Source organism: Microcoleus sp. bin38.metabat.b11b12b14.051 (assembly GCF_013299165.1).
Taxonomy (GTDB): domain Bacteria; phylum Cyanobacteriota; class Cyanobacteriia; order Cyanobacteriales; family Microcoleaceae; genus Microcoleus.
On record NZ_JAAFKD010000016.1, the window covers coordinates 57,672 to 167,851 of the forward strand.

The following is a 110,180-nucleotide window of genomic DNA, read 5'->3' on the forward strand; positions in this document are numbered from 1 at the left end:
AAACGCCTCTCAACCGACGATGAGTCAGTTGCTGAGGGCAGCGCTGCCGTCATCTCACTCACATTCGGGCCACCAGCCGAGTCAGGTATGGTGGGTGAATCCTGCTGTTCTAGTTGAGACATCAGAGAGCGAGATTGCCACAGGGCAGAGTCTGTTTTAATTGTCGCTGCAAGTGTCGCTGTTTGAGCGATCGCTCGGGGTCAACTTCAGATTCTCGGATCTATTATCGCAAATGCCTCCAGCGAGGGATGCTGCCGGCTGCAAAATCTGCAACTCGATAAATTGTTTACTGGATAGATTTGGTGATAAAATGAAATTTGGTAACTCCCATCGGCGTCACAGTTTCAAAAAACGTGAAACTGGCCAGTCTGTGGGGCTGTGCCTTCCGATGTAAAACCCAAAGTACGTTACTGTAAACAGGCAATCTTTTTGAGTAAATACACTGCGCAGGAGAACTGACAAATGCTACAGCGCAAAATCTATCAACTCTGTTGTGATGGTCGTGAGGTTTCTATTTTTCTTCGAGATCAGCAACGTTGGATAGAGCGCGCTCGTATCCTAGATATTGAAGGGGATCTAGTCACGCTGCGCTACGAAACCGACGAAGAAGACGAAATTAGTTCCTGGGAAGAAATGGTGCGTCTAGAAAGTATTGGAGCCGTGTCCCAGAAGTTGGCTTCGGTGTCGAGAACAAACTGCGAACCCCTAGTTTCTGACGATTGTCCTGAGGCCGAACAAATTCGCAATCACTACCCTGACTCGAATTTAGAATAGTTTTGAGCTAGATCTCGATTTAAAAAAAAGATGCGGGGGAAAAGAAAATGACTTTTCTCCCTTTTTTGTGGAGGAATTGAGCCAAAAACCCGATCGCTCGCCAGTCGGGGTTTTTGGCGACTAAATTTATCAAGAACGAGAGAGTATTCGAGAGGGAGCGGAAGATAGGGAAACAAGGGGAGAAATTAGCGACCAATAAAACAGGATTAAACCGGGATGTGGTCAAATATAGCAATCGCCACATCGGTGAGGACATAAATAACCTCATGAATAGAGCCTAGAGCATGTAGCAGAAACGGTTTGATTTCCTTGACGAAGCAACTCTTCGACTTCGCGAGCGCGCTCTTCTGTCCACTCTTCGACTTCGCGAGCACGCTCTTCTGTCCACTCTTCGACTTCGCGAGCGCGCTCTTCTGTCCACTGTCCACTGCTATATCAGCTTACTGGCCGTCGGTATCTTCATCGAGGAAAAGTTCGGACTCGGGTATTGCTTCAAACACGGGACAGTAACCGTCGGGAGTAACTTTAAAACCAAACAAAGCACTCGATTGGTTCCAACAGCGCTGGCCGCGGTAGTGCTGGCAATTGCCGCAGCATTCGAGGTTGGTTTGAACGGCGCTGCCTTGAAACAGCAGTTCGCGCTGGGAAATGCCCCGCAATACCAGTTCTTCACCTTGCCAGCGGGCTTCTACCAAACCGGTATCGGCAAAATTAGCCCAGCGAGGATCGGCTGTAATGGGATTCGGCAAGCTAATTGCTACTTCTGTGCCTAATTCGCTGACTTCTCCTTCATAATTAGTTTCCGGGATCGCGGGCTGCAAAAACATTTCGCCGATCGGCAATTCGACAATTGTCCCCACCGCTGGCGTGTGCAACTGGTAGCGGTTCCGCAGTTCGTCCAAGTTCGCCAAATCAGCCAAATATGCAGGGGAACCGTGGATCAGAATTACGTGCTGGGGGCGCAAATTGTGGATGAGCTGGGTAGTTCCCGGGCCGTCGCAGTGTTCTGCTAGCAGATAAGTTTCTACGAGCCTAACTGCCGATTCGCGCCAGTTGGGCAGCCATTCTGTAACGGGATATCCGGGTTTTTGAGGTGCGAGCAAAATCCACGGATTTGTGCGATCGGCAACATACAAACCCAAATCAGCAATTCGGTCACTAATCACAATACAAGGTCTGGAACCCAATTCGGAGCGCTGTTCGGCAGAAAGCCTCCGCACGCGGGGTTTCACCCTTTCGTCCCAAAATAAAGGTTGATGGAGAGCAAAATTTTGGACGGCGGTAGGAAATTGGGGCAGCAGTTCCAGGTAGGCGTCGCAGCCGTCGGCTACGGTGCCGTCCACCCAGATATCCAAGTCGCGCCCGGTGAAGTAGTGGTGGCTGCGGAGCAGCATCAGCAGTTCTTGACCCAAACCCAGGGCCGGCGAGGGTAGCAGTACCGAGTACCCGTCGGCGATCGCGCGGTGGATGCGATCGGCTAACTGATTTTCCAGTTGTCGGCGGTGAGGGTGGCGCGCCGTGCCATAACTGCCTTCCAAAATTAACACGTCCGGCTTCATGCCCCGGAGTTCTCCCAGCGGCAAACCTTCCACCAAACGAGAATTCGACAGAAAAAAGTCGCCGGTGTACACCAGGGTGTAGGTGCGGTGGGGAGCGGCATAAGTCAGCAGCACAGTCGCCGCTCCGGGTAAATGGCCCGACGGGAACAACTGCACGCTCAGTCCCGGGCGCAGTTCGACCGAGGACTGCCAGGACAGTGCCTGACAAAAATGGGACTCTGGCTGCTGAGATTGTTCGGGCCAGTTGAGCGGTAGCAGCCGCGCTGTGACTTCGCTGGCGTAGATTGGCAACTGCGGGAAAGATTGGTGAAGTGCTAGTAAACCTCTGGCGTGGTCGGCGTGGGCGTGGGTACACACCACAAAATCGGCTGGCAGCGATCGACTCAGTGTCGCTGACAAAGGTGCGATATCCTCGATACCACAGTCGAGTAAAATTCGGTGCGGCCCCATTCGCACTAGCAGACAAACGCCTTCCTGTGCGTGACCTGCACCGTAAGGTAAACAATCGAGATCCATCACTGCGGTAGCTCCCTGCGCGCTTGTACGCAACTTGCAATCAGGCCTGATTTAAACATCGATAGCGACTGCATTCATTCGATCGAGTTCAGTCTGGGACGTAGAAACCGGGTTTGATGGACGAAAAGACTTTGTTACCACCACCGCTAAGGGTTAAAAAACCCGGTAGATCGAAGTTTTGGTGAGTCAGCCTGGGATTTTAATGTTTGCTCCCAGACTGAGCCTTCGATGCCCCGAAAGTAATTGCATTTTAAATTTGGTGCAGCGCCAGGAAAAGCTATTTTGCCAAGGCTTTGGCCCAAATCGGCTCGCGCGGCCTCCGATAACATTAATGCTACTGGTTAGGGCATCAAAAGTTACATTTTATTGCACCTTGTAAGCGCAGCAAACTAGATATCATATTCGGAGTTTTAAATTTTTTTTCACAATTCGCGCCTGCTAAAGCTAGTCTTTTTTATGAAAAGATTTTAATTGAGCACCCTTGGGATGTTGACAAAACTTTACAAATCTTCATTTTTTATGTGGTGAGGGGGCGTAGAGTCCAACAATCAAAACTGGGAGAACCAAACTCATGGTGGCTAACTGATGCTGTCGGGGCAGATACAGGCTTTATGAGGGCGATCGACTTATTTGTAAAAGTTTGATACGTTTTCTAAGGATCGCGAATTAAATAATTTACACAAGTTTGTGGGGTGGGCGGGAGAGCCCGCCCTTTCGGGACGGGCGAGACGCCCATCCCACAAGAATAAAAGTGTAAGTTATTAAATTTTCATTCCTAAGTAAACCTTGTGGCTATTCCACTGAGAGTTTAAATGAGTTGTGAAGTTAGCATCTCTATGGGGTGTCACCTCTTTAAAGACACAGAGCCCGTTCAGTCAGCACAGTCGGTCAAAACAACCAATGCCCGTTCCACAATTTTTTACTGTGGAACGGGCCGAAGAGCCGGTTGCCAAATTTGATTAAAAGGATTTTTCGGACTCTTCGGCTCGTCCCACAATTTTTTTATGTGGAACGGGCCGGAGAGCGGGTTCCCAAATTTGATCGAAAGGATTTTTCCAACAGATATATTCGTGTTTATCTGTGTAATATATATAAATATTTGCATTAATATATCAATTAATGAATTAGGTAAACATCGCTTTTTTGGCAAGATTTATAGTTAAAAACAAAAGCTGTAATGGCTGCTGAATAGACGATTGATACCCTGTCTGGCAGCAAAAATGTAGGAAAAAAGTGTTTGATTGTTTGGCATTTGGTCTAAAATAGCAGCCATCGCAATTAATGCTCAAACAGATCGATCGCCCGCTTCCGCTGCGAGGGAAAAATTGAGTGTTGAGTTTGGGGATTAATGGCGGGAGTTGCTAGCGCCGCCGACCAATAACACCTACAATTGACAGAGCGGTCGATGAGCGATCGTTTTCAGTGGGAAAAATTATGTGCAGAAAAACTTGACATCAACGGGTCATCGAAAGTAAAAATAAATAAAAGCAATAACAAAAATGAGGCTTTATATGGGATTCGCGATCAGCAACAGGCAACTATGGCATTTAAAAATTGCTATCCCTTACGACAATTTAATCTAAAATACATCCGGTAAAATACGGAGTAGATAAGATTTTTTCGCACTCTCAAATCTTAAATCTCAAATCTTAAATCTCAAATGGCAACAGCTATTCTTGACCTAGAAATCTCCAAACTCCCGCCAGAAATTACGGTTGAGGAGCGTTACAGCAAAGCTTTGGTTTTAATTCGACTGCACGGAAAACCGATCGGACAAGCTCAAATTCCGGTAGTCGGAGGTCGGATTGAGGGCTCGCAATTGCGGGAAAGTCTGATGAATGCAGCAGGCGATAATCTGTGGAAAAATTGGCTCTACGATGCCCTGGAATGGGACGAACGCGGGGCGGTAGAGACAATCCCGATCGCCACTGTAGCGATTTGTACGCGCGATCGCCCGGAAGATTTGCGCCGCTGTCTGGACGCGCTGATGCTGCTCCCAGACGATGGTCAGGAATATTTAGTAATTGATAATTGTCCGGCTACGGATGCTACTCGTGAATTGGTCACAAATAGTTACCCGCAAGTTCGCTACGTGCGGGAAGACGATTTAGCGGGGGAAAGCGCCGCCCGCAACCGAGCTTTGCGGGAAGCTAAACACGAATTTGTAGCGTTTACAGATGATGATGCAGTGCCCGATCGCTATTGGTTGCGATCGTTGTTGCAAAATTTCCGCGATCGGCGAGTGATGTGTGTGACGGGGCTAGTGATGCCCCTAGAACTGGAAACGGAAGCTCAAGAATGGTTTGAGCGTTACAGCCCCTACGGGCAGGGCTTCTACCGCCGAGTTTTTGACGGCGCGCACTGCAATCCGCTGATTATTTCTCCTGTGGGGGTTTCGGCGAGTATGGCTTTGCGGAAAAGTTTAACCGACAGCATCGGGATGTTTGACGAAGCTTTGGGCGTGGGCACACCGGCTAAGTGCGGTTCAGACACCGAACAGTTTTCTCGCATTTTGCGGGCGGGCTACTGCATCGTCTACGAACCGAGGGCCGTGAGCTGGCATCGGCACCGGCGCACTTGGGAAGAGCTGCAAAACTTGCTCAAATGCTACGGAATCGGAGTCTATGCTTACTGGACGCGGATATTTGTGGTTAATAGAGAATTTAGCGTGATTCAGTTAGCTTTGTGGTGGCTGCGGTACAAACAAATTCCGGAGCTGATTGCTTCTTTGCGAAAGCAACCGGATGCTGTGCCGAGTGATTTGCTGTTGGCTCAATTGCGGGGCTGCATGAGCGGGCCGATGGCTTATTTTGCATCTCGCAAGCAGTTGCAAAAAATTAAGAAAGTAGTCAGTAGTCAGTAGTCATTGGTCATTGGTCAGTAGTCATTGATCATTGGTCATTAGTCAGTAGTCAGTAGTCAGTAGTCAGTAGTCAGTAGTAAGAGAGAATAGACAAGAGTGTTTTTAATTACCATTCACCAATTACCAATTACCAATCACCTTGATTGATGACAGGTAAGTCACAAATATACTGACCGCTGTTTTTTCCCTCTTGATTCTTCCTGCTTCGTTGTGACTAAGGACTAAGGACTAAGGACTAAGGACTAAGGACTAAGGACTAAGGACTAAGGACTAAGGACTAAGGACTAAGGACTAAGGACTAATGACTAAGGACTAATGACTTCAACGTCCCAATTACCAATCACCTGGAATATGAATAGAGAAAATCTCACAGTTAGCGTAATTATTCCGACTCACAATCGCAGTGCTTCTCTGCGGCGCGCTCTTGATGCTTTGCAGTTGCAGAGTTATCCGATCGACCTGATGGAAGTGACGGTAGTCGCAGATACCTGCATTGACGATACTTTGGCAATGTTACAAGAGTACAAAGCTCCGTTTAAACTGCACGCGATCGAGGTAAATTGCCGGAGTGCTTCAATTGCTCGCAATACAGGAGCAGCGGCGGCTAGCGGAGAATTGCTGCTATTTCTGGATGACGATATCGAAGCAATGCCACCGCTGGTAGAAAGCCACGTTCGCACTCACCAAGCACGTCGCGGCTGTGCTGTCATGGGCGTTTATCCGCCGAAGTTGCAGGGAGCAACTAGATATTTTGATGTGGAAGTGCGGGCTTGGTGGGAGGACAAATTTTATCAGATGACTCACCCCGAGCATCGGTTCGAGTACCGAGATTTGCTCAGCGGTAATCTTTCTTTGGATGCGGCACTGTTTGCTCGTCTCGATGGCTTCGATTCGGCTTTTGGGAACTGCGGCGGGGAAGATTACGAGTTTGGGATACGTTTGCTGAAAGCTGGCGTACCTTTTGTGATGGCAACTGAAGCGCTGGGCTATCATTACGAACACGAAACTAACAATCTCGATCGCTCTTTTCGCCGCTCTCGTCAAGAAGGGCGATCGGATGTTTTGATCGGCCAGCGACACCCGGAAATCAGACCGCTGCTGCACGTCAATGACTACGAAATTCCTTATTCGCTGGTGGATAAAGTTTTGGTGGCGGTGGCGTTTTTCTGGCCTGCGGCTGTGGATTTTCTGGCTGCGGGACTGAGGAAATGTCTTGATTTGTTGCAAAGTTTGGGGATGCGGCTAACTTGGCGGTGGCTGCGGGCAAAATTGCGCGGTTATTGGTATTTCCGGGGGGTGATGGACGAGTTGAAAAGTCGATCGGCAATTTCGAGTTTTCTGCAAGGTGGGCCGGCCAGGGCTGATTTGAGCGATCGCGAAATTGAGATCGATTTGCAGCAAGGTTGGGAAGCAGCAGAAAGGTTGATTGATGCTGAACGGCCCGATGGCATTTATCTGCGTTACGGTGAACTTATCGTCGGTCACATTCCGCCACAATTCGGTATCGAGCCGCTGCGGGGCGTCCATCTGCGTTCAATTTTGGCAACTTCGGTTTCGGATCGATTGCTCGTGGCGATGGCTGCTAACGGTATGCCAAAAAATTCTGAAACTGCTCTCGAAAACCCTCTAATTGCTGTTGACAGTTATGAGTTAGTCATTGGTCATTAGTCATTAGTCATTGGTCATTGGTCATTGGTCATTGGTCATTGGTCATTGGTCATTAGTCATTGGTCATTGGTCATTCGTCATTCGTGCGAGTATCATCGCGATCGAACGTTATATCAAGCGTGAACAAACATTGCTAGAAAAAATAAATTAGAGGTTTTTATCTGTAGGAGACGGCACTGCCGTATCCGGTAATTTACGATGATAACAGATAATTTATCTTGGCTTAATGGTAGCAACAATTTGTCAAAATGGTATTATTAGTCACGATGGAGAGTTCAACTTAAGCCTCAAAATTTTTTAGATTGCTAGCGCACAATTTTTAGGAGCAAGTTATGGGAATAAAAGTGCTGAAGATTGAGTTTTCTGAACCGATTCATCCGATTCGCGGACTGGAGAAATACGGAAAAATCCGCATCTTGGTTTGCTACGGGGGAGTGCCTCTTAAATGGGTGGAAATCGTCAACGACCCTTGGCAGGAAATTATTCCGGCAGAGCGGGTGCGATCGACAATTGTGGCGCAAACAGGTCAGGAATTGACGCAAGTAATTCTTGGTCAACAGTTGGGGCTCAAAACAGAGGCAAACCATCTGCTGCCGCCGATTAGCGTGGTCATCTGCACGCGCGATCGCACCGACTTGCTCAAGGGCGCTCTGGAAGCAATTCTGGCGGTGGACTATCCCGATCGCGAAATTATCGTCATAGACAACGCTCCTTCTAACACCAGCACGGCTGAATTTGTGGCGCGATTACCTGTACGCTACGTCAAGGAAGAACGGCCAGGATTGGATTGGGCGCGCAATCGCGGCATCGCTGAGGCCAGCCACGAGATTGTGGCTTTTACAGACGACGACGTGCGGCCGGATGTCGGTTGGCTGCGGGGGATTGCTGCGGGTTTTGCTGACCCGGAAATTATGGCTGTTAGCGGTTTAGTGGCGCCGGCAGAACTGGAAACAGAGGCTCAAATTCAATTTGAATTGGGCTATGGGGGAATGCTGCAATACACTCACAGCTTTAAAGTTGATGGTAGCAAGCTCTCGACGCGGGAGTTGTTGTGGTCGAGCGCTTACGGTGTCGGGGCGAATATGGCTTTCCGCGTCAGGGTGTTCGCGGAAGTGGGCAATTTTGACCCGGCTTTGGATGTGGGGACTGCGACTCGGGGCGGTGGCGATATCGAGATGTTTCACCGGATTTTGGCGAAGGGATACTCGATTTTTTACGATCCGAGAGCTTTTGTGTGGCACATACACAGGCGCAGCGGCGAGGCTTTGAGCAAGCAGTTAATGGATAATGGGCGCGGTTTTGGCGCTTATTTGCTAACGTGCGATCGCAACCGTACAGTCAGCCGCCTGGAAATTGTGTATTTTGCTGGCGTTCACTGGCTCGGCGGGTGGATGCTGAACAAGTTAAGAAATCCGGACTGGTTGCCCCGCAAGTTGCTCGTGAACGAGTTGCTGGGAGCTCTGAAAAGTCCTTTTAGTTACAGGAAAGCGCAGTTGCAAGCCCAGCAGTTGGCATCTGTGGCGAGCCCCGAATCGCAGTCAGTTGAACAGCCGGTAATTGTTGGTGGTTTACAGTGAGAAATTCGGTAAAACTGGTAAATCGGCGCAAAATTGCTCATTTTTTCGATTTGCTGCGGGAGTTGGTCGATCGCGATATGAAATTACTTTACAAGCGATCGACCCTGGGTATTGCTTGGACTTTGATCAATCCGCTGTTGCAGTTGGCTGTTTTTTCTTTTGTATTCCGAACGGTAATTCCGGTGAATATTCCGCAGTTTTCTTCCTTTGCTTTCAGCGGTTTGTTAATTTGGAGTTGGACTCAAACGGCGCTGTTTCAAGCGACGGGACTAATTACTGGCAACCTGGCTTTAATCAGACAGCCGAATTTTCCGACAGCTATTTTGCCTGTGGTGACAACTACCACCGGATTGATTCACTTTTTGCTGGCGCTACCGGTGCTAATTATCTTTTTGGCAGTTGACGGGATTCAGCCGAATCAGGTGCTGTTAGCCCTGCCACTTTTGATGGTAATTCAATTCGTTTTGACGGTGAGTTTGGCTTATCCCCTCGCTGCGATGAACGTTACTTTCCGCGATACTCAGCACACTTTGGGCGTGTTGTTGCAGATGCTTTTTTACCTGACTCCAATTTTTTACGATTTCAAAAGTGTGCCCAAAGAATTTCAGCCGTTCTATCAGTTAAATCCGATGGTGCCGCTGATTGAAGCTTACCGGGCAATTCTGCTCAAAGGCACGCAGCCCGACTGGCAATCGCTGCTAATTTTGAGCTTGGTTGTGGCTGTTCTTTTGCCGATCGGACTGGGAATTTTTAGACGGCAAAGCGATCGATTTGTGGAGGAATTGTAAATGCGTCAAGCTATTGTTGTCAAAGGTTTAGGTAAACGTTTTAACCGCTACAGTGCCGATCGACCTTTTACGATTATGGAGGCCGCCTTGTGGGGATGGTGGCGGATGAAACCAAAAGCACATTTTTGGGCGCTGCGGGATATCAATTTTAGTGTTTCTCCTGGCGAAATGCTGGGAATTCTCGGTAAAAATGGAGCCGGAAAATCGACGCTGCTGCAACTAATCGGCGGTATTGGCTGCGCGGAAGAGGGAACTATTAAAGTTAACGGCAGAATTGGCGGTTTGTTGGATTTGGGTGCAGGTTTTCACACGGATTTAACGGGCAGAGAAAATGTGTTTGTGGGTGCGGTGGTGGCGGGTTTGACTCGCCGGGAAGCAGCGCGCCGGTTTGACGATATTGTGGAATTTGCAGAATTACAACAGTTTATCGACAGCCCGATGCGGACTTACAGTACGGGAATGCGAATGCGCTTGGCTTTTTCGGTAGCGGTTCACACCGATCCGGAAGTGCTGTTAGTAGATGAACATTTGTCGGTTGGTGATGTGGCTTTTCAAACTAAATGTTTGAATAAAATAGCCGAGTTTAAAAATCAAGGCTGTGCGATTGTTTTGATTTCTCACAATGCGGCGCAAATTCAAAAATTGTGCGATCGAGCTTTGTGGCTGCGGGAAGGTAAAATCATGGCCTACGGCGAGAGGGACGTGGTAGTGGGTCAGTATTTGTCGGAAATGCGATCGGAAACTGACAAGCGCACTCCCATGCGTCCTCCTGAAGTTACCAGTACGGGTTCACAACTGCGAGTAAATGAAAATCGCTTCGGTTCTTTGGAAGTAGAAATAACCGATGTAAAAGTCCTGCCAGATGAAGAAATAGACAGCGGCGATGGTATTACTATAGAAATTCATTATTCAGTACCAAAACCGATTGGTTCTGCAATCTTTGGCGTGACAATCAGCCGGGAAGACGGTCAAAGTTGTTTTGAAACTAATACTAATCAAATGGGGCGGTTGATTCCGCTAGCCGAAGGTAAAGGTAAAATCCGGCTGCACGCAGACAGGCTGGATTTAGGCAACGGCCAGTATTACGTGAATGCTGGGGTTTACGAGAAAAGTTGGGCCTATGCTTACGATTATCACTGGCACGTTTATCCGCTGTACGTGCGATCGACTGTACACCAAAAAACCATTCTTTGTCCGCCCTACCACTGGGAGTTTGATGGCAAAATGGAGGTGCTGGATTTACCAGAAAAAGCTGAGAAGGTTCATGCTTTGAATAAAAACAATCCCAGCTATGCCAAAATTTCGACTCAGTTGAAAAATAAGCGCTCACCGGATTTTTTAATTATTGGCGGTCAAAAATGCAGCACGGAGGCATTATACGGCTACCTGGAAAATCACTTGCAAATTATCAAAGAAGGTGCCAGACAAGCCCACTTTTTTGAGTTGAATTTCGAGCGGGGCGTCGAGTGGTACAGCAAACAGTTGACGCGAAGTGTCGCGGGTGACAAGGTGCTGCTGTGGGAAATGACTCCCTACTATATTTATCATCCTTTGGTAGCCGAGCGAGTTTACAAGTGTTTCCCGGATGTGAAGCTGATTTTAATGCTGCGAAACCCGGTAAAACGAGCGTGGATGCACTATCATTTAGAAGTGGCAGTAGGTTGCGAAAAGTTAGAGTTTGAAAAGGCGATCGCCTCTGAACCAGACAGGCTAAAAGGTGAACTTGAAAAAATCAAAGCCGATGAAGGTTATTACAGTTTCAATCACCAACATTATTCCTATTTGTCCCGGGGAATTTATGTCGAACAAATCAAGAATTGGCTCGATTATTTTCCGAGAGAACAGTTACTAATTCTCAAAAGCGAAGATTTTCAAGCAAATACCAGCCAAGTTTTCTCAGAAGTCTTAGATTTTTTGGATATCAGTGCGATTCCAATTAAAGAATATGAAATCGATCGTGCTGATGATTACAACAAAATGCCTGCGGAAATCGAAGAAAAATTAACCAATTATTTTCAGCCTTACAATCAGCAACTTTCTGATTTTTTGAAGGAGGATTTTACTTGGAGTTAAGTGAGTCTTGTAGGGACACAGAAATGCCGTGTCCCTACAAGACTCTGGAATGTACCCAATAAATCTGCAATCTGCTGTAAATAGTTTTTAATCGTAGATAGCGCGATTTTTAGTAGGTAAGCTGTTGGGCATTTAAATTGTATATTTGGGACGGGCTAGAAGCCCATCCCACAAGAGTGTTTAAGGGATTTTTGACACACAATTTAAATGTAGAACAGCTTAGCACCGCACAGTAAACACTATCAATAGTGTTATCCACCACTTTTTGCCTCAATCACGAGCCACAAATCATTGATAAATTATCACAATGAAACGAATATTTTTAGTAGCATCTCCTCGCAGCGGTACGACAATTCTTCAAAGTTTGTTAGCCTCTCACCCGCAAGTTATTTCATTTCCTGAATCTAAATTTTTTCACTATTTACTTTACGATCAGTTTGCGGGAAAGCTGTCAATGAGGATGGATGCTTTTTTTAATGATGAAATTAAGCGTCCTGAACTTTTGCAAAATTTTGATGACAGTCAAAGTGTGGAAACTAAGGCTAGTTGGTTTATCGGGATTTTAGATAGTTTAGCAAAGGAACAAAATAAAAGCATTTGGTTAGAAAAAACGCCGGAGCACATACATTTTATTCAGGATATAGAAAGATTTACGCCGGATGTTAAGTTTATACATATTTTGCGAAACGGTATGGATACCATAGCTTCTCTGTATGAAGCTACTAGGAATTTTAACGATTTGTGGGGTGATGGGTGGGATTTAAACCACTGTATAGAGTCCTGGAAAAATGCTGAGTTAATTAGCTACAAGTATGTCAATGCTTCTAATCATATATTGGTCAAATATGAGGAACTTGTAGAAAACAAGAAATCAGTATTAGAAAGTATTTGTAAGTTTATTGGTGTGGATTATGACGCGGTGATGCTGACTGACTACAAGAAAAAAGCAGCTAATTTTAGTTTAAATAAACCTTGGCATCAAGGCATTGAAAGGGATATAACACTTGCTAAAGTTCACAAATATCATAAATGTTTTAAAGAAAATGAAATTAAAGAGATTTTAACTCATATCCACTGGGTAAATTCCGAAGTTTCCTACAAAGTTGCGGTGGAGGTGGGCGAATTGATTTCGGATATTGCTGTGCCACAAATATTCGATCGCCTGTGCTGTACAATCAGATTAGGAGGTGTTGAACTCGAAGTTAGGGATTTGCAGCTTAATACTATACCAATCCTTTGGCTGCTCCTTCGACAATACAATAGCATGGCTGGGCTCTTATTTCTACGCAAGTCCCTTATTGAATTGCCAGTCTGCGACGGAATTGTGGCGCGTGCGGTGTTGTTAGATGCGATCGCAGCCCGGTTTGCTTGGCCAATTCTTGATCGCTTTTTTCAACAAAAATCAGAAACTCCTCAGTTTGAATGGACGCTATTTTTACAGGAAATCTGGAACCGTCCCCATTGGGTTGAGACTCATTTTTACAATCCCGAAACAGCCGATGAAGCGCTAACAATCAGCCTCGATGGAGACTTGATTGCTGTGGAAGTTAGCGCCGAATTGCCTAACATCAAAGTAGAGCTTGCTGAAATTGACGTGCTGGTGAAAGTAGGCGGTGTGGCGATCGCTATTTTAACCGTTGCGGTGGAAAATAATTTTGTTTCTGCTCAAAAAGTGCGATCGACAATTACTCGAAATATCGGTTTTGAGTTGTGCGTCGCCGCCGTGCGGGAAGCTTTGCTGGGAAAACCGTTGGATGGTGAGCCATCGTTGCGATCGCGCTTAGCCTCTGCTGCCCAACAAAGGTCTAATCTGCCCGACTGGTTGAACGCAGAGGGTTCTGGGGGCATTTACCCGCAAGATGCAGTGATGTTCGGCAGGCGATCGGGTGCGGCAGGAACCAGTGTCAGCCGTCGAGCCGCACTTCCGGCGCAGGCGCTGCGGCAACTAGCGAACTCGGCAGCCATTGCGGGGGAACCGATAATCCAAATTCCCCGAGAAAACGAGTTACCCAAGCCCGTATTTTACGCACCAGAAATCATTTGGCAAAAATCGCCTTACCGAGAAGTTTCTCACTCGGTGAAACCGCAAGTTGTTGACAGTGAAAGCGTTACAGAACAACTGCCAATTATCGCCTACCGCCGCATTTCTCCCGATAGTTCAAATACAGTTACTCCGCAGTGTTTAGAACAAGATTTGCAGTATTTCAAAGATCATGGTTATTATACTACGAGTTGGGAAGATTGGCAAAGTGCGAAACTCACTAAAACTCCTTTACCAGGTAAAGCTGTGTTGCTGACTTTTGACGGTGGCTATCTCGACTTTTTAACCTACGCTTTCCCTCTCCTAAAACGCTTTGATTTTACAGCGACTATTTTTATAGTAGCGGACTCAATAGGAAAAACAAATAGTTGGGAAAAAGCCGAATTTCCCGAAGTACCGTTAATGGGATGGTCGGAAATTCGGCAAATGCAGGATGCAGGAATTGAAATTGGTTCCATGTCTGCCACTTATCAACCTCTGACTGCATTGTCGCCCACCGAAATTGTGCGCGAAGCAGCGAAATCTCGCTCTATTTTGGAACGGGGATTAGGCAAATCAGTGAGATGTTTTGCCTATCCCTACGGAGATGTCGATGAAATTGTAGAGCATTTAATTGGAGCAAGCGGGTATAATTTTGGTGTATCATATAGGTCAAGTTCTAGCACTTTTAACGATTCTTTAATGTCGCTTCCGCGCCTTCAACTCACAGCAGAAAATTTCAAGCAATTGGTTCGTAGTGAGGACTTTAGTCCTTCATGAATGCGGACTGAAGTCCTCACTACGAACCTAATTTATGATGTTCTAGGTAATTGCTAGAAAACTTTTATCAGCCGCTGCACGAAACCCTGAAATTTCCGCCGCAAATAACCGCCAAATCCTCTCGAAATCTTCTCAAACTTATAATCAAATAAAATATCCATCACATCTTCAGTTTTCATGTACTTCAAATAAGCAATCATTTTATCTGTGAGTTCATCATCAACATCGTCGATATACTTTCTCACCGCCAACCTTTCCGAAATATTCCATTTCCGATCGAATTTGCGGTGCATTTGGGTCTCATAGTCCGCAAAATCCGAGATTTTTCGCTCCAAATATTTTTCAATGTATTTCCCCGCGATTTCGGCGCCATCCATCCCGTGTCTGATACCTTCGCCACCCAAAAAATTTACTGTCGAGACAGTATCGCCGATCGCAATTATGTTATCCTTCCAATAAATATCCTGCAAACCCTGACTGTATTTCAGCGTCGAACCGTGTTTGTCAATAATCTGATAATTTTTAGACTTCAGATATTCATCAATCAGCAAATCTATATATTTTTTCAGCGGTGACAAATCTTTGAGGGTTTTAGCGTCTAAAAAAATGCGGCCCGCACCAACTTTCAGCCTATTTTGTTCCATTGGAAATATCCAAGAATAACCCTTCGGCATCCATTTGTCGCCCAAAAAGAAGATTAAATCATTGGCATATTTATTGTAAATTTCGGGTTCTACTTCAATTAAATATTCGATGCCGGTTCCCGACAAAAAATTCGGCTTGTCGTTTTCTTTGTCGTACATAATCGCCCTAGCAAAGCCAGTAGCATCAACCAAGACTTTGGTGCTAACTTTGATAAGTTTACCGTCGGATAGCTGTTTGAATTCTACTAGAGTTTCGCCGCTTGCTTGCGAATGCCTGGTGTAGCGACAACCCAGCCAAACTTCACCGCCAAATCGCTCAACTTCCTCAGCTAAAAATGCTCTAAATTTAGCAAAATTGAGCACAACTCCCAAGTTTTGTGGAGATTCCCAAGTTTGACTAACTTTGCTAGTTTCAATAGTCAATTTGTGCCAAAAACTGCCAATAACTGATTCGGGTAAATCGAATTGAGAGAGTGTTTCTAGAGGCGTGGCGGCGCTGGAAAAGTCGTTTTTATTAAAATTCTCGTTTTGTTCTGCCAGCAAGACTTTGCGACCGGCTTTGGCGAGAATTCTCGCACAGTGACCGCCTGCGGGGCCTGCTCCTACTATTACTATATCAAAATTTTTTATTTTTTCCTGCACCGAATTAACTTGCTCCTAAAGTTAAAATACCTGAAGACATATCAACTACCAATCGTCGAATTTTGAGCCACTGGCGACTGATTAAAATTTCCGGTACTCCGTCACCGACATGAACGGGAATGTCAAAATCTTGACCGTCTATACTGATTTTTCCTGCATAAAGTTCAAAATAAAATTCTCCCTTAGCTGTTCGCATTTTTTATTGTTTTAGATATGTCCAATCAAGTCCCTCTAAATCCTGAATATCCATTGCTAGCCAGCCTGAAAAAGCTGTATCTAGCAGGGCATCAACAGGTAATTCTAAGCCGTTATCAGCAATCAATTCTCTTTCAAAAAATAGCTCGTTATCATCGCTAAACCATCCATGAATCATATTGTGCCACAAACTCCGGTTTCATTGATCCGAAAGACGTGCAATTTAACTTTCGGGTATTTTTCATGGGCTATGTGTGCAACTAGCATATCATCCTTGTCGATAAAATAGTCCCCGCTGTCTGGTTCAACTGCTATGTACCAGTTGTAGTGGGTTTTAATTAATTCTGGTTTTAGGCGATCGAATGTTGGTTTGCAGCGCTGATAAAATGCTTCTCTTTCAGCGCGCCACTGGGCTTTTTTTTCTTCTGACCATTGGATTTCAGGGAATAATCTGCCGAGCCGTACTGTACGATTTGGTTTCACGTTAGTCATTGTTTGTGCTCCTTTTTTACAATGAATGTGAAGTAAGGTGGGGTTATGCCCACCCTACAATTATAGCTAATTAGACGCTAACGGGTGACTGTTTGCGGCTGAATGTTGCTAAAATACGATCGGCCATTTGCGAGGGATTTAATCCTAAACTTGCAAATGATTGCTCTGGCGTTGCGTGGTCTACCAATGTATCTGGTACGCCTAGGCGCATCAGCGGTACGAGCACATTGTTGTCCATTAAAGATTCGGCTACTGCTGAACCGAAACCGCCCATCAAACAGCCTTCTTCTATTGTGACAACTTTGCCGATTCTTTGTGCCAAAGGTAAGATTAATTCGGTGTCCAAAGGCTTGACAAAACGCGCATTAATCACTGTTGCTTCGATGCCGTGTTCGCTCAAAATCTCGGCGGTTTGCATTGCCGGATAAACCATTGAACCGTAACCTAATATTAGCAAGTCGTCGCCGTTGCGGAGAATTTCGGCTTTGCCGATCGGCAATTCTTCCCAACCTTCCTCCATCAGAGGAACGCCGTAACCGTTGCCGCGCGGGTAACGCATGGCGATCGGGCCGCTGGTGTGGTTGATGCCGGTGACTACCATCCGCTGCAATTCCGCCTCGTCTTTGGGCGCCATAATTGTCATGTTTGGCAAGCAGCGCAAGTAGGAAATGTCGTACATTCCTTGGTGCGTGGGGCCGTCGGCGCCGACAATCCCGGCTCGATCCAAACAGAAGAAAACAGGCAAGTTTTGGATGCAGACATCGTGAACTATTTGGTCGTATCCCCGCTGCAAAAAAGTCGAGTAAATTACTACAACCGGGCGCATTCCTTCGCAGGCTAAACCAGCCGATAAAGTCACTGCGTGCTGTTCGGCAATGCCGACATCGATGTACTGTTGCGGCAGTTTTTCCTGAAGTTTATCTAAACAAGTTCCGGTTGCCATTGCGGCGGTAATCCCAACAATTTTAGGATTATCTTGTGCTAGCTTGACTAAGGCGTGGGCAAAGACTTTCGAGTAGGCTGGTGGCTTGGGCTTGGTGGAGGGAATGCCTTTACCTGTGGCTAAGTTAAAGGGATTTTGGGCGTGATATCCTACTTGGTCTTTTTCGGCGATCGCATATCCTTTGCCCTTCACCGTCACCACGTGAACTAACACAGGGCCTTGAATAGTGTGACCTTGTTTGAAAGTGGCAATTAACTCTTCCAAATTGTGTCCGTCTACCGGGCCCATGTAAGTAAAGCCTAATTCTTCAATTACGGCTCCAACTTTCGACACTGCTAACCGTTTCATTCCTTCTTTGAGGCGTTCCATTTCTGGGGTAAAAGTTTCGCCAACAAAGGGAATTTGTTTGAATTGTTCCTCTAAGTTATCTTTGAGAAATTGCACCGGCTGCGAGAGTCGCATCTTGTTCAAATAGCGGGTAATTGCGCCGACGTTGGGCGAGATTGACATCTCGTTGTCGTTGAGCACTACCATCATATTGGTTTTCGGCATATGGCCCGCGTGGTTGATGGCTTCGAGTGCCATACCCCCTGTCAGTGCGCCGTCGCCGATGACTGCTACGGTTTTAAAGTTTTCCCCTTTAAGGTCGCGCGCCATCGCCATCCCTAAGGCTGCGGAGATGCTCGTGGAAGCGTGACCAGCGCCGAAATGGTCAAATTTGCTCTCGCAGCGCTTGAGGTAGCCTGCAACGCCGTCTTTTTGGCGCAGGGTGTGGAATTGGTTGTAGCGGCCGGTGATCAATTTGTGCGGATAAGCTTGGTGGCCGACATCCCAGGTAACTTTGTCGCGATCGAGATCCAGTGTTTGGTAGAGTGCTAAGGTGAGTTCGACTACACCCAATCCGGGGCCGAGGTGTCCGCCGCTGGCAGCTACTGTTTCTAAATGCTTTTCTCGAATTTGTCGGGCAATTTGTTCGAGTTGATGAATCGACAGGCCGTGTAATTGGTTTGGATGAGTCAGTTCGCTGAGATGCATATTTTAAAATCCTGCTCCTAAGAATTAGGACGAATCCTTAACAGATATAGGTTGTGCCTGCAACGTTGGGTACGTGCAAACGTTAGAATAGTTTAACGGTTATTTGAGAAAAATTGTTAGACGTAACAATTTTGTTATTTATGGCCTGGTTATTATAATCAGTAAGTGGCAAATAGTCAATATAAAAAAGGTTATGTTGTTAGTTGCTAATTGCTAATTATTAGCTGCGCTGGGATTATTGGCGATTTAAAACAGTTTTTTGTACTGATGGCTGACTTTTTAGCCATTGGGTTTCTGCAAGCGGACTGTGATGCAAAATCATTAACTGTGACTTACTAAAAGCTTCTAGTGCGTAGGTACAACCATGCAAATCGCTAAACTCAACCTCAACAAACTCTGCATCGTATTCATCAACTACTGTTCCCACTTGACCGCGATCTAAGCCCTGTTGTGGTAAGTCTTCTAGTAATGCAACAACATCAAGGAGTTTAATGGTGAAATTCATTTTTAGATACCTTCTTTGTCGCTTGCCTTTAGGGTGAGCACCAGCACTCGCGGACGCATTAAGACTCCTCGAAACCGGGTTTTTTACGACAATTCTTCGTTGTAGCCTGTAGATTAGGCAAAAAACCCGGTTTCTGACCAAAGAGCGCGATCGCTTTCCTAATCAACACAACAAAACCGATCGCCCTTAACGATTGCTTCAAACACAACTCGTGCGATCGTGCTTATCCATTACAGCATTCGCTCTATCTCAGATGTTCGAGCATCTCCCAATTTCTAGGCTCCAGTCGTATCAAAGACGATCGCGTGTTTAGTCGCAGGTACTAACCGCCGTAAAATCTGGATATAGCCGTCAGCATCGCCGCGGCGGTGGAACCGACCAACAACCAATCGCTGCATATTCGGCAGTTGGCGCACGATGCACCAGGGATGAGTGTTTAATTTTGGCTTTGATGTTGGTATCATAGGGTAATCTTTCCCCGCGGAAAGCGGGGTTGGCTAGAAAAGCGATCGCCCTTAAGTTTTCGAGGCTCCTAGGGCGATCGTTTTTAGTGTACACACATTATATGTTGCATACGCATCAATGTCAAGTTAAAACATGGGATACGTTAGACTGCGGATTCGAGCACTAGCTGAACAAAAGGGTTGGACGCTAAAGCAAGTTGCCGATCGATCCGGAGTTAATTACAACACTGTCAGAAGCTACGTTCAGCGCGATACTTTGAACACAGTCGATTTGTCTGCTGTCTACAAAATTGCCCGCGCTTTCGACGTAACGATGGATGATTTGGTTGAGGTTTTAGAAGATTGAGGGGCGCAGATGCAGACGGCGGTTGAAACCGCGTCTACACAAACCATGTCCGCCTCCGCGGACTTAAGAAAATAACGTAATTTTCAGGGCCCGGTCTTCAACCCGCGGAGGTGTTCGGCGAGCGAAGTCGAGTCGCGCGTGAGTGTTTGTATAGACGCGGTTTCAACCGCCCGGTCTTTATCCTTTCGACGTGACGATGGAAGATTTAGTCGAGATTTTGGAAGATTGAGGGGCGCAGATGCAGATGCAGACGGCGGTTGAAACCGCGTCTACACAAACAATGTCCGCCTCCGCGGACTGAATAAAATAACGTAAAACGTAATTTTCACCGCCCGTTCTTCAACCCACGGAGGTGGGTTTTGTTTGTATCGACGCGGTTTCAACCGCCCGGTCTTCTATCCTCGCGTTTGACTTTGCATAATTTCAGCCAACAGCCGCTCTTGACTTTTGGCAGGTTCTTTGCAAGTCAAACACTCGCAAACTAACCCGATCGCACCTTCAGGTAAATCCGCCTCAATCTGACACACAGCAGTCGGATAATACTGCGAAAGCAACCCCGAAATCAGGTCGCCAGAAGTGCGGACTAAAGTACAATGCTGATACCAATCCACAGCCGAAAGCAGACTCGGACAAGCTTGGGGAGTATCTGCGATCATACTGCTGAAAGCTTGCAAAGCTTGTTGGGCGCGATCGAGATATTCTAAATTTGGGCCCAGCAGCGCCAGGCGAACCAAAGAGGCGATCGCAATTCCATTCGCCGCCGGAGTCGCATTATCTATATAACTGCGCTCCCGCACCAACAAATCTGCGCTAACATCCTTAGCCGTATTGTAATAGCCGCCAAATTCCACACTCCACAAAAACTCATCAAACTCATCTTGCACCCGCACAGCTTTTTCCAACCAAAACTGAGAATTTGGTAACTGTTTAGCCTGAGCTCCGTTTGCTAAAGCCAAACTCGCTTGATGCAAATCCAACAAAGCTTTTACAAACAAAGCATAATCCTCCGACTGCGCCGCCACAGCCGATTTACCGTCATAATTCAAGCGCCCAAATCGCCCATCCGTCCACTGATTGTCTAAAATAAAACTAGCAGCATTCGCAGCTAATTCCAGATATTCCAACTTCCCAAAAACCTGCGCCGCCCGCGCCAAACCCGAAATCATTAAACTATTCCAAGCCGCAATCATTTTCGTGTCAGTAACTGCGGGAATTCTCCCGGGCCAACTGTCATTTTTAGCTTCTTGATTGTTGCGGGCTGGCGGAAAAATTTTCACCCGATCGGGTTTGTCGCCGTAGCGCACAGCGAAAAGTTTAGCTAAAGCCGTTTCTACTGTTGCGCTGAGTTTGCCCGGATGGCGGCGCTGCAATACATTCTTGCCTTCAAAATTGCCGCTGCGAGTAACATTAAACTGTTCTTGGATTTCGGCAAATTCCTCCGCCGTTAACAGGTTTTGTAGTTCGGCGTAAGTCCAAACATAAAACGCTCCTTCCTCCGGTTCAGACCCCCCCGTTTCCCCCCCTTGGTAAGGGGGGGTTAAATTTTCTGCCCCCCCTTGGTAAGGGGGGGTTGGGGGGGTAAAGCTATCGGCATCCTGTGCAGCGTAAAAATAGCCTGTCGGCGCAATCATTTCTCGCTTCAACCATTCTACTGTCCCCGCCACCGCAGTTTCAAAAGCCGGTTCTTGGATTCCCGCGCTCCACAAATTAGCTAAATACTCCACAATTTGACCGTTGTCGTAGAGCATTTTTTCAAAGTGGGGGACAGTCCAAGCTGCATCAACCGTGTAGCGGTGAAATCCCCCGGCTGCGTGGTCGTAAATACCGCCTAAGGCTAAGTCTAAGCCGCGCTGAGTGCAGACTTTTTTGCTGTCGTGTTTTGCATCAAAATCAAAGCGAGTTCCCCGCAGTGCTAGCTCAGCATAGGGCATCATCGGAAAACAGGGGCCTGGGTTGCTACCAGCAATAATTCCCGTGTTGAGTTCTAAGCCTTTTTGGAATACTTCGCGATTTAATTCTGCGGTTGAACCTGTCAGCATCGCCGACTGTTGCAGGTTGTCTAAAATCTCTCCTTTAAAAGCTTGCAATTTGCGCTTTTCTGTGTCGTAAAAACGGCGAATTGATTGCAAAACTTCTAAAAAACCTGGTCTTCCGTAGCGCGGATTTACGGGAAAGTAAGTGCCGCCGTAGAATGGTATTCGCTCGTCGGGAGTGAGAAAAATGTTGAGCGGCCAACCGCCTTGGCCTGTCATCATTTGCAAAGCTTGCATATAAATGCTGTCGATGTCCGGGCGTTCTTCGCGATCGACTTTTATAGGTATAAACTGCGAATTCATGTATTGGGCGATCGCGCGATCGGAAAATGCTTCTCCTTCCATCACCGTACACCAGTGGCAGCTAGAATAGCCGATCGACAGGAAAATCGGCTTATTTTGGCTTTCGGCCGTTGCTAAGGCTTCATCGCACCAGGCCCACCAGTCGATCGGGTTTTCGGCGTGTTTCCGCAGGTACAGGCTTTGGGATTGAGCAAGACGGTTGACCATAATCAAATATAATTTAACTCGTACTGAGTCAGCTTTTCAGTTCTTTAGCAGTTTAGCGCGATCTGTTTTAGTTGAGTTGTTGGCGACAATCATGTTTTAATATTACCACTGATTATCTCAATATAAAATGAGTTTATTATCCCGGAGAATCTTCAATATACGGCTCGGACAATTTTTGTTAAGTGCCGCAGTTCCTCCTGCCATTCTCAAACAGTGTCAACCCGAACCATCGAAGCAAGCAGAACCAGCGATCCAACCTGCATTAAAAACTAATATTAACAAAGTTCCGACCAAAAAAGTAGTTCCCGAAGTAGAATTATTTGTACCAACTTTTTTAGGCAACGACCAGCGCCGATTCTACGGTCGAGGCGTCCCAAAAGGCTTGAAATTAATCAACAAATTTGAGCTGGGAAGCGGCCGAACTTTTCTGGGAAGACAATCGCAAATTTGGAGTGGCGCAGGTTGGACTGGACAGCCAACAATTACCCGAGATCGAGACAAAACTTATTTAATCATAGGTTCTTTCGACCACTATTTGCACAAAATAGACATGGCGACGAATAAAGAAGTTTGGCGCTATGAATTTGATGATATAATTAAAGGAAGTTCCACAATTTATATTGACAAAACAGCCAACGCCGAAAACCGAATTGTGATTTTGCAAGGCAGCCGCAGCGGCGGTGGTGGCAAAAATGTTGTGCCGAGTTTTAGGGCAGTGTCTTTTAGAACTGGCAAGGAACTGTGGAAGTTGGACATCAGGAGAACGCCCAGCTACAGTCAGGATAACGATAGCAGTGCTTTGTATCTGGGCGATGGCGTTTTGTTCAATGCGGGGGAAAATGCGATCGGCTATTTTCTCAATAGTTCTGCCAGCAAAGCTAAAGTTAAACAAGGAATCAAGCAACCGCAGATATTGTCAGAAGTCAAGCTGTACGAGCCGGGAGATATCAGCAAGCACGGCGGCAACTTGGTAGCAGAATCATCACCATCTCGGCTCAAAGATAGATTATATATCTCTGCTGGCTCCGGTCATATTTATGGCATTAGTATTAAAACAAAAAAGATAGTCTGGGATTTCAAGACTGGTTCAGATATTGATGGAAGTGCTGTAATTTCCAAATCTGGGAAACTGTTTTGTGCGATAGAAAAACAATACATTGCGGGTAACGGCGGAGTCCTTAAACTAAATCCAAACAAAGAACCGAATGCCAGCGTCGAATGGTTTTTACCTACTGGAAATCGCCGACTTTCTAGTTGGGAAGGCGGGATAATCGGCTCTGTAGCGCTCAATGACGAGTACAATCCTGGGGGTTTTCCAGCGTTATTTGCCACAAATGCGATCGATGGCAATTTGTACATCGGTTCCCAAGATGCAGTTACGGGCAAAAAGAATTTTGTACCTTGGCGAAATCAGTCTTACGAAACTCCGGTAATCGTATTTAAAAAAGAGATTGGCTCTTCAATTTCTACTCCAATATTTACCGATGGCAATAAACTAATCAGTGCGGGATACAACGGTGTTTATTTGTTCGAGTTGAAGTGGGAACGAGCCAAGTCTGGGGATAAGAATGCTTTGAAAAATGCTCAAGGCGAGTTTTACCGTTTGAAAGTAAAAGAATCCGCAAGATTTAAACCGGGTTTATCGTTTGAAGCGACGCCTGTTGTGTGGGACGGAATTGTGAGGATTTGCGCGAGAGATGGGTGGATGTATACTTTAGGTTAAAATCAAGGTTTGTAGTGAGGACTTTAGTCCGCATTCTCCGGGTGTTGAAATCCGCCAATGCCACCACCTGCCGTTTAACACCGCTTATCTCTATCATAGAAAGGATGTCAGCAATTATAGGAAACTTGTTATATGGCGACCAATGACAGTCAAATAAGTCAAATTTACGGTTCAGAGGATGCTCAAGGTATATTACAGCTTGCGATCGCCCGGCGACAAGATGAAGGCGAACTTTCCCGAGTCCAGCTTTTCGAGATTGCAGCAGAATTGGGCATTTCCGAACAGGATATCGTGGCGGCGGAACAGCAATGGTTAGCCACTAGAGGGGAATTTCAAGAAAAACTGGTTTTTAACACTTACCGTCGCGGCAAATTGCAGAAAAACTTGACAAAGTACGGCATTATCAATACTTTTTTAGTTTTGTTTAATCTAGCAGGATCGCACGAGCTTTCTTGGTCGCTGTTCATTGTATTAACGTGGGGATTGGGATTGTCGCTGAATGCTTGGAATGTTTATCAAAGTGAAGGGGAAGAGTACGAACAAGCGTTTCAGCGGTGGCGTTTGAAGAAACAGGTAGGACAGTCAATCGGTACTGCGACGGATAAGTTTGTGAAGTGGTTGCAGTCGTGATTTTTACTTATTTGTAGGGTGCGCGGCGCGCACCTTAATACTAACCTCATAACTCTGATTTTTCGCCGATATGAGTACATTGTACCATGCGTAAAAAATTGTTGCTACCATTAACCATATATAAATTATCTGTCATAATCATAAATTGCCGGATACTCAAGGTGCCTTCTCCCTACAGATAAAAACCTCTGATTTATTTTTTGTATCCAGGTTTTTTTCCCTTGGTATTACGATATTTATTGGCTCTTACTCTTACTATTTTTAACCTGAATCCTTACCGTTTTCTGCCCTATTATCTCTCCTTGGGTAACTGTTCAAATTACCCTCTACAGATTATTCAAAAAATCTTCCACTGAAATCCCAGCTTGATTTAAAATGCTTCCAAGAGTTCCAACTGCCAAAGTTTTTCGCTGTACCGGCACAACACACCCTACTTCGATCGCCCCTTGCGGATTTTCCGGATCGTCTACAAGTATTTGTTTCTTCAAAATAACGTGACTTCCCCGCTGGCGAACCCGGACAAACCCTAAGCGTTCTAAAGCACGGATAGTTTCTGCACTACAGACTCTGGGCAGTCTAGGCGCTCAACACCTCAAATGTTGTTAGTAAACGCGGGGAAGTTTTAGGTAAAGAGAGTTCCTCTAAATAGAGTTCTGTTGCTTCTTTCAGATTGGCGATCGCTTCTTCAATTGTTTCACCCTGGCTGGCAGTTCCCACTTCAGGACATTCTGCCACATAAACATCTTCTTCCCAATAAACGATTGCTGTAAAGATACGAGGCATATTTTTGGCAATACCTACTTAGTTCTCACTCTAATCCTGATTTTAGCACATCGGGCGATCGCACTTCTGTCTCTACCCCAGCGTCAACACTCCCGTCCCAAAATTAACAGCCAACGGTAGCAGTTTCAACCACTGCAAACCCAGAATAGATTCAGGAATTCCATCCCCTACCAACACAGGAATTACATACTCCTCTCCATCGACTACAGCTTTTCCCTCATAAATATCAAAATACTCCTCACCCCGCGCCGTCAGCATCAGTCGTTCACTTTCAATCATCACCCACCCCAAACTCAGACAATCTTGAGTATCCAGGGCCAACCAACCCGTTGTAAATCCAGTATCTAATAACACTTCAATAGGAAATGTTTCGCCATCAGCAGCAACTAAATCAATTTCAAAAAATAGCTCCCCAATCTCCCCGAACCTGCCATCAATCATAAAGTACCGCAAGCCCCAGTCTCATTGATGCGGTGAATGCCAATTATCCCGCGTGGGTACTTTTCACGAGCTTTTTGAACTGCAATTGCTTCATCAGAATCGATGAAATAGTCGCCACTGTTTGCCTCAATAACTATAAACCAGTTGTAATGCTCATCTATTAGTTCAAGGCTAACCCTTGCAAAAACTTCTCGATAACGCTGACAGCGGGCATCTTTTTCAGCTTTCCGTCTGGCTAACTCCTCTGGCGGTATCGTAAATTCAGGAAATAACCTGCCTCGACGGCGAGGGCGACTTGATGTTGTTTGAGTCATGGCTATAATTCTCTATTCAACTATCTGCAAGTATATCGTGAGTCTTGACTGCGAAAGTGCGATCGCCCTTTGTTAAGAAGACAGGGCGGTTGAAACCGCGTCTATACAGACACTCACGCGCGACTCGACTTCGCTCGCCGAACACCTCCGCCGGTTGAAAAACGGGCCATGAAAATTACGTTATTCTCTTGAGTCGGCGTCCGGCGGACATTGTTTCTGTAGACGCGGTTTCAACCGCCGTCTGATCTACACCATTCTCTTGAGTCGGCGTCCGGCGGACATTGTTTGTGTAGACGCGGTTTCAACCGCCGTCTACCTCTACAGGATTAATTAAAGTCGATCGCAAACCTTCTCGAACTTCCGACTTTAAATACTTGTGCTGCAAAACCTGCCATTTTTGCCAAGCTGCGTAGCGATTCTCTACCAACAAACCAGCAAGTTTCGGCAACTCTTTGGTCAAATTGCGATCGACAAAATCTGTCAAAAACTCCCCTAAAACTTCACTGTCTTGAATATCGCCCAAACATTCCTGAATAGCTTTCACATCTTCGACATAAGCTTCATAAGCCGGGCCGTAAAAATCGCCAAATAGATTCATCAAATAGCGAACCCGCTTAGCTTGCTTCCGCAAATCGTGCAGAATTGTTCCCTCTGCTGCTAGCTTCTCTTCCACAGCCTCAGCAGTCAAATCATCAGCAACTTTAACTTTGCCATCCTCGTATTCGGTGCCCAGCAGCCAAGCCGGATGCAGGAAAAATTCGCTGACTTGAGGTAACAGCAAATCCGGCAAAACCTCAGCAATTGGCAAATGTTCGATCGCCCGAAACTCTGGTTTATCGAGCCAATCCTCGATCGACTGTTTCAGCGACTGGTAACTTTTGCGATCCAAAACAGCCCTTACCGCTTTCAAAGCCCGACGGCGCTGTTTGAGCAAATGCAACAAAGCCTCATCCAAAACTTCCTGTTCCTGGGCTGGCAAATTCGGGTAATACTGGTTTTGGAGAGTTGCGAGCATCACATCCAAATCCCTGAGGGTTCCCAGAATCCGCCCCACCTTACCAATTTTGCGTTCAGAAGCCTCTTTTGGCAAGTCTAGAACCCGAGCAAAACCCGTTACAGCCGATCGCAAACGTCGCATTCCGACTCGCATTTGGTGAAGTTCTTCCGCGTCTTTGTCTTTGAGAACTTCATCCTCGTGCGCTACTGTTTTGTGGTAATATTTCTCGATCGCACTTGAGGCTGCGTCTCCGAGGGTTTTAACTTTAGTTTTAACTTTTGCTGGTGTTTTGACGTTCATGGTAGATGTAGAGTCCAATGAAAGCGATCGACTTTTATTTTGATTTCCAGGTTTTTCTAATAAGGTGTTATATCCTAGCACACACTTTTGATTCACGAACCGCTGTCTTAATAAATCTTAATATAAAATAATTGACAATTTATGCAAAGTCAGCATTTAGTAATTAATATCCTGTGCGATCGATTAACCGCACGCGCGATCCGGTTCGTAGTGCGGACTTCAGTCCGCATCCAGGGAGCGGACTTCAGTCCGCACTACGAACCGTTTTTGTGATTGTAATTCAACGAATATGACTTAACTAGCGATCGCGCCCTGATTTCAGAAACCCGGTTTCTTCAGATATTGCTCGTTGAGCGTCGCAATTTTTGCTCAGAAACCGGGTTTGTTATCCCCATGTTACTTGCGACATCAGAAACCCGGTTTCTTGAGATATTGCTCGTTGATCATCGGAATTCTTGCTCAGAAACCGGGTTTCTTGTCCCCATGCGTAGGTACTGTTAATGTCCTGCGCTTGACAATTTATAAAAAATCTTCAATCTAAAAAATCTCAAAAATCTTCAATCTAAAAAATCTAAAATCTAAAATCTAAAATCTAAAATAGAATATCCCTCCCTCGCTCTTGGGCTGATAAACATCGGATTTTTGGCGCGCTTGCCTAAAGGGGTGAAGAGCGCTGCAAACCGACATTTATTTACCCAAGAGAAAGAGAGGGTGCGATCGGGAAGACAAGTTTTAAATTAAATCAAGTCTGCCCAGTTTGTCCGACTTCAAAGAGGCAGTTTAGCCTTTCCAGTCTTTCTCAGATTGTTCGAGCACGTAGGTTGCTACATCCTCGATTTGTTCGGGCTTCAAGCGAGTGCCGAAAGCAGGCATAGCATTTTTGCCCTTAGTTACCTGAGTAGTAATAGCCTCGATAGAATTCATGCCGTACTTCTCAAGAGCACCTTTTTTCAAGGTTTTCATCGCCATAACGACGTTGCCGCCACCGATGTGACAAGCAGAACAGTTGGCGCTAAAGAGTTTAGCCCCTTTAGCAGCATCTCCAGCGAGTGCAGGGCGGCCGAAGCCTACAGTCAAAATTGCGATCGCTAACAGGGCGATCGATAAGAGTCTTTTCAACACAGTTCTCCTCTAATGGACACGCTAAGGGTGATTCTTTAGATATTTTACCTGTTAAAACAGGCGCGATCGCGACTGCGCGATTGCCTTCTTCCGAATAATTTACCACTTTTTGGCAGTGGCAGTTCAACTCTCAAAATTATCCACGCCCCAGCCCGGAGCTTTCTGAGCAGCCCGAAGCACAAAGGCAGCCAAATTTTCAATCTCTGTCTGCCGCATCCAGCTTTCTGGCACTTGGCGGCACCAGAAAGTCTCCTCGCTGCCGTCATAAGTCATCGGTTCCCTCAGGTAGGACACCAGACTATTGATGGTGGTGCGCGGAGGCGTTGCCCCTTCCAGAGCAGTCAAAGACAAAGAAATAGTCGGATCTGGCAAAGTCGCTCCCCCAACATGACAGTTGAGGCAGTTTTGCTCGAACAACCGCTTCCCTGCGGACAAATCCTCAGCGGAAAAGAGCCGAGTCTGTCCCTGTGCGTCCAATTCTAGCGGTACAGGTTCGCTAACTTTCAAATAGCGAGTTACATAAGAATCGGCAGCAGCCAAAACAGGTTGAGGTGCCACCAGTACCAGCGGCAAAACAATTAAAATTCCTAACAGAAAGCAGACAAAAACACCACTACGGAGCATGAGGGACTACAACCTTTTGCGATCGTCAATAAGTAAAAGGTAAATTTTAGATTTCAGATTTTAGAATGCAAAACGACCAGCTAGCAATCCTTGCCAAAGCCCAGCCTTCTCCCAATCCAAAATCCAAAATCTAAAATTTAAAATGGATTAGCGAGCGCCTTTACCGCCAGCCCACTGGGTGCCGACAATTTTCGGCTGCAACAAAATGTGACCGCCAATCGCGTACAAATCCTCATCCGAGAGATTTCTCATCTCAGCGAAAATATCCGCGCTCTTTATGCTCGGATGCAGCTCGGAAATTTCTTCAAAGCCGTCATAAGTCGTGGGATTTTTCATATAATCAACCAGCGACTCAATATTATTGCGGGGCGGGTTTGCTAAAGCCAGAGTTTCGGGACTCAAATTCACGTTCGGGTCAGTTTTAGTCATTCCCGCACCGTGACATTGAGCGCAAGTCGAGTTAAACAGGCGTTTGCCTTGCTGGACTTGTTTGAGGCTCAGCACCACGGGAGTACCCTTCTCATCTAAAGTCACAGTGCGAAGTTCGGGACTCAGTTCTACAGCCATGGCGCTGCTGACAAATAACTGAAATGTCAACAATACAGCGGTCAGAGCAATGAAATATCTTTTAAGCATGGTTCTCCTTAAAAAAATCAGGCAAATTATTGAACGCTAAGAGATTGTAACTGGCAAACAGATTTCTGTTCAAAATTCCTTTATTGTGCGACAACTGGCGAAAGTTTGTGCAGCATACCTTTAAAGGTAGAGGAATTTTGCGATCGAGCTAATCTGCAACCCGTTTTGAGTCGCGCCTTTTTTCGAGAGCGGACATAATTGCCTTAACATCTTCCAAAGCCAAACGGGTTTGAGGATGCTTGTAGGCAATTTCCAACTCGTCACACAAGCGGAGCACGTCTTCAACAGGGACGTTGAAGTCTTCTGCTATTTCGGCGATGGATAGGTCTGCAAAACCCATAATTTTTAGGTCGCTGACTGGTCAAAATTGAGTTGACGGCTATTGAATGAAAGGTGGACAATTTAACCAAGCGCTGTTAGCTGCTATGTGTTAGTTTGTTCTGAGATGAAAGTGCGATCGCCAGCTAACTAACCGCTAACTACCACTAAGCATTTTTGCTCACCTAAACTTCACAGCCTATAAACTTCCAACCAATATCATCCCATTGCCGCGTCTTTATTATCAATAGGACTTGGGCGCCCGGGCTAAAAACCCAGTATCTGCCTGCATTTCTCCCTAGCAAACTTTATATTTTTCGTAGCAACCAGCGGTTTTTTGGTAATTTTCCCACAAAAATTTCGTTTCAGGCGGACTCACCAACAGACAATCAGGGGATTTTAGATTTGAGATTTACTCCACAGATGCAATCTGGGGCTTAAACACGAGTCTCAAATTTTGAGTGTTCCACCACAAAATGCCCCGCGCGCAGCAGCTTAGGGAGAAAGCTTGAAAGCGTGAGTCTGGGCGGGGACAGCGTGGTGGCTGTCGCTAGCATTTTCGGCGGGGAATTCCGAACTTGCCAATAAAGGCTGGGGCTGGTGGAGGCTGATGAGTCCAGCGAGAGTTTTCTTTAATTGAGTCCGGACTACGATCAAGTCTACAAAACCGTGGGCGAACGAATATTCGGAAGTTTGATAATTTTCCGGCAGCTTTTCCCGCAGAGTTTGCTCGATTACCCGGCCGCCCGTAAAAGCTACAGTAGCTTTTGGCTCTGCAATTATAATGTCTCCCAGCATGGCAAAACTTGCGGTGACGCCGCCGGTAGTCGGGTGGGTCAAAATCGGGATATAAAGCAGTCTCGCTTCCCGATGGCGCTCCAGAGCCCCGGAAATTTTAGCCATTTGCATCAGGCTGAGCATTCCTTCCTGCATTCTCGCACCGCCGGAAGCGCAGACAATGATCACCGGTAAGCGTTCCCGTGTGGCTTGTTCGATGAGGCGAGTCAGCTTTTCTCCGACAACTGAGCCCATGCTGCCGCCGATGAACTGAAATTCCATCACTCCTAGGGCGACGGGCAAATTTTCGAGTTTGCCGATGCCTGTTTCTACCGCGTCTAAATGCCCCGTTTTTTCTTGAAATTCTCGCAGCCGATCGCTATATTTTTTGCGATCGCGAAATTTTAGCGGATCGGTGGCGTGCAGTCCTTCGTTAATCGGCATCCAGGTATTGGCATCGATTAACTGCTCGATGCGATCGTCGCTGTAAACTCTGATATGATGCCCGCATTCCAAGCAAACCATTTGATTTGCTCGCAGGTCTTTGGTATAGCTGAGGGCATCGCAAGCTGTGCATTTATTCCAAAGTCCGTCCGCGATTTCTCGTTCCGGTCGTTCTTGGGAATTCGGTACTGATTTTCGTCGATTTGCAAACCAATCAAATAGAGACATTAAAACTTGCTAATTGTTAACTGTTGACTGTTGACTGTTGACTGTTGACTGTTGACTGTTGGCTGTTGTTGGCAACCAATAACCAATAACCAATAACTAATAACCAATAACCAATAACTACTGACTATTATCCTCTTCAATGGGACTGATGAGGAGCGATGCAGTTCGCTGATGTTCTGGTAGAACTTGCAGGGCTGTAGCACTTCCTGCTCCTAAATAAGATGCTATACCCAAGTCTACAATTCGGGCCGGGATTTGATGAGCCGCCAGGAGCTGCTGCATTAATTCGGCTTCCCAGCGAAAGCTAGTGGTTTTAAGTGTAATCCAAGACACAGATAATTTTACCAATTTTAGGAACCGATATTATTATGTTCGATCGCGCGCGACTACCTGCCGATCGCCAACTCTAATTTGGGAAAAGCCACTGCCAGTAAATAGATAGGATCGCTTCGCCCCACAAAGCCGTAATTGCTGCACCCGTCGCCAGAAACGGGCCGAAGGGCATCGGTTGACGCCTCCCAATCCATCCAGCGGCGATCGCCCCGCCGCCCACAAAAGCCCCGCCGACACAGGCGATAAATCCCGCTAGCAACAGGTATTTCCAGCCCAGCCAAGCCCCCATCAAGGCGGCTAATTTGGTATCACCCGCACCCATAGCATTCTGCCCGAAGCCGATCGATCCTGCAAGGGCGATCGCGTCAAACAGCCACAATCCGACAACTGCTCCCAAAATTCCATCTAGTACAAGATAGTGCACCGAGTCGATCGGGTTGACAGTCGGCCAGCAACCTTTGGCGATTTGGAAAACCAATCCGAGTACCAAGCCCGATCGAGTCAAAGAATTAGGCAGAGTCATTGTATCGCAATCAATCAAAGACAAAGCCAACAGCCAGCTAAAAAAAGCCCAAAACCCCACCGTTTGCACACTGGGCCCAAACCGCCAGAAGATCAGCAAAAACAGGAAACCCGTAGCTGCTTCCACCAGCGGGTAGCGGGCAGAAATCCGACTGCGGCAGTGATTGCAGCGTCCCCGTAGCCACAGCCAGCCGAACACGGGTATATTTTCGTAAGTTCTGAGTTGATTTAAACATTTGGGACAGCGAGATGGTGGGTGGATCACTGACAAACCCGCCGGCAACCGATAGACTACCACGTTGAGAAAGCTGCCGATCGCCGAGCCGAATACAAACACAATCGCGGTGACAAGGAGATTAAATATAGTTTCCATTAAGTTCTCTGTTGATTCTTGAATTAGGTGAGCTTTTGTTTTTTAGTTGTGATATTTTTAACTTAAAATATTGATTTTATGCTTGCGGTTTAACTCCAACTTTTGGGATGAAAGATGCGGACTAAAGTCCTCACTACGAACCTGAATGAAAGATGCGGACTAAAGTCCTCACTACGAACCTTTTTTTTATAGTTTATTTATTTATGTATTTATGTTGGTGATTAGTAACAAATCACCAACAGTCAACAGTCAACAGTCAACAGTCAACAGTCAACAGTCAACAGTCAACGGTCAACTGTCAACAGTCAACTGTCTAATACATTTGAGATTCAATTTCGTCAAAAGTAACAAAACGTTCACCGGGCAATAAAACGGGATGCGAAGCAAAAATTAGCTGACCTCGATCGCTTCCTTGACTGACAACTACACCAGCAGGACGCTGCATCTGTTCGGAATGAACTTTTAGATACATACCATAAGCCGATCGAGCTGCTCGGATCAAATCGGGAGCCAGCAAGCTTTGAGTTTCGGAAGTTGTTATCGTGGGTTCTGGGTGGGGCTGGTATCGGGTCACTGGAAACTTATGATAATGGTATGGGTCTAGCTGTTGGTGTTAGCTCTAGATCGATCGAACAAACCTTATTTTTTTAAGAACAGACAAGGTGGAAATTAATACATTAACGTACAATCCTCCCTTGGCCGCGATCGAACTGCGACTGCGAGCGCTCCTTTCGGCTGAACTTTACGCGAGTGCGTGGGTAGATTCCTCCCCAGCCACGCTAATGGCGGTTTTCGAGCACCTCCGAACTCTGCGCTACATCCTCCACGACTACCTGCCCAGGCCCGTATCCGAATCTCCGCCCAATCCGGGGGAGGTACGCTATAAGTGGCAAACAGGCACTTTGTTGTTTACAGATTTAGCGGGGTTTACGTCGCTGTTGGAAGCGAACGCAGCCCAGGGGCGCAAGGGCGCTGAAACGCTATTGCGGGTAATTAACGACTATTTTGCCTCGATGATTGAAATTGTCAGCAAATCCGGGGGCGATTTGCTGGAGTTTACCGGAGACGCGCTGCTGGTGCAGTTTCTAGCTGGGAAGCACGAACAGGATACAGCTAGGGCGGTGCGTGCGGGTTTGCGGATGCAGCGGGCGATGGCTAAATTTGCCAATATCGAAACGGCGCGGGGTGTTTTGTCTTTGAGGATGCGGGTGGGCATTCACTGCGGGCGCTACATTAGTGCGGATATCGGCACGCCGCTGCGGATGGTTCACGTACTGCTGGGCGATTCAGTCCAGCAAGCGAAGCAAGCTGAGGGTTCAGGGACGGTGGGGCGGGTGTGTTTGACAGAAACTGCTAGTTCGTCTTTGGGACAGCAATTTTGTTTTGAACCTGGGAAACCGGGTTATGTGTTGGTGGCTGATGATTTTACTGACGATCGCCTCGGAGAGTACGATATTACTTTGACTGGGCGGCGGATGCCGAGTTCGGTATTGCTCGATCGTAGCGTTTCGGGTTTGGTAAGCGAAATCGGGGAAGCGGTGAAGCGGGTGGAACCCCTTGCTAGTTACATTCCCCAAACCATCCTGAGACTGCTGGTTGAAAATGCCGACAGGCGAAAAATCCCACCAGATTTTCCCGAACCGACGGTAATGTTTGTCAACTTGATCGGTTTACCAAAGCTGGTAGAAAAAGCAACGCCAACCGAAGAAGCTAACCTGGTACTCGGCTGTTCTCGGGTGTTTGCGTTAATTGAGGCTGTGGTGTCGGCGAAAGGAGGCGTGCTGCAAAAAGTAACGGCACACTTGGATGGTTCGGATATGCTGATTTATTTTGGCGTACCAGACGTTCACACCGACGATCCCAGCCGCGCGGCGAGTGCGGCGATTGTGATCCGGGATCTGATTGCCGGTTTGCGTCCGATCGCCATCGGCGGTCAAAATGTGAAAGTAACTTGTCAAATTGGGCTGTCCCTGGGGCCGGTGTTTGCTGCTGAGGTTGGGGAACCGCGAGGGCGCAGGGAGTTTAATATTCTCGGAGATACGGTGAATACGGCCGCTCGCTTGATGACCGAGGCGGGGGAAAACGAAATTTTGATCGGTGAAACGGTGTTTGAGTCGATCGCGCTAAACTTCGATTGCGAGGCTTTGGGAGCTGTTTCTCTCAAGGGCAAATCTGCTCTGACTCCGGTTTTTACTTTGCACAATTCAAAGCTGGAGAGGGGAAAAGGCAGCGTTTAAATAAATTTGCTGGGTAGCAGTCCCGCTGAAACCAGGGATTTATGGAAAACTCACAACTGACGAGTTTTCCACCTTCTGTAAACTGTGCCTATGACAGATTCAATTGTAACGTCGGGTCGATCGGGCAGATGAAATGTTACATAAAGCGTCGCGTGCTTATCCCTGACGATTCCTGAAATCACTTTTAAACCCGCTCCATCACTCCACTGATTGCAGCCCCAACTTTGTAGCCAATCCGAATTCCAAAGAACCGACCGTTTGGATTATTTTTTTGCAACTCCCGTACTGATTATCAACCTATTTTCTCTACGGCGCAATCACCTGTTTCGATATTAGTGATGACCATTTTACCGATATTATCTTCCAATACAGTTCACTTAAGAAATAACAACATGGAAAACCGATGATAAATAGACATTGCGATTGCTTCGTTCCTCGCAATGACCATCTTAAGTAAACCGTATGGTATTATCTTCTAGGTCTAGTTTTTGACTAATTTGGTCATCATAGAGTTTTTCTGCACGCCTCGCAACTTCTGCGCTTCCCAGCATAATTGAGCTTTGCATATTCCACCCTTTCGATCGCAATATTAATCAAATTCTAGCCTCATGAAGGATTTTTAGCAGTAAAGGATGCCAACACTGACAGATTGCTGCCAAAATGTTGCCAAAGTCGATCGGCATAACTATTATGACGGCGGCACCTGACCGGAAGACAATCGTTTAATTCCCTCCATCGCCGTAGTTTCTCCAGTTTTATCGCCACCGTCGCGAGCTATTTTCAAAGCTCGCTCGTAGGATTCGAGAGCTTTGGGAGATTGACGAAGACTTTCGTAAATCGCGCCCATATTGTTGAGCAAGCGTCCGATACTTGTTTGGTCGCCGATGGCTTCAAACATCGGTATTGCTTGCTGAAAATAGATTAGCGCTTGAGTATCTTTGCCTTGTTTGCGACAGGTAAGTGCCATGTTGTTAAGCAGGCGGGCGACGCCGGCCCTGTCTCCGATTTCCCGGCGAATTGCTAAAGCTTGATGGTAAAATTCCATCGCTCGGTTAAAGTCGCCGATGTTGTAATAGACGCCGCCCATATTATTGAGAGTACGCCCTAAATCGCGCCGATCGCCCTCTTTAGTCCGAATCGTCCGCGCTTGTTGGTAAAATTCGATCGCCTTAGCATAATTTACTTGTTCTGCGTACACCGCCGCGATGTTGTGAAAAGATTCTGCGATTGCAATTTGGTCCTTGGCAGTTTTGGCGAGATCCAAAGCTTCTTGGTGCAGTTTCATCGCTTCGGCAAAATTGTCTTCAACGCGGTTGACAAAACCGATGAGATTGAGAGTGCGCGCGATGCGGGGCCCTTCGCCGATTTCGCGGTGAATGACTAAAGCTTGCCGCAAAACTTCCAAAGCTTTCGGGCGCAAACCCATTTCGGTGTAAACTTCCCCGATATTGTTGAGGGTTTCTCCGATTCCTGGTTTGTCGCCTAATTGCTTGCGAATTGCCAAAACTTGCTCAAAAGTCTGGATGGCCTCTCGAAACAAACCCTCCCGGTGCTGTTTTACTCCTGTTTCCAAGAGTTTGTCTGCTTGGGTTTTGGGGTCTGTTGCTTGGGCGCGATCGCTCGATCGAGCCTGCCTTGGATTTATAATAGGGGCAAATGCCCGAGCATCAGAGATTACCAGCAAGCTGAGTGCGGGCGATACAACAATACTTATAGCTGCGAGATAACTGAAGTGGTAAGAGCGGCAGTACACCGATCGAGTCCTCCAATAGCCAAGTTATAACTATTAAGATAAAGCTTTTTGGGCGGTTCCTGCCAATTTTTTGCTCGCTCGCTGGCTTCAGATACCGGTTTCAACAAAGAATGTTAGTGTAGTCAAGCTGCAAACCCATACACAATAGACCTGAATTGCCTCAGTCCTTTTAATCAAATTTTGGGGCAGGCGTCTCGCCCACCCCACAAGAGAAAATTATTTTTGTGGGGTAGGCGAGACGCCCGCCTTACCTATTTTTCCAATCTTGTGCCCTCGACGGTGCCCAATCTCAAATCTCAAATCCCATGGTTTGGGTTTTTTGCTACCAGACTGCCAGAATCAGCGGCATATTGTTGAGAGCGGAGATGATAGCAGAATTTTTGCTCGGTGGAAGCGATAATTTTTCTGGGGTTTGCAAGATGATGTCCTGTTTGTCGAGTGTAATCCAAGCAATACCTGACAAAACTTGAACTTCTCGATGAGTTTGAGGCAACCTGTAAACCTCATTTTTCATCACGATTATGCGATCGGGCGCTGCACATTCGGAATATCTTTGAAGCATAGCATCTCCTTGGCAATTAACCATCAAAAATCTACAAAATCTCCCAAAGTATCGCAGGGTTGCGTTCAGCAAAAATCTTGGAAAACCTCAAACAATCTCTAAAATCATGTCCAGTCGATTACCACAAAAAACGGTTCGTAGTGCGGACTTAAGTCCGCAAAAATCTGCGGACTTAAGTCCGCCCCCGCGATCGAACATTATGGCCGTCGAGCGTCGGACACCATATAAAACCCGCCCCCACACAACCAACAATCTCAATCAACCTTTGCCTTAACTATTGGCAATAACGCCGATCGATCCAAGCGCGCATTTCATCATCCGTCGCCGCCCTCTTAGAGCGACCCGTCGCGCGATCGCAACCGTGCCAGCAAGTGTTACCATAGCGATCGCACGTTTGCCAAATTCTGACCTCATTCTCGCCAGATGCAGCGGTGAGCAAACCTTGCCAAATTTGATTCATAGCTGAAAAGAGCGATCGCCCTTTTGGCTTTTTGGTATGTTTAGCTTGTTCGTCAATCGCAACAACGCTCGTTTTTTCCGAAGAGCACGTATTTTGGTAAACAGACATAACAAACACCTTCAACTCCTAAATTCAACAGGAATTGCACACAGCCAATTCAAAATTAAAGCTAAAAACTGCTATAAATCGCTGGCAATTACAGCACAATTTTATCGTTATGCAATTCCTGGGAAACTAAATCTGTTACCTGATGAATTAACCATAACTGTTGGCAAAATAACAATCAAATCATTACTTGCATAGGTTGTATGAATAAAATCGATAGATCAATATACCAACCGCGCCCGACGGTTAGGACGTTATTAATTGCTGAAACCCTTGGCGAAGATTCTTCTTCCCTCTTCCTTCTTCCTTCTTCCTTCTTCCTTCTTCCTTCTAGGAAACGCTATGAATGAAATCAACACGCGGCGGATGAAACTCTCTCAGATTCAGGCTTTGATAGCAGTAGCCGACTGTGAAAACTTTAGCGGAGCGGCTTTGCAAATGGAACTGTCACAATCCGCAGTCAGCCACGCCATCGCCTCTTTAGAAACAGAATTAGGAGTGCAATTGTTCCACCGCGGGCGACACGGCGCTCAACTGACACCGGTGGGGGAAAGAGTGGTGCTTCACGGGCGTCAAATTGTGCGATCGTTAGAAATGATGGTAAAAGAAGCCGATTTAGAGAAAGGTTTGCAGGGAGGCCAAGTACGGATAGTCACGTTTCGCAGCGTCGCAACTCACATCCTACCGGGTATTATCGCCCAATTTCGCGATCGCTATCCCAAGATTGCCGTCAGCATTACCGAAGTGTATTATACCCAGGCTGTGGAAGAAGCTTTGCGATCGGGCAAAGCAGACATCGGCTTTGTCTCTCTTCCCATCTCCGATGAATTTGAAACAACAGAAATTTTGCGGGACAAATATGTGGTGTTGTTGCCGCCAACCGCCAAGTTATCATCTGCTACAATTACCTGGAATGTATTAGCAAATTATCCGCTGATTTTACAGCCACCGGAAACTGCTTGTTCCATACCGCTACGCAAATATTTAGCAACTTCGGAGTTTCCCTTAAATATCGCTTACGAACTCAGCGAAGATTCCACTATTGTCAGTATGGTAATGCAAGGTTTGGGTGCAGCCATTATGCCGCTTTTGGCGGCGGAACCGATTCCTGCTGAAGTGAAAGTTTGCAGTTTACCAGTTCATTTTGAAAGGGTAATTGGGGTGGCTATTTTGAGGGATGCGCTGTTAATTCCTGCCGTATTTGCATTTTTGGATGTAGGATGTAATTACCAGAAAAATTCGGCGGTTTAAACCGCTTTTTGTCAGACCAAACCTGCGGAGACAGGTTAAAGATAATTCGGCGGTTTAAACCGCTTTTTGTCAGACCAAACCTGCGGAGGCAGGTTAAAGATAATTCGGCGGTTTAAACCGCTTCTTGTCAGGCAAAACCTGCCTCCGCAGGTTGAAGATAATTTATCCGAATCTTCCGCGCAAAATGAATTCAGCGACGCTTAAATCAACGGGTGTTGTGACTTTCAAATTCGTCTCTTCGCCCTCGACAATTTGCACTGCTAAACCGCATTTTTCAAACAAAGCCGCATCGTCTGTAACTTCCCAACCCTTGTCTCGCCCTTGCTGGTGACACTGCTTTAACAATTTCACTTCAAATCCTTGGGGAGTCTGGGCCGCCCACAAATTGCTTCTGTCCGGCGTGTCTCGCACGATCCTAGACTCGTCCACCACCTTAATCGTATCCTTGACCGGGACGGCGACAATCAAGCCGGGACAGCTCAAGAGAGCTTCGGCAGATCGATCGAACAATTCAGCAGTAGCCAAACACCGGGCGCCGTCGTGAATCAATACGCGATCGGCATTTGGAGGCAAAGCCTGCAAACCGTTGTAAACTGACTCTTGTCTGGTAGCGCCCCCTTGGATCAGTTCCACCGGCTTCACCAAACCTAAATCGCCGATAATTGCCTTAAAATCTGGAAAATCCCCTGGCTGACCCATAATTCCAATCCAGCTAATCTGCCGCGAAGCTTCAGCAGCAGCCAAAGTCCAACTCAGCAAAGGTTTAGAGAGCAAAGTCAGCAGCAGTTTGTTCCGCTGACTCCCCATCCGTCGCCCCGAACCCGCCGCCGCAATTAATAAGTGCATTAACTAACCCTTCTTCACCCAACAAGGTATATATTAAAAGCGTCCTGTAATTTTCAGTCAGTTGTTTTGCTGTCAGCCAGTAGCTTTTAAATTCTAAAAATACTACAATCTGATAGCTAAAAGCCGATCGCTGAGAGCTACCTCGATAGATAATAGCCCGATCGTTTATGATGCGAATACTAGCACTTGTCCCTGGCGGGATTGGCGACCAAATTTTATTTTTCCCCACCCTCGATGACCTCAAGCAGTCTTATCCTGAGGCTCAGATTGATGTGATCGTGGAACCGAGGGCGAAGGGCGCTTACCGAGTCTGCAAGTCCGTCAAAGAAGTCTTGACGTACAATTTCAAAGACCGCAACGCGATGGCAGATTTGGGCAATTTACTCGGTGTAATTCGCGATCGCGAATACGAAGCAGTTGTTTCCCTCGGCCAGCGGTGGACTGTGGGACTTCTGCTGTGGCTGACCGGCATTCCCCAGAGAATTGGCTATTCGGGAACCAACGGCGCTCGATTTCTCACCGATGCCGTACCTCTGAAAACTGACCAGTACGCGGCTTCAATGTACCACGATTTGCTGCAAGGATTCAACATTCACAATCCTTGTCCTGCGATCGCAATTAATGTACCAAAACAAGACATTCAATGGGCCGAAGCCGAACAGCAGCGGCTGGGAATCAAAGACAGCGGTTACATTCTGATTCACGGCGGTTCCAGTCAATTAGCCATCTCTAAAGGTATTGACAAAATTTACCCGATAGACAACTGGAAACAAATCATCGAAGACTGTCAGCAGCGACAGCCGAATTTACCCGTCGTGGTGGTGAAAGGCCCCGAAGATGAAGCCTTCGTGAAAAAGTTAGTCGAACTCTGTCCCAAGGTAAAAACCATCTCGCCGGATGATGTCGGCAAATTGGCCGCTACCATTGCTGCTGCTAATTTGATGATGTGTACTGACAGCGCGCCAATGCACTTGGCTGTAGCGGTTCAAACTTATACAATAGCTTTGTTCGGCCCGACTGACCCGGCAAAATTGCTACCGCAGGGCGATCGATTTTTGGGCATTAAATCTCCTACTGGCAAAATGGCTGACATTTCTCCTCAAGAGGTTTTGAAGAAGGTTTGGGGGGGCTAAATTTGTTAAACAAAAGGGCGGGTTTTGTACAGGAATTATCTTAGGACTTGCGCGCGGGTGGTCATCACCTTTGTTTTTTACATAAATCCTTCGTTGTAGTTCAGAGATTAGGTAAAAAACTCGGTTTCTTTGACCTTAATGCGTCTAGGACTGTATCTGTATATCTGCAAACTTTTCAATCCTTACCCACCCAGATAATCTCAGGATTTACGCGCGGGTGGCCAGAAACCGGGTTTTTTCACGAAAATACTTTGTTTTCACCCACAGATTCGATAAAAAACCCGGTTTATTTGGTCGTCGATATGTAAATCAGAAAGTTCATAAATTAGAATTATATGAAACGAGCAGTATTTCTCGATCGCGATGGCGTCCTAAATATCGAAGCTGGCTACATTCACAAACTAGAAGATTTGCATTTAATCCCCGGCACAGCTAAGGCTGTACGCCGTTTAAATGACAGAGAAATATTTTGCTGTTTAGTTTCAAATCAGTCCGGCCCGGCGAGGGGTTATTATCCAGTCAGCCACGTTGAAGCTTTGCACCAACGCCTGTGTTTATTATTAGAAAAAGAAGCTGGAGCGAGGTTAGATGCTCTTTATTACTGTCCTTATTTGAGCGAATCAGAAGGCGGAACCAACCCGGAATTTACACGATATACGACTTGGCGAAAACCGAATACGGGGATGTTAGTTGCGGCAGCTTGGGAACACGATCTGGATTTGCAAAATAGTTTTATGGTGGGGGATAAAGCGACTGATGTCGATCTGGCTCATAATGCTGGCTGTACTGGTATTTTGGTGCAGACTGGTTACGGCGAAAGCGTGTTGAGCGGCGAGTACCAGCACCATACTAAACCGGACTTTATTGCTGCAAATTTAGCTGCCGGGGTTGAGTGGATTTTGCAACACTTTGATGATTGAGTCTGCGAGCAAATAAACATCAGATATCTGGTAAAAGTCTTTTTAATCAAATTTGGGAACAGGCAAGATGCCTGTTCCACAATAAAAAATTCATGTGGAACAGGCAAGATGCCTGTTCCCAGCTATTTTTGCAATCTTGTCTATTGCAGGTTCGGGACGGGCTAGAAGCCCATCCCACAACAAAAAAAATTGTGGGATGGGCTTCTAGCCCGTCCTAATTATATTGACAATTCAAATCTAAGCTGCAAGACTTTTTCACGGTGAATCTCATTTTGCTGCCTCACAGACTCGCTGATGTATAGGAATTTGAATCAAAAACTTAGTTCCTTGGCCTACTGTAGAGAAACATTCTAGCTTACCGCCATGTTTTTCGGTGATGATTTGATAGCTGATTGCCATCCCCATGCCGGTTCCTTTGCCCACGGGCTTAGTTGTGAAAAATGGATCGAAGATTTTCTGTTTCACCGATTCAGGCATTCCCGATCCATTGTCGGTGATGTCAATTTCTACCCAGTCTGAACCTAACATGGTAGTATGGATAATAATTTGATTGGGGCGGGCTTTGATTTGTTGGTAAGTACGCTGGGCATTCACGTCATCGAACGCATCGATCGCATTTGCCAAAATATTCATCACCACCTGATTTAATTGTCCGGGGTAACATTCGACCAGAGGCAACTGACTGTAGTCCAGAATCACTTCGATATCAGGGGTCTCCGTCTTAGCTTTGAAGCGATGTCGCAGAATCAGCAATGTACTGTCAATCCCTTCATGAATGTCAACCGCTTTAAATTGGGCTTCATCAAGCCGAGAAAAGTTTCGCAGCGATACGACAATTTCCCGAATCCGATTGGTGCCAATTTCCATAGAAGACAACATTTTTCGCACATCTTCTACCATAAATTCCCGATCGATTTCCTCAGCTAAGGCGCGAATTTCTGGATCTTCACTCGGATAGCGCTGTTCGTAGAGGCGGAGCATCCGCAGCAAATCTTCGGTGTAATCATTCAAAGGCCCAATGTTGCCGTGGATAAAGTTGACTGGATTGTTGATCTCATGGGCAACCCTTTGAAGTAGAAAGCAACCAGCCGCTGTTGAGTGCAAGTTTTGTTTCGCTCATATATTATCTGACTGAATTTTGGACGCAAGAGCCACGTAAGGAAGAGCCACGGTAAAGGTTGTGCCAACACCGATTTTGCTTTCGCAGGCGATCGTACCTCCTTGCAAATCCACAGCTTTTTTAACAATCGTCAATCCCAAACCGCTACCTTTAATTTTTTCAGTATTCTTGCAGCGGTAGAACATTTCAAATATTTTCCCTAATTCGGTTTCTGGGATGCCCATACCTTCGTCTCGGATGCGGATGATTAGTAACGAATAATTATTATTTTTAAATTTAGAATTGGCAAACAAATACTGAGGAGACAAGCAGAATTTAGCTTCTTTGTCTCCCTCACTGGCTAGACAGTATTCCAACTCCAACGTGACTTTGCCACCGTTTGGGGAATATTTAATCGCGTTGACGATTAAGTTAGAAATAATGCAGTGCAGCAATTTTTGATCTAACATCGCGCTGGTGACGCTGGATGGGATTAATATTAGTTTGTGCTTGGCTTCATTTCCTAATTGCAATTGATCCAGCAAATCTTGACAATATTCTACTAAATTTATCGGTAATGGATGGCATTTAAGTTTACCTGATTCTGCTCGGCCCATGAACAGCATATCGTCGATTAGCTGGTTCATTTTTTGGGTAGCTGAGTGCACTAGGCGGATGGTTTTGACTTGGGATTCGTCACTGCTGCGAGTGCGATCGATCTTGAGGAGTTCCGCAGAGATTAAAATTGTGTTGAGCGGGTTACGCAATTCGTGGGCAGCCATTGATATATATTGGTTTTGGCGCTGCGATTTTTCTTCCACCGACTCTCGGGCGGCTTCCGAATCTTTGAGAGCCGATCGCATCTTGGCTTCGATTTCGTGCCTGTGCAGGGCAATCTCGATCGCCACCCGCAAATCATTTTGTTGAAATGGTTTAATAATATAACCGAATGGGTCTGTCAGTTTCGCTCTTTGCAGGGTTTTATCGTCTGCATAAGCTGTTAAAAATATTGTTGGTACATTTACTTGGCTTCTGATTTTTTCGGCGGCTGTCACGCCATCCATCTCACCTTTAAGCACGATATCCATCAGCACTAAATCCGGCTGATTTTCTGCTACTTTTTCTATAGCTTCTTCTCCAGAAGCTACTGTAGCTGTTACTGAATAACCCAGTTTCTTCAATCTGCCCGCTATGTCCTCGGCGACAATAATTTCGTCTTCAACTACCAGAATTTTTATAGAGTTCATATTCTTGTCTTAAATGCGCCGCCGATATTTTAACTCAGGGAAACTAATATGGTAACAAGTCCCGCACTCAGTGTCAACAACAATATTTCCCTCTAATTGCTGAGTCAACATCCGCACTAATCGCAATCCTAATGTTTCGCTAGTCCCCACATCAAATCCTGCCGGAAATCCGCTGCCGTTATCTTGAATAATTAAGTAAAATTGCTGAGGGTTTATTTCACTAAAATTAATATTAATTTCCCCTGATGAAGTTTTATTGAAAGCATATTTTAAAGAATTAGAAACCAATTCGTTAATAATTAACCCGCAAGGAATTGCTGTTTCTATGTTTAAATAAATGGGATCCATGTTAAGATTGAATTGGATGGAACTGTTGCCGCAACCAAAAGATTGATACAAATTAGCAACCAAGTTTTCGACATAGGGGGGGAGGTCTATGCGATCGAGATGTTCCGATTGATAAAGTTGCTCGTGAATCAAAGCCATTGAATGGATGCGGGTTTGGCTTTCTTGAAATAAAGCTAGCGTCGGTTCGTCTTCAATGTATTGAGCTTGAAGTTGCAGCAGGCTGGAAACTACCTGCATATTATTTTTGACTCGGTGGTGAATTTCTTTGAGCAATACTTCTTTTTCGCGGAGTGCTGCTTGGATGCGGGCCTCAGTAAATTTACGATCGCTAATATCTTCGCAAATACCAGCAAGCCGATAAATTTGCCCAGATTCGTCATAAATGGGAAAAGCTCGATCGCACACCCAGCGAATTGTGCCATCTGGCAGAAAAATCCGATATTCGGTACTGGTAGACTCGCCCTCCAACACTCGCGGAAGGCTCTCTTGCAACAACTGTAGATCCTCTGGATGCACAAACTCCATCCATTTTATAGGCTCAGCATACAATTCTTCGCGACTGCGCCCCCAGATTTGTTCGTAAGCTGGGCTCAGATACAATAAATCGGTGAAATCAACAGAAAGTAGCCAGAAGGAATCTTGGATATTTTCTGCTAGCTGGCGGAAGCGTTCTTCACTTTCACGGATCGCTTTTTCTGCCTGTTTGCGATCGCTGATATCTTCTGCAATACCAACAACACGATAAACTTCACCAGCTTGATTTCTAATCGGAAAAGCCCGATCGCGAATCCAGCGAATTTCACCATCCGGCCTGACAATTCGATATTCTATCTCCTTTTCAGCTAAAATTTTTTGAGTGAAGGTAGCCATAATGCGAGATCTGTCTTCTGGATGGATAGAATCTGCACAAAAGCGCCCGGAAGCATACAACTCATCGCAGCTTCTCCCCCAGACTTTTGCGTAACCCGGACTGATATAAACCATTTTCTGCGGTTGAACGTCTACCATCCAAAACACGCTTTCAATATTTTCGGCTAGCTGTCGGAACCTTTCTTCGCTTTCCTTGAGTGCTGCTTCGGCTTGTTTGCGATCGCTGATATCTTCTATAACTGCTACATTGTAAACTGCCCCACTCAATGGTTCTTCAACGATAGAAACAGTTATGTTTACCCAGATTAAAGAACCATCTTGGCAAACCAAGCGTTTTTCCAGATTGAAACAGTCAAATTCCCTGGCAAACAATCTGTTATTTTTATGGGAGTCTGAATCTATATCTTCCCAATAAGTGACATCCATCCAAGTTCGGCACAGCAATTGGGCCGCACTATATCCCAAAATATTGCAGAATTTTTGGTTAACTCGCAAATAGCGCCCATTTTTGTCACAGTGGGTAATGCCGACTGCTGCTTGTTCGACAGTTGCGCGAAAGCGTTCTTCACTATCTCTGAGTGCTGCTTCTGCTTTTTTGCGATCGGTAATCTCGCGCTGCACGCCAAAATGCCCGACGATTCTGCGGTGGGAATCGTAAATGCAAATATAGTCGCCTTCCACCCAAATTTGAGTACCATCAAACTTGCGATTGTCACATTCGATATGACTTCTGCCAGCATCAAACAATTGTTTGATGATCTCTCTAGCACCAGCCAAGTTGTGGCCTAAGAAAGAGTTAAGCGTCAGACTACTTAACTCTTCCCTAGTAGTTCCATATTGAGCTACAAAAGCATCGTTTGCCTTCGTCACCCGCCCGTTAGCAAATACATAATCTAAGACTTGTTCTTTGTCAACTGTATCGTCCCAGCGCAGGGGTTCGTCCAGCATCATAAAGAAAAAACCATCTAAAGATTGAGAAAAAAACAATTCTAGCTGTTGCTGGCTTTCCCGCAAAAATTCTTCGGTGCGCCAGCGATCGATAATTTCTTCCCGCAATTGTTGGTTAGCTATTCTTAAATCTTCACTACGCTTTTGATATTTTATTTCAAGTTCATTTTTCAGCCGTCGCAGCGCGAATTCAGCCTGTTTTTTTTCGCTAATATCTTGAGTAACTACCATGCCAGCAAAAATTTGTTCTCGGTCGTTTTTGAGCGGAGAAATTGTTGTTGAATAAAATCTGTCGCGGTATTTGTATTCAAAATTATTCTCTTCTCCTGCTAAAGCTGCGCGATATTTCGCCTCAAAAAGTTCTAAATCTTCTGGTGGCGATACTTCCCACAATGTTTTGCCTTCCAACAGTTCTTTGGACAAACCAACTACTGCCAAACCTTTACCGTCAGCCAGAGTATAACGCAAATCGCGATCGAACAAAAACACCGAACCATTCGGATAGTGTTTGATAATAGTTCGGTACATTTCCTGGCTTTTTTCCAGAGACGCGATTAACTGAGTTCGATCGTCTGCGTGCTCCAATTCAGTTGTGGAACCCGAGGAGTCAGCATTCTCCACTGCTTTGAGTTGTGCTGCTAATTTCCGGCACAATTCTCTCTGCTGTTGCAAATCCTCTTCGAGTTGCCGAATTTTTGCGCTTTGCTCTGCGACTAATGCTTCGCAGCTTTCGAGAGGTCGATTCTCTACGGGATAGCTACGCCGCGCGTACTCTGTGGGATCAATACACATATAGCAATTCTCACGCTTTGTGAGGTACAGATTGGTAATTGGTAATTGGGAATGGGTAATTGGTAATTGGGAATTGGCGAGACAACTGGCGAGTATCTCACGAAAATTTAGAACGGCTGTAGTGACTCTTTGTTTTGCAGTTGGGGACTTAACTTTTGTCCAGCTTAGCATTAATACGACTAGCGCCCAAAAAATGTTTGAGGCGCTACTTATAGCGGTACGCACTGCAAACCCTAAATAATTAGGTTATGAGTCCAATACTGTGATTACTTTCTTTCTTCCCTCTTCCTTCTTCCGACTTCCATCGGACTTCTTCCTTCATTTGGGAACGCCCGCCGTCAAGACTTCGTGACTGTCAACAGTCACCAAAACATCATCTTCAATTCTCACACCAATACCGCGCCATTTTTCAGGAACCTCCGGCTGTCCTTCAACAGGTTTAATATAAGGAGAAATATAAATCCCTGGTTCCACTGTCAGCACTTGTCCCGCCTGCAAAAGTTGCGGATTTTCGCCGTATTGGTAAACACCGACATCGTGCACGTCCAATCCCAGCCAGTGACCAGTACGGTGCATATAAAACGGCTTGTATTTCTCCTCTTTAATTATCTCTTCTATGTCGCCCACCAAAAGTTTTAAATCCATTAAACCTTCCACCAAAACGCGCACTGCTGTTTCGTGAATTTTGCTGTAAGGATTTCCCGGATATACTTGACTGATTGCCTGCAACTGTGCTTGCAAAACTAAGTCGTAAATTATCTTTTGTTCGGTGGTGAATTTGCCGCTGACGGGAAAGGTGCGAGTAATATCGGCGTTGTAGTAGTCGCAAGCACAACCTGCATCTATTAGCAGCAAATCGTTTTCCTGCATTTGGCGGTTGTTTTCGATGTAGTGGAGGACGCAGGAATTGTTACCGGATGCCACAATTGAAGGATAAGCGGGAGTGCCGCCATTCATGCCAAAAATATGTTCGATTTCTGCTTGAATTTCGTATTCGTACTTGCCTGGTTTGGCAAATTCTCGGGCGCGGTTGTGGGCGACAACTGAGATATTAGCGGCTTTACGCATTAAGGCTAATTCTGTTTCGCTTTTTACCAGCCGCATCGGGTGTAAAATGATGTTGGAATCTTCGATCGCTGTGGGGCCTGTACCGCGTTTGGGGTAGGTGCGGATCAAGCTTTGCCAGTGATTGAGCACTGTTTGGTCGAAATTACGATCGCGCCCGAAGTGATAATATATGCGATCGGCTTTTTCTAAATATTTGGGCAATTTTTCCGCAAGTTCGGCGATGGGAAACGCTTCAGCAGCGCCGTACAACTCTTTAGCGCCTTCAACTCCAGCGCGATAACCGTGCCAAGTTTCTTTTTCCAAGTCTTTTGGCTGCACAAACAGAACAAATTTGTGTTCTTCGTGGTGGGGGGCGAGCACTGCTACGGCCTGGGCTTCGTTGAAACCAGTTAAGTAGAAAAAATCGCTATCTTGTCGGTAGGCGTATTCAACATCGTTGTGCATGACGGCTGCGGGCGCACTGCGAAATATCGCCGTCCCGCTGCCAATTTTTGCCATTAACTGTTCGCGCCTTTGCCGGTATTCGCTGGGGTGAGTCATTCGATTTTAGATTTTAGATTTTAGATTTTAGATTGCACCTACAGAAGAAGTATGGTGCGCGGTTAACTAACCGTAGGGTGCGTCAGGGGGGATAATTTTTGAGCAGGCTGTCAAAATATTGAACCCCTGACGCACCCTACAATAATTGCAATAACTCGATCGCCATTTTAAGCTTATTCGAGCCAATTTACCGGAAAGTTGGGTCTAAAGCCCCGTCCTTCGCTTGACGGCTGGATTTTTCAGCAAATTGACGGTCGCTAGGAATAGCGTACAATTAAACAGGAGGATCAAACAAGTGTTTAATTTAACCTACGAGTTCAAACTGAAACCAACCACCAAACAAGCAGCAATCTTTGAAGATTGGCTCGAACTTTGCCGTCGCGTGTATAACTACGCACTGGCAGAGCGCAAGCATTGGTTTCAGTCTCGTAGTTGTCAAATTAACGCTTGTTCTATCCGTTCCGAGTTCATCATTCCAGCAGAGGCAAAGCGACCAACTTATGCAATTCAGTGCAATGCGTTAACAGCGTATAGAAAAACGAGCATCGACTTACAGCAAGTGCAGTCACAAGTGTTACAACAAACACTAAAAAGGCTAGAAAAAGCTTTTGTCAGTATGTGGGAACAAAATCATGGTTTTCCTAGGTTTAAAAAAGCTGGGAAAATGCGTTCTTTTGTGTTTCCACAATTGGCTGCTAGTCCACTCCAAGGCCAAGCAATAAAACTCCCGAAAATTGGCTTAGTTAAGTTCCGAAAATCGCGCCCAATTCCAGATGGTGCAAAGATTAAGCAAGCAAGAGTAGTCCGTAAAAATAGCGGTTGGTATGTGCTGTTGAGCCTGCAATGGGACGTATCCGTTCCGAGTGCGATGCCTCATGGTGAAGGACTGGGCATTGATGTTGGTTTAACCAATTTCATGGCAACTTCGGACGGGCTGTTAGTCAAGCGCCAACGATTTTTCATTGACGCGCAACGCCAGCTTAAATTGCTGCAACAGCGTGTCAGTAGAAAAAAAACTGGATCGAATAACTGGAAAAAAGCTCAGAAACAAGTTGCCAAGCTGCACGAATACATCGCTAACAGCCGGAAAGACTGGCACTGGAAATTAGCACACCAGCTTGCGGGAAATGCAGGCATGATTTTTGTCGAAGACTTGAACTTAATCGGGTTGTCTAGAGGAATGTTAGGCAAACATTGCTTAGACGCCGGCTGGGGTCAATTTTTGGCAATACTAGAACAAGCTTGCTTTAAACATGGCGTGTACTTTCAAAAAGTGGACGCAATAAAAACCAGTCAAATTTGCCCTAATTGCGGTGTTGAAACAGGTAAAAAAGAGTTATCCGAGCGTACTCATGTTTGTTCCAATTGTGGCTATACAACGGATAGAGACGTTGCAGCAGCACAAGTAGTCTTAATGAGAGGGCTTGCAGCCGTAGGGCATACGGTGAAGATGCTTGGTGAGGGTAAATTCATTGGAATCCCTGCGAACCAAGAATCCTCTCGGCTTTAGCAAGGGGAGTGTCACAGGTATAGTCAACCAGCTTTGACAAAGATGAGTTGCGATCGACCAAAGTCCATCTCGGATCGAAATTCGACCAATTTTCGCCATCTTGGCTAACTCGGACAGTTCTAAACTCTCGCAGTCGGCAATTAACTTCCATCTGCGCCTGCATTTTCTCGTTACTAAATTGCTGAGTTCCTAAAACAGTTCTCACAGCATAAGAGGGAGCACCGGGAAAATTAGATTTACTTGATTTAACGCTGCTGGGGTCGATGCAAATATCTACAAAGCATCTTAATTTTTCGGCGCTGGCGCTCAAAGTATTGACGTAGACAAAAATCAAACTCGCTATAAAAAAGCTTGAGAAATTCTTAATTTTATGTATGGAAAATCGAGTTTTCATCTGCGTTAATTTGCGTTCATCTGCGGTTGCTCTCTCAAAAATCAAATCGGCGGTTGAAACCGCTTCTACACAGACAAAACCCGCTGTAAGGCGGGTTGAATTTCTTCAGTCCGCGGAGGCGGACTTCGTTTGTGTAGTCGCGAATTCTATTCGCCCTGAATATTCGCTGAATATTCAGAATATTAGCTTTTTAAAGCTGAGGAACGTATTGTTCTTTTTCAGGAACAAAAGTATATTCAGAGACGATCAGGCGCAACTCTTCACCGTCGATGGTTTCTTTTTCGATCAGCAAATCGACTAAACGATCGATCACGGTGCGATTGTCACGAATAATTTGGCGCGCTTCGTCGTAGCAACGATCGACAATCGATCGAACTTGTCCGTCAATGCGAGAGGCGATTTCTTCGGAATATTCCGATCGCGCCGTGTAGTCGCGGCCGAGGAAAATCTCGCTTTGTTGAGCTTCCAGGGCGATCGGGCCCAAGGTAGACATCCCGTAGCGAGTCACCATTTGGCGCGCCATGCCGCTGACTTGCTGCAAGTCGTTGCCGGCACCGGTGGTTACTTCAGCGTCGCCGAAAACTACTTCTTCGGCTGCGCGGCCGCCCAAAGCACCGCTAATCCGGGCTAAGATTTGCGATCTTGAAATCAAACCTTGGTCTTCGCTGGGCATGAACCAGGTCAAGCCGCGGGCTTGTCCGCGAGGAACTAAGGTAACTTTTTGGACAGGATCGTGGGCTTGAATGACTGTACCGACGATCGCGTGACCGATTTCGTGGTAAGCAATCAAGCGTTTGCTCTTGCTGTCCACCAGTGGTGTGCCTTCCATACCTGCAACGACGCGATCGACTGCATCGTCAATTTCCAGCATCGTAATCGCTTCTTTGCGGCGTCTGGCTGTTAAAATCGCAGCTTCGTTGAGCAAGTTAGCCAAATCTGCACCTGTAAAACCGGGAGTGCGGCGGGCGATCGCATCCAAAGAAATATCAGCACCCAATTTCTTGTTGCGCGCGTGAACTTCGAGAATTTCCAACCTGCCCTTGATATCCGGCGTATCTACGCTAACTTGGCGGTCAAAACGACCCGGACGCAGCAAAGCCGAGTCGAGCACGTCAGGGCGGTTTGTAGCAGCAATGATGATGATGCCAGTATTGCCCTCAAAACCGTCCATTTCCGTCAGCAACTGGTTCAGGGTTTGTTCCCGTTCGTCGTTACCGCCACCGATGCCGGCGCCGCGCTGGCGACCCACTGCATCGATTTCATCGATAAAAATGATACATGGAGCATTTTCTTTAGCTTTCTTGAACAAGTCGCGGACGCGGGATGCGCCGACACCGACGAACATTTCCACAAATTCTGAACCGGAGATGCTGAAGAAAGGCACGCCTGCTTCGCCTGCGATCGCTTTTGCCAGCATGGTTTTGCCAGTTCCGGGAGGGCCAACTAGCAGCACACCTTTGGGAATCTTCGCGCCGACTGCGGTGAAGCGTTCGGGTTTTTTGAGGAAAGTTACGACTTCGGCGAGTTCTTCTTTGGCTTCTTCGACGCCTGCTACGTCATCGAACAGTACGCCTGTTTTAGCTTCCATTTGAAAGCGTGCTTTGGATTTGCCAAAATTCATGGCTTGACCTGGGCCCCCGGGCACGTTGCCGCCGCGGCGGAACAGGAAGAACAGCCCTCCTACTAACAGCAGGGGAAATACTAGATTGCCTAAAACTCCCCAGATAGCGCCGTCGTTGCGGAGGGGGTGAGTGTCAAAGCTGATTTTGGAGTCTCTGAGTCTAGAAACGAGTTCAGGAGCATTAGACGGCAAGTCCACGCGCCACCGCTGCTCGTGATTGTCGAGTTCTGGATCTACGGCTAGGACGATCGCTGTGCGGCCTCCGTCGTACAAATCAACGCTGGTGACTCGATCGGCATTGAGGTAATCTAAGAATCTACCGTAGCTCAGGCGGGTGCTGGCGGTGTTCTTGCTCATTTCTGCGGGGGATGGGGCAAAGGCTCCCTGCCACAAGAAAAGGCCGATGACTAGGGCCGGTAAAGTCCAAAGTAGTATAGTTTGCCAAGAAATTTTCATAAACGCGGGTGCCTTGAATTGGGGACAGATCGGGTAAGCTGGCGGTCTCGGAGTAGCGTGACAAAAGTTTACACTCAGAATCTTAACTAAATTTAACTTAACAATGCAACATCGAGCAAGATGCTGGCGATCGTCGATCGCGAGAAAAAGTTAGGTTAGTTACGGTAAGGGCGATCGTCCCGAATATAATGTTTGGTGCTGATTTCAATACCGATCTAGGTAGAGTAAAAAAATAGCCGCAAAACCCACTGTCTTTAAGCGCGGCAGTGTCCAGCGATAAGGCATGATAATGGTGAGGCTCAGTGAGGTAACACTTTTCAATGACAACTAGACAGCTCGTTCCTAATTCGGCTATGCTGACGCAGCAGACTAAGATCGCTTCTCACAAATCGATTATTAGTGCTGATTTGGGTCGCACAGCAACAAAAGCTTGCGTGAGTCGCAACCCCAATAGCGTTGTATTCATCCCCGCCAACGTGGCTACTATGCCCGTAGAAAAAGTGCGGGGCGGCAGCTTTGAGTCAAAAGCAACAGACCCTCTGTTGGATATGTGGCTGGAGCACCAGGGTAAGGGTTACGCCATCGGCCAACTGGCTGCGGACTTTGGGGCTAATCTCGGCGGCGCTGACCAGTCGAAAGTAGTGGATGCTTTGGTAAAGGTTTTTTCCTGTGCTGGATATTTCCAGATGAAGGGCGAAATGGCAGTAGTGCTGGGTTTGCCTTTTTATTCGCAAGATCAGTTTGAGAAAGAAAAGGAAGAGATTATCAGCCAACTGCGCTCTCCCCACGTCGTGGTGTACCGCGGCGAGCGCTTGGAAATTGATATCCGCCACGTTTGGGTGATGCCGGAAGGATTCGGCAGCCTGATTTGGTGCGAGGCTCAAGACAACAAGGAGTTTACGCCGGAGTTGCCGGAACTGTCGGTGGCGGTTGTCGATATCGGACACCAAACTACCGATTTGTTAATGGTCGATCGTTTCCGGTTCGCCCGGGCGGCTTCTAAAAGCGATTCCTTCGCCATGAACAAATTCTACGAACAAGTTGCCTCAAAAATTCCGGGGGCAGACCCTCAATCCCTGTCTTTACTGGAAGCGGTAAATAAACCGGAAGGTCAACGTTTCTACCGTCCCAGAGGAGCGACTAAGCCGACTAATTTAGATCCGATTATTAAAGATTTGCGGGAGGCTTTCGCTAACGAACTGTCCGAACGTTTGGTGCAGTGGCTGCCAGAACGAGTAACGGATGTAGTTCTGACTGGCGGTGGCGGCGAGTTTTTCTGGGAGGTTCTCCAACCTTTGCTCAAAGACGCCAATCTTAAGGCTCACTTGGCTCAGCCTTCTCGGAAAGCTAATACTTTGGGACAGTTTATTTATGCTGAGGCTCAGCTAGCCACGATAAAGTAACGCATTAAGGCTTGAACCCTATGGCACTGTGGGCAAAAAATAAGGCAAATTTCTCGGTGGCGTTTACGGAAGATGCTGCGGATCAAACTTTGCTGGCCGCTATTGAAAAAGAGTTGGCTTTTACGAAGTATCAGACTTTCAGCAATCTCTGCAAGCAAGCTTTGTGGCAGTTTTTGTCTGTATCTGAGTCTGCTAGCTCTTCTGCTAGCTCTACAGATAGCTCTCAGCGGTTGGAAGAGCGTATTGCTGAACTTGCGGTCAGATTTGCTGAGTTCGAGCGCAATGTTTCTGCTGAGGAATTAAGCCGTTTGGAGGGACTGGAACATCACCTGAGTCAATTGGGCGCGCAGTTGGAGCGGTTGCAGGGGAGTGTTGACAGTAAGTTTGCTCAAGTTTCTTTTGCCCGAGTTTCAAAAGTAGTAGAGCCTGACCCGATTGAGTCAGAGTCTGTGGTGGATGATAATGTAGTTTCTGATGCTGAGGTTGCTCCTCGTCGGGAGTCCGATCCTTTGTTGGAGCGTTTAAGTTCTTTGTTGCCGCAAGATTTCTAGAATGAGGTAGACCAAGGTTAAAAAGCCTTGACATATGATGTTAGTAGCCCGCTGTTGGCAGCAGCTACTAAATAAATAAATAAAGCGATCGCTCTTTTGAAAAAAAGGGCGATCGCTTTGTTATTGGTCAAACAGGTCATTGTTAACAGTTGACAGTTGACAGCTTGCCCCGAGCGAAGTCGAGGGGTTGACAGTTGACAGCGAAGTTTTTAGGCAGGGGATTTAAGCCCCTGCCTAAAAACAATCCACCTAAAGGTGGGGGCTTGAATCCCCTGTGATGACGGTCATTGGTCATTGGTCATCTCGCCCGCTCGCGAAGCCGAAGGGTGGTCATTGGTCATTAGTCATTGGTCATTGGTCATTGGTCATTGGTCATTAGTCATTGGTCATTAGTCATTGGTCATTGGTCATTAGTCTGTCAACTGAATGAACTGTCAACTGTCAACTGTCAACTGAATGAACTGTCAACCCCTCGACTCCGCTCGGGGCAAGCTGTCAACTGTCAACTGTCAACTGAATGAACTGTCAACTGTCAACTGAATGAACTGTCAACTGAATCAACTGTCAATCCTAATTTTTGTAAGCGCGAACGAATGGCGGCAGGCTGTCGCTGAAATCTTTGAGATAATTCACCAATTTGTTGGCCGCTAGCGTATTCTTTCTTCAGATTCTCGTCTTCATCGTGACTCCACTTGACATAAGCTCTGGGATATTTCTGCCGAATTTTCTCATTTTGGGTTTTAGGTCTACCCGCAACATTCAAACCAGAACCTGCTTGGTGAATTTCGCCACTGTGACTAGCTACAGCCTCCTGTACGCGGCTGGGAACGCTCGCGACTTCTTGAGCCAGCTCAGCCAAAGCATTGTCTACTTTTTGTTGAAGTTCTGTTAGCTGCCTCTGCTGCAAACTCCCCCACTGCGGCAGTTCGTTGATAAACTGCTGCAAGTCCAGAATGATTGTTGTCAAAGTTTCGACTTGTTGCAACTCTGGCCGTTGTTTGAATTGGCGGCTGGTGATTTCGATCTCGCTTTGAATCATTTTGATAGTTTTTTCTAAAATTATTAGTCGCTGGCGCAGGTTCTCAATTGCTGAAATTAGAGAGTGGGCGTTTTCTCCGGGCCCAACATTGAGATTTTCGCGTGATGTTTGGGCGAGAGCTTCGTCTATAGTATTTACTGCAAGTTGCAATTGCTCGATCGCCCGATCGCTCGTAGCTGCTTGTTGATTTACGCGATCGAACACTGCCGACGTACTTGTTTTAATTTTTCCGCGCAACTTCTGCCGGTTGATAAAATTCAACACCAGCGAAATCACCAGCGGCACTTCCACATAAATGCTCTGCTGCAAAACCAAACTAGCAGCCAATCCCACAGCCGAGGCAGCCAGAAAAAATAATTCAGCATTTTCTAACAAATTGCTCGACTTCGGATTCTGAATTTTTGTTTGCGAATTAGATGGTGACATAGATTTTGGATTTTTAATTTAATGGCAAATGACCGATTTTAGATTTTATATTAAATCATGTAATTGCAGGTTTTTTTCACTAATTGGTGTTTTCTAATGGCATTTTTTATGTTTTATACTCGCCACTGGATGAGCTAAAATCTGGTCATATTGCCACAGAATAATTGCCTTTTTTGAGACTAGAAGTAGTAGGTAAAAATTAAGTAAGCACGAGCGCTTTGGAGACTTAATTCAATATCAGTTAAAAAAATAAGTGTTTTTTGACAGTCATTTAATTAAATATATTATATTCGCAAAATTATCCTAGCTAAAGTGAAATAAATCAAAACTCCGAGCACATCAACGGCGGTGGTAATAAAAGGGGCAGACATTAAAGCGGGGTCTAAACCCAAAGAACGAAACAGAAACGGCAGAGCTGAACCGGCAATAGAAGCTAAAATGGCGATCGCCAGCAAACTCACTCCCACCGCGATAGCTACTGCTAAATTTCCTTGCAGAGTATAAGCCCAACCCGTGGCTACAGTCCCTAATATAGCTCCTAGCAGCGCTCCCGCCATCCCCTCGCGTACAATTACTTGCAACGGGCCCATGGCTGTAATTTCGTCAGTGTTCAAACCGCGAATTACCACAGTTGAGGACTGAGCTCCGACATTGCCTCCAGTGCCCGTCAGCAGCGGAATAAACGCTGCTAGGGCAACTACTTGGTGCAAAATATCTTCTTGAGCTCTAATAATTGCGCCCGTGACTGTATTGGTTAACAGCAAAACAAACAGCCACACCACCCTTTTGCGAGCAACGGTGATTAAATCGGTCTGAAAATAATTGTCGCCGCCGGACTGGACGCCGCCCAAGGTATAAATATCTTTATCAGCTTCTTGTTCTAGAATGTCGATCGCGTCGTCAACTGTAACGATCCCGACGAGACGCTGTTCCCGGTCTACAACGGGAACAGCCAAAAAATCGTAACGCTGGATCAGGCGAGCAACTTCTTCTCTATCTGTTCCAGTTTGAACAGAAACGGCCTCGCGGGTCATAATTTCGCCCACGGTTTTTTCGAGGGGGGAAGTGACTAAATCCCGCAGGGATAAAATGCCGGTCAACCTGCGTCCGGCGTCGGTGACGTAAAGAGAATAAATGGTTTCGGTAGTTTTAGCCAAAGAGCGAATTCTGTCTAAAGCTTGGGTGACGGTAAAGCTTTCTTTCAGAGAAATGTATTCTGGGGTCATGATCCGGCCGGCGGTGCTGGCTTCGTAACCCAAGAGTTGGGCTGTAGCTTCGCGTTCCGTGGGGCTCAATTGACCCAAGAGGCGGCGGACTAAAATTGCCGGCAGTTCGTCAAACAGTTTAGCTCGATCGTCCGGGGACATTTTGTCTACAATATCGAGGACTTCTTGGCGTTTGAATTTTTCGCAGAGCGACTGCTGAACGCTGGAGTCGAGATATTCGTAAACTGCGATCGCTTCGTCTTTGGAAAGCAACCGGAAAGCTATTACTTGCATGGTTTCCGGCAGGCCTTCGATGGCTTCAGCGATGTCTGCTTCCTGCACCGGGTGCAAAATCGCTTTTGCTCCTTGAAAGTCTCCTTGTTCGAGCAAAGCCTTTAACTGCGATCGAACTAATTCCCGCAATTCTTTGCGCGCGTAGCCCGGTAGCGAAGAGGATTGATAATTGTTTTCCGTCACTGATGACCCTCCTCATGCAATTTTAGATTTTAGATTTTAGATTTTAGATTAAAGAATTGGAATTTGGAATTTGGGATTTGGGATTTGGGATTTGGGATTTGGGATTTGGGATTAAAGAATTGGGAATGACTTACTGAGTCAGCAGATTTGGACTTGACCTACAGTTGCATTTTTGGGGTAACTGGTATAAACCTGTGCTGCACGCCTTCCTGAATCCAGTTTATAGCCTATTGACACCACTGGTAGTCATACGATTTACACGGGCGGCGCGAGCAACCGAATTTTTTGGCAGATGCGGCACCACCAAAACCAAGATGTATTGTCGAAACCTAGTTTCTTGGTATGATGTTTTCGAGCTAGCCCAAAAAAGTCTGAGTTCAAGACAGCGCGCTCGACTACCAATTACCGATTACCAATTACCAATTACCGATTATTATTAATTACCGATTATTATTAATTACCGATTACCAATTACCGATTATCTGACATACCTCATCGCCGTTGAGAATGCGTATACTGTCAACTGTCAACTGTCAACTGTCAACTGTCAATCGACTTAAACTAACAATTGATATTTTTCTTGTGCCAAACGGTAAAGTGGGCGCCACACTAAACGGTTAGTTAATACTACCAACAGCGACATTACAGAAGTAGCCGCTAACAGTAAAGGAAAATTCCCCGATGCCGTTGCTTCGGAAATCGTCTCGCCCAAACCGCTAGTTTTAATTATTTGACCTTGAAACTGCACGTATTCGCTGACAATACTGGCATTCCAAGCTCCGCCAACCGCTGTGATGATTCCTGTGATTAAATAAGGAAAAATCCCGGGCATGATTAAGGTTTGCCAACGCTGGATCAGAGAAAGTTTGTAAACTTGTGCAGCTTCAAATAACTCCGCAGGTATGGCTTGAGCGCCTGCAATCACATTAAACAGCACGTACCACATTGTACCCAACATCATCAGTGCGACAGAACCAATCTGCAAGCCACCTCCAGCGCGAATCAAAGCTAGCAACAATACGGGAAATAAAGCCGTTGCGGGTACAGAGGCGGCTATTTGTACGAAGGGCTGCAAAATCTGAGCTAAACGCGGATTTCTACCGATCGCGACTCCGACGGGTACTGTCCACAACAGCGATAAAAATAAGGCGCAAATCACTCGCAAAGCTGTAAAAAATGCACCTCCGATGACTTTTTGCCAGTCAGACAAACTCAGCAAGCGCAGCAGCATCACAGCTTCCCACGTTCCCCAAAGGACGATCGCGGTAAACCCGCTGACAAATATCCAATTTATCCAATTACCGAGCCGCCTTTGTTCGCGAGGAGTTGCGGGCATACTAGCAGGTACAAAAGCTCTTGCCAAACCGCGATCGAAACTCTCACCGATCGGCGATAGGCGCGACTTTATCACCCGCAGCGTCGCCGAGCGCCTTAAAAAATCCAACACCTTAGACTGCGGTACATTAGTAGCTTCTACTGCTTGATATTTAAACTTTTCCACCCAAGCAATCAAAGGCTGCCAGATAAAAAAGTCTATGGCTACAATCACACCAATTAATACTGCTAAACCCCAGCCGATCGCCCCAAAATTGCCTTCATTGGCTGCCTTACCCAAATAGGAACCGAGTCCGGGTAGATGAAAGTTTTTATCGCCTAAGGTAAAAGATTCGATCGCAATCAAGAAAAACCAGCCACCCGCCACTGACATGACACTGTTCCACACCAGTCCGATCGCGCCGGCGGGCAACTCTAACGTCCAGAATTGCTGCCAAGCATTGAGCCTGTAAACTTGAGCAGCTTCCTTAAGTTCTCGTGGGATGCCGGAAAGAGACTGATAGAAACTAAAGGTCATATTCCAAGTCATACCCGTAAATATTAGGATAATCGATGCGAGTTCGACGCCGATTCTTTGACCGGGAAATAAAGTAATTAGTGCTAAAACAACTCCGGGCAAAAAAGATAAAACCGGAATTGACTGTAAAATGTCTAACAATGGAATTAAAATTTTAGCTACTAGGGGTGAGCGATAAGCAGAATAAGCATAAACTAGGGTAAACAGCAGCGATAAAAAATAGGCTGCTGCCATGCGTAAAAGACTCTGGGCTGTATATGCTGGTAAGACATTTAGCGTGGTCTCAATTTTAAAATTAGGGTTGTAGTCGCTGCTGAATTGAGAAGCTGTTTGGACGATTACTAAAATTAGAGAGAAGATTGCTAGAATCAGCAAGCCATCTTGCCAAGTCCAAGCTGACCTTTCTATAGTTTTATTGGCAGGTGTTAGAGGTCTTGTCATAATGCAAAAGGAAGAGTTAACAGTTGGCAGTTGACAGTTGACAGTTGACAGTTGATAGTTGACAGTTGATAGTTGACAGTTGACAGTTGACAGTTGATAGTTGACAGAAGAGCCCGCCCGCGAAGTCGAGGGGTTGACAGCTTGCGCGCTCGCGACTTGCCCGCCCGCGAAGTCGAGGGGAGTCGAAGAGTTGACAGTTGACAGTTAACAGTTGACAGTTGACAGTTAACAGTTGACAGTTGACAGACCAATGACCAATGACCACCCTTCGGCTTCGCGAGCGGGCAAGATGACCAATGACTAATGACTACTCATTTTTGGGTTCTTCGGATTCTAGGAAGATTTCGCCTCCGGGTTCGTCGTAGCTGTACAATTCTGCATAGCGACCCCAATCAATAGCAGTTTGCAATTGCCGCATGGCTTCTTGGGGGCTAAAGTGGGCTTCGAGAATATCGAGAATTAGTTCTTCGGAAATGCGGTGATTGCGCTTGGCCTGAAGCATTCGAGAAATTTGCTGTACGAGGCGAATGTTGCTGAGAATTTGGGTGCGTACAATTTGTTTTCGCTGGTCAATTCCGCCGGCAATAAACTGATTTCCCACAGGAGTGAGGTGGAGGTCGCCTTCTTGGATTACCAGAAATTCCATTAATTTTGCTGCTTCGACGATCGGCAAAATGTCGTCAACTTCTAACATCAATTCTTGACCGAGGCGGTAGAGGTCTTTCTCTTTGCGGTCTTCTAAGAGTTCTAACAGACCTGCGATCGCACCCGTACGCACTTGCGGCAGAGATTGATATTTGGTGGTTGGGACTGGTTGAGGTTGGGAGACAGCAGCGGTACTTTTAGCAGGTGCTGTGACTGTTTCGCAGCTTAGTTCTGGATTGGTGAGGATTTTGTAAACTTGGTCTACGAGAGCTTGAAATGCCGCTGTTTTGCGATCGCGGTAGTGTGGCAAAGTTACTGTCAGTTCGGCGCGAATTCGCCCGGGATTGCGACCCAAGACTACAATGCGATCGGCTAAAATTACTGCTTCCTCAATCCCGTGAGTTACGATTAACACAGCTTTAGTGGGAATTTTTTTTTCTAACCACAAATCTAATAACTCAAACCGCAAGTTTTCTGCGGTCAGCACGTCTAAAGCTGAAAACGGTTCATCCATGCAGAGCAGTTCGGGTTCTACCGCCAGAGCTCTAGCAAATCCCACCCGCTGCCGCATTCCGCCGGAGAGTTCTTTGGGATAGGCATTTTCAAATCCGTCTAAACCGATAATGTCTATCATACGCAAGGCTTTTTGGCGCCTCGATTCGGGCATTTCTCCTTTAGCTTTTAAGCCGAGTTCTACATTTTCTAATACCGTCAGCCAGGGATAAAGGGCAAAGTTTTGAAATACAATTGCCACTCCCGGATTTAACCCGACTAAAGGACGGTTGTGATATAGAACTTGACCGTTGCTGGGGGGGATAAGTCCGGCAATTATCCGCATTAATGTAGATTTTCCTGAGCCGGAAGGCCCTAGCAAGGCGACTATTTCGCCCGCTCGCAACTCTAAATTAATTGGCTCTAAAATAGATATTTGTTGACCGTTGGGCTGCTGGTAAGCCTTGCTGACACCTTCTAAGGTAATCAGGTACTCTGTTGCTGTTTTAGCTACCACAACTAAACCCCCTCGCTTGTTGTTTAAATTTAGTTATTAGTCAGCAGCAGGCAGTCAGCAGTTAACATTCATAAGTCAAAAAATCTCTCTAACTGATAACTGATAGCTAATTACTGACAAGTTACTGCCGACTATTTGATCGATCGTCCGCGACGGGCGATCGCTTTTTCATCAGGAATAAGACTGGAAGAGCAGCGAGTTGGAGCGCAACTGAAAATACAACCAGCTCTATAATTGAGCGATCGTACAAAATTCCCATCGCCAAACTGCCCAGAAACTATGATAAGCCATAGCCTGTGTTAAATATCCCACAGGCGGAACCTCTTTTGCCGACAGGTGCGAGTCTGGCTGCTGTGGCTTTCTAAATCGATTCTACGGTTCCCATACTTATACCCGATCGAGTGATTCCCAGCAATGGCTGCTGCTGGATAATTCCCACGGGGCTAACAGTGAAGAGAAAACCGCTGTCAATAGGAGGGCCCAGATGTGGGTGCGATCGAGCTTGCAGCCCCAAGATTAAAGCGGCTGCTGCGCCAGCGCCACAATACAATAGCGGAATTTGGTATAGTCGGGCGATCGCGCGCCCTTTTGTGAAAGTCAAAGGCAATCCACGGAAAATCAGCCCTACAGCCCTAGAGAGACCAAAAATATCCTCGGCAGACCTTCCTGCTGGATTTCCAGCCCTCCTGCTTCAAAATTGCCTAAATTAGGATAAATTCGCGGAATTACCAACAGCACTGTCAGCCCTAAAAAGTTGGCACAGCCAAAATTGGCAAGCTTGGGCGATCGCCAAATTTAAAATAAAGCATTGCTGCGACAGCGGTGAGGGCCAGAATGTTGCACGGAGGCGATCGAGGGTTTCGTGCAAACCAAAGCCGAAACCTTTACCAACTTTAATAGCTGCGTGGGAAAGCAGCACGTCGCGGGCTGGAGTGCGAATTGCTTTTCCTGTGCGTTCAGCTATCATTAATGTAGCGGTGGCTTGCCAAGTTCCTGTTAAAGCCAACAGCGGTACAACTGCTGTATTTATGAAAGAACCGAGGGTTGTAATTTTCCAATACTGTCTAGTTTGGTCGCTGAGCTAGCCCGCGAACAAGGGCAATCCGTAGCCAATTAACTAGCCGGAACCTGCTACTAAACCTACTCAAGTACCGCTAGCTCCCAAAGTTCCTAAATAAGCTTCGGCTATGCTGCATGCGCCTTCGTACATAGCATCGGCGCAGAGGCTGAGAATTCCTAGGAAAAACACAAATTTTAGGGCTGCTTTCTGAGGAAAATCTTGATTCTATGTCATGTTAGTAGTTGCCAGTAGAATGCTTTAAATATTAGTTTAAATCTCCTAAAATGTATAAAGTATAACAAATGTCTATAAATTTATTAATTTTATAGGCGAGAGCCATCAAGTAAGTTTTTAATGATATGCTTGCTAGATAAGTTAAGCTTTGCTGCGGTATTATGCTGCTGTCTAGATTTAGATCGCTCGCGCAGATGAAAACACTACCCCCGTATAGAATATGATCCTCCTTCAACAATCCGCGTCGCTCCGCTCAGCTTTCCAAAATCAAGTAGACAAAAATATATCAGCCAAGCGAGAAGAATTTCAAGATCATTTAGGCGATGGCTTTTTGAGTTCGTTGGGAGGAGTTGTCTTTGACATTCGCCAATTTAAGAATCAGCTCAAAGGCAGTATGGGAGAGGAACTTATCTCGCTGCTCCTTCAATCTATGCCGGATACCTGGACGATGTTCAACAATGCTTTGATACCTGCTGCCATGGGAAGGCTAACAGAAATAGACCTTTTAATAGTTGGTTCTGGCGGTGTTTTTTTAGTGGAAGTGAAAACTTGGAACGGGTCATTCAGCGCCTACAAGGATAAGTGGAAAAGACGCGAAAGGGACAAATGGGTAGCAGTTGCCAAAAGTCCTACTTCTCAAAGTGCCTTTCATCGGAAAATGTTTGAGCAGTGGATTGCATCTGAAGTTCCTAACTTTCCTAATAATACGATTGTTGCTCCAGTGATATTTACTGTTGCCCGATGGGTAGGAACAACTGATTGCTCGGTTCCAGTATTGCACGGGTTCTCAGCACTGCAAAAGATGTTAGTCAATTCACCAAACTGCTTAAGTGCCGATCAAATTTCGAGAATATCCACAGCGGTTGCAAATTATACAATTCCGACGCAATCTGCGAATTTAAAACCGATTATTAAACGCAAGAAAATAGGCGATAACTAATTTAACTATTCCCAATAAAAGGCAAATATTAAATATGTAAATACGATGCGATCCAAAACTATGTTATTTGCATAAACCGATTTTATCTATTTACAAATTCGTGCTATAATGATGCCTAACTGAACGGCGATTACTCCTAGTATGGCACTGCCAGCCCAGTAAAAAGCGGCAAAATTGTAAGCTCGATCGCGCAACAAGACATTCGTCTCTAAACCGTAAGTCGAAAAAGTAGTATAAGCTCCCAAAAATCCCGTCGCAACCATTAACCGTACCTCCGAGGGAACAGGCGGCACCCGTTCAACAGCGAGGGTGATCACAAATCCCATAGCCAAGCAACCGCTGATGTTAATAAAAAAAGTTCCGTAGGGAAAAGCCGTCCCGAAACGGTTGGCAAACCACAAGGTGATATAATACCGACTCAGCGCGCCAGCAATGGCACCGAAACTAATTGCGATCGGGTGGCGGAGATTTGGGTCTTGCAACATCAAACGATTTTCCAGTTGGCGATTTGAGATGTGAGATTGAGCGGACTCATCTAAAATATTGTATGATTAAATTGGCGATCGCGATCGGCTGTTCGCCATAAAAATTTATAGAGAGTATGTATGCAAATTGTGCTGGCTGCCGCCGACGATGACTTAGTGAGAGCCTGGGAAAAAACTTGTGGCAATATTGAAAACGTTAAGATACACCGCAGCTCAATTTTTGAGGTGAAATGCGATGCCATTGTTAGTCCTACCAATAGTTTTGGCTTCATGGGCTGGGGCTTAGATTTAGAAATTATGGCATATTTTGGCGATCGCGTTGAAGAACGCCTGCAAAAACTAATTCAAACTCGCCATCACGGCGAGCTATTAGTAGGAACAGCAGAAGTTGTAGACACCGATCACAATGAAATTCCCTATTTAATTGCTGCCCCAACTATGCGAGTTCCGACAGTTTTAACAGAGACAGTAAATGTCTATCTAGCAACCCGCGCTATTTTAACTCTGGTAAAATTTGGCACGGTTCCAGACGGAACGCCAGTCAAACATATCATTGAAACTATTGCTATTCCATGGCTGGGTACGGGAACGAGCCAAGTCCCACCGGATATCTGTGCAAATCAGATGAAAGTCGCGCTGCAAGATATTCTACTATCTCAATACAAATTTCCCGAATCTTGGCAGCAGGCACAAAAAAACCACGAGTTGTTATGTTCGAGCGAGTTCGGAGAAACTCAATAGCAAAAGGGAAAGGATTTAATTGCCAAGTTTGATACTGTTGCGAAACCAAGTTGTTTTAGGTATAGAGACTTAGGCAAAATTAAAGTGCGCTAAACCGTACCTGTAAGTTGGCGATATCCGACACACGAACTCTACTTTGGTAGATAAGATGTAAGAGAACGTGATTCAGTTGACAGTTGACAGTTGATAGTTGGCAGTTGGTAGGGGCGGTGCCCCTGTGCCCGCCCTCAGTTGGTAGGGGCGGTGCCCCTGTGCCCGCCCTCAGTTGACAGTTGATAGCGACTTCTCCCGGTCAGGAAAAGGATTGGATCGACGAATAGTCTGATTTTAATTTTTACCTAAAAGTGAGAGGCCCTCAACCAATTCTTTTTGGTAATATTTTTGAGATAAGGAATGAGAATTAAATAACTTCCACAAGTTTGTGGGATGGGCGTCCCGCCCGTCCTAATAGGACGGGCGGGACGCCCATCCCACGATAACAATTAAAATTGTAAGTTATTTAATTCGCGATCATAAGTCTGAACTGCCAGGAATGAATTCTGGCATTAAACATACAAATTCCGCTGCCGCGGATGCAGAAAGGAGATAATCGTTATGACAGATCCAAAAGTGACCGAGGAAACAATTTTAGAAGCAACTCTGGAAACGACGGCGATCGTTAAAAAAGAGATGCCCGAGGCGACTGATGAGACGATCGCAGAAACTGCGGCTTTGTTTGAAGCAATTAAAAAACGCGCCGCCGCCGAAGTCCAAGCAGCGGGGGATCTCACCCGCGAAGCTTATTTGAAAGCTCTGACTAAAGCGTCGGCGGCGATCGCACAAAATAAGTCGATCGCCAAAGAGAGAGTAACAGATGCTGTCGGGTTGCTGAAAAAGGAATCTGAGAAAAATTGGCTGGTAGTGGATGCGATCAAAACTCGGGCGCAAGCGCAGGTGCAGGATGCAGGCGAAGTCAGTCGCGAAGCTTATTTAAAAGCAGTGCGACAAGCGCGAGAAGCGGTGGAAAAAAACAAATTGATCGAACGCGATCGCCTCGATCAAGCTGTTGACCATATTCACAAGGAAACTGAAAAAAATTGGCACGTTGTGGTAGGAGAAATTGAGTCGCTAGGGACTCGCTTGAAAGAGACGGCGAAGTCTGCCTGGAACGCGCTAACGACGTTTGTTGAGAAGTCTCGCAGCAATCGTGGCGATTCTTGACATACTCCCCCGGCTGAAGCACGGGGGATTCTAAGGTCAGACAGCAATTGCAGGCGGAGCCTGTCTAACATTGCCTAACGCAGAGCGGTTGATGCGAAGAAAAGCAAGCAAGTGATTCTTAGCTGCGTTTTCATCTCTGCCATTCACAGACTGGCAGGACGCACAACGCCATTCTCTAACTGACAGATCCAATTCTTTTAGAACGTGCCCACAATGGTTGCACGTTTTACTGGATGGATACCAACGATCGATGAACACGACTTGTTTCTCTTTCTTCTGAGCAACCCATTCGAGAATCTTGATGAACTCTCCGAATGCCAAGTCAGAGATTTTGCGTCCCCAAAGACGCTGCATTCCTTTGAGGTTCAACGTCTCAAAGCACAGCACATCAAACCTGTCGGTCAAGTCATGAGCAAGTTTCCAGAACCAATCAGAGCGACGGTTTGAAACGTCTTCATGCTTGCGAACTAGATGCTTTCTGGCGCGTTCTCGGTTCGCCGAACCCTTCACCTTCTTGGAGTGCTGACGATTGGCTTTCTTGATGACATTGAGCGACTGTTTGAGGAATTGAGGCGATTCAATTTGAGAACCGTCCGAGACAGTGAGAAACGTTTTTAAGCCAAAATCAAAGCCAGCGATTCTACTCGTCTCGACTTTGTTTTGTGGCTCAATCACGCTGTCAACGACCACGACCATAAACAGTTCTCCTAGCGGAGTCCGTTTAATCGTCAGGGTCTTGACCGTTCCTTCAATCTCTCGTGAGTTCCAATACTGATAGACCTTGCTTCCAATCTTAATTCGATTCCCACCTAAGAATTTGTAGCCAGCTTGCTTGAGCGTGAACGACTTGTACCGTCTGACTTTTTTGAAGTTGGGCGGTCTAACTCCTTTTTTGTGATGTTTGAAGAACAGTTGATAGGCTTTCTCAATGCGCTGGCAGATATCCTGTACTGCTTGAGATCCAACCTGTTGCCAAAACTCTTTACGGTGACGCAGTTTTGCAATGTGAGCCTGAAGTTTTGCACAGTTCAAGTGCTTGCCCCACATCCGGTAGTACCGTTTGTGCAGCGCAATACAGTGGTTATAGATGACTCCAGCAGCGTTAATTGACCGCTTGAGAAATCGATTCCGCTTGTGTTGATACAGCTTGAACTTCAGGGTTTTCATGCTACTATTGTACATTATAAATCCGTACAATATCATGAAGAAACGGTTAGATTTTCGATTAGAGGATTGGGAGCTAGAAGTTCTTGAAGCTTATTGCAAAGCTGTCGGCAGAACAAAGACTGAGATTCTTAGGGAGTTAATAAGGTCGCTCCCCAAGAAAAAGCCGTCGTGAACGACGGGGCTTTAGACCCATTTTTCCGGTAAAAAGATTGGACGCAACAATCTGGGGATGTTGGCGCTACAGCCCGCCCGGTTTTGAGCCTCCGGCGGGCGAGGGGCGATTTGGCCTGCATTTGCATTGAACGCAATGTTCAGGCATACTGCATAATTAAAAAGCTTTATTTTTAGTCCATAACCCCCAACCATGAGAACTTACTACTGCGGCGAACTGCGAAGCAAACACATCGGAGAGACTGTCACCCTGTACGGGTGGGTGGATCGCCGCCGCGATCATGGCGGGGTGATTTTTCTCGATGTGCGCGATCGATCGGGTATTGTGCAAATTGTCAGCGATCCACAACGTACCCCTGACTCCTATCACGGGGCTGAGGCTTTGCGCGGCGAATACGTGGTGAAAATTACGGGTAGAGTCACCAGCCGCCCCGAAGATTCCCTCAACCTCAAATTACCTACGGGTGAAGTAGAAATTTACGCTGACGAAATTGAGTTGTTGAATGCGGTACGCAAACAGTTACCGTTTCAGATTTCGACGGCGGATACTGAAAGCGTGCGGGAAGATTTGCGCCTGAAATATCGCTATTTGGACTTGCGGCGCGATCGCATGAGTCGGAATTTGCAGCTTCGCCACCAAGTTGTCAAAGCTATGCGCCGCCACCTCGAAGACGTTGGGGGTTTTATTGAAGTTGAAACGCCGATTTTAACGCGATCGACTCCCGAAGGTGCGAGAGATTATTTAGTACCCAGCCGCGTCAACTTGGGCGACTGGTACGCTTTGCCGCAATCGCCACAATTGTTCAAACAATTGTTGATGGTTTCGGGTATGGACAGATATTATCAAATTGCTCGCTGTTTCCGCGATGAAGATTTGCGCGCCGACAGACAGCCGGAATTTACGCAGTTAGACATGGAAATGAGTTTCATGTCTTTGGAAGAAATCATCGAATTAAATGAAGGTTTAGTCTCCCAGATTTTCCAAAGCGTGAAAGGCGTAGAGTTGACTCGTCCTTTCCCCCGTTTGACTTACGCCGAAGCCATGGATCGCTACGGTAGCGACAAACCGGATACTCGTTTCGGTATGGAATTAGTCGATGTTTCCGATTTGATGAAAGATTCGGGATTTAAGGTATTTTCCGGGGCGGTGGCTGCGGGCGGAATTGTGAAAATTTTGCCGATTCCCGGCGGTAACGATGCGATTTCTAACGTGCGGATTAAACCGGGTGGTGATTTGTTTAAGGAAGCCAGCGAAGCCGGTGCGAAGGGATTAGCTTTTATTCGCGTGCGGGAAAATGGCGAAATTGATACGATCGGCGCAATTAAGGATAATTTGACGGAAGCTCAAAAACAGGAATTGCTCGATCGCACGGGCGCACAACCAGGTCATTTGTTGTTATTTGCAGCAGCCGACGCGACAACTGTCAATAAGACTTTGGATAGATTGCGTTTGTTCGTTGGTAATGAATTGGGATTGATTGACAAAGACAAAATCAATCTGCTGTGGGTGACAGATTTCCCGATGTTTGAATGGAACGCTGACGAGAAGCGTTTAGAAGCCATCCACCACCCGTTTACTGCGCCGCATCCGGACGATATTGACGATTTGAAGACGGCGAGAGCTCAAGCTTATGACTTGGTGTTAAACGGCACGGAAGTGGGCGGTGGTTCTCTGCGGATTTATCAGCGGGATGTTCAGGAAAAGGTGTTTGAGGCGATCGGCTTATCGACAGAGGAAGCTTATAATAAGTTCGGCTTTTTGCTGGATGCGTTCGAGTACGGAACTCCCCCCCACGGAGGGATTGCTTACGGCTTGGATCGATTGGTGATGCTGTTGGCTGGCGAAGAGTCGATCAGGGATGTGATCGCGTTTCCGAAGACGCAGCAGGCTGGTTGTTTGCTGACGAATGCGCCTGCTGGCGTGGATGACAAGCAGTTAAAGGAGTTGCAAGTGCGATCGACTTATACACCCAAGTCAGAGTCTAAGTCATAGTTATTGTAGGTGCGCCAGTGGATTTTAGATTTTAGATTTTAGATTTTAGATTTATTACTGCACAGATGAATCTGGAATCTGAAATTTTTATCTAAAATTTTTGGATTTACCCTCAGAATATTCGGTGTCTTTTACCTAATTTTTACTGACGTATCTTACCAACTAAACTCAGCCATAAGTTTATGAAACACCTTGACAATTTAACCATCCATCGGTTCCGAGGCCTGCGAGATTTGAACTTGCAGGACTTGGGTCAAATCAACATCTTGGTTGGTGGGAATAATTCAGGAAAAACCAGCGTTTTAGAGGCGATATCAACCTATTGTCGCCCCCTAGATCCGTTGGAATGGCTAAACACATCATGGCGCCGAGAGATTAAATATTCTCGCAAACCCCAGCTAGATGCACTTAAATGGTTGTTTCCTCAAAACAGTGAAATCTCTCATACCCATATCTATGAGGGAGAAACTTATGTTTCAAGTAATGGCGATTTTCCTGTCACAGAATCGAGAGCAATTTACCGAGAGTTTGAAGGAATTTCGGAGTTAAGCGAGACAGAAAGTAGCTCAGAATCTAAACTAGAAATTGACGAAATAGAATTTGACAATATTCTCCGAGGTGCTGAGTTAGAACTCAAAGTAGCAACAACTTTTGACCCCGAAGAATTATCAGTAAGTTTTGAAATTTGGGAAAATCAGCGTTTTGTTAATAGAAAAAATCGCTCGACCGCGGTACTACCAATTGATACAGTAACACCGTTTTCTCACAGAATAGAACCGTTACAAATTAGCTTGCTGTCAGAAGCTATTTTGTTGGGTATTAAGCCAGAAGTAATCAAATTACTTCAACAGATGGATTCAGAAATTACTGATTTAGTAATTTTGTCGCCAACTGGTAAACGTCCCAGTCTCTATATCGACCACAAACGTGTAGGTATTTCACCGGTAAGTGCTTTCGGTGATGGGGTGCGGCGTTTGTTGTTCATTGCTTTAACACTGGTAAAAGTGGAGGGTGGTGTTTTATTAATAGACGAGATAGAAACCGCGATTCATACTGAAGCACTTAGCAGTTCCTTTGCTTGGATTGTGGATTGGTGTCAGCGATTGGACGTGCAATTATTTGCAACTACCCACAGTTTAGAAGCAATTGATGCGATGTTGGATGCTAGCGATTCAGAAACAGATTTAGTTCTTTATCGTTTGGAAAAAAAGGAATCACAAACTAAAGCAATCAGACTTGAACGGGAAAGACTGCACAGATTGCGGGAGGATTTGGGTCTGGAGGTTCGCGTGTGAGATATGCAATTATTGGAGTAGAAGGGCGACACGACCAAGCTTTTGTCGGCAGGGTTCTCAAGAAGCTTTTGGGTTTTAAAAATTTTAAAGGATTAGAGTCTCAGTTAGAGCCATTCTGGCGGAAATTTATTCCTACTTATCCCAAAAAAGGAAACTTGTACAAAGGTCTTAATATGCCTTCTATTCTATTCACAGAGAGCCTTTCGGTAGCAATTTATGAAGGTGAAGGAAGCAATCTTCCGACTAATTTAAATGACATTTTGTCGGCCAATCCTGAATATAAAACAGATATTGCAGCCTTTGGAATAGTTGCTGATTCTGACAAAAAGCATCCCGATATTGTTGCGAGAGACTATTGTCAGCAATTTCAGAATGATTTTCCAGGATTTCCAAATCAGGCAGGAATTTGTCAGGAAGGGCCACCGCGAACTGGGATTTATATTTTGCCAGACAATCAGCAGCAAGGTGTTTTGGATAATTTGTTGTGCGAGTGCGGCAGTGTTGTCTATCCTGAAGTGATGAATTGTGCGATCGCTTATTTGAATGGACTGTCTGAGGAACACAAAAATAATTGGGGCCCGTTTGACTATCAGAAAGCTTTAGTTGCTACGGTTGTCAGCGTTCTCAAACCAGGCAAGACCAATACAACGAGTATAGCAGATAATAATTGGGTTAGCGAACAGACAGAGCAGGAAGTTCCGGCTTTGGCAAATTTTATGAAGTTTTTGATGGATCTTTTGGAATTAACTTCATAAATGATGAGGTTTGTAGTGAGGACTTCAGTCCGCCAAAATCAATTTTTGCGGACTAAAGTCCTCACTACGAACCTAGACTTGTTTTTGACGAACAGATGTAATTGCTAAGGCTAAAACACTTAAGGTAATTCCTAAAATCGCATAACTAGGTAATGAAAAAATAGTTACTTTCAAGATATAAGGCAATTCTCCCGCTTTCCAATTCCACCGCTTCCCGATGAAAACTAACAGCCAGCGATGAATCACTGCTGTTTGCACCAGAAGACAGCAAACTCCCAATAACCAAACAGACATTCTTTGCCGAGAAAAGGCACAATGTTTAATCTGAAAACACAAATCATTCAGCAAAAAAACTACCGCAGGTGCTAGCATCACCGAACTGGTGGGCTGTGAATAGTTAATCGCAATACTCAAACAGGAAATGAGCACCATTTCAGACAAGTAAATATTTTTTGACCAAGCAGTGCGAGATTGTTCTTGGTAAAAATACCAACTCACTAAACCAACTAACGCCAGAACAATCAAGTTAGAAAATAGCTTAGAAACTAACGGATTGTGGGCGAAAAATCTCGGCCCCAAAACCCTTAAATCGATGCGACTCATTGAAATGTAAGCATTATTTGATGGATCGTTCAACCATAGTGGAAAGCCACGAGTTGCATCCTGTAAAAATCCTGTTAAGGAATTGCCTGTTACAGCTAAACCGATAAATCCCAAACAAATTACCGTGACTATTGATATACAAACTAGCTTAAACCGTCTTTTGATTAAAAAATAAGGAACAAACAAGATAACTAAGGTTGGTTTAAATAGGGCGGTTCCCAATAAAAATCCTGCAAGTATATCCTGATTTTTACTGGCAAAAATAAACATCCACAACAGCATCACGGCAATAAAACTAGCCACATTGCCAACTTGCAGGTCGAAAACGAAACCGTAGAGCAATACAATTGATATAGTGCAAGTAGTTCTCAAAGCTGGTGAGTGCGACTCCAACAGAATATTTGCTCCCCACAATACCAATGCTATTGCTATCAGATGCAGCATAGTCCAGATTGTGAATGCAGTCTTTATCGGGAAATAACCGAGAAACCAGAGTACAGGAATGATATTAGGTGGATACACAAAAGATGGGATAAATCCACACACTTTTGTCATCCTACAGAAACCAGCGTTAAATACCTCGACATTAAAGGGACTCAAATGCTCGTGTGCTAATTTACTGGCTACATAAAACCACTTAAAATCCCAGTAAGGCGGATCGGGCCGATGAGTCAGATCGTAAACCAGCCAACCTGTATAGCAGAGGAATCTGGTTACAATTAATACAATTAATGCTTGTAAAATAAAGTGGGCGATCGGTTGACTGAAAAAATGACTCAACCGTTGCATTGAATGATGTTTTAAAAATAAAGAATTTGACCAGGCTGTTTTTTCGGTGTCAAGTCGCCAATTGTGTTTGAGAAATAAAGCGACTGCTATGATGATAATCAAATTCCACAATCCAAAATTAAGCATATTAAATTATTTCAAATAACAAATTAATGCTTGATGATATCACAACAATATTTGTTCAACTCAAGTCAGTATTTTAACCTATAATATTGACTCCTATCCCCGATTTATGCCTAACTCTTTTTTCTCTGCGTTCTCTGCGCCCTCTGCGGTTAATAAAAAAAATCTAATTCACCAACGCAATAGCATTACTATCAAAAGCCCGATCGCCCGATCGCACTTTTTCCACCTACAACCCAGTTCACAGCCAAGCATTTGCGTTAACCTAGTGGATTAAAGCTCTCCCCAACATAATCCATGCTTGCCCGCATCCAAGAACTAGCAGCCACCCTCGCACCCCGTTTAACCGAAATTCGCCGCCACATTCACTCGCACCCCGAACTCAGCGGCCAAGAATATCAAACTGCGGCCTATGTAGCCGGAGTGCTCGCTTCTAGCGGAGTCCGCGCCACGGAAGGAATCGGGAAAACCGGAGTCCTCGGCGAACTCAAAACTAACAGCAACGAGTCTCGCTGGCTAGCAATTCGCACTGATATGGACGCTTTACCGATTCAAGAACGTACTAATTTAGAATTTGCCTCGCGCAACGAGGGAGTGATGCACGCCTGCGGCCACGATATCCACACTACGGTGGGTTTGGGCGCAGCGATGATATTGTCTGAGTTAAAAGAAAAATTTTCTGGTAATGTGCGCTTTTTGTTTCAGCCGGCGGAAGAGATTGCCCAAGGTGCTCGCTGGATGATTGCAGATGGGGCGATGCAAGATGTTGATGGCATCCTCGGAGTGCACGTTTTTCCGACGATTCCCGGCGGTTGTATCGGTATCCGTCACGGGGCCCTGACGGCGGCGGCGGATGACCTAGAATTGATTGTAATTGGTGAATCTGGCCACGGTGCGCGTCCTCACGAGGCGATCGATGCAATTTGGATTGCTTCTCAGATTATTACTACTTTGCAGCAGGCGATTAGTCGCACGCAAAATCCTTTGAGGCCTGTGGTTTTGACGATCGGGCAAATTAGCGGCGGGCGAGCTCCAAACGTGATTGCCGATCGCGTAAAATTATTAGGAACCGTGCGATCGCTACATCCCGAAACCCACGAAAAACTACCCGCTTGGATCGAACAAATTGTGTCCAGCGTCTGCGCGACTTACGGCGCTAAGTACGAACTCACCTACAAGCGCGGCGTGCCCGGAGTCCAAAACGACCCGAAACTGACGCAATTACTCGAAGGTGCGGCTTTAGAAGCTTTAGGTCGATCGCGCGTTCAAATTTTACCAGAACCATCCCTCGGCGCGGAAGATTTTTCGATGTATCTAGAACACGCGCCGGGAACAATGTTTCGCTTGGGAGTGGGGCTGACTGACAAACCGAATTATCCTCTACATCACCCGCAGTTTGAGGTGGATGAAGCCGCCATTGTGACCGGCGCTGTCACTTTGGCCTATGCTGCTTGTCAATATTGGAAGCAGAAATAACAAATAAGACGGCGATTGAAACCGCCAGATAAGACGGCGGTTGAAACCGCGTCTACACAAACCATGTCCGCCTCCGCGGACTGAATCAGACGGCGAATAGAATTCGCGTCTACACAAACGATGTCCGCCTCCGCGGACTGAATCAGACGGCGAATAGAATTCGCGTCTACACAAACGATGTCCGCCTCCGCGGACTGAATAAGATAACATAATTTCAACTACGGCATTTTCTTCAACCCGCGGAGGCGGGTTTCGTCTGTGTAGACGCGGTTTCAACCGCCGGGTCTTCTCCACCGCCCGATCTTCTGATTCATTCACCGCCAATTCTAATTTAAAAAATTTTATGAACTTAGCACCCTACAATAACTTACCAAATAGCTAACTAACTGTAGAGTGCGTCAGGGGGAAAATGTTTAGTCTGTAGTCGTCACATTTAGCCCTGACGCACCCTACAATAACTAGCGATTTCAATCGCCGATTCCGAAATTAATACTCATTCACAAAATCTGGATGAACCCACAGAAATTCGCGGCGTTGGTTCTGCACCCGCACTAAACCACCAAAACCCGGATCTTTCTCTTTCAAAAGCGCGTGTAATTCTCGCAAAATCGCTCCTTGGCCACGGATTACTCCGCCCTGTACAAAATCAGGTGCATCGTTGTTAGACAAAGCAAAAACTTCGCTAGTTTTTGAGATAGACTCGATGCTTTTTTGTCCTAAATCGAGTTGTTCTTCAATGGCTTGGTAGGTGGTGTCATCTAACATTAGCTTGGTGGCTGAGCCGGCGACAGGTAACACTAGGCTAAGCACTCCAGTCATGACTTTGAAATAGGGGGCTGCTTTGATGAACCACTCACGTGAAAGGTTTAATTCATAGACTCCCTGCTTTTTGTTGTTGGGATTTAAGGCAGGTATGGGCTGGCGAGAGTGTTCGCACCAGAGGGTAAGTTGAAACTTGGCACTGATCCATTTTGGGTGATCGAAGAAACCAGGCTCGATTGGCTTAAAACTAAATAGACGTGGCCCATCTTTGGCTTCATCGGTCAGCATCTGCATCATATCTGCAAACTGCATATCAACCTTGCTCATAGTAGCAAGTTGTTGTTTCGTAAGTTCATCATATAGTTCTCGATCTCGCCCATCTTTGGCGGATAGTTCTTGTCGAATAACTTGTAATGTATCCTGCACATCTGTGAGTTTTGCAGTCAACAATATCTGAGCAGAAGGTTGAGCGAGCGGTGCATTATTTAGCAAGCGATCAATATTTTGCCATTTACCACACTGAGGACACGGAAACTCATCACGATTTTCCTTTTTGCTCTCAATTAGTTTCTCTATTTCAAATAGTCCGTTTCCTGGATCATTCTTACCGCAAGGCGTAAGACAAGGAACCATAATGTTACAATCCAATCCTTCCCAGAAATACTCGACTAGAGATTTAATCTCTTCGGTGAGATAAGACAGAAACCTTTCTGGATAAGCGGCCCGCACAGTGATTTTTACATCGGTATCAATATATTCCAGCAATGCCCGACCGTTATAGTCGTTTTCCAGCATCAAACCTCGTTTCCAGTGGATGCTGTCTTCGTAATTGAATCGACCCAGCGAGTATTTGTGCAAGCGGACAATCAACTGGTAAAACAACCCTTCTGCTACTGCAAACTGCCCCCGATTGTCTACAATGCGACAGATTTGTACTTGTTGTCTGTCTTCAGATTCTGGTTGTTCTCCCCAATTGGCGGTTAATTTTTCTTGCGGGCGGATATCCGGTACAAGTTGAGCAATCAGACTGGTATTGCTGGTTTTAGCTGGATCGAACACCACTCGATAGGAGAGATCGAAGCGATCCATCAGCCGTAGAAAGATGGGATGCAGTTCTGGTGGGTAGCCTTCCTCATCGGCAACTGGGGGATTACTCCATAACTGACTGAGATAGTCAAATTCGACTAAACCGTTGCGTTGGCGAGTCATTTGATCGTCTAGCACGAAGCTAATCGCTTTTGCCAGCCAGTCGGGTTTGAGGATGACGATATCGCGCAGGGTGGGGTCGTAATCGTAATGGATGAAATGCCCTAATGTATTGGAGATCCGAAGAAATAGTTCTGCCTGCTCCTCATCAATTCCCTGTTGGGCGCAGAGGGCAATCACATCATCGTAGGGTAGATAGGCTTTGTTGTTGGTTTGCAAGATTTCTCGGGCTCGCTGCCACTTGGCGGGAACGGTTTGGCCCATTTCGGGCAGAGACGCGGCAACACTAGCAATAGCTGCTTTTAAGTCCGCAAGTCCGGTACAATCCTTGTCGTTGGTGGGTTTGCTGTCTACATGGAAGAAACCAAGCACCATATCGCTACCGAATCTATCCAGAATCTCCTGTCTGTCAATGTCAGGCTGTCGCTGTCCGGGGCCGCCGTGGGTGGCGACTACCAAAACCTTCGCCTCCGGTTGCCGGTGCTTGATCAGCGTAATCCACTCTCTGACAAAGCCCTGCTGGGGGCCCTCCCGTGGTTTCCACACTACGAGATATACGGCTGGAGCGCTAAAAAACAACTGGTGCGTCGGTCGGTAAACCCGTTGACCGCCAAAATCCCAACCATTTAGGATGATTTCTGTGTCGCTATGGGTGACAGCAACGGGTTTAATCTCAATCCCATGAGTAGTGGGGCGACCTTCCACCCATTCATCCCCCCGCAATGCGCCCAACAGACAACTTTTGCCGACTTCACCCTCACCAATGATGATCAGCTTGGCTTCATTTAGTGTCACCCGTGCTTCTGCTTTTGCACGCAAGTATTGGAATAAAGCTCGACTACCTTGTTCATATGCAGCAGCAATGTCGGGATTGAGAGGGTTGCTGTCTAGTTTAAGCTGTGGCAATGGGGTGAGGGATGCGATCGACTTTGGTAGTGACCTCAGTTGGTTGTTGGAAAGGTCAAGTATTTGCAACTGGGTGAGGGAGGCGATCGACTCTGGCACTTCCGTCAGTCGGTTGTTGGAGAGGTCAAGCCGTTGCAACTGGGTGAGGGAGGCGATCGACTCTGGCACTTCCGTCAGTTGGTTGTTGCGGAGGTCAAGCATTTGCAACTGGGTGAGGGATGCGATCGCATCTGGCACTTCCGTTAGTTGGTTGTTGGAGAGATTAAGCTCTTGCAACTGGGTGAGGGAGGCGATCGCATCTGGCACTTCAGTCAATTGGTTGCTGGACACCTCAAGATTTTTCAACTGGGTGAGGGAGGCGATCGACTCTGGGAGTTGTGTCAGTTGGTTGTTGGAGAGGTTAAGCAATTGCAATTGGGTGAGGGATGCGATGGACTCTGGCAGTTTCGTCAGTTGGTTGTTGTAGAGGAAAAGCATTTGTAACGGGGTGAGGGAGGCGATGGACTCTGGCACTTCCGTCAGTTTCATGTCGCTGAGAGAAAGTATTTTTTTGTTTTCAGCATTTTTTGATTGTGCAATGAACTTCTCTGCGTACTGATACGCCTCATCTCGTGCCATAGCCAATTCCTTCCTTGTTTTCCCTAACAACCCAAATCGGAATAACAGCCAAACTTTTGATGACTAACTACTCCTACACCTAGTTTAGCGAGACAAGCTCAACCTAACATCCCCACAAACAAAACGCGGCCGATATTAAGCTGAGCCAGGACGATCGCACTTCAACACACTTCAACGCACTTACTTCGGTTCGTGACTCGCAATCCGCTTACCCTCGCCATCGTACACCTGCATCAGAATTTTCGCGTTTTCGGCGATCGCCTCCAAGGCATTTTGCAGAGTTACAACGTGCTTTTCCACAGCTTGGCGACTCTTCACAGAATTATTGTTATTCGCCTGAATGAAAGTTTGTTGCAACTTCTGCACATAATCAGTGCCTAAAGGTTGGATAGTTTCAAGGCTTTTCATGGGAGGCTAGAAACCGGGTTTCTACGAAATTTTGCGTTTAGTAGCGATAAATCTACGAAGAAACCCGGTTTCACCAGAGCACAACTATTTTGGAAGGTGCGTCGCTACGAGATTGTCGCTGTTTTTTAGGGATTTATCGTAGGCGACACACCCTACGACTCAACTTTTGCGATTGTTTTGCTAAGAGCTGGCAATGACAGACTTGCATTAGGTATCGTAACTTTTGCGATTGCTTCGCTAAGAGCTCGCAATGACAGACTGAAGTTTTGCGTTTAGTAGCGAGAAATCACGCAAGAAATCCGGTTTCTGAGAGCATGATTATTTTGCAAGGTGCGTCGCTACGAGATTGTTGCTCTTTTTTAGGGATTTATCGCAGGCGACGCACCCTACGACTGGCTTATCTTCGGCAATTTCGCTGTAGTGGCCGCCAAATGTGCTAACGTACAATGAAAAATCCCTAAATTTCAACTATCGGGAGACACACAACCGTGTTCGCTCAAGCACCTCCAACTCCCAATTACAAATGGTTTAGCTGCATTTCTAGCACTGTTTTCGCCGCATTGTGTCTGTTGCCCGTTTTCAGTGCTCCGGGATACGCCCAAACTCCCCAAAATCGACCCATCAAAATCGGCGTTGTGCAGCGGTTTGGTACTAAAGCTACCGACAAACTGACGCTGAAAGCATTACCGGGCGACAGTTTAACTTTGAGTTACAAAACTCCTCAAGGTACAGAAACCAAAACTGCCACTAGCATCAAGCTAGAAATCGCCAATAAACCTCTGGAAGCGCCCTTAGTAGAAGAACGAGTTGTTCTGAGCTCGCACCGCAGTTTTGAGAGTGCAGAAGATAGCGCGAATCAGTGGCGCGCTAAGGGCATTGATGTAGAAATTGCTCAACCTTTGCGCTGGCAAGTTTGGGCAAAAAGAGATACTTATAATTCTCCTTTGGTGCGGCGCTGGCTGTTGCAAAGTTTGCAAGATCAAGGTAATAAGACAGCTTTTTTAGATACTAAAGTTTTTAAACAAGTACCTCAAACGTTTTGGGTTTTAAATGGCTTTCGTTTTAACCGCAATGAGTTGGATGTGACTGCTGGCAAAAATGTGATTGAGGTATTGGAACAAACTACCCAAGAGGCGACAGCTACCGATCCTGAAAAAGCTATTCAACAAACTCGCCGTTATGGCGGCAGTCTGCGCTTACAAAAAAATTCTTATGGCACTTATACTTTAGTCAATAATGTGCTTACGGAAACTTATTTGCGCGGTGTTGTTCCTCACGAAATTGGCGCTTTTGCACCTTATGCTTCAATTGTCGCTCAAACTATTTTGGCGAGAACCTACGCCCTGAGAAATTTGCGCCGGTTTGCTGTGGATAATTACGAGTTGTGCGCTGATGTTAACTGTCAAGTTTATAAGGGTTTGACGGAAGTTTTTCCCCAAAGCGATCGCGCGATCGCCCAAACAGCAGGTTTAGTCCTAACTTACGAAAATCAGCTAGTAGACGCGCTCTATTCAGCGTCTAGCGGCGGTGTGACAGCGACTTTCGGCGATGTGTGGCACGGCCCGGAACGTCCATATTTGCGATCGATCGTCGATTCCCCCAAAAACGTCTGGGATTTGACAAAGCAGAGCTTGTCGGATGAAACCAATTTCCGGCGCTTTATGAGCCTGAAAGCAGGGTTTAATGAGGAAAAAGAAGAAACCTTCCGCTGGCGCGAACAAGTCTCGTTGACATCGATTGGTGGATTTCTGCGACAGTATCTTCAGAAAAAAAAGCACCCGCTAGCTAATTTTAAAACTCTCACAAAAGTTGAAGTGGTGGAAAGATCAGCCGCAGGTAGAGTTTTGCAAATGAAGGTACAAACAGACTTGGGCCCCATCGATATTGACAAAGACGAGATTCGGAATGCTTTTTATCCGCCGATTAGCACGCTGTTTTATCTCGAACCGATTTACAATGCGGATAAAAGCCTGAATGGTTATGCTTTTGTCGGCGGCGGTTTCGGACACGGCGTGGGAATGAGTCAAACCGGTTCTTACAATTTAGCTAATTTGGGCTGGAATGGCGATCGTATTCTGAGTTTTTATTTTCCCGGCGCTCAAGTTGTACCCCTCAATGATTCGATTACATTTTGGCGGGAATAGGACAAGATTCGGGATAAGCATTCGGGATAAGATTCGGCGGTTGAAACCGCGTCTACACAAACGAAGTCCGCCTCCGCGGACTGAAGAACATATGCAATATTAATCGTCTTATCTTCAACCCGCGGAGGTGGTCGCTGAGCTTGTCGAAGTGCGGGTTTTGTTTGTATAGACGCGGTTTCAACCGCCGTCTTTTCTTCAACCCGCGGAGGTGGTCGCTGAGCTTGTCGAAGTGCGGGTTTGGTTTGTATAGACGCGGTTTCAACCGCCGTCTTTAACCGCCGTCTTTAACCGCCGTCTTTAACCGCCGTCTTTTCTTCAACCCGCGGAGGTGGTCGCTGAGCTTGTCGAAGTGCGGGTTTGGTTTGTATAGACGCGGTTGAAACCGCCGTCTTTAACCGCCGTCTTTAACCGCCGTCTTTAACCGCCGTCTTTAACCGCCGTCTTCAACCGCCGTCTTTAACGCAAAAACCCGGTTTCAACCGCCGTCTTCAACACAAAAACCCAGTTTCTTAACGTAATTGAGCAAAAATAGCTCAATTACGCCAACAAGAAACCGGGTTACTTAGCGCATCGCGCCCGTAAATCCTTCCTTAGTAGAGGGATTCTTCTTGGTGAGTTTCGATCGTACAATCAGACTTAGGATAAGCGACGCAGGTCAGAACAAATCCGGCTTCGATTTGGTCGTCGTCCAAGAAAGATTGGTCAGATTGGTCAATTTCACCAGCAGTAATTTTGCCGGCGCAGGTGGAGCAAGCTCCAGCGCGGCAAGAATACGGGAGGTCAAGTCCTGCTTCTTCGGCTGCATCAAGAATGTAAGTATCGTCATCAACGTCAATGGTCTGGTTGATTCCTTCGGCTTCGCTGATGAGGGTAACTTTGTAAGTTGCCATGCACTAAATCCTCTCAAAAATTCAACAAATTCAATAATTTTTCCTAATGCAACGTTCAAGGCTTTATTAGCTTTGAGGTTAGCTCTTAGGTTCGTTCCCTCTATGATAGTAGGGGAAAGAAGTAAGGTTGCAACACTCATTTACAAAAAATTTGAATGGGATTAGTTATAACTTTTTCTAATTTCATCTTGATTGCTTATATCTATGTTGGGCTCAGCGGTGGGCTCGTCTTGTAGCTACCCTGGCTCCAAACCACCAAGTTTCTAGGAAAAATCTTGGTTTGAGCGGCTAAATACAGCCGAAAAACCGGGTATTTGGTATCTCCAAGGACGATCGACTTTCTACAGGGCTGGCTGCAAGTTTGTCCCCGCCAGGGGTGAGATGTATAGTGAGAAGGCATTTCTAACTTGGGTGGTGCAAGCCCGATCGCACAAATCCCAGAAATCGCACCACAGCCTAAAATCTCAGCGATAGAACCGCCAATCCCTCCGCTGTAAGCCTCTAACTATACTTAGAGCTTAAATCTCCAATATAAAAATGCAACATCTCAAATCTCAAATCCTATGACCCAGATTAATACAGGCTTTGGTTTTTCAGTAAATTCTCCAATTCGCGTGGGGATTGTGGGTACTGGTTTTGCAGCTAAGTTGAGAGCCCAGACGCTGGTAGCTGACGCGCGATCGAATTTGGTAGCAGTCGCGGGCCACAACCCGGAAAACACCGCAGAATTTTGTGAAGAATTTGGCGCAGAAGCTGCGGTTTCTTGGCGCAAACTGGTAGAAAGAGACGATTTAGATTTAGTAATCGTCTGTACGGTGAACCGGGATCACGGGGCGATCGTCCTGGCGGCGCTGGAAAATCACAAGCACGTTGTGGTCGAATATCCTCTATCTTTAGATGTATCTGAGGCAAAAAGGGCGATCGAGCTGGCGGCCCAAAACCAAAAACTCCTCCACATCGAACACATCGAACTGTTAGGCGGTTTGCACCAAGCCATCAAAGAATCCTTACCATTAATCGGTAAAGTTTTTTACGCCCGCTACGTCACCGTTACCCCCCAGCGCACCGCACCGCAGCGCTGGACTTTTCAACACTCCCTGTTTGGTTTTCCCTTAATCGGCGCCATCTCTCGACTCCACCGATTTACTAATTTGTTCGGGGAAGTCGCAACCGTTAACTGTCAAACTCAATTTTGGGACACACAACCGGATTTATACAAAGCTTGTTTGTGCAACGCACAGTTGCGCTTTACCAATGGCGTACTCGCTGAAGCTGTGTATGGAAAGGGAGAGACTTTTTCCCAGTCAGAAAACATTTTTACCATCTACGGAGAAGCCGGAACCCTAATTTTCACTCCCGAATCCGGTCAATTAATTCAGGGGGAAAATCGGCAAACTCTCAAAGTAGGAACGCGGCGCGGTTTGTTTGCCAAAGATACGGATATGGTGTTAGACTGTCTGCTCGACGGTACGCCCTTGTACGTCGAAAACACCAGTAGTTTGTACGCTTTGAAAGTAGCTGATGCTGCGAGGCGATCGAGCGAAACAAATCAAAAATTGGCGATCGACAATTCATGAATTATTCAGCCCGCAAAAGTGTTCGCCCTCCCTTGTTAAAGTGCGGTTTTTATCTATAGAGACGCGGCATCAACCGCCAACTTTTACTCTTCAACCCGCGGAGGCGGGTTTTGTCTGTGTAGTAGCGGTTTCAACCGCCGACTTTTTTCTTCTGCACCTCTCCACTTTTTTCTTCTGCACCTCTCCACCTCCGTAAAAACCACTTATACTTCACAGCTAAAAAATGAAATTATACTGGAAAAATCATCAATTAGAGCCAGAAACAATCGGGCTAATTTACGGTTTTATCGGCGTAATTGGCTTCAGCTTAACACTGCCAGGAACTAGAGCAGCCGTGCAGGATTTAGACCCAATTTTTGTAGGATTAGGACGCGGATTAGTAGCAGCCGTACTAGCAGCAGTAACTTTAAAAATAACGCATCAACCTATCCCCTCCAAACAGCAATTGTGGAGTTTATTAGTTGTCGGATTGGGAGTGGTTGTCGGATTTCCCCTATTATCAGCTTGGGCAATGCAGCGAGTACCTGCCGCCCACGGTGCCGTAGTATTAGGCTTGTTACCCTTAGCCACAGCAATCGGGGGAGTTGTGCGATCGGGCGATCGGCCATCTTCTAGCTTTTGGCTTGCTAGTATCGCCGGGAGTGTAACCGTTGTCGGTTTTGGAATTGTCAGTGGTGCAGGGCAACTCAAACCCGCAGATTTAGCTTTATTTGCATCGGTAATTGCTGCTGCTTTTGGTTACGCCGAAGGTGGGCGAGTAGCTAAGACTTTAGGTGGCTGGCAAGTTATCTGTTGGGCATTGATACTTATTGCTCCCTTCGAGGTTTTGCCGACAATTATTGTAGTTTTAAAACATGGATTAATAGCTGCACCCACGGCGTGGTTGGGTTTTGCCTATGTGAGTATTGTCAGTCAATTTGTCGCATTTTTTGCCTGGTATGAGGGGATGGCAATTGGTGGAGTTGCCAGAGTAGGACAAATTCAGCTATTGCAACCATTTTTGACTATCTTAGCATCCGCCATTTTGCTTGGTGAAACTGTAGAACCGATCGCCCTAGGCAGCGCTTGTTTAGTTGTGATCTGTGTCGCAGCGGGCAAAAAAGCATCAATTAAGCAGGCAGCAGATTTGTGATGCCAACAAATTTTTGGGGCGTTTCATCCCCCAAATCAGCTAACCTACAGGGCGAGGCAAACCCTACATTAATCTAATTCTCAATCTTTAATGCTAATATATTGAGGCTAAATTCCTCATATTAATTCCATTAGCATAGAAAATATTCATCTCTGCGTTCTCTGCGTTCTCTGCGGTAAAATCATTCCGATCCAACCGGAATTGATATCACTACAAACCTTAATATAAATGTTGCTAGTGATGACTTCATGACTCGGATTTTTGCGGACTGAAGTCCTCACTACTAACCTATTTTAGTGTCAGCATTTTAGCTGACTCCATATAATACCAGATAACTTGGGCAAAATTCCTTAAGTGTTGTTTGCTAAGATTATTTTGGTGATTTTGGGCGATCGCCAAAACCAGCAACTTCTCCCAGCGTATACAGCGGCCTCCCCTTCACCTCTTCGTAAATCCGCCCGATATACTGCCCCAAAATCCCAATACTGACCAACTGCACCGCACCCAAAAAGAAAACCGCCATAATTATAATCGTCAAACCACTTAATGCCGCACCAGGAGAGAAAAGACGCCAATACAACACCAAAAAAGCCATTAACACAGACACCAAAGCCGAAAACAAACCCAAATAAATCGACAGTTGCAGAGGAACTTTTGAAAAAGATACTAAACCGTTCATCGCCAAAGCAAAAGATTTGCTGAAGGTATACTTAACGTCGCCAGCAAAACGCGGATCTCGATCAAACTTAACAGCAGTTTGTTTGAAACCAATCCAAGCCCGCAATCCCCGAATGTAACGGTTGCGTTCCGGCATCGCATTGAGCACGTCCACTACGCACCTATCCATCAAACAAAAATCCCCCGTATCGATCGGAATATCAACATCCGCAAGATTCCGCAAAATGCGATAATACATATAAGCTGGCAACCGCTTAAACCAACTTTCTTGACGGCGTTGAGTGCGCTGGGCGTAAACCACTTGATAGCCGAGCCGCCACTGTTCTACCATATCTAGAATTAGCTCTGGCGGGTCTTGCAAATCGCCGTCCATGATGACTACAACTTGACCGCTAGAAAAGTTTAAACCAGCAGTTACCGCTATTTGGTGGCCGAAATTGCGGGCTAAACTGAGGTAACAAATCCGTGAGTCTTGTTCGTGCAAATCTCGTAAAAGTTCCAAAGAGCGATCGCGGCTGCCGTCGTTGATTAAAATTAGTTCTACTGGGTCGTCCATTCGCTCCATCACGCCACTAACTCGGCGGTACAATTCGGGGAGATTTTCTTCTTCGTTATAAATGGGAATTATTAAGGAATATTTAGGTGTATTTTGCATCGGAGTTTCTCTGGTACAATCAGGCGATTAGCTGTTGAATCAAGATTTTATTTTTTCACAAACACGCTCAGCGGTTCCATCGACCATTTGTGTTCGTAAGTTTGATTTTTGACTGTTATCTCTTTTAGTTGTTTGCCGTCATTTTTTGTATCAGAGTAAAGTATCGCACAAGGAATAAAACTTTTGTAAGGCTCTACGTTCAGTTTTTGCCCGACGACGGGATCTATCGTCGAAATGTGTTCGATGCGAGGTGCTGGTTTCCCAGACTCTGGAAGCATTACCCACAAGGGATATTCCCACACACTTTTCGCCCAAAACGACAATCCTATATTCGCGCACTTTTGAGATTTCACAAAATCTACTGCTTTATTGTAAGCAACCTCGATGTTCGGCCTGCTTGTAAAGTAAAGCTCTTGTCTGCTGCTATTAAAAATGTTACTATCTCCCAGTAAAGGTCTGAATTTGTTGTGAGCAATCCAAGGTAGGGACATGATAATTAGAATTGCCACTAGATAATTCGCTATTCTATGATTTGATATTTGCGAGACGGCTAATCCAAATATCGGCGCAAATAACACGAATATTGACAGGTGGTGACGGCTGTGCCAAGGTTGCAATTTGAGAAGAAGACACAGCAGTAAAAATGTCATGATTGCAGCACTTAAATAAGTTACTACTATTTGGGTTCTTTTCAAACTGTGATTTCTAAATATCAGCGCGATGGTGGCAAATGTCAGCCAAAAGTGAATCGGGTTGGTAGCTGTGTTTTCATTAAATGACGGTGTGGCGATCGCAAATACTTGTCCGGGAGGCCAAGTGATGCGCGGATCGTTTGTGGCTACTCCCAGTATTCTGTGCAGCACGTTAATCACTCCCACGATTGCGCCGTTAATCCGGGAAATCCTCGTCCCGGCTTGCATACCTAAATTTCTAATTACATTTGACAGGAAAGTTGGCAGCGTCAATCCTTCAATTTTATATTCTTTAGTAAAACTTTCTGGCGCTCCGATCGCATAACCAAACAAATCATAATTTCGCCAAAAGTGACCTAAATTTAGCATCAAAGTTACCGCAGCTATTATCAAAATCGGTGGCAGCATCTTTCCCCGAAAACCTTTAATCCCTGCCACAAGAAACCACAGAATAAAAGGCAGACAAAATATATAAGCTGTCGTTTTTGTCAACAGAGCTAAACCCAAACCAGCACCGATTTTGAAAGTATTAAACCCAGTAATTCCTGCCTGGAGTCCTGCTAAACCGCAGCAAACAAAACACACCACCCAGAAACATACAGCATAATCGTTTTGAGTGCTAGAACCCTGGAGGATACCCATCGGTAAAGTCGCTGCAAAAACCGCTGCAAAAACTTGACCGCGCCCATTAGCACCCAGGTGTTGAGCAATTAAAGAAACTGCGATCGCGCTGCCGGCCATACTCAACCACTGTACCAAATTAGCATAGCGATCGCCCCCGCTTAAAATCTGAAAGTGCATAATTGCAAACTCAGCCCCCGGCGGGTGATACAACTGCGGCACGTAAGAAGTAGGATAATGCTCCACGCTACGGTTTTGCATCCAGTGAGCAACCCGGCTCATGTGATAAGTCATCGAATCCCAATTGTTAGGCGGCGCAACCACAGCAATCAAACCAACCCCAGCAAAAATCAACAATACACCGCCTAGCAACCCCGCTAAGACACTAGAAAATTGCTCATCTTTAGTTTTTTCCAAAATTGGCTCGCTAGGCTTAAATTTTAAATAAACAATCAAACCGAGAATACCTGCTACCAGCCACAGCCCCAACACCCACTCGAAAGTCAGCAACCTAAATAAACTTAAAATTTCCGTAGATGAAGCAACAAGCACTCCCCAAATAATTGCAGCAGACAAAATAGCACTGCGCCAACACTTATCGATTTTCTCAAATATAAGAAAAAAAATGCCCAGAGCTACCAATGGCATCAAGCCGAATATATCTGTTATCATCAAAGTTAATCCTGCTGCTAAAAGTTAGCTCACTTGACAGTTGACAGTTGACATAAGAGCCCGCTCGCTCTTGTCGAGGGGTTGACAGTTGACAGCTACCTCTACTTTGATGGAAGACGATTGGAGTAATGAACAGTCTTTTTTGAATTTGTCCATAAAAAAGAGATGCTTTTAACGAATTTTTTATGGTAAAACTATAAAAATATGACAAATTCTAAGTATCTTTGGCAAGCAAATCAAGACTTAAGGGAAGGTTGCCTGCAACATCCTTTTGTCAGAGGCATTGCTGACGGCAGCCTACCCCAAAATAGTTTTGCATATTACGTTGCACAAGACGCATTTTTTCTGAAAGCATTTGCCCGCGCTTACAGCATTGCTGCGGCAAAAGCACCCGATTGGGAGGGGTTTGAAATCCTCCACAATCTCGGCGGTGGCGTTTTGGAAGAATTGCACCTGCATCAAGGATATGCAGCGAAATGGGGTGTAAACTTGCCCGAGATCAAACCCGGAATCGCTACCCGCCGCTACAAGGATTTTTTATTAGCAACAGCTTGGGGAAGCGGTGTAGGTTTAACAGTAGCAGCGATGACTCCTTGTTTGCGGTTGTATGCTTTTTTGGGGCAGCAGTTAGCTCAACCTCATATACCGGAACACGCCTTGAGCGAGTGGATTTCTACCTACAGCAGCCCGGAGTTTGAGATTTTAGCTTCGCGGCTGGAAAGTTTGGTCGATCGCTATGCCGAATCTACGCCCGAAGTAGAAGCCACCTATCGCTATGCTATGCTGTGCGAAAGAGACTTTTTTCAGGCAGCATGGGAGGTAGAGTAAATTAAGTTTATGAAAAATATATTGAGCAAGATCTTAAGTTACCAAGAAGAATGGGTTTAAAACATCGTCTTTCTAGGGGGAAATAAAACAAAACTATTCACTGTTTCAATCCTGTTGCTTTTAGCCAGAAGTAGCCCTCAAGCGTCAACTGAATGAACTATGCCCACGCAGCAAATTTAACAGCCATGTACAGCAGGAATGTAGGAAATAATGTCATCACAGCATATCCCCAACGACGCTGACTGCTCAAAAGTAAACCGAGTGCGATCGATAGCGACAAAATCCCGTAAGCATAGCGGTGAACCGATTGGAGAGCACCGGAGTTGAGCAACAGCGCTAAAGAGCAAAAACCGAAGCTGATGAGTGTAATGCTGAGCTTTTTTCGCAAGTACCACAACAAATAGCCACCGCCAAAAATCATCCCAACTTTACTAACAGCTTGCACGCGGAAACTAAAAAAATCCCGAAATATGTCCAACCAAGTAGGCTGAACCCAGGCTTTTTGGACGTGAATAAATGCTAAGGCATCTCCAAAAGTCAGACCACAATACAAACTAAATGACAACAACCCGATCGCGCTAGCCAAACCCGCAGCATAAGCGATAGGAGGTCTTTTTTCCCTCCAAGCTGTCAGCAAAAAAGTAGGTATCAGTGCCACTTCCGGCCCCCTAGTAGCCGTCGTCAAAGCACCCCAAAAACCCGCCCAAATATACTCGCCCCTCTCAAAAGCTCGCAAAGCCGATGCTGTTAGGAACAAAAACAATCCTTCTGTGTAGATAACAGTACAAAATAGCGAAAACGGACACCAGGCAAGTACAGCAGTCGTCCACTTAGCTGCACCTGTATCGTATCGCTGTTCTACCCAAAAGTAAACCAGCACTAATGCACCCATAAATGCCAAACTATTGATTAGTACCCCCGCTACTTCCACTTGTATCCCCAAAGTTATCAGCCCGCGCACCAGCAAAGGAAACAGCGGATAAAAAGCAACAGAATGATGCTGCCCGTCATCTGCATAGCTGTAGCCTAAAGTAGCGATTTCGATGTACCATTTACCGTCCCAGTGCGAAAACAATTCCCAGCCACTTTTGGGAAGGAAGCCACTCACAAAACCCAGAGGTGGCTCAATGGCATACACTGGCGACTTCTTGCAGACTAAAGGAGCAATTAGCTGCATCCCGATCGCAATTACCGATCGGCTCAGAAACCACATAGCAAGTACAAAAATTAACCCGTCCCTGCTGTTGTGGCGATCGCGATGCGGAGTTACTTCTGGGTGTAACTCAGTATTTTTCATGGCTAAAACACTACCCAAGCGTTGATTTAAAACCCCTCAAGTATAGCCGACTGAAATATATACGTAAGCACAGGGCGATCGCCAATCTTAACGTCCGAGTTTATTAGGAATACCTTCGCAGCCACCGGGAATAGTCTCTCTCGACTTTGAGCCGCACCAAGCGCAGCAGTAATAGCGCTGCTCGTCCGACAGCCGCTTGACAGCGGTGAAATCAGCACGTTCAACCACAGCGCCGGTATGTTCGCCCGTTTGATAGTTAGCAAATTCCGTGCGGCTGCGGGGAGATGCTTTTTCAGCAGAGCCGTAGAATAATATTGCTGCTCTCATGTCGGCGCGAGCTAGATTGGCGTCGTACAGGATAGCACGCGAGAGGTTGGCTTTGACTAAATCGCACTTGCTGAGGTTGGCGCGGACAAGGTTAGCTTCGCTCAACTCCGTCCACCGCAAATCGGTGCCCGCTAGGTCAGCACCGGCTAACATAACGTTTAAATCGATGACGCGGATGCCGTGATCTCTGTCTTCTGCGTAGCCACCATCGCCGTCAAGGATGGGGCGGCCCAAAAGCCGATCGCGCTTCAGAGGAGTAACCAATCTCGACTGCGACAAAAACCGCAGAATTTTCGCTTTACCTTCAGCATCCACACTGCTCATAATCGCAGCCGTGCGGCCTTCGGCGATCGCCCTTTCTTGCGGCCAATCTTCCAAAAACCCTTGCTCGTCAAGGGCTAAATCCGAAACTCCTTGAAAATAAGCATCGATCGTTTGCTGCTGCGTAATGCGATTTTGCTGAATCGTCAAATCCTTCGAGATTACGTACTGGCGCCAAGCCACATAAACGCCCAAAATTGCGATTAAAATTTGACCCAAAGCGCCAATTAACTCGCCCAGAGCTCCGATCGCATCCCAGTTGATTTGGATATTGCGACTTCCCGGTTCAGTATTAGTACCGCTGAGCATCAACAAGCCAACAATCCCAGCTAAAAGCCCGAAGCAAGAGACAATCAGGGTGCGCCAAGTCGGCGGAATTACTTGCACCCAGATTTTGCCCCAACTCGGCCACATCATCCGCAGCGATACCCCGATCGCACCGATGGCACCAATTAAGCCCAGCCAAATGTTGTCATTAGCGAGTCCAAAAATCATCGCTGCGATCAACCCCAGCGTCAGCACCGAAGCCGACTTCTCAGCAGTCGTTTGTGCCGGCTGTTGCGGCAATAAAACCTTGCGGGTTGCAGGAGGTGGCGGCAGCGGTTTTTCCAGATCCGCAGTGGCGACGATTGCCGCTGGCTCTGATGGCACAGTAGGGCTTGCACCGTTAAGATTTTCTACAGTCACGTTCGACTCAGGAAGATTTGGTTGAGAAGAGTTTGGTTCTGGTGTCATGCGTTGAGGCAAATTCTAATTTTGGGCGATCGCTAAAACGATTTTAACTAACGAAGCACGATTCTAGATAGCATTACAATAGAAATATCGAGTAATTACACTCAAAGAGGTAACATAATATGACCCTGGTACTCCCCAATCTTCAAGGAAAACAAATGGGTCAAGTAATCACTACAATCACCGTCACGAATTTCATCGATCTAGTTATGGCCGAACGGGGATTCATTTCTACGGAGGAAGTTCGTTCTGCGGTACTCGACAAAGTTCTTGTCGATACCGGAGCAACTCTACTTTCCTTGCCAGCTCCCATTATTAGCCAACTAGGTTTAAGACAAGTAGGAGAAAGAGATGTAGAAACATCGGCTGGCATTAAAAAAGGTCGAATTTTTGCAGGCGCTCAAATTATTGTAGAAGGGAGAGAAGGCAGATTTGATTGTTTAGAATTGCCCGAAGGCGTTGCCGCTGTTTTGCTGGGCGTGATTCCCATGGAAGAACTAGGATTAGAACCTGATTTGAAAAATCAAAGATTGCGAGAATTGCCGATGAACAATCAGCAAACATATCTAATGGCTTAATTGAAAGGTTTGTAGTGAGGACTTTAGTTTTTTAATGGATGCGGACTAAAGTCCTCACTACAAACCTTTTGATATGAAAGTTTTTGGGTTCCCGAAAGAATTGGTTGAAAGCGAATCCCTTGTAACGATAAATTGAAATAAGGCTATTCATTACTCCAATCCTCTTCCAGGTAGAGGTCGCCCTTATCTCTTCTATTGCGTGCTTGGGGATTTGCTGTCAACTGTCCACTGTCAACTGTCAAATGAATGAAACCTAGCGCGCCAAATAAGCCCTCACAAAATACAAGCCAACCGTCGCCAATATCAAAAAAGTTATCCCTAAAACCAACTCCACACTAAGCCTTTGAGCATTACCCAAAGCCACAAGAATTTGTTGCCGCACTATAAAAGCAAACAGCCAACAAATCTCCACCTTCAGCCAAACCAAAAGTCCTCGCCCCAGGAGATATTGCCGGCGCGCATTTTCCTGAGTAATCCGTACCGGATACTTAAAAGTATGCGGATAGCGCGATACCGCAGTTAAAACCACAAAAATAATCGCAGCCACTGCTGGCAGTATCCAAATCATCACTTTGTCGCCCAAAGCATCAGGCTGCCCCCCCAAGCCGAAGTGAATCGGAATTCGATCGGGCAAAACCCCCCAAAATTGTACGATCGGCAAAATCGACACTAAAATCGCGATCGCCCCCGCGAGCTCTACCGCCAGTAAAGCAGGCGACAGCCCCAGAGAAATAATCGGTCGTTGGTTTGGTGCGTTTCCAGTCATCGAAAAACCTGGTAGAAACCCCGTCCTTCTAGCACGGATTTATATTGGTATTTTAAATATATGCTAAAATGCGAGGCATGGAAAAAGCCTTTAGTTACCGATTTTACTCAACCCCAGAGCAAGAGTCGCTGTTGCGGCGCACTTTGGGGTGCGTCCATAAGTGTTGACTTTACAATAAATAGATATCTCGATGAAAGAAGCCAAGGCTGGTACAAAAATAGGATAAAATTGGATACATTCAGACATTTTCCATCCAGAGTGAATGAACAAAACAAGCAGATTTACATTCTTTCAATGATGTCAGTTGCGTAGCATCCCAACAAAAATAGAGACACCTTCAAACTACTTTTGCTAACTTATTTTTATGGCGTAGTAACCAAAATTTAATAAAAAACAATGGCAGGAGTGCTGATTTTGGCAATTCGACATTATCGAAGGTTTTCTAGTTAAAACATTGCGGTGAATGCGGGCACATGGTCGCAAAAGTGCCTTTAAATACTCGCTATTGGCAAAGTCGTAGTTGTGATTGTCACCGCGATCGATATGTCAATGCGATTAAGAATATTTTGACCGCTGGACTAGCGGTGGAGCGTCTGTGGGGCGATCGCAATACCCGATCGCCAGTAAATCTGTTAAGGTCGGTGCTGTGAAACACAAACCTAAATCGTGAGGTTTGGGAATCTTCGCCACTCCGCCGCCCAGAGAATGTCAAGGCTACTTAAAATTAGATTAATATTGAAAATAATAGTATTGGTTCCCCTGTAATCCCCCCAACAGCTTTCGTTGGGGGTTTCCAAACATCTCGCGAGGTTTTATGACGGCTCAGGTTTTGGTTGAAAAGAAAAAATTAGAAAAACCGCCCCTAACCATACACACTTTAGGCGATCGCGTCCTGCGGCAGCCAGCAAAGCGCGTCAACAGCGTCGATGCAGAAATTCGACAGCTAGTCCGCGAAATGCTGCAAACCATGTACAGTGCAGATGGCATCGGTTTAGCAGCCCCCCAAGTCGGAGTCCACAAACAAGTAATCGTGCTCGACTGCGACCCGGAAAACCCTGCCACACCCCCAATGGTTTTGATCAACCCCACCATCAAAAGTACCAGCGGCGATATCTGCATCTTGCAAGAAGGGTGTTTGAGCATTCCGGGGGTCTATTTGGAGGTCAAACGCCCAGAAGTCATTGAAGTGTCATATCGCGACGAATTCGGCCGCCCACAAACCATAAAAGCGAAAGATTTATTGTCGAGGGCAATTCAGCACGAAATGGATCACCTCAACGGAGTGCTGTTTGTAGACAGAGTAGAAAACAAGCTCGCACTCAATGAAGAATTAGTCAAAATGAAATTTTCGCCAAAGGCAGTCAAATCAGTGTCAGTAACTCAGCCCTTTAGGGACTGAGCTTGTAAGAGAAATCGAGCAAGCTGTATTGACCAGACCCCTCGATCACGAGGAGCCGTTATTTAGGTCACGACACTCCTTGAATGCGACGCCAGTTTTTCGCTCTGTCATCTGCAATTAAACAGTTTTAAAGTCACTGAAACAGTGTTGCAGGTCTAACAAGCCTTTATAACCAGGTCGAGGCTAACATTACCCCGCAAGGGAGAAAGGAGACCATAATATCTCCATTGGAGGGGCAACCATACCCCTCCAACCCCGCAAGGGGGTTCACGGGGACTAAAGTCCCCCGGGTCGTTTCCCTCTCGGGACTAAAGTCGCCGAGTTTCCCACTTACCGTATTTCTTTTTATGATGGCAGGAACTCCAAAAAGCGGTTTATTGTTAGCTCTTTCGTGCATCACTGCGATCGCCGCAGTTGGCTCAATCTTTGAGCTGTCCTCGGGAGAAGCTCAACTTGGCAATTTAGTTACCGGCATCATCCTCGCCCTCAGCGTACCGCTCACAGGCATATTTTTTTATGCAGCGGTTCAGGATGCTAGAGCAAATCTCTAAGCAGAGTAATTAGTCATTGGTCATTAGTCATCGGTCATTAGTTAGCAGTCATTGGTCATTAGTCATCGGTCATTAGTTAGCAGTTGAAAGCGAATAAATGTGGCAGAAAGACTGCGGATCGATTAGATTAGCTCACACCGAGGGAGCCAATGACTAACAGGGAGCATCTCAGTTTGAATTTGATAGGGGGAACTCTTGATGTCTTCGCATAGTAAAAAATACTTTTTACAAAGCAGGAGATGCTCTAAACTAATAAATGTGGCAGAAAAATTGCTGATAAACAACATCAGTTAACAGCTAATAGTTAATGACTGCTGACTGCACGACAACCCTTAGGCTTCATCAAATACTGCGCTCCTTCGGCTACGCTCTTCGGACAAGTCGGGGCAAGTCGCTCTGGAGAGTAAAATGACAAATGACTAGCCTTCGACTTCGCTCTTCGGCTGAAATGACAAGTGACAAATGACGAATGACCAATGACGAATGACCAATGACAAATGACTAATGACAAATGAAATCGGATTTCTGCGACAAGTGCCAGCTAAAGGCTCTCCAGCAGCGCCAGCGTATAATTATCAACTTTCACAAGATGGGGAAGTAGCGATCGGACGCGATCGCAATTGTCAAATAGCTTTAGAGTCGATCGCCCACGGCATGGTTTCCCGTCGTCACGCCGCCATCCGTCCCCTCAGTCAAGGAACTTGGACGAGATGGGAAATCTGCGACCTCAACAGCGCCAACGGAACTTATATTAATGGTGAAAAGCTGCAAGGTTGCCAAACTTTACTTTCAGGCGATCGCATCAGTCTCGGCCAAGACGGCCCGGAATTCATCTTTGAATCGAACGCAGCCTCTGGCCCAAATAAATCGCGATTCCCCCCAGCAAAAACAGGCAATTTTCCTGAAATTGAAAAAGACGCTCTAACTTTAACTCAATTATTCCCGATCGCCTCCACAGGCAAACAATTAAGCCAAAAAGCTTACTTATATCCCGGTATTGTCACAGTTATCTTTGTCGTCTCGCTGTTTGTCGCAGTCGGAAATTCCGCAGCCTTCAACTTTCTGCTTTCAGCTTACCTCGCCGGTGCAGCTTACTACTTCATATATCGACTGTGTGGCAAACACAAGCCTTGGTGGGTATTGCTCGGTGCGGCTTTAGCTACAGTTCTGATTTTGCTCAGCCCCTTATTAATTGGATTTATATTAGTATTTAGAGAAATTTTGCCCGGTCGCTTGCCCGCAGAAGGCGAAGAAATCAGTTTTTTGCCTTTTTTAATCAGAATGTTCTTCGGAGCGGGTCTGATGGAAGAATTGCTCAAAGCCCTGCCCGTTTTGGGAGCCTTGATCCTGGGAAATTTGCTAAAAAATCCGTGGCGCGATCGCCTCGGCGTTTGGGAACCTTTAGACGGAATTTTATTAGGAAGTGCTTCCGCAGTCGGCTTTACACTACTAGAAACTCTCGGCCAGTACGTCCCCAACATCATCCAAAATATCACCCTGCAAGCAGGGCCCGAAGCCGGACAATTAGTAGGATTGCAGTTGCTAATTCCCCGAATTTTGGGTTCCGCCGCCGGACACATGGCTTACAGCGGCTATTTGGGATATTTTATCGGTTTGAGCGCCCTCAAACCTCGGAAGCGCTGGCAAATTTTGGGTGTAGGTTATTTTAGCGCTTCCGCACTTCACGCTTTATGGAACGCTTCAGGTGCAGTCAGCGTACTGTTGTTGGCTTTAGTGGGAGTTTTGTCCTATGCGTTTTTGGTCGCCGCGATTTTGAAAGCCCGGGCTTTGTCTCCCAATCGCGAGCAAAATTTTGCAACTCGAATATCTTCAGAAAAGTGACTGCTGACTGCTTAATTATTGACAGCCGCGCGTCAAGCTGCCATTTTTTCTAGTGTGTTAACCAGCTTAAACCTGCCAGTGCTAAAGCTGTCCCCTCGGAAACTGCAACTGGTTCCAATCATCTTCCTGTAACCGAGTAGTTACTTAACTTAAAAAACCGCTACCAAGAATTTTAGATAGTGATTGCGGCGGCTTGTGATCGGTCAATTCCTGCCAGTGACACTGCTGCATAATTTAAGATTGTGCTGGCATCGCGTTTCCCAATCTCTGCTTTTATTTCCGATTCATCGTCGGCGTCATTTGGTTTTCCCTAAGTGTATTTTATTTAAGATAGCGATCGCCAGTAAATATCCACATACTTAACATTAATTTTTGTCAATTTAAAAATTACCCAATTTTAACCTCCGAACTTTACAGGTGTCACCTGTAAAAGTTCTATTATTTATTACTTTTTAAGTATTAGTTTTTAAGTTTTTTAGATAATTAAAAATATTTTGTATTTTTAATTATCTAAAATTATTATGCCTAGTTGGTATCATGAGAAAGGACATATCATATTTGGTAAATTTTGTCAAGACACGAGTTGCAGAAAAAATTCTGCAACATGAGGGCCCTGGTCTAAGTAGCTTCTGCTTAATTACACGAGAGCCAGAATCGCAACTTAACTTAGAAATTCTTCACAAATAGTTTGACTGTGGTACTATCGGGATGCTGTGAGTAGCTTAGGGAAGCCAACGGGCTTGATTCCTGTGGTGGAGGAGAATCCAGGAGTGCTAGATAGGATGTCATTGGGATACGGAAATGTTTTCGGCAGAAGTCAACCTGAACCCCTCCGCATTGGGGTAATTGGGGTTGGCAATATGGGCCAGCACCACACGCGAGTTCTGAGCTTGCTAAAAGATATCGAACTCGTGGGTGTTTCAGATATAAATGTAGAGCGGGGAATTGATGTAGCCAGCAAATACCGGGTTCGCTTCTTTGAAGACTACCGAGATTTGCTCGCCCACGTAGATGCAGTTTGCGTCGCCGTTCCAACTCGCCTGCACCACGCCGTGGGGATGTCTTGTCTCCAGGCGGGAGTTCACGTTTTAATTGAAAAGCCGATCGCAGCTAGCATTGCTGAAGCCGAATCTTTGGTCAACGCGGCCGCTGAAGCCCACCGGATTTTGCAAGTGGGTCACATCGAGCGCTTCAATCCAGCTTTTCAGGAACTCGGCAAAGTCCTGAAAACAGAAGAGTTACTGGCATTGGAAGCTCATCGGATGAGTCCTTATTCCGATCGGGCTAACGACGTATCGGTAGTTTTGGATTTAATGATCCACGACATCGACTTGCTCCTGGAATTGGCAGATTCCCATGTGGTGAAGCTGACAGCCAGCGGCAGTAGAGCGTCAGATTCAGGTTATTTAGACTACGTGACAGCGACGTTGAACTTTGCTAACGGCATTGTGGCCACCCTGACAGCAAGCAAGGTGACACACCGCAAACTCCGTTCAATCGCGGCTCACTGCAAGAATTCTTTAACAGAGGCAGATTTTCTCAACAACGAAATCTTGATTCACCGACAAACAACCGCCAACTACGTGACGGATTACGGTCAGGTGCTTTACCGTCAAGATGGGTTGATCGAGAAAGTCTACACCAGCAATATTGAACCGCTCCACGCAGAATTGGAGCATTTTATTAATTGCGTCCGAGGTGGAAATCAGCCTTCTGTGGGAGGAGAACAAGCTCTCAAAGCTCTGCGGCTTGCGAGTTCGATCGAGCAAATGGCTCTCGACGGTCAAGCCTGGTATCCTAAAGAGCTAGAGTCTACTTTGCAAGTTAGCTAAATTCAGACAAATCGTGTCGTTTCCGGCTGCTTCTCCAGTTTGGGTTTGTTGTTCGCGAAAAAGGGTAACTGTTCGGGTGCAACCGGATGCGATATCAGTCGATTTTAGATTTCAGATTTTAGATTGATTCCACCGATATATCTGCTGGCTGAAACCGTCGATTTTTGCATTGAAAATTTGAGATTGGCTCCACATCCTCTATTAGAGAGTCAGGAACTCAGGTCTAAAGACACTGAGCTTGCAAGAGTAATCGAGTAAGCTGTTCTGACCAGCCTAAGACTTTCGAGGTCTACGTTATTCGGGTCACGATACCGGAGAATGCGACGCTAGTTTTCCGCTCTATCGTTAGTAGTTAAACAGTCTTAAAGTCACTGAGACAGTGCTGCTAGCCGAAAAAGCCCCTATAACATTGGCGAAGCGAACATTACCCCGCAAGGGAGCCCAACAAAGGCAACCATTATGCGTACAGGATTGCGAAGCTTGAAATGGTAATTGTCCCATTGAGAGTACATTACAAAAGTACACAAGAGCCAAGCAATCCCAAGGCGGTGATGGAAAGATTCAAGGCGGTTGAAACCGCCGGGTCGTTTCCCTAGGAAGGACTAAAGTCGCCGAGTTTCCCACTTACCGTATTTCTTTTTATGAAACTGTCGATTCTCACATTCAAGGTTTGAGATTGACTCCACAGATGAATCTCCGGGTTTGAACTAAGATTTAATTCTGATTGCTTTTTGCAACAAAAGTCGGAAGTAAGTGTCTGTGGTTTGCTGAAGTCACGATTTATTATGCAAAAAAACAGCAACTATTTCACTGCTGATAGTTTGGCTAACTAGCTGATTTCCTTCCGGGCTTAGGTGAATGCTGTCTCGATACAAAGTTGGGAGTTTCGGCGCACTATTGAAAATAGGAAGAAAATCTATGTAAGTAATTTTCTCGCGTTCGACGAATTCGGCGAGACGCTCTCTAGCCTTGACTTCCCAGTCGCGAGGGCCCTCGCCGCCCAGTTCGCCCGCCTTGGGCGTAACAGCTAGCAAAAACTCCACGTTAGCCGATACAGCTATTCTCTGGATTTGGTGAATAGCTTCTAAATTAGAGCCGACTACATCCCCGCTGTTGGCTCCGGGTGCTACCAATTGACCCGCCGGTACAGCAGGTAGCAAGTAACGGGTGAATAATTCTAGTGCTGCCGATCGCGGTTGGCGTGCAGGATAAGCTCGATCGCGCCCCACAACTTCAGCACAGGGAGCCGATGCAAACAAATCATCCGTATTCAGCAGCAACACCACAGTCTTTGCTCCAAAAACACCGAACCGCTTGGCATAAGCCAGTTGATTCCTCGGCCCCCAAGAATTAGCCGAGGCGTTGAGAACTTCAAAATCTGCATAGTTGACTTTTGACCCGAATTGTGGGTCGATCGCCAGATAATCTAGTTCTGTCCTCAACTGTCGAGCCATAAGTTCCGAGATCGTATCTGTCTGATCCGTCCACCAACCGCCGTTAGCGACAGAATCACCCAACAGCAAGATCCGCAGAGTTTCGGGAGCGGGACTCGGGGCGATCGCTCCTGTACGCATCGAATACTCGTTAATCTCAATTCGGTTGCCCAAACGGCGCACTTTCTGGTTGGGTGCCAACAAATAGCCGCATTCGGCATCGGCAATGTAAATCAAGGGATTGCCAAAACCCAGCACCACCCGTAGCAGCACTTCGATTGCTGCCCACAATCCGGAGGTGAGGGCCAAAACGATCAGAACAACTTTCAACAATTAACCTCGATCGAAAACGGATGCTTGGACACAGGAGTCGCCCAGATGCCAAAATTTTAGATTCTGCTCTTTCGCCAGCGGCTTGCGCCAAAGTTCTACCCCCCAGATTCATCTGTGGTGGTGTAAATTGGCAGTTTCACTCCCCAATGTAGGGTCAATCTCCGACAACTGAAAATCCACAGATCAATCTCCCAGACTCCAATGCAGCAAGTAAATCTCCAAACCTCAAATTGAAAATCTCAAATCGGCTAACTGCTGCCCAATTCCGGGCTTGAGCAACCAGGTCACGCGATTGAGTCATCCGAATCACCCGCGTGGATATAGAATTCTAGAATATACCGTTAAAACCCGCCGTCAGCCGTCAGTGAACTTGGTGGTTTCAGGAAACCCGTGGACTTAAAACAAATATTCAAAACGCCGAATCCCATAATCGGTGTCGTACATTTACAGCCTTTGCCAACTTCTCCCCGTTGGGGCGGGAACCTCAAAGCTATTATCGGAAGAGCCGAGCAAGAGGCTACTGCGCTGGCTTCTGGCGGCGCAAACGGTATCATAGTCGAGAACTTTTTCGACGCTCCTTTTGCCAAAGACAGCGTAGATCCGGCTGTGGTAAGTGCCATGACTCTGGTAGTTGAGAGGCTAACAAATCTGGTGACTCTGCCGATCGGCATTAACGTGCTGCGAAACGACGCCCACAGCGCGATCGCCATCGCCTCCTGCACGGGAGCCCAATTCATCCGCGTCAACGTCCTCAACGGCATCATGGCCACAGATCAAGGCTTAATTGAAGGCCAAGCACACCAGCTACTGCGCTACCGTCGGGAATTGGGCAGCGATGTCAAAATATTCGCAGACGTGTTAGTCAAGCACGGGCGCCCCCTAGGCAGCCCCAACTTGACCACCGCCGTCCAAGAGACGATCGGGCGCGCCTTAGCCGACGCCGTAATTCTTTCCGGCTGGACAACCGGCAGCCCTCCCAATCTCGAAGATTTAGAACTCGCCAGTGCAGCCGCTGGGGAAATTCCAGTTTTTATCGGCAGCGGCGCCTCGTGGGACAACATTTCCACCCTCATGCAAGCTGCTGACGGCGTAATTGTTTCGAGTTCCCTCAAGCGCAACGGCCGCATCGAGCAGCCGATCGATCCGATCCGCGTCAGTCAGTTTGTCGAAGCCGCCCGCCGCAGCTTTTCCCAGAAAGAGCTCGAACAACAAAACAGAGACGCTAATGGCTCAAGAGGGCCAACCGCCGAACCGGGCAAAGTCACTCGATTTTAGATTTTAGATTTTAGATTTTAGATTTGACTCCACAGATTCATCTGGGAGCTTGAACAGGAGCGTTGTCCTGAGCTTGTCGAAGGGTCTAAAATTTTAGTATCGCTCGGGCGATCGCGCCGGAAAGCAAGTACCTGCTTTTGGAACGTAAAATGGTCATTAGTCATCTCGCCCGCTCGCGAAGTCGAAGGGTGATCATTAGTCATTGTTCAAACAGGTCATTGGTCATTGGGAATACAGGACTTGTGTAAAAAACGTATGACGCGCGAATTATAACGCTAAAGTGTGCATTGCTTATCTACAACATATAGAGTTTGTGCGTCCAAGACTGTAATCGCTAAAAACTCAAAACACACAGTAAAAAAAGCACAAATGCCCAATGACCAATGCCCAATGCCCAATGCCCAATGCCCCATGCCCAATGCCCTGTTTGCCCAATGCCCCATGCCCCATGCCCCATCCCTCCGCTTCGCTTCGCCCAATGACCAATTAGCAATTACCAAATCTAAAAATGATTCGCCGACGTTCAACCCCTTGGATTCATCGCTGGTCTAGGACTGTGATGGCAGCGATCGCAGCCATCACAGTCCTAGAAACGGCTTATCTGACGATCGCTAAATTCACGACAGGCTCAGTCATTTGTCCCACCAGCGGCTGCGACAAAGTTCTCAACAGTCCCTACGCTACAGTTTTTGGCACAGTGCCCTTAAGCTTGTTAGGGTGTTTGGCTTATCTGAGCATAGCAATTCTGGCACTAGCTCCCAAAGCCGTAAATCCCGACACCAATAAAGGACTGTACTCTCAACTAGAAAACAAAACTTGGCAAGGGCTATTTATCATCACCGCTGCGATGGTAATTTTTAGCAGCTATTTGATGTACTTGATGGCTTTTGAAATTCAGGAGCTATGTATCTACTGCATCAGTTCCGCGGTATTTGCGCTGTCGCTATTTGTGCTGACGCTAGTCGGGCGCGAGTGGGAGGATATCGGACAGTTGGTGTTTACGGGCATTTTGGTGGTGATGGTAAGTTCGATCGGCGCCTTGGGACTCTACAACAGCGTCAAGGCGCCCGTCACTGTTTCTAGCCCCGGAATTGCACCTCCTGCGGTCACTACAACCTCAGGGCCCGCACAAATTGCTTTAGCGCAGCATCTGAGACAAATCGGCGCCAAAGAATACGGCGCTTACTGGTGTCCCCACTGCCACGACCAAAAAATGCTGTTCGGCAAAGAAGCAGCCAAAATAATTGATTATTTTGAATGCGATCCCAGGGGACAAAACTCCCGTGCAGAAATTTGTCAAGCTGCTGCTGCTAATGTTAAAGGTTTTCCGACGTGGGAGATTAAAGGTCAGTTTTATTCTGGGACAAAACAACTCGATGAACTCGCTGATTTATCGGGTTATCCCGGCCCGCGTAACTTTAAAAACTGACAGATTATTTGAAAATTGTAGATGACAGATTTTAGATTGTTACGCAGTAAATATCCTTCTTAACTTACTTGCTCGTTGTCTCGTGCTGCGAAATTAATCTTAAATCTCGCATCTACAATTAAAAATAAGTAAAAATTACTTGTAGCAGTTATCACTCTCCATGAGGTATCCTAAAACTTGTATGCTCAGGGTTTTAAGTTATATGTCATTGTTCGCTGCGAGCGAAGCAATCGCAGGGACTATCAAGCTTTTGAATTAAATCAGGTGCTGGGACAAGCAATATTTTTTTTGCTGATTAGCTTCGATCCCTACCTCATATGAGAGATCGAAAGGCTATAGCTTGAAAAGTAAATTTTTTTCGACTATGGGCTACGCTGTTGAATAATTAATACTATCAAGTATACAGAAAAAGTCAAGACACCGAAATAAGGGTTCTGCTTCCAAACTCATTAGACAAGATGGAATTCATTCGCTTTGCTATCTGAAAATCAGAAGTGCGTTTGTGTTGCTCTGCCTTTTGTCTGCGGTAGAACGATCGGTAAAAAAATTAGGTAATGCAAGTTTATTGCTAAAAAAAATATTGAAACTCAGAAATCAGGTTTCAATATACCAATTATAGTTCCAATATTTGCGGACGCTTGGGGTCATCAGTAATGAGTAATGAGTAATGGGTAATCGATAATCTGCAATCACCGAAAATCTTGGCTCGTTGGGCATTTGGTGTCATGTCCATTACCAATTACCAGCCTTCGACTTCGCTCGGAGGCTAAAATTACCAATTACCAGCCTTCGACTTCGCGAGCGGCTAAAATTAATTACCAATTACCAGACATACCTCATTTTTTTCTGACTTCCCTATATATCGCTAACGCATAAAAATCTAAAAATTGGCTCGTCTTAAATCTAAAATATAAAATAGACTCCCCATATTGCACCTAAAAACCAGACAATTAGACAAACAAAAATTAAAAATTAATCCATCGAATGCACGAAAAAACCAAGAAATTGGATAATGAAACATCTCAAAGAAAAAAATCGACTGAGCAGAGCGCGCCAGAGATGTAAAAGCTAGATGTTGTAGTAGTAGCTTAGATACTCCGAAAGCGAGGCAAAATTCCCAAAATATGCTAAAAACTCTCAAAAAATGGCTCGATCGAGAACGCAGAGTATTAATTACTGCCGCTACCGTTGCCGGTACAGTGATTTTACTGCGCTGCTTCGGATTGTTGCAGGTGTGGGAATGGGCTGCTTTCGACTACTTTATACGCTGCCGGCCAGCCGAACCAATTGACTCGCGCATCGTCATTGTCGAAATTAATGAAGTTGACTTGCAAAAATACGGCTACCCACTTTCCGATGCTGTATTGGCTCAATTGCTGCAAAAATTGCAGGCCCTTAAGCCACGGGCGATCGGTCTCGACATTTACCGAGATTTGCCAGCTCCACCGGGTAACGCCGAATTGCTCAAAACTTTTAAAACTATTCCTAACCTCATCGGCATTGAGTTGATGCCAGATGACACTAGGTTCGGAGTTCGGCCGCCTCCGGTACTTGACAAGCTCTCGCGGATTGGTTTCAACAACGTTGTCATCGACGCTGACGGTAAAGTGCGCCGAGCTTTGCTCTACGCTTGGCCCGGAGACGGCAAAACCCATGAAAGTTTCGCTCTGAGACTGGCTTTGCTTTACCTTGAGGGCGAAGGGATTTCCCCTCAGCCAGGAACAGTCAATCCTAAATACTTGCAGTTAGGCAAGGGGGTTTTTCGGCCTTTTAAACCGAATGACGGTGCTTACGTGCGATCGGACAGCCGCGGCTATCAAATTCTCGCCAACCTGCGCGGCCCGCGAGGCAGTTTCCAGACTGTATCAATGACTGACGTGCTTTCTGGCAAAATATCGGCTGATTTTGTACGATCGCGGGCTGTCTTGATTGGCTCAACAGCCCCCAGCCTCAAAGACTTTCAGCAAAATGCTTACAGCTCGGGTTTGTTTGCTGCTCCCCAACAAATACCTGGAGTCGAGATTCAAGCTCATTTCTTGAGCCACATTTTGAGTGCTGCCCTCGACGGGCGCGGAAGTATCAAAGTTTGGCCCGAGGTGGCAGAGTGGCTGTGGATTTTACTGTGGTCGTGGGTGGGAGCCACCGTGAGCTGGAAGTTGGGATCGCTCGCGCGATCAGCTTGGTGTCTGTCAACTATCTGTATCGGTTTGAGTGCCAGTTTATACCTGGTCTGTTTGGCTGGTTGGTGGGTGCCCTTAATTCCTCCCATCCTCAGTCTTCTGGGCTCTGGCGCGGCAGTTGTGGGTTATCTGGCTCACTTACAAGAAGAATTAAAACGCTCTAAAGAATTTTTACAATGGCTGATAGACACAATTCCCGACCCGATTTTTGTGAAAAATAGAAATCACCGCTGGGTTGTTTTGAATCAGTCATATTGTCGGTTTATCGGCTATCCTTTGGAAATTTTAATTTGCCGCACTGATTACGATTTGTTTCCCGAAGCCGAAGCCGATATATTTTGGCAGCAAGACGAATTAGTATTGCAAACTCACCAGCCACTAGAAAATGAAGAATATTTTACCGACGCTCACGGAATTACGCATCTGATTTCGACTAAAAGATCCCTGCACAAAGATGCTGCTGGGAACCTTTTTTTAGTTGGAGCGATCAGGGATATGACCGAGCGCAAGCGCTTGGAAGATGCCCTCAAGCAAAAAAATGCTGAACTCAGCCACCAAGCTTATCACGATGCTCTCACTGGTTTGCCAAATCGCAAAATGTTTCACGAATCCTTGCATCAGTCTCTAGACAGAGCCTCTAGCAATCAGGAATTAGTAGCTTTACTGTTCCTAGATTTAGATGGATTTAAGTCAATTAATGACACTCTCGGACACCATATGGGCGATTTGCTCTTACAAGCAGTGGCCGGCCGGCTCAAAAAATGCTTGCGCGGCAGCGATATTATCTCGCGGTTGGGTGGCGACGAATTCACCGTAATTCTGCCGGGAATTCCCGGTCGCGAAGAAGCGGCGAAGGTAGCTGAAAAAATTTGCGAGGCCATCATGCAGGCTTTTATTTTAGAAGAACATACAGTTTCTGTAACCACAAGTATTGGCATTAGTTTGTATCCAATTGATGGTCAAGAGTCAGGAATTTTAGTCAAAAATGCCGATACTGCGATGTATCGTGCTAAGGATAGAGGTAAAAATCAATATCAATTTTTTTAATCAATACCAGTTTAAAAAAAGCATTTAACTTTAGCCAATCTGCCAATTTTTATGGCATAATTTATTCCCAAATCTAAAATCCTTCGACCCTACCTAAGGCCTGATTCTAAAACTTGTGCGCTCGCGTCTTGTCTGCCATTGTAGCCGATCGCGCTTGCCAGCCTAGCCTTTCACGAAGTCGAAGAATCTAAAATTTTAAACAATACGCTGGGAATAGGATAGTCTAAAAGTCAAAATCTTGTGACAATTATAGACTGAATTTTTTTTGATAAAATAGCTATAAATAAGGCTATTTCTTTTGTCCTACATCCTCTAACTGAACCGTATATAAATCTCAAATTTAAAATCTATCATTAGATAGAGTTACGACAAAGAGGAAACTTAGCACAGTAAAACGGCTAGATATAGAATTATTAAAAAATATGAACAAAATGAGATGGTTTAAAAAATACAACGGCAGACCGATGGTTAAAATCCTTATGCAGCAAGTGATCTTCCTCGATATTCACAAATCTAAAATCCGCAGCCCTAAAAAGATAGGAGACCGAAAATAACTTTAAATCCCCAAAAAGCTTTGATAGAAAAGGGTTTACGTAAACTTACAAAAATTAATTAAAGGAAATGTAAAGATATCAGTGGAAGTACGGAAATTGATAGATATAATAGGTGGGACAGACGTGCATCTACTGCGGTGATTTGAATAAGGCTATGAACACTATGCGTACTTTGATTCAGCTCACAACAACGGCAACCCTGGCTGTATGCCTGCAAGTGAATGGGATGGGCATCGCAAATGCCGCCTTACTTGCCAAGAACTCAACCAGCAACTCAACACAAGAGCGTAGCTTGCGGGGCCCGACGCCATCGACCCCCACAGTTTTGACGGTTGCAGAAACACCTCGGACTCCAAACAACCCCAGAAAATACGAACCAGACCCCAACGGAAACCCCAACAGTGACGGTACAGGGACGCGCTGAGCAATGGTTCAGTCTGGTATTGGATCGGAGTGGTACCAATGAGATTTGTGAATTAAAGTGTGCCTGCACCACTGGCGATCGGTAAGCGGGTAATCAACCCGGTAGTGACCGCCGCGACTTTCCGTGCGAAACGCAGCACTTTTGAGAATTAAGTAGCCAATATCCAATAAATTGCCAACTTCCCCCCAATTTCGCAAAACCGATCTATTTTCCCCATTAAAAGGCGAAAAATCTATAATTTGTCCGGGTCGCAAATTGAGCAAAGTCTGACTCAACGGTAAAGAAGCAAATTCTTGCAACCAAAGCTCAACCTGGGCGATCGCAATTTGCAAATCCCGTTCTCCGCGGCAAATTCCCGCACTCTGCCACACCAAGCTCGGCAATTCTACCCGCAATTTTTCGATCGCCTCAATATCCTGTTGTGAAATCGATTTTTCCAATATTTCCCCCGCGCATCCATCATCGGGGAAGGCCTCGGACTTTTCACCTTCTAGCTGCAAAAGTCCCATTTGCGCGCCAAAAACCAGACATTCCAGCAGCGAATTGCTCGCCAACCGATTAGCACCGTGCACTCCCGTGCTCGCAGTTTCTCCCACCGCGTACAAACCCGGAATCGAAGTTTGGTTGAACTTGTCAGCGACAATCCCTCCCATCCAGTAATGGGCTGCGGGTGTCACCGGCACGGGTTCGGAAAAAATATCAATTCCCCAATCAGCACACACTTGAATAATATTCGGAAACCTGTAGCGCAGTCGATCGACCGCAATCGGGCGCAAATCGAGCCAAACATGAGGTTCGCCCGTCTTCTGCAAGTGACTGAAAATAGCGCGGCTAACGACATCGCGAGGGGCGAGTTCCCCGCTGGGGTGATAGTCAAAAGCAAAGCGATATCCCTTGCTGTCTACCAAATGAGCTCCTTCTCCTCGCACCGCTTCGCTAATCAGAAACCGAGGCGCCCCCGCTTTACTCAGCGCCGTCGGGTGAAACTGCACAAATTCTAAATCTCGCAGCAGCGCCCCGGCGCGCCACGCAATCGCCACCCCATCCCCGGTGCTTACCGATGGGTTGGTCGTTTGAGCAAAAACTTGTCCGCCGCCTCCTGTCGCCAGCACTACGGCGCTAGCCCGCAGCCATTTGACTCGGGAGTCGCAAATCGAGCTAATGCCCTGACAGCGCCCGGTTTCGTCTAGCCACAGGCTCAAAGCAAAGGCTGGGGATACGAGTTGAATGTTTTTGCGACTCAATACTTTTGCTGTCAGGGTACTGACAACCGCTTTTCCTGTGGTGTCTGCGGAGTGGAGCACTCGGCGGCGCGAGTGGGCTGCTTCTAAGGTGAGGGCTAAATCTGGGCCGGTGCGATCGAATGCAACGCCCATTTTCACCAGGGAATCAATGCAAGCAGCAGCTTCCTCTACTAAAAATTCCACTGCTTCCAAATCGCAAAGACCTGCTCCGGCTGCCAGTGTATCTTTAACGTGTAGGGCTGCGGAATCTTCAGGGGCGATCGCCGCAGCAATCCCTCCTTGGGCCCAATCGCTGGCAGAAACAGGCAAGATATTTTTATTGAGCAAGCCCACGTGCAAGTGTTCTGGAAGGCAAAGTGCCGTGTACAAACCCGCTGCGCCAGCACCTATCACCAATACGTCAAATTTGTCAGTCATAAGCCTGCCGATTTTTGATTTTTACAATTGCAGATTTTACTTTACATATCAATCTGACGAATAAAACTGCCGATTTTTGATTTTTGATTTTCACAATTGCACAATTGCAGATTTTACTTTACATATAAATATGACGAATAAGACTGTCAATTTTATATTTTATATTTTATATTTTATATTTTAGATTAAATAATTAACTCCACCGTTTAATTGGGAGGATTTAACTGTCGATTTTAGATTAATCAATTTAATAAAATGATTTACGCCACAGATGAATCTGGGACTAAAACTAATCTCTAATTTTTTTACTCTCCACAACATCGGAGAATTCGACGCTCTTTGGGCGAGCTATTTTCTCAAGGCATGAGTCATTAGTCAGCCCGAGCGCAACCCCGGAGCCATCAGCCATCAGCCATAATTCATGAATTTAAAAAATCAATTCTCACTCATGACTAATGACCAATGATTGCTAACTAATATTAGTCAGCCCGAGCATCACCCGGAACCAAAAGCCATCAGTCATAATTCATGAATTTAAAAAAAATATTTCTCACTCACGACCAATGACCAATGACTAATGACAAATGACAACTGACAACTGACAACTGACAACTGACAACTGACAACTGACAACTGACTAATGCCTTCAAATGAGAGCCGTTGCTATCTAGTCGTAGAGACCGTTATTCAACCGGGTGTCTCCTTCAATAAAGACTGATTCGACATCAGTGACTGTGAATTTGTCCATGTTAGCTTGCAGCACCTTTTTCTGAGCTTCCGTCAAGCCAGAAATGTTGAGTACCTCCTCAACTTTTTCGTAAGGAGCATTCTTAATAATTAGTCCAGCTAAAGTGGGATACAACCCTCGAAATTCCCGAAAGTCACGGACGGCGCTGTTGTTCAAATCAAGTTTTTTGCCGTATTCTGTGGCAAGCTTGTCATCGGCGCGATTGGTTCTAGCCGGAGCTTCAACAGCTAGGAGCGAGGATGATGGCAATACGACACGGCTCAATGTCCCCGCGATCGCGCTCATGTCTCCAGCCCATGCAATGCAGCCCAGCACTAAGCCCAATACTGCCAATAGACGACCCAATCGTTTCATGAAGTTTTGTCTCCCAATTTCATACACAGCATTTATGTAGAGACTACCATTTTGCTTATGCAGTTTTTCAGATAAA

At 46.1% G+C, this 110,180-nt stretch carries 93 protein-coding genes and 1 pseudogene (1 of these 94 only partly in view); 40 read left to right on the forward strand and 54 right to left on the reverse strand.

The window, feature by feature from the left end:
- Nucleotides 1-122: the 5' portion of a hypothetical protein gene (locus QZW47_RS17800; RefSeq protein WP_293129195.1), read on the reverse strand. Its footprint begins 58 nt before the window's first position; the window shows 122 of its 180 coding nt (coding positions 1-122); it begins with the start codon at nt 120-122; its stop codon lies beyond the left edge, outside the window.
- Between the two features lie 340 nt (nt 123-462).
- Between QZW47_RS17800 and QZW47_RS17805 the strand changes: the two genes are divergently transcribed.
- The gene (locus tag QZW47_RS17805) at nt 463-774 is read left to right on the forward strand and encodes a DUF6679 family protein (protein ID WP_006633466.1); all 312 of its coding nucleotides are present in this window, start codon (nt 463-465) and stop codon (nt 772-774) included.
- Between the two features lie 440 nt (nt 775-1,214).
- Here the strand turns inward: QZW47_RS17805 and QZW47_RS17810 are convergent, their stop codons facing one another.
- Entirely contained in the window at nt 1,215-2,849 is a 1,635-nt protein-coding gene (locus tag QZW47_RS17810; protein ID WP_293129198.1) for an MBL fold metallo-hydrolase, read from the reverse strand.
- 1,660 nt (nt 2,850-4,509) lie between these two features.
- Between QZW47_RS17810 and QZW47_RS17815 the strand changes: the two genes are divergently transcribed.
- From QZW47_RS17815 to QZW47_RS17840, 6 genes are all read left to right on the forward strand, one after another.
- The gene (locus QZW47_RS17815; RefSeq protein ID WP_293129200.1) at nt 4,510-5,712 is read left to right on the forward strand and encodes a glycosyltransferase; all 1,203 of its coding nucleotides are present in this window, start codon (nt 4,510-4,512) and stop codon (nt 5,710-5,712) included.
- 315 nt (nt 5,713-6,027) lie between these two features.
- Entirely contained in the window at nt 6,028-7,380 is a 1,353-nt protein-coding gene (locus tag QZW47_RS17820; protein ID WP_293129202.1) for a glycosyltransferase, read from the forward strand.
- A 332-nt stretch (nt 7,381-7,712) separates the two neighbouring features.
- A complete protein-coding gene (locus QZW47_RS17825; protein ID WP_293129204.1) occupies nt 7,713-8,957 on the forward strand; it encodes a glycosyltransferase in 1,245 nt (414 codons plus the stop codon).
- Nucleotides 8,954-9,745 carry an ABC transporter permease gene (locus tag QZW47_RS17830; RefSeq protein ID WP_293129206.1) on the forward strand — a complete coding sequence of 264 codons (792 nt, stop codon included), beginning with the start codon at nt 8,954-8,956 and terminating at the stop codon, nt 9,743-9,745. Before QZW47_RS17825 ends, QZW47_RS17830 begins: the two co-directional genes overlap by 4 nt.
- Nucleotides 9,746-11,818, forward strand: coding sequence for a Wzt carbohydrate-binding domain-containing protein (locus QZW47_RS17835; protein ID WP_293129208.1), 2,073 nt, complete (start codon nt 9,746-9,748; stop codon nt 11,816-11,818). It abuts the gene before it with no gap.
- Between the two features lie 307 nt (nt 11,819-12,125).
- Entirely contained in the window at nt 12,126-14,618 is a 2,493-nt protein-coding gene (locus QZW47_RS17840) for a sulfotransferase (RefSeq protein WP_293129210.1), read from the forward strand.
- A gap of 53 nt (nt 14,619-14,671) precedes the next feature.
- Here the strand turns inward: QZW47_RS17840 and QZW47_RS17845 are convergent, their stop codons facing one another.
- From QZW47_RS17845 to QZW47_RS17875, 7 genes are all read right to left on the reverse strand, one after another.
- The gene (locus QZW47_RS17845) at nt 14,672-15,904 is read right to left on the reverse strand and encodes an NAD(P)/FAD-dependent oxidoreductase (RefSeq protein ID WP_293129212.1); all 1,233 of its coding nucleotides are present in this window, start codon (nt 15,902-15,904) and stop codon (nt 14,672-14,674) included.
- A 4-nt stretch (nt 15,905-15,908) separates the two neighbouring features.
- Nucleotides 15,909-16,100: a hypothetical protein gene (locus QZW47_RS17850; protein ID WP_293129214.1), complete on the reverse strand. Its 192-nt coding sequence runs from the start codon at nt 16,098-16,100 to the stop codon at nt 15,909-15,911.
- 3 nt (nt 16,101-16,103) lie between these two features.
- Nucleotides 16,104-16,277, reverse strand: coding sequence for a hypothetical protein (locus QZW47_RS17855; RefSeq protein ID WP_293129216.1), 174 nt, complete (start codon nt 16,275-16,277; stop codon nt 16,104-16,106).
- Nucleotides 16,274-16,591, reverse strand: coding sequence for a hypothetical protein (locus QZW47_RS17860; protein WP_293129218.1), 318 nt, complete (start codon nt 16,589-16,591; stop codon nt 16,274-16,276). The genes QZW47_RS17855 and QZW47_RS17860 overlap by 4 nt, the downstream gene beginning before the upstream one ends.
- Before the next feature lie 70 nt (nt 16,592-16,661).
- Entirely contained in the window at nt 16,662-18,569 is a 1,908-nt protein-coding gene (gene dxs, locus QZW47_RS17865) for a 1-deoxy-D-xylulose-5-phosphate synthase (RefSeq protein WP_293129220.1), read from the reverse strand.
- Nucleotides 18,570-18,804: 235 nt separating this feature from the next.
- Nucleotides 18,805-19,074, reverse strand: a complete 270-nt coding sequence (locus QZW47_RS17870) for a DUF4926 domain-containing protein (RefSeq protein ID WP_293129222.1) — start codon at nt 19,072-19,074, stop codon at nt 18,805-18,807.
- 275 nt (nt 19,075-19,349) lie between these two features.
- Nucleotides 19,350-19,538 (reverse strand): hypothetical protein, encoded by a 189-nt coding sequence (locus QZW47_RS17875; RefSeq protein ID WP_293129224.1) that lies wholly within the window; start codon nt 19,536-19,538, stop codon nt 19,350-19,352.
- Nucleotides 19,539-19,671: 133 nt separating this feature from the next.
- Here QZW47_RS17875 and QZW47_RS17880 point away from each other — a divergent pair, with 133 nt between their 5' ends.
- Nucleotides 19,672-19,884, forward strand: coding sequence for a helix-turn-helix transcriptional regulator (locus QZW47_RS17880; RefSeq protein WP_293129226.1), 213 nt, complete (start codon nt 19,672-19,674; stop codon nt 19,882-19,884).
- Between the two features lie 395 nt (nt 19,885-20,279).
- Here the strand turns inward: QZW47_RS17880 and QZW47_RS17885 are convergent, their stop codons facing one another.
- On the reverse strand, nt 20,280-22,427 hold the full coding sequence (locus QZW47_RS17885; RefSeq protein WP_293129228.1) for a thioredoxin domain-containing protein: 2,148 nt from the start codon (nt 22,425-22,427) through the stop codon (nt 20,280-20,282).
- Nucleotides 22,428-22,554: 127 nt separating this feature from the next.
- Between QZW47_RS17885 and QZW47_RS17890 the strand changes: the two genes are divergently transcribed.
- Nucleotides 22,555-24,150, forward strand: a complete 1,596-nt coding sequence (locus QZW47_RS17890) for a PQQ-binding-like beta-propeller repeat protein (protein ID WP_293129230.1) — start codon at nt 22,555-22,557, stop codon at nt 24,148-24,150.
- Between the two features lie 132 nt (nt 24,151-24,282).
- Complete coding sequence (locus tag QZW47_RS17895) at nt 24,283-24,780, forward strand: 2TM domain-containing protein (RefSeq protein ID WP_293129232.1); 498 nt, start codon at nt 24,283-24,285, stop codon at nt 24,778-24,780.
- A gap of 326 nt (nt 24,781-25,106) precedes the next feature.
- On the opposite strand, the gene QZW47_RS17900 is transcribed toward QZW47_RS17895, so the two are convergent.
- The 5 genes from QZW47_RS17900 to QZW47_RS17920 form a co-directional block, all read right to left on the reverse strand.
- A complete protein-coding gene (locus QZW47_RS17900) occupies nt 25,107-25,355 on the reverse strand; it encodes a type II toxin-antitoxin system HicA family toxin (RefSeq protein ID WP_366930896.1) in 249 nt (82 codons plus the stop codon).
- 1 nt (nt 25,356) lies between these two features.
- Entirely contained in the window at nt 25,357-25,563 is a 207-nt protein-coding gene (locus QZW47_RS17905) for a type II toxin-antitoxin system HicB family antitoxin (RefSeq protein WP_293129234.1), read from the reverse strand.
- A gap of 72 nt (nt 25,564-25,635) precedes the next feature.
- Nucleotides 25,636-26,004 carry an aspartyl protease gene (locus tag QZW47_RS17910; protein WP_293129236.1) on the reverse strand — a complete coding sequence of 123 codons (369 nt, stop codon included), beginning with the start codon at nt 26,002-26,004 and terminating at the stop codon, nt 25,636-25,638.
- Nucleotides 26,001-26,318, reverse strand: a complete 318-nt coding sequence (locus QZW47_RS17915; protein WP_293129238.1) for a hypothetical protein — start codon at nt 26,316-26,318, stop codon at nt 26,001-26,003. The genes QZW47_RS17910 and QZW47_RS17915 overlap by 4 nt, the downstream gene beginning before the upstream one ends.
- Before the next feature lie 301 nt (nt 26,319-26,619).
- Nucleotides 26,620-27,615: a CHAD domain-containing protein gene (locus QZW47_RS17920; RefSeq protein ID WP_293129370.1), complete on the reverse strand. Its 996-nt coding sequence runs from the start codon at nt 27,613-27,615 to the stop codon at nt 26,620-26,622.
- A gap of 141 nt (nt 27,616-27,756) precedes the next feature.
- On the opposite strand from QZW47_RS17920, the gene QZW47_RS17925 reads away from it, so the two are divergent.
- Nucleotides 27,757-27,888, forward strand: coding sequence for a hypothetical protein (locus QZW47_RS17925; protein ID WP_293129240.1), 132 nt, complete (start codon nt 27,757-27,759; stop codon nt 27,886-27,888).
- Nucleotides 27,889-28,395: 507 nt separating this feature from the next.
- Here QZW47_RS17925 and petJ read toward each other — a convergent pair.
- The 8 genes from petJ to QZW47_RS17965 all read right to left on the reverse strand — a co-directional run bounded on the left by petJ (nt 28,396) and on the right by QZW47_RS17965 (nt 33,566).
- Nucleotides 28,396-28,734, reverse strand: coding sequence for a cytochrome c6 PetJ (petJ, locus tag QZW47_RS17930; protein ID WP_293129242.1), 339 nt, complete (start codon nt 28,732-28,734; stop codon nt 28,396-28,398).
- Nucleotides 28,735-28,860: 126 nt separating this feature from the next.
- Nucleotides 28,861-29,361, reverse strand: coding sequence for a photosystem II cytochrome PsbV2 (gene psbV2 / locus QZW47_RS17935; RefSeq protein ID WP_293129244.1), 501 nt, complete (start codon nt 29,359-29,361; stop codon nt 28,861-28,863).
- Between the two features lie 147 nt (nt 29,362-29,508).
- On the reverse strand, nt 29,509-29,997 hold the full coding sequence (gene psbV / locus QZW47_RS17940; protein WP_293129246.1) for a photosystem II cytochrome c-550: 489 nt from the start codon (nt 29,995-29,997) through the stop codon (nt 29,509-29,511).
- A 148-nt stretch (nt 29,998-30,145) separates the two neighbouring features.
- Nucleotides 30,146-30,337 (reverse strand): translation initiation factor IF-2, encoded by a 192-nt coding sequence (locus QZW47_RS17945; RefSeq protein WP_293129248.1) that lies wholly within the window; start codon nt 30,335-30,337, stop codon nt 30,146-30,148.
- A 473-nt stretch (nt 30,338-30,810) separates the two neighbouring features.
- Nucleotides 30,811-31,764: an acetyl-CoA carboxylase, carboxyltransferase subunit beta gene (gene accD / locus QZW47_RS17950; protein WP_293129250.1), complete on the reverse strand. Its 954-nt coding sequence runs from the start codon at nt 31,762-31,764 to the stop codon at nt 30,811-30,813.
- A 117-nt stretch (nt 31,765-31,881) separates the two neighbouring features.
- Nucleotides 31,882-32,097, reverse strand: coding sequence for a hypothetical protein (locus tag QZW47_RS17955; RefSeq protein ID WP_293129252.1), 216 nt, complete (start codon nt 32,095-32,097; stop codon nt 31,882-31,884).
- Between the two features lie 73 nt (nt 32,098-32,170).
- On the reverse strand, nt 32,171-32,992 hold the full coding sequence (locus QZW47_RS17960) for an A24 family peptidase (RefSeq protein ID WP_293129254.1): 822 nt from the start codon (nt 32,990-32,992) through the stop codon (nt 32,171-32,173).
- A 313-nt stretch (nt 32,993-33,305) separates the two neighbouring features.
- The gene (locus QZW47_RS17965; protein WP_293129255.1) at nt 33,306-33,566 is read right to left on the reverse strand and encodes a hypothetical protein; all 261 of its coding nucleotides are present in this window, start codon (nt 33,564-33,566) and stop codon (nt 33,306-33,308) included.
- 88 nt (nt 33,567-33,654) lie between these two features.
- Here QZW47_RS17965 and QZW47_RS17970 point away from each other — a divergent pair, with 88 nt between their 5' ends.
- The gene (locus QZW47_RS17970; protein WP_293129257.1) at nt 33,655-35,229 is read left to right on the forward strand and encodes an adenylate/guanylate cyclase domain-containing protein; all 1,575 of its coding nucleotides are present in this window, start codon (nt 33,655-33,657) and stop codon (nt 35,227-35,229) included.
- A gap of 688 nt (nt 35,230-35,917) precedes the next feature.
- Here QZW47_RS17970 and QZW47_RS17975 read toward each other — a convergent pair.
- The 3 genes from QZW47_RS17975 to QZW47_RS17985 form a co-directional block, all read right to left on the reverse strand.
- Nucleotides 35,918-36,982 (reverse strand): tetratricopeptide repeat protein, encoded by a 1,065-nt coding sequence (locus QZW47_RS17975; protein ID WP_293129259.1) that lies wholly within the window; start codon nt 36,980-36,982, stop codon nt 35,918-35,920.
- A 322-nt stretch (nt 36,983-37,304) separates the two neighbouring features.
- A complete protein-coding gene (locus QZW47_RS17980; protein ID WP_293129261.1) occupies nt 37,305-37,544 on the reverse strand; it encodes a hypothetical protein in 240 nt (79 codons plus the stop codon).
- Between the two features lie 274 nt (nt 37,545-37,818).
- The gene (locus tag QZW47_RS17985; protein ID WP_293129262.1) at nt 37,819-38,112 is read right to left on the reverse strand and encodes a hypothetical protein; all 294 of its coding nucleotides are present in this window, start codon (nt 38,110-38,112) and stop codon (nt 37,819-37,821) included.
- A gap of 339 nt (nt 38,113-38,451) precedes the next feature.
- Here QZW47_RS17985 and QZW47_RS17990 point away from each other — a divergent pair, with 339 nt between their 5' ends.
- Nucleotides 38,452-39,360: a LysR family transcriptional regulator gene (locus tag QZW47_RS17990; RefSeq protein ID WP_293129263.1), complete on the forward strand. Its 909-nt coding sequence runs from the start codon at nt 38,452-38,454 to the stop codon at nt 39,358-39,360.
- A 162-nt stretch (nt 39,361-39,522) separates the two neighbouring features.
- On the opposite strand, the gene ispD is transcribed toward QZW47_RS17990, so the two are convergent.
- Nucleotides 39,523-40,206: a 2-C-methyl-D-erythritol 4-phosphate cytidylyltransferase gene (ispD, locus tag QZW47_RS17995; RefSeq protein WP_293129265.1), complete on the reverse strand. Its 684-nt coding sequence runs from the start codon at nt 40,204-40,206 to the stop codon at nt 39,523-39,525.
- A 170-nt stretch (nt 40,207-40,376) separates the two neighbouring features.
- On the opposite strand from ispD, the gene QZW47_RS18000 reads away from it, so the two are divergent.
- Entirely contained in the window at nt 40,377-41,339 is a 963-nt protein-coding gene (locus tag QZW47_RS18000; protein ID WP_293129372.1) for a glycosyltransferase family 9 protein, read from the forward strand.
- Between the two features lie 335 nt (nt 41,340-41,674).
- Nucleotides 41,675-42,259: an HAD family hydrolase gene (locus QZW47_RS18005; protein WP_293129267.1), complete on the forward strand. Its 585-nt coding sequence runs from the start codon at nt 41,675-41,677 to the stop codon at nt 42,257-42,259.
- A 267-nt stretch (nt 42,260-42,526) separates the two neighbouring features.
- Here QZW47_RS18005 and QZW47_RS18010 read toward each other — a convergent pair whose 3' ends face one another.
- The 4 genes from QZW47_RS18010 to QZW47_RS18025 all read right to left on the reverse strand — a co-directional run bounded on the left by QZW47_RS18010 (nt 42,527) and on the right by QZW47_RS18025 (nt 49,171).
- The gene (locus QZW47_RS18010; RefSeq protein ID WP_366930894.1) at nt 42,527-43,270 is read right to left on the reverse strand and encodes an ATP-binding protein; all 744 of its coding nucleotides are present in this window, start codon (nt 43,268-43,270) and stop codon (nt 42,527-42,529) included.
- A gap of 105 nt (nt 43,271-43,375) precedes the next feature.
- A complete protein-coding gene (locus tag QZW47_RS18015) occupies nt 43,376-44,605 on the reverse strand; it encodes a response regulator (RefSeq protein ID WP_293129271.1) in 1,230 nt (409 codons plus the stop codon).
- Nucleotides 44,606-44,614: 9 nt separating this feature from the next.
- A complete protein-coding gene (locus tag QZW47_RS18020; protein ID WP_293129273.1) occupies nt 44,615-47,563 on the reverse strand; it encodes a PAS domain S-box protein in 2,949 nt (982 codons plus the stop codon).
- Nucleotides 47,564-47,881: 318 nt separating this feature from the next.
- Nucleotides 47,882-49,171: an aminopeptidase P N-terminal domain-containing protein gene (locus tag QZW47_RS18025; protein ID WP_293129275.1), complete on the reverse strand. Its 1,290-nt coding sequence runs from the start codon at nt 49,169-49,171 to the stop codon at nt 47,882-47,884.
- Nucleotides 49,172-49,466: 295 nt separating this feature from the next.
- On the opposite strand from QZW47_RS18025, the gene QZW47_RS18030 reads away from it, so the two are divergent.
- Nucleotides 49,467-50,681, forward strand: a complete 1,215-nt coding sequence (locus QZW47_RS18030) for a transposase (RefSeq protein ID WP_293129374.1) — start codon at nt 49,467-49,469, stop codon at nt 50,679-50,681.
- On the opposite strand, the gene QZW47_RS18035 is transcribed toward QZW47_RS18030, so the two are convergent.
- Both QZW47_RS18035 and ftsH2 read right to left on the reverse strand, forming a co-directional pair.
- Nucleotides 50,641-51,075, reverse strand: a complete 435-nt coding sequence (locus QZW47_RS18035) for a hypothetical protein (RefSeq protein ID WP_293129276.1) — start codon at nt 51,073-51,075, stop codon at nt 50,641-50,643. The two genes, QZW47_RS18030 and QZW47_RS18035, sit on opposite strands and share 41 nt — an antisense overlap.
- A gap of 190 nt (nt 51,076-51,265) precedes the next feature.
- A complete protein-coding gene (gene ftsH2, locus QZW47_RS18040; RefSeq protein ID WP_293129278.1) occupies nt 51,266-53,152 on the reverse strand; it encodes an ATP-dependent zinc metalloprotease FtsH2 in 1,887 nt (628 codons plus the stop codon).
- Between the two features lie 320 nt (nt 53,153-53,472).
- Between ftsH2 and QZW47_RS18045 the strand changes: the two genes are divergently transcribed.
- Both QZW47_RS18045 and QZW47_RS18050 read left to right on the forward strand, forming a co-directional pair.
- Nucleotides 53,473-54,555 (forward strand): ParM/StbA family protein, encoded by a 1,083-nt coding sequence (locus QZW47_RS18045; RefSeq protein ID WP_293129280.1) that lies wholly within the window; start codon nt 53,473-53,475, stop codon nt 54,553-54,555.
- 20 nt (nt 54,556-54,575) lie between these two features.
- A complete protein-coding gene (locus QZW47_RS18050) occupies nt 54,576-55,106 on the forward strand; it encodes a hypothetical protein (RefSeq protein ID WP_293129282.1) in 531 nt (176 codons plus the stop codon).
- A gap of 532 nt (nt 55,107-55,638) precedes the next feature.
- Here QZW47_RS18050 and QZW47_RS18055 read toward each other — a convergent pair.
- From QZW47_RS18055 to QZW47_RS18080, 6 genes are all read right to left on the reverse strand, one after another.
- A complete protein-coding gene (locus tag QZW47_RS18055) occupies nt 55,639-56,571 on the reverse strand; it encodes a hypothetical protein (RefSeq protein ID WP_293129284.1) in 933 nt (310 codons plus the stop codon).
- Nucleotides 56,572-56,855: 284 nt separating this feature from the next.
- Nucleotides 56,856-58,253: a magnesium transporter gene (gene mgtE, locus QZW47_RS18060; RefSeq protein WP_293129286.1), complete on the reverse strand. Its 1,398-nt coding sequence runs from the start codon at nt 58,251-58,253 to the stop codon at nt 56,856-56,858.
- 556 nt (nt 58,254-58,809) lie between these two features.
- A complete protein-coding gene (locus tag QZW47_RS18065) occupies nt 58,810-60,546 on the reverse strand; it encodes an ABC transporter permease subunit (protein WP_293129288.1) in 1,737 nt (578 codons plus the stop codon).
- Nucleotides 60,547-60,853: 307 nt separating this feature from the next.
- Nucleotides 60,854-62,200, reverse strand: a complete 1,347-nt coding sequence (locus QZW47_RS18070; RefSeq protein ID WP_293129290.1) for a nitrate/sulfonate/bicarbonate ABC transporter ATP-binding protein — start codon at nt 62,198-62,200, stop codon at nt 60,854-60,856.
- 361 nt (nt 62,201-62,561) lie between these two features.
- Nucleotides 62,562-62,801, reverse strand: coding sequence for a hypothetical protein (locus QZW47_RS18075; protein WP_293129293.1), 240 nt, complete (start codon nt 62,799-62,801; stop codon nt 62,562-62,564).
- Between the two features lie 105 nt (nt 62,802-62,906).
- Nucleotides 62,907-63,206, reverse strand: a complete 300-nt coding sequence (locus tag QZW47_RS18080) for a hypothetical protein (RefSeq protein WP_293129295.1) — start codon at nt 63,204-63,206, stop codon at nt 62,907-62,909.
- Nucleotides 63,207-63,714: 508 nt separating this feature from the next.
- On the opposite strand from QZW47_RS18080, the gene QZW47_RS18085 reads away from it, so the two are divergent.
- Complete coding sequence (locus QZW47_RS18085) at nt 63,715-64,434, forward strand: nuclease-related domain-containing protein (RefSeq protein WP_293129297.1); 720 nt, start codon at nt 63,715-63,717, stop codon at nt 64,432-64,434.
- Nucleotides 64,435-64,520: 86 nt separating this feature from the next.
- Here the strand turns inward: QZW47_RS18085 and crcB are convergent, their stop codons facing one another.
- Complete coding sequence (crcB, locus tag QZW47_RS18090; protein WP_293129299.1) at nt 64,521-64,919, reverse strand: fluoride efflux transporter CrcB; 399 nt, start codon at nt 64,917-64,919, stop codon at nt 64,521-64,523.
- 120 nt (nt 64,920-65,039) lie between these two features.
- Between crcB and QZW47_RS18095 the strand changes: the two genes are divergently transcribed.
- Nucleotides 65,040-65,660 carry a macro domain-containing protein gene (locus QZW47_RS18095; RefSeq protein WP_293129301.1) on the forward strand — a complete coding sequence of 207 codons (621 nt, stop codon included), beginning with the start codon at nt 65,040-65,042 and terminating at the stop codon, nt 65,658-65,660.
- Between the two features lie 594 nt (nt 65,661-66,254).
- Nucleotides 66,255-66,860, forward strand: coding sequence for a hypothetical protein (locus QZW47_RS18100; protein ID WP_293129303.1), 606 nt, complete (start codon nt 66,255-66,257; stop codon nt 66,858-66,860).
- 36 nt (nt 66,861-66,896) lie between these two features.
- Here the strand turns inward: QZW47_RS18100 and QZW47_RS18105 are convergent, their stop codons facing one another.
- A complete protein-coding gene (locus tag QZW47_RS18105) occupies nt 66,897-68,027 on the reverse strand; it encodes a transposase (protein ID WP_293129305.1) in 1,131 nt (376 codons plus the stop codon).
- 364 nt (nt 68,028-68,391) lie between these two features.
- On the opposite strand from QZW47_RS18105, the gene aspS reads away from it, so the two are divergent.
- From aspS to QZW47_RS18120, 3 genes are all read left to right on the forward strand, one after another.
- Nucleotides 68,392-70,191, forward strand: a complete 1,800-nt coding sequence (gene aspS / locus QZW47_RS18110; RefSeq protein ID WP_293129307.1) for an aspartate--tRNA ligase — start codon at nt 68,392-68,394, stop codon at nt 70,189-70,191.
- A 182-nt stretch (nt 70,192-70,373) separates the two neighbouring features.
- Entirely contained in the window at nt 70,374-71,486 is a 1,113-nt protein-coding gene (locus QZW47_RS18115; RefSeq protein ID WP_293129309.1) for an AAA family ATPase, read from the forward strand.
- The gene (locus QZW47_RS18120; RefSeq protein ID WP_293129310.1) at nt 71,483-72,241 is read left to right on the forward strand and encodes a DUF3226 domain-containing protein; all 759 of its coding nucleotides are present in this window, start codon (nt 71,483-71,485) and stop codon (nt 72,239-72,241) included. Before QZW47_RS18115 ends, QZW47_RS18120 begins: the two co-directional genes overlap by 4 nt.
- Nucleotides 72,242-72,313: 72 nt before the next feature.
- Here the strand turns inward: QZW47_RS18120 and QZW47_RS18125 are convergent, their stop codons facing one another.
- A complete protein-coding gene (locus tag QZW47_RS18125) occupies nt 72,314-73,759 on the reverse strand; it encodes a glycosyltransferase family 87 protein (RefSeq protein WP_293129312.1) in 1,446 nt (481 codons plus the stop codon).
- Between the two features lie 294 nt (nt 73,760-74,053).
- Between QZW47_RS18125 and QZW47_RS18130 the strand changes: the two genes are divergently transcribed.
- Nucleotides 74,054-75,232, forward strand: coding sequence for a M20 family metallopeptidase (locus QZW47_RS18130; protein WP_293129314.1), 1,179 nt, complete (start codon nt 74,054-74,056; stop codon nt 75,230-75,232).
- Between the two features lie 486 nt (nt 75,233-75,718).
- Here the strand turns inward: QZW47_RS18130 and QZW47_RS18135 are convergent, their stop codons facing one another.
- Nucleotides 75,719-78,724: a COR domain-containing protein gene (locus QZW47_RS18135; protein WP_293129316.1), complete on the reverse strand. Its 3,006-nt coding sequence runs from the start codon at nt 78,722-78,724 to the stop codon at nt 75,719-75,721.
- Between the two features lie 180 nt (nt 78,725-78,904).
- On the reverse strand, nt 78,905-79,132 hold the full coding sequence (locus QZW47_RS18140; protein ID WP_293129318.1) for a hypothetical protein: 228 nt from the start codon (nt 79,130-79,132) through the stop codon (nt 78,905-78,907).
- 488 nt (nt 79,133-79,620) lie between these two features.
- Here QZW47_RS18140 and QZW47_RS18145 point away from each other — a divergent pair, with 488 nt between their 5' ends.
- The gene (locus tag QZW47_RS18145) at nt 79,621-81,276 is read left to right on the forward strand and encodes a SpoIID/LytB domain-containing protein (RefSeq protein ID WP_293129320.1); all 1,656 of its coding nucleotides are present in this window, start codon (nt 79,621-79,623) and stop codon (nt 81,274-81,276) included.
- Between the two features lie 590 nt (nt 81,277-81,866).
- On the opposite strand, the gene QZW47_RS18150 is transcribed toward QZW47_RS18145, so the two are convergent.
- Nucleotides 81,867-82,166, reverse strand: a complete 300-nt coding sequence (locus QZW47_RS18150) for a ferredoxin (RefSeq protein ID WP_293129326.1) — start codon at nt 82,164-82,166, stop codon at nt 81,867-81,869.
- A gap of 563 nt (nt 82,167-82,729) precedes the next feature.
- On the opposite strand from QZW47_RS18150, the gene QZW47_RS18155 reads away from it, so the two are divergent.
- Both QZW47_RS18155 and QZW47_RS18160 read left to right on the forward strand, forming a co-directional pair.
- Nucleotides 82,730-83,743: a Gfo/Idh/MocA family oxidoreductase gene (locus QZW47_RS18155; protein ID WP_293129328.1), complete on the forward strand. Its 1,014-nt coding sequence runs from the start codon at nt 82,730-82,732 to the stop codon at nt 83,741-83,743.
- Nucleotides 83,744-83,966: 223 nt separating this feature from the next.
- The gene (locus QZW47_RS18160; RefSeq protein WP_293129330.1) at nt 83,967-84,875 is read left to right on the forward strand and encodes a DMT family transporter; all 909 of its coding nucleotides are present in this window, start codon (nt 83,967-83,969) and stop codon (nt 84,873-84,875) included.
- A gap of 370 nt (nt 84,876-85,245) precedes the next feature.
- Here QZW47_RS18160 and QZW47_RS18165 read toward each other — a convergent pair whose 3' ends face one another.
- Together QZW47_RS18165 and QZW47_RS18170 are read right to left on the reverse strand one after the other, a co-directional pair.
- Nucleotides 85,246-86,208, reverse strand: a complete 963-nt coding sequence (locus QZW47_RS18165; RefSeq protein WP_293129332.1) for a glycosyltransferase family 2 protein — start codon at nt 86,206-86,208, stop codon at nt 85,246-85,248.
- Between the two features lie 47 nt (nt 86,209-86,255).
- On the reverse strand, nt 86,256-88,193 hold the full coding sequence (locus QZW47_RS18170) for a hypothetical protein (RefSeq protein ID WP_293129334.1): 1,938 nt from the start codon (nt 88,191-88,193) through the stop codon (nt 86,256-86,258).
- A gap of 204 nt (nt 88,194-88,397) precedes the next feature.
- Here QZW47_RS18170 and QZW47_RS18175 point away from each other — a divergent pair, with 204 nt between their 5' ends.
- Entirely contained in the window at nt 88,398-89,021 is a 624-nt protein-coding gene (locus QZW47_RS18175; protein ID WP_293129336.1) for a TenA family protein, read from the forward strand.
- A gap of 157 nt (nt 89,022-89,178) precedes the next feature.
- Here QZW47_RS18175 and QZW47_RS18180 read toward each other — a convergent pair whose 3' ends face one another.
- Nucleotides 89,179-90,318 carry a mannosyltransferase family protein gene (locus QZW47_RS18180; RefSeq protein ID WP_293129338.1) on the reverse strand — a complete coding sequence of 380 codons (1,140 nt, stop codon included), beginning with the start codon at nt 90,316-90,318 and terminating at the stop codon, nt 89,179-89,181.
- A gap of 87 nt (nt 90,319-90,405) precedes the next feature.
- The gene (locus QZW47_RS18185) at nt 90,406-91,701 is read right to left on the reverse strand and encodes a pentapeptide repeat-containing protein (RefSeq protein ID WP_293129340.1); all 1,296 of its coding nucleotides are present in this window, start codon (nt 91,699-91,701) and stop codon (nt 90,406-90,408) included.
- 119 nt (nt 91,702-91,820) lie between these two features.
- Here QZW47_RS18185 and QZW47_RS18190 point away from each other — a divergent pair, with 119 nt between their 5' ends.
- On the forward strand, nt 91,821-92,276 hold the full coding sequence (locus QZW47_RS18190) for an aspartyl protease (protein ID WP_293129342.1): 456 nt from the start codon (nt 91,821-91,823) through the stop codon (nt 92,274-92,276).
- Nucleotides 92,277-92,529: 253 nt separating this feature from the next.
- Here QZW47_RS18190 and QZW47_RS18195 read toward each other — a convergent pair whose 3' ends face one another.
- Nucleotides 92,530-93,042, reverse strand: a complete 513-nt coding sequence (locus QZW47_RS18195; RefSeq protein ID WP_293129344.1) for a DUF1648 domain-containing protein — start codon at nt 93,040-93,042, stop codon at nt 92,530-92,532.
- Between the two features lie 77 nt (nt 93,043-93,119).
- Between QZW47_RS18195 and QZW47_RS30175 the strand changes: the two genes are divergently transcribed.
- The 6 genes and pseudogenes from QZW47_RS30175 to QZW47_RS18220 all read left to right on the forward strand — a co-directional run bounded on the left by QZW47_RS30175 (nt 93,120) and on the right by QZW47_RS18220 (nt 98,666).
- Nucleotides 93,120-93,209 carry a helix-turn-helix domain-containing protein gene (locus QZW47_RS30175; protein ID WP_366930895.1) on the forward strand — a complete coding sequence of 30 codons (90 nt, stop codon included), beginning with the start codon at nt 93,120-93,122 and terminating at the stop codon, nt 93,207-93,209.
- A gap of 294 nt (nt 93,210-93,503) precedes the next feature.
- Nucleotides 93,504-93,692: pseudogene (locus tag QZW47_RS18200) on the forward strand (hypothetical protein); the annotation flags it as partial.
- Nucleotides 93,693-93,856: 164 nt separating this feature from the next.
- On the forward strand, nt 93,857-94,441 hold the full coding sequence (gene def, locus QZW47_RS18205) for a peptide deformylase (RefSeq protein WP_293129348.1): 585 nt from the start codon (nt 93,857-93,859) through the stop codon (nt 94,439-94,441).
- Between the two features lie 350 nt (nt 94,442-94,791).
- A complete protein-coding gene (locus QZW47_RS18210; RefSeq protein ID WP_199292547.1) occupies nt 94,792-94,992 on the forward strand; it encodes a hypothetical protein in 201 nt (66 codons plus the stop codon).
- A gap of 504 nt (nt 94,993-95,496) precedes the next feature.
- On the forward strand, nt 95,497-96,834 hold the full coding sequence (locus QZW47_RS18215; RefSeq protein ID WP_293129350.1) for a PrsW family glutamic-type intramembrane protease: 1,338 nt from the start codon (nt 95,497-95,499) through the stop codon (nt 96,832-96,834).
- A gap of 782 nt (nt 96,835-97,616) precedes the next feature.
- Nucleotides 97,617-98,666, forward strand: coding sequence for a Gfo/Idh/MocA family oxidoreductase (locus QZW47_RS18220; protein WP_293129380.1), 1,050 nt, complete (start codon nt 97,617-97,619; stop codon nt 98,664-98,666).
- 773 nt (nt 98,667-99,439) lie between these two features.
- Here the strand turns inward: QZW47_RS18220 and QZW47_RS18225 are convergent.
- Entirely contained in the window at nt 99,440-100,429 is a 990-nt protein-coding gene (locus tag QZW47_RS18225; protein WP_293129352.1) for an SGNH/GDSL hydrolase family protein, read from the reverse strand.
- Between the two features lie 393 nt (nt 100,430-100,822).
- Between QZW47_RS18225 and btpA the strand changes: the two genes are divergently transcribed.
- Nucleotides 100,823-101,707 (forward strand): photosystem I biogenesis protein BtpA, encoded by an 885-nt coding sequence (btpA, locus tag QZW47_RS18230; protein WP_293129354.1) that lies wholly within the window; start codon nt 100,823-100,825, stop codon nt 101,705-101,707.
- 275 nt (nt 101,708-101,982) lie between these two features.
- Here btpA and QZW47_RS18235 read toward each other — a convergent pair whose 3' ends face one another.
- On the reverse strand, nt 101,983-102,234 hold the full coding sequence (locus QZW47_RS18235; protein WP_293129356.1) for a hypothetical protein: 252 nt from the start codon (nt 102,232-102,234) through the stop codon (nt 101,983-101,985).
- On the opposite strand from QZW47_RS18235, the gene QZW47_RS18240 reads away from it, so the two are divergent.
- The 3 genes from QZW47_RS18240 (at nt 102,216) to QZW47_RS18250 (ending at nt 107,341) form a co-directional block, all read left to right on the forward strand.
- On the forward strand, nt 102,216-103,136 hold the full coding sequence (locus QZW47_RS18240; protein ID WP_293129358.1) for a vitamin K epoxide reductase family protein: 921 nt from the start codon (nt 102,216-102,218) through the stop codon (nt 103,134-103,136). The two genes, QZW47_RS18235 and QZW47_RS18240, sit on opposite strands and share 19 nt — an antisense overlap.
- 1,124 nt (nt 103,137-104,260) lie before the next feature.
- Complete coding sequence (locus QZW47_RS18245; protein ID WP_293129360.1) at nt 104,261-106,363, forward strand: CHASE2 domain-containing protein; 2,103 nt, start codon at nt 104,261-104,263, stop codon at nt 106,361-106,363.
- A 708-nt stretch (nt 106,364-107,071) separates the two neighbouring features.
- Nucleotides 107,072-107,341 carry a hypothetical protein gene (locus tag QZW47_RS18250; RefSeq protein ID WP_293129362.1) on the forward strand — a complete coding sequence of 90 codons (270 nt, stop codon included), beginning with the start codon at nt 107,072-107,074 and terminating at the stop codon, nt 107,339-107,341.
- An 8-nt stretch (nt 107,342-107,349) separates the two neighbouring features.
- Here QZW47_RS18250 and nadB read toward each other — a convergent pair whose 3' ends face one another.
- Nucleotides 107,350-109,002, reverse strand: coding sequence for an L-aspartate oxidase (gene nadB, locus QZW47_RS18255; RefSeq protein WP_293129364.1), 1,653 nt, complete (start codon nt 109,000-109,002; stop codon nt 107,350-107,352).
- Nucleotides 109,003-109,669: 667 nt separating this feature from the next.
- Entirely contained in the window at nt 109,670-110,104 is a 435-nt protein-coding gene (gene psbU / locus QZW47_RS18260) for a photosystem II complex extrinsic protein PsbU (RefSeq protein ID WP_293129382.1), read from the reverse strand.
- Nucleotides 110,105-110,180: the final 76 nt, after the last annotated feature.

Excerpts from the sequence above, each read along its gene's own strand:
- QZW47_RS17820 (WP_293129202.1), top strand. The coding sequence starts at position 6,028 with ATGACTTCAACGTCCCAATTACCAATCACCTGGAATATGAATAGAGAA.
- QZW47_RS18130 (WP_293129314.1), top strand. The coding sequence starts at position 74,054 with ATGCTTGCCCGCATCCAAGAACTAGCAGCCACCCTCGCACCCCGTTTA.
- QZW47_RS18165 (WP_293129332.1), bottom strand. The coding sequence starts at position 86,208 with ATGCAAAATACACCTAAATATTCCTTAATAATTCCCATTTATAACGAA.
- def (WP_293129348.1), top strand. The coding sequence starts at position 93,857 with ATGACGGCTCAGGTTTTGGTTGAAAAGAAAAAATTAGAAAAACCGCCC.
- crcB (WP_293129299.1), bottom strand. The coding sequence starts at position 64,919 with ATGTTGCAAGACCCAAATCTCCGCCACCCGATCGCAATTAGTTTCGGT.
- QZW47_RS17980 (WP_293129261.1), bottom strand. The coding sequence starts at position 37,544 with ATGCTTCAAAGATATTCCGAATGTGCAGCGCCCGATCGCATAATCGTG.
- QZW47_RS17810 (WP_293129198.1), bottom strand. The coding sequence starts at position 2,849 with ATGGATCTCGATTGTTTACCTTACGGTGCAGGTCACGCACAGGAAGGC.
- QZW47_RS18115 (WP_293129309.1), top strand. The coding sequence starts at position 70,374 with ATGAAACACCTTGACAATTTAACCATCCATCGGTTCCGAGGCCTGCGA.
- QZW47_RS17905 (WP_293129234.1), bottom strand. The coding sequence starts at position 25,563 with ATGCCTCGTATCTTTACAGCAATCGTTTATTGGGAAGAAGATGTTTAT.
- QZW47_RS18180 (WP_293129338.1), bottom strand. The coding sequence starts at position 90,318 with ATGAAAAATACTGAGTTACACCCAGAAGTAACTCCGCATCGCGATCGC.
- QZW47_RS18175 (WP_293129336.1), top strand. The coding sequence starts at position 88,398 with ATGACAAATTCTAAGTATCTTTGGCAAGCAAATCAAGACTTAAGGGAA.
- QZW47_RS18100 (WP_293129303.1), top strand. The coding sequence starts at position 66,255 with ATGACAGATCCAAAAGTGACCGAGGAAACAATTTTAGAAGCAACTCTG.
- QZW47_RS18125 (WP_293129312.1), bottom strand. The coding sequence starts at position 73,759 with ATGCTTAATTTTGGATTGTGGAATTTGATTATCATCATAGCAGTCGCT.
- QZW47_RS18035 (WP_293129276.1), bottom strand. The coding sequence starts at position 51,075 with ATGAAAACTCGATTTTCCATACATAAAATTAAGAATTTCTCAAGCTTT.
- aspS (WP_293129307.1), top strand. The coding sequence starts at position 68,392 with ATGAGAACTTACTACTGCGGCGAACTGCGAAGCAAACACATCGGAGAG.
- QZW47_RS18195 (WP_293129344.1), bottom strand. The coding sequence starts at position 93,042 with ATGACTGGAAACGCACCAAACCAACGACCGATTATTTCTCTGGGGCTG.
- QZW47_RS17805 (WP_006633466.1), top strand. The coding sequence starts at position 463 with ATGCTACAGCGCAAAATCTATCAACTCTGTTGTGATGGTCGTGAGGTT.
- QZW47_RS17910 (WP_293129236.1), bottom strand. The coding sequence starts at position 26,004 with ATGATTGATGGCAGGTTCGGGGAGATTGGGGAGCTATTTTTTGAAATT.
- QZW47_RS18065 (WP_293129288.1), bottom strand. The coding sequence starts at position 60,546 with ATGACAAGACCTCTAACACCTGCCAATAAAACTATAGAAAGGTCAGCT.
- QZW47_RS17990 (WP_293129263.1), top strand. The coding sequence starts at position 38,452 with ATGAATGAAATCAACACGCGGCGGATGAAACTCTCTCAGATTCAGGCT.
- QZW47_RS17855 (WP_293129216.1), bottom strand. The coding sequence starts at position 16,277 with ATGATTCATGGATGGTTTAGCGATGATAACGAGCTATTTTTTGAAAGA.
- QZW47_RS18050 (WP_293129282.1), top strand. The coding sequence starts at position 54,576 with ATGGCACTGTGGGCAAAAAATAAGGCAAATTTCTCGGTGGCGTTTACG.
- QZW47_RS18215 (WP_293129350.1), top strand. The coding sequence starts at position 95,497 with ATGACAAATGAAATCGGATTTCTGCGACAAGTGCCAGCTAAAGGCTCT.
- QZW47_RS18015 (WP_293129271.1), bottom strand. The coding sequence starts at position 44,605 with ATGAACTCTATAAAAATTCTGGTAGTTGAAGACGAAATTATTGTCGCC.
- QZW47_RS18140 (WP_293129318.1), bottom strand. The coding sequence starts at position 79,132 with ATGAAAAGCCTTGAAACTATCCAACCTTTAGGCACTGATTATGTGCAG.
- QZW47_RS18170 (WP_293129334.1), bottom strand. The coding sequence starts at position 88,193 with ATGATAACAGATATATTCGGCTTGATGCCATTGGTAGCTCTGGGCATT.
- QZW47_RS18150 (WP_293129326.1), bottom strand. The coding sequence starts at position 82,166 with ATGGCAACTTACAAAGTTACCCTCATCAGCGAAGCCGAAGGAATCAAC.
- QZW47_RS17920 (WP_293129370.1), bottom strand. The coding sequence starts at position 27,615 with ATGAACGTCAAAACACCAGCAAAAGTTAAAACTAAAGTTAAAACCCTC.
- QZW47_RS18020 (WP_293129273.1), bottom strand. The coding sequence starts at position 47,563 with ATGTGTATTGATCCCACAGAGTACGCGCGGCGTAGCTATCCCGTAGAG.
- nadB (WP_293129364.1), bottom strand. The coding sequence starts at position 109,002 with ATGACTGACAAATTTGACGTATTGGTGATAGGTGCTGGCGCAGCGGGT.
- dxs (WP_293129220.1), bottom strand. The coding sequence starts at position 18,569 with ATGCATCTCAGCGAACTGACTCATCCAAACCAATTACACGGCCTGTCG.
- QZW47_RS18055 (WP_293129284.1), bottom strand. The coding sequence starts at position 56,571 with ATGTCACCATCTAATTCGCAAACAAAAATTCAGAATCCGAAGTCGAGC.
- ftsH2 (WP_293129278.1), bottom strand. The coding sequence starts at position 53,152 with ATGAAAATTTCTTGGCAAACTATACTACTTTGGACTTTACCGGCCCTA.
- QZW47_RS18160 (WP_293129330.1), top strand. The coding sequence starts at position 83,967 with ATGAAATTATACTGGAAAAATCATCAATTAGAGCCAGAAACAATCGGG.
- QZW47_RS18095 (WP_293129301.1), top strand. The coding sequence starts at position 65,040 with ATGCAAATTGTGCTGGCTGCCGCCGACGATGACTTAGTGAGAGCCTGG.
- QZW47_RS17925 (WP_293129240.1), top strand. The coding sequence starts at position 27,757 with ATGCAAAGTCAGCATTTAGTAATTAATATCCTGTGCGATCGATTAACC.
- QZW47_RS18190 (WP_293129342.1), top strand. The coding sequence starts at position 91,821 with ATGACCCTGGTACTCCCCAATCTTCAAGGAAAACAAATGGGTCAAGTA.
- QZW47_RS18085 (WP_293129297.1), top strand. The coding sequence starts at position 63,715 with ATGATCCTCCTTCAACAATCCGCGTCGCTCCGCTCAGCTTTCCAAAAT.
- QZW47_RS18045 (WP_293129280.1), top strand. The coding sequence starts at position 53,473 with ATGACAACTAGACAGCTCGTTCCTAATTCGGCTATGCTGACGCAGCAG.
- QZW47_RS18000 (WP_293129372.1), top strand. The coding sequence starts at position 40,377 with ATGCGAATACTAGCACTTGTCCCTGGCGGGATTGGCGACCAAATTTTA.
- QZW47_RS17890 (WP_293129230.1), top strand. The coding sequence starts at position 22,555 with ATGAGTTTATTATCCCGGAGAATCTTCAATATACGGCTCGGACAATTT.
- QZW47_RS18185 (WP_293129340.1), bottom strand. The coding sequence starts at position 91,701 with ATGACACCAGAACCAAACTCTTCTCAACCAAATCTTCCTGAGTCGAAC.
- QZW47_RS17885 (WP_293129228.1), bottom strand. The coding sequence starts at position 22,427 with ATGGTCAACCGTCTTGCTCAATCCCAAAGCCTGTACCTGCGGAAACAC.
- QZW47_RS18210 (WP_199292547.1), top strand. The coding sequence starts at position 94,792 with ATGGCAGGAACTCCAAAAAGCGGTTTATTGTTAGCTCTTTCGTGCATC.
- QZW47_RS17945 (WP_293129248.1), bottom strand. The coding sequence starts at position 30,337 with ATGGGTTTTGCAGACCTATCCATCGCCGAAATAGCAGAAGACTTCAAC.
- QZW47_RS17825 (WP_293129204.1), top strand. The coding sequence starts at position 7,713 with ATGGGAATAAAAGTGCTGAAGATTGAGTTTTCTGAACCGATTCATCCG.
- QZW47_RS18025 (WP_293129275.1), bottom strand. The coding sequence starts at position 49,171 with ATGACTCACCCCAGCGAATACCGGCAAAGGCGCGAACAGTTAATGGCA.
- QZW47_RS18220 (WP_293129380.1), top strand. The coding sequence starts at position 97,617 with ATGTCATTGGGATACGGAAATGTTTTCGGCAGAAGTCAACCTGAACCC.
- QZW47_RS18005 (WP_293129267.1), top strand. The coding sequence starts at position 41,675 with ATGAAACGAGCAGTATTTCTCGATCGCGATGGCGTCCTAAATATCGAA.
- QZW47_RS17850 (WP_293129214.1), bottom strand. The coding sequence starts at position 16,100 with ATGCGAACAGCTAAGGGAGAATTTTATTTTGAACTTTATGCAGGAAAA.
- QZW47_RS17875 (WP_293129224.1), bottom strand. The coding sequence starts at position 19,538 with ATGATACCAACATCAAAGCCAAAATTAAACACTCATCCCTGGTGCATC.
- QZW47_RS17895 (WP_293129232.1), top strand. The coding sequence starts at position 24,283 with ATGGCGACCAATGACAGTCAAATAAGTCAAATTTACGGTTCAGAGGAT.
- QZW47_RS17915 (WP_293129238.1), bottom strand. The coding sequence starts at position 26,318 with ATGACTCAAACAACATCAAGTCGCCCTCGCCGTCGAGGCAGGTTATTT.
- QZW47_RS17840 (WP_293129210.1), top strand. The coding sequence starts at position 12,126 with ATGAAACGAATATTTTTAGTAGCATCTCCTCGCAGCGGTACGACAATT.
- QZW47_RS17835 (WP_293129208.1), top strand. The coding sequence starts at position 9,746 with ATGCGTCAAGCTATTGTTGTCAAAGGTTTAGGTAAACGTTTTAACCGC.
- QZW47_RS18105 (WP_293129305.1), bottom strand. The coding sequence starts at position 68,027 with ATGAAAACCCTGAAGTTCAAGCTGTATCAACACAAGCGGAATCGATTT.
- QZW47_RS18155 (WP_293129328.1), top strand. The coding sequence starts at position 82,730 with ATGACCCAGATTAATACAGGCTTTGGTTTTTCAGTAAATTCTCCAATT.
- psbV (WP_293129246.1), bottom strand. The coding sequence starts at position 29,997 with ATGCTTAAAAGATATTTCATTGCTCTGACCGCTGTATTGTTGACATTT.
- ispD (WP_293129265.1), bottom strand. The coding sequence starts at position 40,206 with ATGCACTTATTAATTGCGGCGGCGGGTTCGGGGCGACGGATGGGGAGT.
- QZW47_RS17985 (WP_293129262.1), bottom strand. The coding sequence starts at position 38,112 with ATGTCTGTTTACCAAAATACGTGCTCTTCGGAAAAAACGAGCGTTGTT.
- QZW47_RS18135 (WP_293129316.1), bottom strand. The coding sequence starts at position 78,724 with ATGGCACGAGATGAGGCGTATCAGTACGCAGAGAAGTTCATTGCACAA.
- QZW47_RS17880 (WP_293129226.1), top strand. The coding sequence starts at position 19,672 with ATGGGATACGTTAGACTGCGGATTCGAGCACTAGCTGAACAAAAGGGT.
- QZW47_RS17870 (WP_293129222.1), bottom strand. The coding sequence starts at position 19,074 with ATGAATTTCACCATTAAACTCCTTGATGTTGTTGCATTACTAGAAGAC.
- QZW47_RS18245 (WP_293129360.1), top strand. The coding sequence starts at position 104,261 with ATGCTAAAAACTCTCAAAAAATGGCTCGATCGAGAACGCAGAGTATTA.
- QZW47_RS18250 (WP_293129362.1), top strand. The coding sequence starts at position 107,072 with ATGAACACTATGCGTACTTTGATTCAGCTCACAACAACGGCAACCCTG.
- psbV2 (WP_293129244.1), bottom strand. The coding sequence starts at position 29,361 with ATGCTCCGTAGTGGTGTTTTTGTCTGCTTTCTGTTAGGAATTTTAATT.
- QZW47_RS30175 (WP_366930895.1), top strand. The coding sequence starts at position 93,120 with ATGGAAAAAGCCTTTAGTTACCGATTTTACTCAACCCCAGAGCAAGAG.
- QZW47_RS17815 (WP_293129200.1), top strand. The coding sequence starts at position 4,510 with ATGGCAACAGCTATTCTTGACCTAGAAATCTCCAAACTCCCGCCAGAA.
- QZW47_RS18240 (WP_293129358.1), top strand. The coding sequence starts at position 102,216 with ATGATTCGCCGACGTTCAACCCCTTGGATTCATCGCTGGTCTAGGACT.
- QZW47_RS17960 (WP_293129254.1), bottom strand. The coding sequence starts at position 32,992 with ATGGAAACTATATTTAATCTCCTTGTCACCGCGATTGTGTTTGTATTC.
- psbU (WP_293129382.1), bottom strand. The coding sequence starts at position 110,104 with ATGAAACGATTGGGTCGTCTATTGGCAGTATTGGGCTTAGTGCTGGGC.
- accD (WP_293129250.1), bottom strand. The coding sequence starts at position 31,764 with ATGTCTCTATTTGATTGGTTTGCAAATCGACGAAAATCAGTACCGAAT.
- QZW47_RS17860 (WP_293129218.1), bottom strand. The coding sequence starts at position 16,591 with ATGACTAACGTGAAACCAAATCGTACAGTACGGCTCGGCAGATTATTC.